At 42.9% G+C, this 115,343-nt stretch carries 94 protein-coding genes and 1 other RNA gene (1 of these 95 running past the window's edge); 26 read left to right on the forward strand and 69 right to left on the reverse strand.

Annotated elements, in window-relative coordinates:
• Window positions 1–196 precede the first annotated feature (196 nt).
• Window positions 197–829 (forward strand): PAQR family membrane homeostasis protein TrhA, encoded by a 633-nt coding sequence (trhA, locus tag PHU20_RS18025; RefSeq protein ID WP_274826807.1) that lies wholly within the window; start codon window positions 197–199, stop codon window positions 827–829.
• A gap of 25 nt (window positions 830–854) precedes the next feature.
• Here the strand turns inward: trhA and PHU20_RS18030 are convergent, their stop codons facing one another.
• Together PHU20_RS18030 and PHU20_RS18035 are read right to left on the reverse strand one after the other, a co-directional pair.
• Window positions 855–1,283, reverse strand: coding sequence for a DUF4268 domain-containing protein (locus tag PHU20_RS18030; RefSeq protein WP_274826808.1), 429 nt, complete (start codon window positions 1,281–1,283; stop codon window positions 855–857).
• On the reverse strand, window positions 1,284–1,955 hold the full coding sequence (locus tag PHU20_RS18035) for a ZIP family metal transporter (protein ID WP_274826809.1): 672 nt from the start codon (window positions 1,953–1,955) through the stop codon (window positions 1,284–1,286).
• A 91-nt stretch (window positions 1,956–2,046) separates the two neighbouring features.
• Here PHU20_RS18035 and PHU20_RS18040 point away from each other — a divergent pair, with 91 nt between their 5' ends.
• Both PHU20_RS18040 and PHU20_RS18045 read left to right on the forward strand, forming a co-directional pair.
• Window positions 2,047–3,216, forward strand: coding sequence for a THUMP domain-containing class I SAM-dependent RNA methyltransferase (locus PHU20_RS18040; RefSeq protein WP_274826810.1), 1,170 nt, complete (start codon window positions 2,047–2,049; stop codon window positions 3,214–3,216).
• Between the two features lie 24 nt (window positions 3,217–3,240).
• Window positions 3,241–3,450: a hypothetical protein gene (locus tag PHU20_RS18045; RefSeq protein ID WP_274826811.1), complete on the forward strand. Its 210-nt coding sequence runs from the start codon at window positions 3,241–3,243 to the stop codon at window positions 3,448–3,450.
• 33 nt (window positions 3,451–3,483) lie between these two features.
• Here PHU20_RS18045 and PHU20_RS18050 read toward each other — a convergent pair whose 3' ends face one another.
• Genes PHU20_RS18050 through rlmD form a run of 3 tightly spaced genes read right to left on the reverse strand, consistent with a single transcriptional unit; the run spans window position 3,484 to window position 6,170 of the window.
• Window positions 3,484–4,281, reverse strand: a complete 798-nt coding sequence (locus tag PHU20_RS18050; RefSeq protein WP_274826812.1) for a DUF6048 family protein — start codon at window positions 4,279–4,281, stop codon at window positions 3,484–3,486.
• Entirely contained in the window at window positions 4,262–4,756 is a 495-nt protein-coding gene (locus PHU20_RS18055) for a DUF6452 family protein (RefSeq protein ID WP_274826813.1), read from the reverse strand. The genes PHU20_RS18050 and PHU20_RS18055 overlap by 20 nt, the downstream gene beginning before the upstream one ends.
• Before the next feature lie 4 nt (window positions 4,757–4,760).
• Window positions 4,761–6,170, reverse strand: coding sequence for a 23S rRNA (uracil(1939)-C(5))-methyltransferase RlmD (rlmD, locus tag PHU20_RS18060; RefSeq protein WP_274826814.1), 1,410 nt, complete (start codon window positions 6,168–6,170; stop codon window positions 4,761–4,763).
• A 317-nt stretch (window positions 6,171–6,487) separates the two neighbouring features.
• On the opposite strand from rlmD, the gene rocD reads away from it, so the two are divergent.
• A complete protein-coding gene (rocD, locus tag PHU20_RS18065) occupies window positions 6,488–7,765 on the forward strand; it encodes an ornithine--oxo-acid transaminase (protein WP_274826815.1) in 1,278 nt (425 codons plus the stop codon).
• Between the two features lie 56 nt (window positions 7,766–7,821).
• On the opposite strand, the gene PHU20_RS18070 is transcribed toward rocD, so the two are convergent.
• The 3 genes from PHU20_RS18070 to PHU20_RS18080 are packed head-to-tail and all read right to left on the reverse strand — an operon-like array spanning window position 7,822 to window position 8,810.
• Window positions 7,822–8,136, reverse strand: coding sequence for a CCC motif membrane protein (locus PHU20_RS18070; protein ID WP_274826816.1), 315 nt, complete (start codon window positions 8,134–8,136; stop codon window positions 7,822–7,824).
• Window positions 8,137–8,164: 28 nt separating this feature from the next.
• Window positions 8,165–8,491: a CCC motif membrane protein gene (locus tag PHU20_RS18075; RefSeq protein WP_274826817.1), complete on the reverse strand. Its 327-nt coding sequence runs from the start codon at window positions 8,489–8,491 to the stop codon at window positions 8,165–8,167.
• Window positions 8,492–8,510: 19 nt separating this feature from the next.
• The gene (locus tag PHU20_RS18080; protein WP_274826818.1) at window positions 8,511–8,810 is read right to left on the reverse strand and encodes a DUF2752 domain-containing protein; all 300 of its coding nucleotides are present in this window, start codon (window positions 8,808–8,810) and stop codon (window positions 8,511–8,513) included.
• Window positions 8,811–8,870: 60 nt separating this feature from the next.
• On the opposite strand from PHU20_RS18080, the gene PHU20_RS18085 reads away from it, so the two are divergent.
• Window positions 8,871–9,419 carry a Smr/MutS family protein gene (locus tag PHU20_RS18085; protein ID WP_274826819.1) on the forward strand — a complete coding sequence of 183 codons (549 nt, stop codon included), beginning with the start codon at window positions 8,871–8,873 and terminating at the stop codon, window positions 9,417–9,419.
• A gap of 2 nt (window positions 9,420–9,421) precedes the next feature.
• Here PHU20_RS18085 and PHU20_RS18090 read toward each other — a convergent pair whose 3' ends face one another.
• Window positions 9,422–9,925, reverse strand: coding sequence for a hypothetical protein (locus tag PHU20_RS18090; protein WP_274826820.1), 504 nt, complete (start codon window positions 9,923–9,925; stop codon window positions 9,422–9,424).
• A 102-nt stretch (window positions 9,926–10,027) separates the two neighbouring features.
• On the opposite strand from PHU20_RS18090, the gene PHU20_RS18095 reads away from it, so the two are divergent.
• The gene (locus PHU20_RS18095) at window positions 10,028–11,176 is read left to right on the forward strand and encodes a cysteine desulfurase family protein (protein WP_274826821.1); all 1,149 of its coding nucleotides are present in this window, start codon (window positions 10,028–10,030) and stop codon (window positions 11,174–11,176) included.
• On the opposite strand, the gene PHU20_RS18100 is transcribed toward PHU20_RS18095, so the two are convergent.
• Window positions 11,173–11,832 (reverse strand): hypothetical protein, encoded by a 660-nt coding sequence (locus PHU20_RS18100; protein ID WP_274826822.1) that lies wholly within the window; start codon window positions 11,830–11,832, stop codon window positions 11,173–11,175. The two genes, PHU20_RS18095 and PHU20_RS18100, sit on opposite strands and share 4 nt — an antisense overlap.
• 683 nt (window positions 11,833–12,515) lie before the next feature.
• Window positions 12,516–14,210: a M23 family metallopeptidase gene (locus PHU20_RS18105; protein WP_274826823.1), complete on the reverse strand. Its 1,695-nt coding sequence runs from the start codon at window positions 14,208–14,210 to the stop codon at window positions 12,516–12,518.
• Window positions 14,211–14,481: 271 nt separating this feature from the next.
• Here PHU20_RS18105 and PHU20_RS18110 point away from each other — a divergent pair, with 271 nt between their 5' ends.
• The 6 genes from PHU20_RS18110 (at window position 14,482) to nadB (ending at window position 19,524) form a co-directional block, all read left to right on the forward strand.
• On the forward strand, window positions 14,482–14,772 hold the full coding sequence (locus PHU20_RS18110) for a hypothetical protein (protein ID WP_274826824.1): 291 nt from the start codon (window positions 14,482–14,484) through the stop codon (window positions 14,770–14,772).
• A gap of 13 nt (window positions 14,773–14,785) precedes the next feature.
• Entirely contained in the window at window positions 14,786–15,082 is a 297-nt protein-coding gene (locus tag PHU20_RS18115; protein WP_274826825.1) for a cell division protein ZapA, read from the forward strand.
• Window positions 15,083–15,140: 58 nt separating this feature from the next.
• Window positions 15,141–15,250: non-coding RNA, 6S RNA (gene ssrS / locus PHU20_RS18120), on the forward strand.
• A gap of 51 nt (window positions 15,251–15,301) precedes the next feature.
• Entirely contained in the window at window positions 15,302–16,870 is a 1,569-nt protein-coding gene (gene rny, locus PHU20_RS18125; protein ID WP_274826826.1) for a ribonuclease Y, read from the forward strand.
• Between the two features lie 148 nt (window positions 16,871–17,018).
• Window positions 17,019–17,942, forward strand: coding sequence for a quinolinate synthase NadA (gene nadA, locus PHU20_RS18130; protein ID WP_274826827.1), 924 nt, complete (start codon window positions 17,019–17,021; stop codon window positions 17,940–17,942).
• A gap of 4 nt (window positions 17,943–17,946) precedes the next feature.
• On the forward strand, window positions 17,947–19,524 hold the full coding sequence (gene nadB / locus PHU20_RS18135) for an L-aspartate oxidase (protein ID WP_274826828.1): 1,578 nt from the start codon (window positions 17,947–17,949) through the stop codon (window positions 19,522–19,524).
• On the opposite strand, the gene PHU20_RS18140 is transcribed toward nadB, so the two are convergent.
• From PHU20_RS18140 to PHU20_RS18205, 14 genes are all read right to left on the reverse strand, one after another.
• Window positions 19,517–20,461 carry a glycosyl hydrolase family 17 protein gene (locus PHU20_RS18140; protein WP_274826829.1) on the reverse strand — a complete coding sequence of 315 codons (945 nt, stop codon included), beginning with the start codon at window positions 20,459–20,461 and terminating at the stop codon, window positions 19,517–19,519. The two genes, nadB and PHU20_RS18140, sit on opposite strands and share 8 nt — an antisense overlap.
• 45 nt (window positions 20,462–20,506) lie before the next feature.
• Window positions 20,507–21,394 carry a glycoside hydrolase family 17 protein gene (locus PHU20_RS18145; RefSeq protein ID WP_274826830.1) on the reverse strand — a complete coding sequence of 296 codons (888 nt, stop codon included), beginning with the start codon at window positions 21,392–21,394 and terminating at the stop codon, window positions 20,507–20,509.
• Between the two features lie 76 nt (window positions 21,395–21,470).
• Window positions 21,471–22,895 carry an MFS transporter gene (locus PHU20_RS18150; protein WP_274826831.1) on the reverse strand — a complete coding sequence of 475 codons (1,425 nt, stop codon included), beginning with the start codon at window positions 22,893–22,895 and terminating at the stop codon, window positions 21,471–21,473.
• Between the two features lie 2 nt (window positions 22,896–22,897).
• Window positions 22,898–24,394, reverse strand: a complete 1,497-nt coding sequence (locus PHU20_RS18155; protein WP_274826832.1) for a glycoside hydrolase family 30 protein — start codon at window positions 24,392–24,394, stop codon at window positions 22,898–22,900.
• Between the two features lie 42 nt (window positions 24,395–24,436).
• Window positions 24,437–25,468 (reverse strand): glycoside hydrolase 5 family protein, encoded by a 1,032-nt coding sequence (locus PHU20_RS18160; protein ID WP_274826833.1) that lies wholly within the window; start codon window positions 25,466–25,468, stop codon window positions 24,437–24,439.
• Window positions 25,469–25,522: 54 nt separating this feature from the next.
• Window positions 25,523–26,821 carry a glycosyl hydrolase family 17 protein gene (locus PHU20_RS18165; RefSeq protein ID WP_274826834.1) on the reverse strand — a complete coding sequence of 433 codons (1,299 nt, stop codon included), beginning with the start codon at window positions 26,819–26,821 and terminating at the stop codon, window positions 25,523–25,525.
• A gap of 10 nt (window positions 26,822–26,831) precedes the next feature.
• Window positions 26,832–30,275, reverse strand: a complete 3,444-nt coding sequence (locus PHU20_RS18170) for a hypothetical protein (protein WP_274826835.1) — start codon at window positions 30,273–30,275, stop codon at window positions 26,832–26,834.
• A 123-nt stretch (window positions 30,276–30,398) separates the two neighbouring features.
• A complete protein-coding gene (locus tag PHU20_RS18175) occupies window positions 30,399–31,940 on the reverse strand; it encodes a sugar porter family MFS transporter (RefSeq protein ID WP_274826836.1) in 1,542 nt (513 codons plus the stop codon).
• Between the two features lie 64 nt (window positions 31,941–32,004).
• Window positions 32,005–33,519 carry a glycoside hydrolase family 30 protein gene (locus PHU20_RS18180; RefSeq protein ID WP_274826837.1) on the reverse strand — a complete coding sequence of 505 codons (1,515 nt, stop codon included), beginning with the start codon at window positions 33,517–33,519 and terminating at the stop codon, window positions 32,005–32,007.
• Window positions 33,520–33,689: 170 nt separating this feature from the next.
• Window positions 33,690–35,315 carry a glycoside hydrolase family 16 protein gene (locus PHU20_RS18185; RefSeq protein ID WP_274826838.1) on the reverse strand — a complete coding sequence of 542 codons (1,626 nt, stop codon included), beginning with the start codon at window positions 35,313–35,315 and terminating at the stop codon, window positions 33,690–33,692.
• 24 nt (window positions 35,316–35,339) lie between these two features.
• Window positions 35,340–37,382: a PKD domain-containing protein gene (locus tag PHU20_RS18190; protein WP_274826839.1), complete on the reverse strand. Its 2,043-nt coding sequence runs from the start codon at window positions 37,380–37,382 to the stop codon at window positions 35,340–35,342.
• Window positions 37,383–37,400: 18 nt separating this feature from the next.
• A complete protein-coding gene (locus PHU20_RS18195; RefSeq protein ID WP_274826840.1) occupies window positions 37,401–38,864 on the reverse strand; it encodes a RagB/SusD family nutrient uptake outer membrane protein in 1,464 nt (487 codons plus the stop codon).
• Between the two features lie 10 nt (window positions 38,865–38,874).
• Complete coding sequence (locus tag PHU20_RS18200; protein WP_274826841.1) at window positions 38,875–41,952, reverse strand: SusC/RagA family TonB-linked outer membrane protein; 3,078 nt, start codon at window positions 41,950–41,952, stop codon at window positions 38,875–38,877.
• Window positions 41,953–42,284: 332 nt separating this feature from the next.
• Window positions 42,285–45,077 carry a helix-turn-helix and ligand-binding sensor domain-containing protein gene (locus tag PHU20_RS18205; RefSeq protein WP_274826842.1) on the reverse strand — a complete coding sequence of 931 codons (2,793 nt, stop codon included), beginning with the start codon at window positions 45,075–45,077 and terminating at the stop codon, window positions 42,285–42,287.
• 294 nt (window positions 45,078–45,371) lie between these two features.
• Between PHU20_RS18205 and PHU20_RS18210 the strand changes: the two genes are divergently transcribed.
• Window positions 45,372–45,797, forward strand: coding sequence for a CBS domain-containing protein (locus PHU20_RS18210; protein ID WP_274826843.1), 426 nt, complete (start codon window positions 45,372–45,374; stop codon window positions 45,795–45,797).
• Window positions 45,798–45,947: 150 nt separating this feature from the next.
• Here the strand turns inward: PHU20_RS18210 and PHU20_RS18215 are convergent, their stop codons facing one another.
• The 16 genes from PHU20_RS18215 to PHU20_RS18290 all read right to left on the reverse strand — a co-directional run bounded on the left by PHU20_RS18215 (window position 45,948) and on the right by PHU20_RS18290 (window position 67,385).
• Window positions 45,948–48,008, reverse strand: a complete 2,061-nt coding sequence (locus tag PHU20_RS18215; protein WP_274826844.1) for a DUF349 domain-containing protein — start codon at window positions 48,006–48,008, stop codon at window positions 45,948–45,950.
• Window positions 48,009–48,101: 93 nt separating this feature from the next.
• Window positions 48,102–48,851, reverse strand: a complete 750-nt coding sequence (locus PHU20_RS18220; RefSeq protein WP_274826845.1) for a shikimate dehydrogenase family protein — start codon at window positions 48,849–48,851, stop codon at window positions 48,102–48,104.
• The gene (locus PHU20_RS18225) at window positions 48,829–49,842 is read right to left on the reverse strand and encodes a DUF368 domain-containing protein (protein WP_274826846.1); all 1,014 of its coding nucleotides are present in this window, start codon (window positions 49,840–49,842) and stop codon (window positions 48,829–48,831) included. The genes PHU20_RS18220 and PHU20_RS18225 overlap by 23 nt, the downstream gene beginning before the upstream one ends.
• 12 nt (window positions 49,843–49,854) lie before the next feature.
• Complete coding sequence (locus PHU20_RS18230) at window positions 49,855–50,772, reverse strand: polyprenyl-phosphate transporter (protein WP_274826847.1); 918 nt, start codon at window positions 50,770–50,772, stop codon at window positions 49,855–49,857.
• Between the two features lie 27 nt (window positions 50,773–50,799).
• Window positions 50,800–52,197 (reverse strand): tetratricopeptide repeat protein, encoded by a 1,398-nt coding sequence (locus PHU20_RS18235; RefSeq protein WP_274826848.1) that lies wholly within the window; start codon window positions 52,195–52,197, stop codon window positions 50,800–50,802.
• A gap of 97 nt (window positions 52,198–52,294) precedes the next feature.
• Entirely contained in the window at window positions 52,295–53,476 is a 1,182-nt protein-coding gene (locus tag PHU20_RS18240; protein WP_274826849.1) for an aspartate aminotransferase family protein, read from the reverse strand.
• Window positions 53,477–53,484: 8 nt separating this feature from the next.
• On the reverse strand, window positions 53,485–55,188 hold the full coding sequence (locus PHU20_RS18245; RefSeq protein WP_420828690.1) for an OstA-like protein: 1,704 nt from the start codon (window positions 55,186–55,188) through the stop codon (window positions 53,485–53,487).
• Window positions 55,189–55,383: 195 nt separating this feature from the next.
• Window positions 55,384–56,832, reverse strand: a complete 1,449-nt coding sequence (locus PHU20_RS18250) for a Gfo/Idh/MocA family protein (RefSeq protein ID WP_274826851.1) — start codon at window positions 56,830–56,832, stop codon at window positions 55,384–55,386.
• Window positions 56,833–56,844: 12 nt separating this feature from the next.
• Window positions 56,845–57,525 carry a 3-keto-disaccharide hydrolase gene (locus PHU20_RS18255; protein ID WP_274826852.1) on the reverse strand — a complete coding sequence of 227 codons (681 nt, stop codon included), beginning with the start codon at window positions 57,523–57,525 and terminating at the stop codon, window positions 56,845–56,847.
• Between the two features lie 20 nt (window positions 57,526–57,545).
• Window positions 57,546–58,943, reverse strand: coding sequence for a Gfo/Idh/MocA family protein (locus PHU20_RS18260; protein WP_274826853.1), 1,398 nt, complete (start codon window positions 58,941–58,943; stop codon window positions 57,546–57,548).
• A 4-nt stretch (window positions 58,944–58,947) separates the two neighbouring features.
• Entirely contained in the window at window positions 58,948–60,978 is a 2,031-nt protein-coding gene (locus tag PHU20_RS18265) for a glycoside hydrolase family 97 protein (RefSeq protein ID WP_274826854.1), read from the reverse strand.
• 281 nt (window positions 60,979–61,259) lie between these two features.
• Window positions 61,260–62,531, reverse strand: coding sequence for an adenylosuccinate synthase (locus PHU20_RS18270; protein WP_274826855.1), 1,272 nt, complete (start codon window positions 62,529–62,531; stop codon window positions 61,260–61,262).
• Between the two features lie 12 nt (window positions 62,532–62,543).
• Window positions 62,544–62,999, reverse strand: coding sequence for a Fur family transcriptional regulator (locus PHU20_RS18275; protein ID WP_274826856.1), 456 nt, complete (start codon window positions 62,997–62,999; stop codon window positions 62,544–62,546).
• A 53-nt stretch (window positions 63,000–63,052) separates the two neighbouring features.
• On the reverse strand, window positions 63,053–65,257 hold the full coding sequence (locus PHU20_RS18280; protein WP_274826857.1) for a RelA/SpoT family protein: 2,205 nt from the start codon (window positions 65,255–65,257) through the stop codon (window positions 63,053–63,055).
• Between the two features lie 44 nt (window positions 65,258–65,301).
• Window positions 65,302–66,534: a M48 family metallopeptidase gene (locus PHU20_RS18285; protein ID WP_274826858.1), complete on the reverse strand. Its 1,233-nt coding sequence runs from the start codon at window positions 66,532–66,534 to the stop codon at window positions 65,302–65,304.
• A gap of 41 nt (window positions 66,535–66,575) precedes the next feature.
• Complete coding sequence (locus PHU20_RS18290) at window positions 66,576–67,385, reverse strand: TrmH family RNA methyltransferase (RefSeq protein WP_274826859.1); 810 nt, start codon at window positions 67,383–67,385, stop codon at window positions 66,576–66,578.
• A 242-nt stretch (window positions 67,386–67,627) separates the two neighbouring features.
• Here PHU20_RS18290 and PHU20_RS18295 point away from each other — a divergent pair, with 242 nt between their 5' ends.
• From PHU20_RS18295 to PHU20_RS18325, 7 genes are read left to right on the forward strand one after another with little or no spacing between them, the layout of a single operon-like run.
• Window positions 67,628–67,870, forward strand: a complete 243-nt coding sequence (locus PHU20_RS18295; RefSeq protein ID WP_274826860.1) for a MoaD/ThiS family protein — start codon at window positions 67,628–67,630, stop codon at window positions 67,868–67,870.
• A complete protein-coding gene (locus PHU20_RS18300; protein ID WP_274826861.1) occupies window positions 67,870–68,289 on the forward strand; it encodes a molybdenum cofactor biosynthesis protein MoaE in 420 nt (139 codons plus the stop codon). The genes PHU20_RS18295 and PHU20_RS18300 overlap by 1 nt, the downstream gene beginning before the upstream one ends.
• Before the next feature lie 3 nt (window positions 68,290–68,292).
• A complete protein-coding gene (gene moaA, locus PHU20_RS18305; protein ID WP_274826862.1) occupies window positions 68,293–69,276 on the forward strand; it encodes a GTP 3',8-cyclase MoaA in 984 nt (327 codons plus the stop codon).
• Window positions 69,277–69,750, forward strand: a complete 474-nt coding sequence (moaC, locus tag PHU20_RS18310; RefSeq protein ID WP_274826863.1) for a cyclic pyranopterin monophosphate synthase MoaC — start codon at window positions 69,277–69,279, stop codon at window positions 69,748–69,750.
• A complete protein-coding gene (mobA, locus tag PHU20_RS18315) occupies window positions 69,734–70,327 on the forward strand; it encodes a molybdenum cofactor guanylyltransferase (RefSeq protein ID WP_274826864.1) in 594 nt (197 codons plus the stop codon). The genes moaC and mobA overlap by 17 nt, the downstream gene beginning before the upstream one ends.
• 2 nt (window positions 70,328–70,329) lie before the next feature.
• Complete coding sequence (locus PHU20_RS18320; protein WP_274826865.1) at window positions 70,330–71,400, forward strand: HesA/MoeB/ThiF family protein; 1,071 nt, start codon at window positions 70,330–70,332, stop codon at window positions 71,398–71,400.
• On the forward strand, window positions 71,384–72,157 hold the full coding sequence (locus tag PHU20_RS18325) for a sulfite exporter TauE/SafE family protein (protein ID WP_274826866.1): 774 nt from the start codon (window positions 71,384–71,386) through the stop codon (window positions 72,155–72,157). The genes PHU20_RS18320 and PHU20_RS18325 overlap by 17 nt, the downstream gene beginning before the upstream one ends.
• Before the next feature lie 12 nt (window positions 72,158–72,169).
• On the opposite strand, the gene trpB is transcribed toward PHU20_RS18325, so the two are convergent.
• Window positions 72,170–73,372, reverse strand: a complete 1,203-nt coding sequence (trpB, locus tag PHU20_RS18330; protein ID WP_274826867.1) for a tryptophan synthase subunit beta — start codon at window positions 73,370–73,372, stop codon at window positions 72,170–72,172.
• A 185-nt stretch (window positions 73,373–73,557) separates the two neighbouring features.
• Here trpB and PHU20_RS18335 point away from each other — a divergent pair, with 185 nt between their 5' ends.
• Window positions 73,558–74,748: a molybdopterin molybdotransferase MoeA gene (locus tag PHU20_RS18335; RefSeq protein ID WP_274826868.1), complete on the forward strand. Its 1,191-nt coding sequence runs from the start codon at window positions 73,558–73,560 to the stop codon at window positions 74,746–74,748.
• A gap of 57 nt (window positions 74,749–74,805) precedes the next feature.
• On the opposite strand, the gene PHU20_RS18340 is transcribed toward PHU20_RS18335, so the two are convergent.
• The 11 genes from PHU20_RS18340 to PHU20_RS18390 all read right to left on the reverse strand — a co-directional run bounded on the left by PHU20_RS18340 (window position 74,806) and on the right by PHU20_RS18390 (window position 88,016).
• Window positions 74,806–75,093: a GNAT family N-acetyltransferase gene (locus tag PHU20_RS18340; protein ID WP_274826869.1), complete on the reverse strand. Its 288-nt coding sequence runs from the start codon at window positions 75,091–75,093 to the stop codon at window positions 74,806–74,808.
• Window positions 75,094–75,316: 223 nt separating this feature from the next.
• A complete protein-coding gene (locus PHU20_RS18345) occupies window positions 75,317–75,823 on the reverse strand; it encodes a hypothetical protein (RefSeq protein WP_274826870.1) in 507 nt (168 codons plus the stop codon).
• Between the two features lie 105 nt (window positions 75,824–75,928).
• Window positions 75,929–76,306 (reverse strand): hypothetical protein, encoded by a 378-nt coding sequence (locus tag PHU20_RS18350; RefSeq protein ID WP_274826871.1) that lies wholly within the window; start codon window positions 76,304–76,306, stop codon window positions 75,929–75,931.
• A gap of 57 nt (window positions 76,307–76,363) precedes the next feature.
• A complete protein-coding gene (locus tag PHU20_RS18355; protein WP_274826872.1) occupies window positions 76,364–77,833 on the reverse strand; it encodes a potassium/proton antiporter in 1,470 nt (489 codons plus the stop codon).
• A 158-nt stretch (window positions 77,834–77,991) separates the two neighbouring features.
• The gene (locus PHU20_RS18360; RefSeq protein WP_274826873.1) at window positions 77,992–79,482 is read right to left on the reverse strand and encodes a mannitol dehydrogenase family protein; all 1,491 of its coding nucleotides are present in this window, start codon (window positions 79,480–79,482) and stop codon (window positions 77,992–77,994) included.
• A 5-nt stretch (window positions 79,483–79,487) separates the two neighbouring features.
• A complete protein-coding gene (locus tag PHU20_RS18365; protein ID WP_274826874.1) occupies window positions 79,488–81,206 on the reverse strand; it encodes a purine-cytosine permease family protein in 1,719 nt (572 codons plus the stop codon).
• Between the two features lie 214 nt (window positions 81,207–81,420).
• Window positions 81,421–82,623 carry an Lcl C-terminal domain-containing protein gene (locus PHU20_RS18370; RefSeq protein ID WP_274826875.1) on the reverse strand — a complete coding sequence of 401 codons (1,203 nt, stop codon included), beginning with the start codon at window positions 82,621–82,623 and terminating at the stop codon, window positions 81,421–81,423.
• 117 nt (window positions 82,624–82,740) lie between these two features.
• Entirely contained in the window at window positions 82,741–83,973 is a 1,233-nt protein-coding gene (locus PHU20_RS18375) for an Lcl C-terminal domain-containing protein (RefSeq protein WP_274826876.1), read from the reverse strand.
• Between the two features lie 138 nt (window positions 83,974–84,111).
• Window positions 84,112–85,239: a helix-turn-helix domain-containing protein gene (locus PHU20_RS18380; RefSeq protein WP_274826877.1), complete on the reverse strand. Its 1,128-nt coding sequence runs from the start codon at window positions 85,237–85,239 to the stop codon at window positions 84,112–84,114.
• Window positions 85,240–85,412: 173 nt separating this feature from the next.
• Window positions 85,413–87,224 (reverse strand): long-chain-acyl-CoA synthetase, encoded by a 1,812-nt coding sequence (locus PHU20_RS18385; RefSeq protein ID WP_274826878.1) that lies wholly within the window; start codon window positions 87,222–87,224, stop codon window positions 85,413–85,415.
• Between the two features lie 279 nt (window positions 87,225–87,503).
• Window positions 87,504–88,016, reverse strand: coding sequence for a lactoylglutathione lyase family protein (locus tag PHU20_RS18390; RefSeq protein WP_274826879.1), 513 nt, complete (start codon window positions 88,014–88,016; stop codon window positions 87,504–87,506).
• A gap of 119 nt (window positions 88,017–88,135) precedes the next feature.
• Between PHU20_RS18390 and PHU20_RS18395 the strand changes: the two genes are divergently transcribed.
• Window positions 88,136–88,444: a winged helix-turn-helix transcriptional regulator gene (locus PHU20_RS18395; protein WP_274826880.1), complete on the forward strand. Its 309-nt coding sequence runs from the start codon at window positions 88,136–88,138 to the stop codon at window positions 88,442–88,444.
• 93 nt (window positions 88,445–88,537) lie between these two features.
• On the opposite strand, the gene PHU20_RS18400 is transcribed toward PHU20_RS18395, so the two are convergent.
• The 4 genes from PHU20_RS18400 to aceB form a co-directional block, all read right to left on the reverse strand.
• Window positions 88,538–89,731: a pyridoxal-phosphate-dependent aminotransferase family protein gene (locus PHU20_RS18400; RefSeq protein ID WP_274826881.1), complete on the reverse strand. Its 1,194-nt coding sequence runs from the start codon at window positions 89,729–89,731 to the stop codon at window positions 88,538–88,540.
• A 5-nt stretch (window positions 89,732–89,736) separates the two neighbouring features.
• Entirely contained in the window at window positions 89,737–90,213 is a 477-nt protein-coding gene (rraA, locus tag PHU20_RS18405; RefSeq protein WP_274826882.1) for a ribonuclease E activity regulator RraA, read from the reverse strand.
• A 93-nt stretch (window positions 90,214–90,306) separates the two neighbouring features.
• Window positions 90,307–91,917, reverse strand: a complete 1,611-nt coding sequence (locus tag PHU20_RS18410) for an isocitrate lyase (protein ID WP_274826883.1) — start codon at window positions 91,915–91,917, stop codon at window positions 90,307–90,309.
• 210 nt (window positions 91,918–92,127) lie between these two features.
• Complete coding sequence (aceB, locus tag PHU20_RS18415) at window positions 92,128–93,726, reverse strand: malate synthase A (RefSeq protein ID WP_274826884.1); 1,599 nt, start codon at window positions 93,724–93,726, stop codon at window positions 92,128–92,130.
• Between the two features lie 120 nt (window positions 93,727–93,846).
• Here aceB and PHU20_RS18420 point away from each other — a divergent pair, with 120 nt between their 5' ends.
• The 4 genes from PHU20_RS18420 (at window position 93,847) to PHU20_RS18435 (ending at window position 102,448) form a co-directional block, all read left to right on the forward strand.
• Entirely contained in the window at window positions 93,847–95,325 is a 1,479-nt protein-coding gene (locus tag PHU20_RS18420) for a helix-turn-helix domain-containing protein (RefSeq protein ID WP_274826926.1), read from the forward strand.
• A 330-nt stretch (window positions 95,326–95,655) separates the two neighbouring features.
• Window positions 95,656–98,982 carry a transglutaminase family protein gene (locus tag PHU20_RS18425; protein ID WP_274826885.1) on the forward strand — a complete coding sequence of 1,109 codons (3,327 nt, stop codon included), beginning with the start codon at window positions 95,656–95,658 and terminating at the stop codon, window positions 98,980–98,982.
• A gap of 12 nt (window positions 98,983–98,994) precedes the next feature.
• Window positions 98,995–101,556 carry a circularly permuted type 2 ATP-grasp protein gene (locus PHU20_RS18430; RefSeq protein ID WP_274826886.1) on the forward strand — a complete coding sequence of 854 codons (2,562 nt, stop codon included), beginning with the start codon at window positions 98,995–98,997 and terminating at the stop codon, window positions 101,554–101,556.
• Between the two features lies 1 nt (window position 101,557).
• Window positions 101,558–102,448, forward strand: coding sequence for a transglutaminase family protein (locus PHU20_RS18435; protein ID WP_274826887.1), 891 nt, complete (start codon window positions 101,558–101,560; stop codon window positions 102,446–102,448).
• Window positions 102,449–102,595: 147 nt separating this feature from the next.
• Here the strand turns inward: PHU20_RS18435 and PHU20_RS18440 are convergent, their stop codons facing one another.
• From PHU20_RS18440 to PHU20_RS18495, 12 genes are all read right to left on the reverse strand, one after another.
• On the reverse strand, window positions 102,596–102,745 hold the full coding sequence (locus tag PHU20_RS18440) for a hypothetical protein (RefSeq protein ID WP_274826888.1): 150 nt from the start codon (window positions 102,743–102,745) through the stop codon (window positions 102,596–102,598).
• Window positions 102,746–102,946: 201 nt separating this feature from the next.
• A complete protein-coding gene (locus PHU20_RS18445; RefSeq protein ID WP_274826889.1) occupies window positions 102,947–103,420 on the reverse strand; it encodes a DUF1572 domain-containing protein in 474 nt (157 codons plus the stop codon).
• Between the two features lie 142 nt (window positions 103,421–103,562).
• Entirely contained in the window at window positions 103,563–104,447 is an 885-nt protein-coding gene (locus tag PHU20_RS18450; protein WP_274826890.1) for a formate/nitrite transporter family protein, read from the reverse strand.
• Between the two features lie 20 nt (window positions 104,448–104,467).
• Entirely contained in the window at window positions 104,468–105,217 is a 750-nt protein-coding gene (gene pflA / locus PHU20_RS18455) for a pyruvate formate-lyase-activating protein (RefSeq protein WP_274826927.1), read from the reverse strand.
• A 599-nt stretch (window positions 105,218–105,816) separates the two neighbouring features.
• Window positions 105,817–107,037, reverse strand: coding sequence for a DUF3089 domain-containing protein (locus tag PHU20_RS18460; RefSeq protein ID WP_274826891.1), 1,221 nt, complete (start codon window positions 107,035–107,037; stop codon window positions 105,817–105,819).
• Between the two features lie 632 nt (window positions 107,038–107,669).
• Window positions 107,670–108,137: a DUF6428 family protein gene (locus tag PHU20_RS18465; protein WP_274826892.1), complete on the reverse strand. Its 468-nt coding sequence runs from the start codon at window positions 108,135–108,137 to the stop codon at window positions 107,670–107,672.
• A gap of 10 nt (window positions 108,138–108,147) precedes the next feature.
• A complete protein-coding gene (locus PHU20_RS18470; protein ID WP_274826893.1) occupies window positions 108,148–108,786 on the reverse strand; it encodes a hypothetical protein in 639 nt (212 codons plus the stop codon).
• A 457-nt stretch (window positions 108,787–109,243) separates the two neighbouring features.
• Window positions 109,244–109,879: a hypothetical protein gene (locus PHU20_RS18475; protein WP_274826894.1), complete on the reverse strand. Its 636-nt coding sequence runs from the start codon at window positions 109,877–109,879 to the stop codon at window positions 109,244–109,246.
• Entirely contained in the window at window positions 109,866–110,993 is a 1,128-nt protein-coding gene (locus PHU20_RS18480; RefSeq protein WP_274826895.1) for a YHYH protein, read from the reverse strand. The genes PHU20_RS18475 and PHU20_RS18480 overlap by 14 nt, the downstream gene beginning before the upstream one ends.
• 325 nt (window positions 110,994–111,318) lie before the next feature.
• Complete coding sequence (locus PHU20_RS18485; RefSeq protein WP_274826896.1) at window positions 111,319–112,383, reverse strand: serine hydrolase domain-containing protein; 1,065 nt, start codon at window positions 112,381–112,383, stop codon at window positions 111,319–111,321.
• 153 nt (window positions 112,384–112,536) lie between these two features.
• Window positions 112,537–114,441, reverse strand: a complete 1,905-nt coding sequence (locus PHU20_RS18490; protein WP_274826897.1) for a S9 family peptidase — start codon at window positions 114,439–114,441, stop codon at window positions 112,537–112,539.
• 197 nt (window positions 114,442–114,638) lie between these two features.
• On the reverse strand, window positions 114,639–115,343 hold the final stretch of the coding sequence (locus tag PHU20_RS18495) for a polysaccharide lyase family 8 super-sandwich domain-containing protein (protein WP_274826898.1). Its footprint extends 1,368 nt past the window's final position; 705 of the gene's 2,073 nt are visible here — the last part of the coding sequence; its start codon lies beyond the right edge, outside the window; it ends in the stop codon at window positions 114,639–114,641.

Consider the following 115,343-nt stretch of genomic DNA (forward strand, 5'->3'; position numbering starts at 1 on the left):
CCAAGTGGGAGAGTAGGCCGCCGCCTTCCTTGAACCCCGACATGCTCCGCATCGTCGGGGTTTTTTTTTGCCCGGATTTTAAGTAGTATGTAAAATAATAAACCATTAATCGACATAAATCCAAGGGACAATCAGGCTTTTCGATGGAATGATTGGCGCTATTTTGTAATTTTGTTTCCTTACTAGGTAATAGGTCATGGTCAAGGAATTGTCATATCATACGGAAGAAAAATGGAATGCAATTTCACATGCCATCGGAGTGGTGTTCGGTATTGTGGCATTGTTTTTCCTACTGCGGCATAATTCCGATAAAACCGAATATGCCCAACTAAGTATCATTATTTACAGTATGTCGTTCATAATACTGTTTTTGGCCTCAACCCTTTACCATTCCGTTTCCAATCCTGGTATAAAACGAAAACTAAGGATATTGGATCATATAAGTATTTACGTATTGATCGCCGGTACCTATACCCCTATGGCCCTCATTACCCTGGTAGATGGCAAAGGGTGGCTTATTTTCTATGTGGTTTGGGGGATAGCAGCTGTGGGGACCCTATTGAAATTGTTCTTTACAGGAAAATTTGAGGCATTCTCCTTGATCTTATATATTGCCATGGGGTGGTTGATTGTTTTGGATTTTCCCAACCTTTTGGAATATTCCTCTAGACTGGGTCTTAAATTACTTTTTTTGGGCGGGGCATTCTATACTGTCGGCACCATCTTTTATGCTTGGAAAAGGATACCTTATAATCATTTTATATGGCATTTGTTTGTGCTTGGAGGGGCACTGAGCCATTGGCTCTTGATATACTGTGATGTCGTGTGAAAGTAGGTACTATTGCCGACAATATTCAGGGTGCGATTATATCACGGTATTCATTGAAGAAAGCTTCAAAAAGTAACATATTATCGTTCAAAAATTCCATCGTTTCCCTCCATGTGTTTTTGTTGTGGATGGAAACATTTTCCAAAAGTACGTACACCCGGGATATTTCTTTCCCATTATCCAATATCAACGAATCATTAAAAACGACTTCTGGGAGATAATCGTTTTTCAGGATCGATTCCAAAGAAGATAATTTATCCCAAAGTGCCATCCGTACGGCCAAATCGGTAGGTTCAATATCCAGCGATACCATGGCTGTTTTCAAACCGAAATGGAACTTTAAGGAAAGGCCTTTGATCTTGGTATTGTACAATATCCATTTACGGGGGAACGATTTTCCGAAAGCAACCCAGAATTCCTGGCGTAATTTCTTTGATTCCTCCTTGCTGAACATTTAAAGGGCATATGCGATTACGATGCCCAATAAAATGACCACCAGTTTTCTCAAATTGAACTTGTGGCCCTCAGAGCTTTCAAAGAGGATAACCGTTGAAATATGTAAAAACACACCTATGACCAATGCGGTGATCGCTACATAGTAGGTAGTGGCAAATTCGAAATGTGCGGCCAGATAATTCCCAATCGGGGTCATCAATGAAAATAGGACCATAAAGAACAGGGCATGGGTAAATTTGATTTTGGAATTCAAAAGAAAAATACTCAATACGATGGCAATCGGTATTTTATGGACAAGAATACCATAAATGAGGTGATCGTGATTTTCAATGGGAAAACCCTCCAATAAAGAATGGATCGATAGACTCACGAACAATAACCATGGGAAATCCGTTTTTTCGGTATCGATATGCATATGGCCATGTTCCGCACCCTTGGAGAAGAATTCAAGGAAAATCTGCAATAAAATACCCAACATGATAAATACGCCTATGGTCTTGGAATCGGATATTTCATAAACCGAAGGGAAAAGTTCGAATATCGTCAATGCCAATAAAAAGGCGCCACTAAAAGCCAAAAGGAGTTTTAAATTTGTATTGTTTGTAGGTTTTACGAAGTATACAAAGGCAAAGCTTAACAACACTCCTAAAATGAGCAGTACATAAGTCATTAATGAAGGTTTAGTGGCAACTACTAATTAAATCCATCTGTCGTGGATGGCGCAAAAATACTGTATTTTTGTGGCAATCTTTATAAAGCATATGAACAATAATTTTAAAATGGTGGCCAAGACCTTATTTGGTTTTGAAGAACTTTTGGCCAAGGAATTACGAAACCTAGGGGCCGGTAATGTCAAAGAGGGCATACGTAACGTTTCGTTTGAAGGGGATACCGGCTTTATGTACAAGGCCAACCTTTGTTTACGTACGGCCATAAAAATAATTAAGCCCATACATTCATTTTCCGTTCGCAACGAAAATGAGCTTTATAAAAAAATCTATCAAATGGATTGGACCGGGATCCTTTCGCCCGATGCGACCTTTGCCATCGATACCACCTTGTTTTCCGATGTATTTACCCATTCGCTTTATGTTTCCCAGAAAATAAAGGATGCCATTGTGGATAAATTTAGGGACACCGACGGAAAACGACCCGATGTTGATGTGAAATTTCCGGATATGCGGATCAATGTCCATATCCATAAGGAACATTGCAACATTTCATTGGATAGTTCCGGAAGGTCTTTGCATCATAGGGGATACAGGACGGCCACCAATATTGCCCCGATCAATGAGGTGTTGGCCTCGGGGTTGCTTTTAATGAGTGGATGGGATGGGCAATCCGACTTTTTGGATCCCATGTGCGGAAGTGGAACCTTTTTGACCGAAGCTGCCATGATCGCATGTAATATACCGGCAAACATCAATAGAAAGGAATTTGCTTTTGAAAAATGGAACGATTTCGATGAGGAACTTTTTGAAAAGATCATTGAAAGTAGTTTAAACAAAACCCGTGAGTTTCATCATAAGATCGTGGGTTATGATAAAGCACCCTCCGCTGTACGTAAAGCCATCGATAATATCGCAAATGCCAATCTCTCGGAATATATTACGGTAGAACGTAAAAGTTTCTTCGACTCGACAAAGTTTACCGAAAACCATTTGCACATGGTTTTTAATCCCCCCTATGGAGAACGTTTGAATCTTGATATGGAGGAATTTTATGCTTCAATTGGCAATACCCTAAAGCAGGAATACCCGGGGACCGATGCATGGTTCATTACCTCCAACCTGGAAGCCTTGAAATTCGTAGGGTTAAGGCCTTCTAGAAAAATCAAGGTATTCAATAGTCATTTAGAATCTCGCTTGGTCAAATATGTGATGTACGAGGGCAGTAAAAAAGCCAAATATCAAAATAAAGACAATGGGTAGCCTATGAAACCGAAAACACGCGCTATGATATTCAATTTTTTGGGTTTTGCCATCTTGTTCCTGCTTATTCGGTTCGCTTTGGGTCAAATTTTTGATATAGGTCGGTTTTACTTGGCCTTGGCCGCAGCTTTTACCGCAAGTATCCTGGCCCCTAAATTTGGGGTGGTTAAAATGAATGAAGATGAAAAAGTCCTAATGAAATGGATTTTCATCAAAGGATTTCGTGAAGTCTGAATGTAAATTGATAGAAGGGATTTTGGGCAAGCTTTAATTTCTAGGGCCTTCACTGTTGTTCATTTCGGGGCGTTCTGGCTGCTGTTCCATTTGTGGTTTTTGCTTTTTGTGCTTGTTCGCCTTTTTGTATAAGGGGATCAAATAGGTGATGGAAAAATTATAACCGACCCCGAATAAACTGCCATCGGTAACTTTATTGAACCCGGGAATGAACAGATTCGAGAAATTATCGGGTTCTTTGTCACTGATTAAAGCGGCAAGCCTTACGCTTCCCCCTAAATAAATATTGGCGAACAATTCGGCTTTTAAGCCCAATACAAATTCGAGCCATGCAGCATTCAACCCGCTAAATTCCTCAGCTTCTTCCGAACCGGTGGCAAAATCATCTTCATACCAATATCTGTCGGAATTGTAATATTGGTAATAATTCAAGGTTTGGCTAAAACTACTGAATGCAAGCCTTCCACCTATATAGATGGAATTATCCATGCCATACCAATTTTCATAAGTGTTGAAATCCACCCCTGCTTTTAGATAACTGCCAGATGTCGTAAAGCTATAAAGGTCTTCCTGTGTGGTCTTCTTTTCATTTCCCAATTCCGCTGCCAGGTAAAACTTATGCGATAGCCTGTAGTCCCCAACGATTTCCAAACCTTGGTAATCGTCATTGGTCTGGTTTAGGATAATACGGCTTAAATCGATTCCTACCCTTAATCCGTACGTCTGTTTGTGTACAACGGTATCTTTGGGCTGCAGGTCAATGGGTTCTTGCTGCGCAAATCCTAAAAAAACGCATAATAAAAGACTACTACTAGTGATAAATCTTAACATGGGCTGAGTCTGAATTTTCTACGGTGGTGTTTACGACTTCAATGCTTTCTATCCAGTTATCCGAATCGGTGGTCAAACTGTCGCTCAGATTTTCGTAATTGGCGACATATCCACAGGCACGGGAAATATAGACCGAGTTCGTCTCGTAGGAGAACGTAAGGACATCAATATTCTCGGTATCTTCATTCGATTCTTGCCGGGATATCAGGAATGAGGTATAGGAGTAGGTAGCCCTTAGGGGAAGCGCGATGGAATCCAAGTCGGCATTGTCGATAACGTCCAAAGTATCGGTTTCCGTTACCCCTTTCACCTCCAGGTTGGTAACATCCTTATATTCGTCGGTGTCCGAAGCATCATAAAATCGGATTACCAATAAAGGTTCATCGCCATCGGTACAAATATCATCTTTCTCACATCCTGAGAAAGACAATATGCCTATGATCAGGATGACAAATGCAGTGCTTATTTTTTTCATGCGGCTATAACTTTTCCAAAAGTACGACATTTTCTACGTGGTGTGTCTGTGGGAACATATCTACGGCCTGTACTTTGGTTAGGGCATAATGATCTTTCATCAAAGCCAGATCCCGGGCCTGGGTAGCACTGTTGCAGCTTACATACACTATTTTTTTAGGGGCGATGTTCAAGAGCTGTTGAACAACATCCTTATGCATACCGTCCCTTGGGGGGTCGGTAATAATAACATCGGGGGTGCCATGTTCCTCGATAAATTCCGTATTGAACACATTTTTCATATCTCCGACGAAGAAGTCGACATTGTCGATTTTGTTGTTGGCAGCGTTTGCTTTGGCATCTTCGATGGCCTCAGGAACAGATTCTATCCCCACAACCTTTTTAGCTTTTTTTGAAACGAATTGGGCAATGGTCCCGGTACCGGTATACAGATCATATACGAGCTCTTCTCCGGTAAGTCCGGCAAAATCCCTGGTTACCTTATACAGTTCATAAGCCTGTTTGGAATTGGTCTGGTAGAACGATTTTGCATTTATTTTGAACTGTAACCCTTCCATTTCCTCTACGATGTAATCCCTGCCCGAAAAGCAGATGATATCCTGGTCATAGATAGTGTCGTTCTGTTTGCTGTTGATCACATATTGCAAGGAAGTTATTTCGGGAAAGGTTTCTTTGAGATGTTGGAGTAAAAGTTCCCTTTTGGCTGTATGGTCCTCAAAACATTGGAGCACGACCATGATCTCTCCGGTAGATGCCGTCCTGATCATCAAGGTGCGTAGCATCCCATGCTGGTTGCGTGGATTGAAAAAAGGGATATTGTTCTTTAGGGCAAAATCTTTCACTTCCAAGCGAATGGCGTTCGAGGGATCTGCCTGTAGGTGACATTTTTTAATATCCAAGATCTTATCCCACATCCCAGGGATGTGGAAACCTAGGGCATTTCGGTCTTTGATTTCAGCTTCCGATTGAATTTCCTCCAAGGATAACCAACGGCTATCCGAAAAAGAGTATTCCATCTTGTTGCGGTAAAAGTACTGCTCTTCAGATCCCAAAATCGCATTAGGTGTCGGAAACTCTAAATGGCCGATGCGTCTTAAGTTGTTTTCAACTTCTTTTTGTTTGTAATACAATTGATGCTCATAGCCCATATGTTGCCATTTACATCCACCACAAATTCCGAAATGTTCGCATTGGGGTGCTGTACGCTTCTCTGAATAAGTATGGAAAGTGGTGGCCACCCCCTCGAAATACGCTTTTCTTTTCTTCGTAGTCCTTACATCCACGACATCACCGGGCACCGTATTGGTCAAAAAAATGACCCTACCGTCCGGGGCTCTACCGACGGTTTTGCCTTTGGCACCTGCATCGATGACTTCAACATTCTCGAAAACTTGATTTCTTCTCTTTTTTCGCATGCAGCAAAAATACTAATAGCAATGCATTTATTACCGAAATCTTTTATGGGATACTGATAAAAATATCCTAAAAGAAGCACCTGTATTGCATTCAACCGTGGTAAATAATCCATTAGAGGTTCCTGCTCCAGGATTCGATTGGATAGTGTGGTGTTTTAAACGGACTGAACCGCGATATATGGGCTCTTGGGCTGAAATCCATATTCGATTATAAAAGACCCTTGAAAGGATAATATTTTCTATTTTTGTTTACCACGATAGGATGATTTCTCTCCCTAAGAAGGAATTGCTGAAATTTTAATGAAAAATCGAATAACATGTCGGTCTTAGAAAATAAAGGTTCCAATGAGGCTATCGCCTTGGAAGAAAAGTACGGAGCACAAAATTACCATCCTTTGCCCGTGGTTTTAAGTAAGGGGGAAGGGGTATATGTATGGGATGTGGAAGGAAAGAAATACTACGATTTCCTGTCGGCCTATTCCGCTGTAAATCAAGGTCATTGTCACCCCAAAATCGTTAACGCCTTAAAATCACAGGCCGAAAGATTAACGTTGACATCCAGGGCATTTTATAATGATATGCTCGGAAAATACGAAAAGTATGTGACGGACTATTTTGGTTTTGATAAGGTATTACCCATGAATACGGGTGCCGAAGCTGTTGAGACGGCAATAAAGTTGGCACGTAAATGGGGTTATGAGAAAAAGGGGATTGAAGCCAATAAGGCAAAGATCATCGTTTGCCAGAATAATTTTCACGGAAGGACGATAACCATTATTTCTGCATCCAACGATCCAGTGGCTACCGAGAATTTCGGGCCGTTTACCCCAGGGATCGTTTCTATCCGCTATAATGATATCCAAGCATTGGAGGAGGCCTTGGAAGATGGGAATGTAGCGGCGTTCTTAGTGGAACCCATACAGGGTGAAGCCGGTGTTTTCGTTCCCGATGGGAATTACTTAAGTGAAGCTTTGCATTTATGTAAATCGAAAAACGTGCTTTTCATTGCGGATGAAGTACAGACAGGAATTGCCAGGACGGGACGTCTTTTGGCCACCTGTGGCAATTGTTCTTGTCCCGATAGATCATGTAGCGGTTCCCCAGAGGTGAAACCCGATATACTTATTTTGGGTAAGGCGATTTCGGGAGGGGTATTCCCGGTTTCCGCCGTATTGGCCAATAATGATATCATGGAGGTGATACGCCCCGGTAACCACGGTTCCACTTTTGGAGGCAATCCTTTGGCCTGTGCCGTGGCCATTGCGGCGCTAGAGGTAGTGAAAGAAGAGAAACTTGCAGAGAATGCCGATCGATTGGGTGAACTTTTCAGAAGTGAAATGGAAAAATTGATCGCGCAGACCGATTTGGTCTTAAAGGTCCGTGGCAAAGGGCTGTTGAATGCCATTTTGATCAATGATACGGAAGACAGTTCCACAGCCTGGGACATATGTATGGCCCTAAAGGAAAACGGACTTTTGGCCAAACCAACCCATGGCAATATCATTAGGTTCGCACCGCCCTTGGTCATGACCAAGGAGCAGTTATTGGATTGTGTGTCGATCATCTCGAAAACCCTGAGAGAATTTAAAAAATAAAAAAATCCCCTGAAGTTTTCCAGGGGATTTTTTTGAATGGATTTGCTATTTGCCGATCATTGAAAAGCACCTTCAGAGGCGGCACCGGCTATTATAGCTGCAATAACCCCAAAATAAATTATGGTGAAAACCAATAATATGGCGGCCAAAGCAATTCCGATATAGGAAAGGATCCTCCCGGTTTTTACATTATCGTACCCCGAATATCTTTCCGGTTCAATATGGTATATACGTTCGGCCTTTTTAGCCTTTGAAAGTCCTATTATGCCGAAAATGCCCCCAAAGGGTCCACAACATAATAAGGTCAATACTATTGACAATATACCAAAAGTCAATACATTCCCGGAATCGGGTAAGGTTTCTCTATGCATGGTTATGATTTACGTTTATGCCAGTGGTTTATTGTAATTGGTCCATCATATCCTGAATCTGCTCCATATAAGCATCCCAACCTCCCATTTGTTGAACGGAGTATATAGTCCAGATCAATGAGCATACGCCTAAAACCAGACCAATGATAGCTACGATCTTAACGGTTTTCAAGGTGCTGTAATTGCTGTAGTTCTCGGGATTCTGTTTGTACAGGTTCTCATCTTTTTTGGTCAATAAAAAAGCGATACCTGAAAGTACGATTCCTCCGATTCCGGCACTAAAACAGCAGCAAATAAACGATAATATCGAAAGTATTAGGGATAGGGTTACATTAGGTAATTTTTGTTGTTCCATAATTTAAAGGGTTAGGTTGTTATATAAATTTCAAGATGTAGTTACCGAGTATCAACACGACACTCGAAACCATTAAGGTAATTATGATTTTGTTGGAAAATTTGATCGTAAAAAAACTATCGGCCAATAAAAAGCCCAATAAGGGGATAATGGTATAAATGGCCGGGTACATGGCAAAGGCCTCGGCAAATTCGCCCTGTAATAAAAAGGAAACCGCACGTTGGGCTCCACAACCAGGACAATCGAAACCAAATAATTTTTTGTTCAGGCACGGGAGCATATAATCATCCAAGGAGATCATGAAATTGGCCAGTTGCATTTTTCCATTTATTATTATTTGGGGAAAATAACCATTATTTTTGGGGTATAAAATAAATTTATGCGGCTTTTTAAAGTAGGGGATAAGGTAGAGGTGCTCGATGGAATGGAACATGGGGTCGTGGTCACGGTAAACGGTACTGAAATCACCATTGAAACCGAAGATGGTTTCGAAATGCAATTTGCCGATAATGAATTGGTTAAAATACCCCATACCGATGCCATACGGGTAACGAACTATGAAGTGGCCCGGGTCAAGTCGGAAAAGGAAGTAACCAAAAAAAAGAAAACGACCGTTTTTAAGGCTAAGGAACGCAATGCCCCCAAAATGGAAGTTGATCTACATATTAACCAATTGGTAAAATCCCCCAAGGGGATGAGCAATTATGAGATGTTGAATTTACAAATGGAAACGGCTAAGCGCCAATTGGAATTTGCCATGCAAAAACGCATACAAAAAGTGGTCTTTATCCATGGGGTCGGTGAAGGGGTCCTTAAGGAAGAACTCCATTTTCTGTTCGGTCGGTACGACAATATAAAATATTATGATGCCGATTACCAAAAATACGGATTGGGGGCTACCGAGATCTATATTTACCAAAATAGCTGAAACTATTCCGTGGAGGTGGTGACGCTACCAAAATTTTCAATACTTAAATCGGTAATTCGGGTGTTTTCGGAAGTAACGAAAGAAATGTCACCTAAGGTAATCTCATGGGTGTAGGTAATGGAATCATCAGTGGTTGTGGTGATATAGACATAACCGCTTTCGGCTTCCATTTCCTCTTCTACGAAAGGTGTGGAATCCGGAATGATATTGCAAAAATAATCGCTGTCCACATCATCGGAAAAAAGGCGATAGGTCAAGGAGGAGTCATCTGGGATTTCACTGGTTATCGTTGATTCTGAAACTTCATTCAGCAATACGTCGTCGGGTAAAACAAGGATCAGGGCCTCATCATCACTGATTTTGAACAGCACGGTCGTTACCCCTACGGTAACATCGTCACAGTACTCGATGTCCTCACTGTCGAAATCAATGGTCTCAATCTGTAAATCACCATCACTACACGAAAGAAGCAAGGCGAATAGGCATAAAATAAATAGGTTTTTCATGCCTCAAATTTAAATCAAATAAACAATAAGTTTATCTACTTTGGGATAGATTTTACATTTTAATCCTTTAATTTTGCCCATCTTTTAGATGTAAGCCTACCCATGAAAAATGTTTATCTAGACAATGCGGCCACCACCCGGGTCAGGGATGAAGTCGTTCTGCGAATGCAAGGCGTATTGACAGATTGTTATGGGAATCCGTCGTCGACGTACGGTCAGGGCCGTAAAGCCAAAACGGCCGTTGAAACCGCGCGTAAAACCATAGCCAAAGAACTAAAGGCCCACCCCTCTGAGGTCATTTTCACTTCCGGTGGGACCGAGGCGGATAATATGGTACTCAGGAGTGCCGTTCGCGATTTGGGGGTCGAAACCATTATAACCTCCAAAATTGAGCATCATGCGGTATTGCATACGGCCCAGGATCTCGTAGCCGATCATGGCATTGCCGTAAAATATGTCGCACTCGATGAAAGCGGCAATCCACAAACCTCCCATTTACAGGAATTGTTGCAAGAAGACGATACCAAAAAAATGGTAAGTCTCATGCAGGTCAATAATGAGATCGGTAACTTATTGGCGATTGACGAAGTGGTTAAAATGTGTAAGGCGAACGGGGCGTTGTTCCATTCCGATACGGTTCAGGCCATTGGGCATTATAAATGGGACGTGAGTAAGACACCTATAGATTTTTTGGTCGCTTCGGCCCATAAGTTCCACGGCCCTAAGGGGGTCGGCTTTTTATTTGTACGCCAACATTCGGGATTGAAACCGATGATTTCCGGGGGAGGTCAGGAAAGGGGACTTCGGGCTGGCACCGAAGCCGTACATAATATAGTAGGTCTTGAAGAGGCGTTTAAAATCGCCTATCGAAATCTTGCGGAAGAACGGACCTATATTGAGGGACTCAAACGCTATTTCATCGATCAGGTAAGGCAACAGATACCCGGGGTGTTTTTTAACGGACTTTCAGGTTCCATGGAAAAGAGTACCTACACGTTGGTAAATATCGGTTTGCCTTTGGATGATGATAAGACAAAAATGCTTTTGTTCAATTTGGACATGAAAGGCATCTCTTGTTCCAAAGGCAGTGCGTGCCAATCAGGTAGTGATGCAGGGTCCCATGTGCTGAATGAATTGCTCAGTGAAGAAGCGCTCAAAAAAACGTCGTTGAGATTTTCATTTTCCAGCTACAATGGTATCGAAGAGTTGGATTATACGATCGGGGTGTTAAAGGAGTTGGTGGAAGGTTAATCTTTGTTCTTGTCCTTGTCTTTTTTCTTTTCCCGGTCATACGGAAATTTTCGTGCGGCAAGTTTCATCATCTTGTCGATTAAATCAAAAGTGTTCTTCCCTGTCTTTTTATCGATTTTTTTCTCGTATTTCCAAAGTAACTTGCCGGATTGCCCATCACTTATCTTAATGCCGATTCGGCCATAATAGGAATCCCCCATGAAATAATCCATAAAATTGAATTCCGTTGGGACACCTTTGGACAATAGGATGTTGAGATCTATGCTGCCGCTGATTATACCATCGACCTGTAAAATTTCACTTAGCTGTTTCGTAGTATAGATGTCAATATTTTCGTAGGTAATATTGTGCTGGGCCAGCATGGCATTGGTGTTCTTGGTATTTTGGAACTCGACGGAAAATTTCTTTTTCGTCTTCCGTTTGGAGAAATAGGTTTCCAGGGCATTTTGAACGGTATAACCTTCTTTCTCCTTCAATCGTTCCAATTCATCTTTTGGGATATCATGTTTTAAATCCAAATTGGTTAGGAATGGTAAAATGGCCAAAACTTTATGATCCTGACTTAACCGATCAAAATTCTTATGTTCATAGATATTTTTTTGGGCACTTACCAAATAACCGCTCATGAGGAGCATCAATACAAATAACTTTTTCATTTCATCAATTGTTGACGGCTGTTTCTTTTTCACATCCGCATTTTAAGTCGTACGTTCCATACCCGACTTGTCCTATAATTGGGAACGGCAAAATTCATTTTTGCCCTTTACATCCTTGATCCATGTATTGGTGATCGAGTTTTGGTTATTGAACAGATTAAAGATTTCGAAACCAACACTCACTTCCTTAAATCCATGAAACCAAGGGTTTTTTCCATAATTGTTTTTCCCGGCTACAAAAATATGTGAAATTCCTAAATCTGCACGTTTATAATCCCTTAATCTATTCTGAAAAATATAAGGATCGGCATAACTGTGCGATCCCCTTGGGAACCCCGGTAGTATAAACGGGATTGAGGTGCATTTTTAAATTCATGATGGCGGGTACATCATCCTGGAAAAGAATCCCCAATTTGGAAGTTGGTCGATTGTTCTCGATAAAATTCCTTGCCATGGCACTTTCATAGGTAACAGGCGGGAATTCAAAAGCAGTTTCGGGTTGGTTGTTGGTATATTCGATAGGCGGGGGCGTACCGAAAAACCTGCTGAATCCATATAAAAGGATTCCCTTAGTCGGTCGCGAATGTCTTCATGGGTGTATTTTACACCCCATTCCAATGTTCTTTTTCCGTTAAAAACGCTTCCCCGTTGTTCCAGATTAACGATCAGGGCATTTCAAGGTGTTAATTTCTATAAAAGGTTACCTCGTAGGTGGTACTGTTCCCTACATTGTCCTTAACGTTGACCTTTAGCAGGCATTGTTTTTTATCCAAAATCCTATCGTCGAAATTATAGGTTAAGGTTTTGGTTTTGGGTTCGTACTCCATAAGGATCCATTCCCCGTTCAAAGTTGCGGAATACGTATCGATACCGCTGAGGTCATCCGAGATCATTAGGCTTAAATAACGGTAGTTGGTAAGCCATTGTTTATTTTTAAAGTTTTTCGTCCTGATCTTAGGGGCAATGGTATCCTTGACCAGGGTGTAGGTGCCCAAGTTTCGGGTTCGTGTGCTGAATGTATTGCCCCTTTTATAGGTAGACGTATAGCTGGGTTTCAAATGTTTGTCCAATCGGGCAATGAAAAGTTGTTTGCGTTCTTCCTCGGTATATTTCGAAACATCGAAGGTCATGGTGAAATTCTTGTGGGCCGGTACGTGATTGTTATGTACCTTGACCGTATCGTTGCCTTTTTCCAGATCTATATAGAAATCTTCGTAGAAGGTATTGGCTGGGAAATATACTTTCGCCAATCCCAAATCGTAATTATTGGGGCGTTTGGCAATCAGGTAGTTATCGGTTTTGGGATTTTCATCCTTGATTTTAAGGTCTTGTTTTTTCCCTTCTACCGGAATGATCAATTTGGTCAAATTACCTTCCCAATCGTAAATCAAAATTTCAACGGTATAGGAAAGTCCTTCATTCACAACGATTTTGCCGTCATTGACCAAAGTGTTGTAGATGCTCAGATGGTTGCCCGGACTTTTAAAGCATTTTTGGATACGTTGTCGGTATTTGCCAAAGTGATCGTAATCTATCAATGTGTTGATATAGCGTGTTTCCGCAAAGGAGAAACTCTCAAAATCATATTCCGTATTTACCTGGCCATTCACTACCTGCCGTACCGAATACACGCCATTTTTGTTTGCGGCCAGATCTTGGCGGTCAAAACCGATAAAACCAAAACCAATCGTTCCGAGGGCAGTAACTTTGTCGGCAAGGAAAGAACCGTCTTTTTGACGCGTAAAGTTGATCTGTGTTTTCGTGGCACTTTGGTTAAGTTGGGCATTTTCGGATAACGGATAACCATAAAGGCCTACCAAAGTCGGGTTGGTGGCATCCCTTACCTCTAGGCCGTACATTAGGGGATTCGTGGGTTTTTCCGAAATGCTGTTCCTTATTTCAAAATGTAAATGGGGACCCGATGAACCACCCGTATTTCCACTATAAGCAATGATTTCACCTTTTTTAAGTTCAATCTCCCCATACTCGGGAAAAGCCTCCACTTCGTACGACTTTTTACTGTATTGTAACTTTTTTATGTACTCCTCGATTTTTGGGGCGAATTTCTGTAAATGGCCATAAACCGAAGTGTACCCGTTGGGGTGGGCTACATATAAGACTTTTCCGTATCCCCATAATGCCACTTTGATCCTTGTTACCGTACCGTTTCCTATGGCGTACACGGGCAGTCCCTGTCTTTGCTGGGTTTTTATGTCGATTCCGGAATGGAAATGATTGCTGCGTAGTTCGCCGAAAGTGCCTGCCAGTACCAAAGGAATGTCCAGGGGAGGACGGAATTCCTCCATCGGATATGCAGCGTCCTGGGCCGAAATACCCAGTGAAAAAAGTAATAGAAAAATAAGAAATCTTTTGCCCATGTTTTTTTTTGATCTTGGAAATCTTGTATTCGAATACGACGTATAAATAGTAAGAATACGGTATTGGAATACGTAAATAAGCGATAAAATTAATCAGATGGAAACAATTAACCGCCATCAAGGGTCAAAAACTGTCCGGAATTCGGAATGTTTCATCTTTTATGGCTCTTAATATCAGTATTTAAAGTAATACTTAAAGATTATTTTGAAAAAGTATTGCCCAGTGTTTATATCTATGTTAACTTTGTGTAATAGGCATTGGGTATTGTATATGAGCGAATTGGTCAAAATTGTTGATTCCTTGGAAAACAAAGTCAGTAAGTTGTTACATCAATTACAGATGTTGCAACATGCTAATGAGAAGTTGAAAGAGGAACTGGTTTCTACTAGAAACCAAATGCATTTGACCGAGAAAGTTGTTTTCGAATGGGAACAAAAGTATAATTCACTCAAACTTGCAAATTCGATGCTTGGCAGTAATACAAATAAAACAGAAGCTAAGCTTAAGATAAATACATTAATCAGGGAGTTGGATCATTGTATTTCCCAACTTGCTGAATAAGGTTAAAATTAAAATGTCAGAAAGGCTCAAAATCAAACTTTCGATTGCTGATAGGGTGTATCCCTTGACAATCGATCCCAGCCAAGAGGAGGGATTGCGTAAAGCCGCGAAGAATATTGAGCAATTGGCAAAAAAATTTGAACAGAGTTATGCCGTAAGGGACAAACAGGATGTACTTGCAATGTGTGCATTGCAGTTTGCATCCAAAATTGAACAGCGTGGTATAGATCAATCTGAAGGCAATCAAGAGGCCACTGCTCGATTAAGGGCATTGGACGAATTGTTGGATTCAAAGCTAGGTATTAAATAAAATAAGTTCTTTTAAATAACAATAAGTTACTGCCCACATTGGTATTATCTTTTGACAAACTCAACATTAATTAGTTTAAAAAGGGTGAGTTTAGATTGTAAAAGCAGGCCTTACTCGTATAAGGATCCTTGATCAGTCTGTTAGCCCTAAACCTGTTTACAGGAGTTTGTACAAAACTTCCCCAATGTGGGTTTTTTTTATATTATAAATATTCAAATTATGGACATTACCACACTTATATTAGTCGCAATCGGAGGCCTGGTCATAGGGTTCATTATTGCGAAGTTTTTGGAGAAAGGAAAGGCTTCAAAGACCATCAGCAATGCGAAAAAAGAAGCCAGTTCAATCCTGAAAGAGGCTAAACTCGAAGGGGAGAACGTTAAGAAAGACAAGATTCTGCAGGCTAAGGAGAAGTTCTTGGAATTAAAGGCCGAGCATGAGAAAGTCATCATCAACAAGGATAAGAAGATCGCTGAGGCGGAAAAGCGGACAAGGGACAAGGAATCCCAAGTCAGCAACGAGCTGGCGAAGAACAGGAAACTCAACGAGCAGTTAGAGCGAAAAATAAAGGATATTGCCCATCGGGAAGAATTCTTCGAGAAAAAGCAAGAAGAGTTGGAAAAACTGCATAACAATCAGGTACAGCAGTTGGAGGTGATTTCTGGATTGTCTGCCGACGAAGCAAAAAGCCAGTTGATGGAATCGTTGAAAGAGAATGCAAAGACCGATGCCATGGCGTATTTGCAAACCACCATGGAGGAAGCGAAATTAACAGCCCAGCAAGAAGCACGAAAAATCGTTATCAATACCATTCAGCGAATCGGTACGGAGGAAGCTGTGGAGAATTGTGTATCGGTGTTTAATTTGGAATCGGACGATGTAAAAGGACGTATCATTGGTCGTGAGGGTCGTAATATACGGGCCATTGAGGCCGCTACGGGGGTAGAGATCATCGTTGACGATACCCCGGAGGCCATTATTCTTTCTTGTTTTGATTCCGTCCGAAGGGAAATAGCAAGATTGTCGTTGCATAAATTGGTGACCGATGGTAGAATCCATCCAGCACGTATCGAGGAAATCGTGCGTAAGACCGAAAAACAAATAGAACAAGAGATCGTGGAGATAGGGAAACGTACGGTTATCGATTTAGGTATCCACGGACTGCATCCCGAACTGATCAAAGCGGTCGGTAGGATGAAATACCGTTCTTCTTATGGCCAAAACCTACTGCAACACTCCAGGGAGGTTGCCAAACTATGTGGTGTGATGGCAGCGGAATTAGGATTGAACCCCAAATTGGCCAAAAGGGCCGGACTTTTACATGATATCGGAAAGGTGCCGAATACAGAGGCCGAGGTAGAAACCCCACATGCCATTCTAGGGATGCAATGGGCCGAGAAATACGGTGAAAAACCAGACGTGTGCAACGCAATAGGTGCCCACCACGATGAAATTGAAATGAAGACCTTGATATCCCCGATCATCCAGGTTTGCGATGCGATCAGCGGAGCAAGACCAGGAGCGCGTAGACAGGTATTGGATTCCTATATCCAACGTCTTAAGGATTTGGAGGAAATCGCTTTTGCCTTCAATGGGGTACAAAAGGCGTATGCGATCCAAGCAGGAAGGGAACTTCGTGTAATTGTGGAAAGTGAAAAGGTGAGCGATGATAAGGCCGCCCAATTATCATTTGAGATATCCCAAAAAATACAGACCGATATGACCTATCCAGGTCAGGTTAAGGTGACCGTAATCAGGGAAACCCGATCGGTAAATGTCGCGAAATAACAATTTCGTGTCATAGGAAGATAAAAAGGGGCTTAAGGCCCCTTTTTCAGCTTGTTATGGGGAAATACATTTTGGATAAAGTATGACCGATGTCATTTTTTATCAAAATCGTTTAAGGTAAAATTGCAGTTAATTTTAAAGCCTGGTGATGAACATTACGGAAGCGATAAAAAAGTTGAAAAAGGAAAAGAATGCGGTTATTTTGGCGCATTATTACCAATATCCCGAAATTCAGGATATCGCTGATTATGTTGGTGATAGTCTCGGTTTGTCCCAAATGGCGGCCGAAACCGACGCGGATATCATCGTATTCGCCGGTGTTCATTTTATGGCCGAAACGGCAAAGATCCTGAACCCCGAGAAAAAGGTGCTATTGCCGGATCTTACGGCTGGGTGTTCTTTGGCCGACTCTTGTCCACCTGAAAAGTTCAAGGAATTCATCGATGCCTATCCGGACCATACGGTGATTACCTATGTGAATTGCTCTGCGGAGGTAAAAGCAATGACCGATATCGTCTGTACATCTGGCAATGCCTTGAAAATCGTGGAATCCTTGCCCAAGGATGAACCCATTATTTTTGCGCCGGATAAGAATCTCGGCCAGTACGTAAATAAAGAGACAGGAAGGAACATGTTGCTTTGGGACGGTAGTTGTGTGGTACATGAAGCTTTTAGCTTGGAAAAATTGTTGGACTTGTTCAAACAACATCCAGATGCCTTGATCATTGCACATCCTGAATCTGAAGAACATATTTTGAAAACAGCCAATTATATCGGTTCTACGGCCGGAATGATCAATTTCGTCAAGAAGTATCCGAATAAGAAATTCATTGTCGCCACAGAAGTAGGATTATTGCACAAAATGCAGCAGGCGGTTCCCAAAGCTGAATTGATTCCGGCCCCAACAAAGGAGGACAATACATGCGCTTGCAGTGAATGTGCCTACATGAAAGTAAACACCTTGCAAAAACTTCACGATTGTTTGTTGAATGAATCCCCGGAGGTAAATGTGTTGAAAGAAACCAGGGAAAAAGCCTTGGTACCCATTCAGCGCATGTTGGATCTTTCCTAAACGTATGGTTGAAACCAATTATTTGGTAATAGGCTCTGGGGTGGCGGGCCTCACCTTTGCAGTTAAAATGGCCGAAAAACATGCGGCAAGAAAAGTCGTTATCGTTACCAAAGCCGATGCCGATGAATCGAATACCAAGTATGCCCAAGGGGGGATTGCCGTGGTAATGGACATGAAAGGGGACTCCTTTCAAAAACACATACAGGATACCCTAATAGCGGGAGACGGAATCTGCGATAGGGAAGTTGTTGAAATGGTCGTAAAAGAAGGGCCACAACGGCTTAAAGAACTGATTGCTTGGGAAGCCAACTTTGACCTGACCGCTGATGGTGGATTTGATTTAGGAAAAGAAGGGGGACATTCCGAATACCGTGTGGTACACCATAAGGATGTCACGGGTTATGAAGTCGAAAGGGCCCTTCTGGAACGGGTACATCAGTTGCCGAATATTGAACTGTTAGCGCATCATTTTGCCATCGATCTGATCACCGATCACCATTTGGGTCCAAAAAAAGGAGATCTGCTTTCCTGTTATGGAGCGTATGTATTGAACCAAAGAAATGGGGAAATACGGACCATAAAAGCAATAAATACGGTATTGGCCTCTGGAGGTATCGGTAGGGTGTACGGCCATACCACCAACCCGATTATCGCGACCGGGGACGGTATTGCCATGGCCTATAGGGCAAAAGCGATGGTGCGTGATATGGAGTTTGTTCAATTTCATCCTACGGCATTGTACAATCCTGAAGGAGGATCCTACTTTTTGATTTCTGAGGCTGTACGTGGTTTTGGGGCTTATCTGCGCAATAAGGCAGGATACCGATTTATGCCCGATTATGACGCAAGGGCAGAGTTGGCTTCAAGGGATATCGTCTCCCAAAGTATTGATAACGAGTTGAAGAAAACGGGGGATTCACATGTTTTCTTGGATTGCACCCACTTGGATATGGCTGCATTCAAAAAGCATTTTCCCAATATCTACGACAAATGTTTGGAATACCATATTGACGTTGAAAAAGATTGGATTCCGGTCGTTCCTGCCTCACACTACCTATGTGGGGGCATCGTAGTCGATAAGCAAGGAAAGACTTCCATACGTAATTTATATGCTTGTGGTGAATGTTCGGGAACGGGGTTGCATGGGGCGAATCGATTGGCTTCGAATTCCCTTTTGGAAGCCTTGGTATATGCCCATAATATTTTTGAGGATTTAAGCAATGATACGGGGGATTCAATACCATTGGACATCCCGGATTGGAACGATGAGGGTACCCGAATCCCCAAAGAACATATATTGATCCAGCATAACCTAAAAGAACTTCAGGCCTTGATGCGGGATTATGTGGGTATCGTTCGAAGTGACAAAAGATTGCAAAAGGCGGTGGCCCGATTGGATGTGATCTATAACGATATCGAGGAATTATATCGGGAATCGAAGGTCACAACTTCGCTTTGTGAGCTTCGGAACATGATCAATGTGGCGCATTTGATTATCAGTCAATCCCTAGAGCAAAAAGAGAATAGGGGAGGGTATTTTAATTTGGACCGCCTGGATCAGGTCGAAAACCAACTTAGTTAGTCCCTTCTTTAGCCAAAAGTTTTGCCATGACCAATTTGGGGGTTCGATCTACTTTGAACAATCCCCAGTGTTTTTCAGGTTCATGGGCTTCGGGAGATCCTTTCCACGGTTCATCAAAAGCCTCAAAAACAAAGGTAAGGATACTCGCTTCCGCAGACCAAGTCACCAAATCGTTATAATAAATATTCTGATGTTCCTCACTGACATTACTTGGGCAAATACCTTTTCCATTGGAAAAAGTTGTCCAACCCGCTTCGGTGATGACTACAGGTTTATGGGGATAGGTATCCGCTACGGCATAATAGTTTTGTTTGGTATATTCCAATGCCTCATGAATGTTCTTATACTCCCACACCGGGTAGGTATGTATCGAAATAAAATCGACGGCTTCAACCAAATCCTTTAGTTTGTCGAGCCAAGGAAGGTAGTTTTCGCAAAAGGTCACCGGCTGTTTTGCCCCTTTTTTGATCATTTTGACGTACTTGATGACGCTGTCAACAGGGACATAATGGTCTGTCCAATCAACACAAGCTTCATTTCCTGCGGATAACGCGAAAATGATATCGGGAAATTGGTTGGCCAAATGGATCAATTTTTCGATTTGGGTGCCATTGGTTCTTTTGTTTTTCTCCAGCTGCTCTTCGGAGTATGACCCACCGCCCCATGGGCATCCGTAATTGTTCGCCTCTGCTACGATATAGGCCCCAAGCATTACTTTGAAATCAAGTTTTTCTTTTCGGATGACATCCAGGACAATATCGGTATGTTCATCGCAATCATACAAACGAAGATATTTCCAATGGTTTTCAAGGATTAAAAGGTCTTCCTTTACCTCTTCATAACTCGGGTAAACACCTCCGGGATTTTGTCCTTCCCGAAAACCGGAATAGCAAATGGCATTTCCAGGTTCAATATGTAGTGCTTTCGTGTATTCCATGCGACAAGGTGCTGACAAGTGCTTTGATTTAGGGTTATCGTACTTTTAGAATTTAAGCTTTTCATCTTTGTCCCAAAGGCCCCAAAATGCCCCGACATCCCCTTCGGAACCTATTTTCCATGATTCATCAAAAGAAGAGAAATAGAACATGTCGATACTTTCTTCCTTGGACCACTTTTGTGAATTGAGAAAATATTTTAAAAAGTTTTCGTAAGATGGATGTGCCCCTTCAAGTCCGGTTCCTTGGCTGGGCCAACCGGTTTCGGTAACAATGACCTTTTTCCCATTGGCGGCTTGAAGTGCTCTTTGGTACATGTCTTTCATGTACAGTAGGGAATAGTCTAGGTCACAGCCTTCCCAAAAGGGGTAACAGTTGGCTAAAATGACATCACAGGCCTCTGCGATACCCGGGCGATCAACAAACTCATAATAGGCATCGACATACCCGACCTGTATATTGGGCAAAGCCTCTTTAACCTGATAGATATAGTCTAGCAATTCTTCCTCGGTCAAATCTCCCCTATACATCACCTCATTACCCACTGCAGCGATATCAACATAACCTTCATGGGCCAATTCAATGAGGTTGGCGATTTCTTTTTCATTGGTAATGGGGTCATCTCCCAACCACGCCCCGACCAGGGTCTTGAGGCCGTATTCATGGGCGATTCTGGGAATCGCCTCATTGCCTTCGGTACAGGAAAATGAGCGTATCCATTTGGTATAGGGCTTTATGAGCTGCATGCGCCGTCGTATCTGTGCTTCCGTAATGATATCACAAGGTTTTTGCCCCTCTTCATAAGGACTGAAACAAATGCCGTGCATGCCGCTTTTCAAGACCTTATGGCACTCATTTTTTAAATCTTCTGTAGTTTTGCCGGCATAGTCCAAGGTGGCCAATGCCAATTTCTTTTCTTTTCTTACGGATGACATAATCTACGAATTATATTGTTTTAGCCTGTATTTAACGATCCAAGTCAATGGGTTAGGGGGTTGGTTCATTTTTATTTTATTTTGAATCTGCAATGCGCTTTCGTTCATCGAGCAGGGTACGTACTTCATTGGCACGTTCTTCGCTTATATCGTAATTACGCATTACGTACATCGCGATAAGTGTTCCTGCCATAGGGAAAAAGCAAAAGAAGGCATGGAGTCCGTTTACCGCAGATTGTTGGTCAATAGTAGCGAGGTCGGGGTTAAAGCCGACTATCGCAATGATAAGCCCACTGAGTGCTCCTGCGATAGCAAATCCAACTTTGACCATCCACCAATAAATTGCGCCAAAAATACCTTCTCTACGTTTGCCGGAATTGAGTTCGTCAATATCTATTACATCCGCTGTCATGGACATCATAATCGTAAATAAGCTCCCTATTCCAAAAGAAAAGAATGGTAGGCCAATAATATACATCCAAGGTTTACCCGGTACAAAGAGAAAGTACAACATAATATAACCCAATACCGAAATGGCCTGTGACACCATGAACGCTTTTTTCTTGCCCATTACCGTAGCCATTTTGGCAACAACCGGAATAACGATAAAGGTGGTGACCAGAGCCCCTAAACAGCCGAATAATGCGACCCAAATACCGGAGGCGTCGGCATCTCCATTGAATAGTTTATATACAATGACAAAAAAGGTCAGTGATGCTACGGTATTGAATGCATTGAAAATCAAGAACGTGGCGATACAGATTTCCCTGAATTGTTTTATTTTGAAAGCCGCCTTAAAGCTGTCGATGATCTTAATTAAACTACTGCCGATAGTAGATACATTCAAGGGTTCATAATTTTCATTGAGGGTAGATCTACTTTTTATGAATATCGCAGGTACCATGGCGGAAATCGCGCAAGGTATTGCAACCCATATGGCAAGTTCCCGAACGGCTACATCGGCAGAAGGAAACCATTCAGGGTCGTACATGATAATCCAAAATAATGGGGCGATGACCCAAGCCCATTGTCCGATCCATTGTGCTATGGCCATGATATTGGTGCGCTCATGGAAATCATTGCTCATTTCATATCCCATGGCCACATAAGGCACACTGAAAAATGTAAGTCCCAAATAAAAAACGATAGACCAGATAAAGAAATACCAAAAATTGTATTGCAGGGAATCTTCGGCATAGAGCTGCCACATAAAAATAAAGGCTACGCCCATTAGAAGTCCACCAATGAGAATATACTGTTTTCGTCTTCCCCATTTCGATTTGGTATTATCCGAAATAAAACCCATGATCGGGTCTGTGATCGAGTCGAAAATCCTAGGAAAGAAATAGATCAGCGACCACATCCAACCTGGAAATCCTAAATCTTCTACCAAGACAACCATGAAAATCCCAAGAATCGCAGGAAACATTTGGTTGGCGAACATACCAATTCCGAAGGCTACTTTTTGCCCGAAGGGGACTTTATTGATCGTTGTTGACATGTTTATTGGTTTTTAGGTATGACTACCGTTTGTAGGGCTTTTGGCGCTATTATGAATTCAACCGATTTCCCGTTTAATAGTAAACCGATACTTTTTTCTTTTTCGGTTTCATTAAAAATAACAACCGATATATTCCCATTGGGATTTTCCGCAGCAGTAACCATTAGGTCTTTATCCGAAGTGTCGACTCCTATTACCTTGGCGTTTGGCCTAATGAATTTACTAAAGTGCGACATCGTAAAAAAGAGCGGGGTAAAATAAACTTCATCGGCCTCAGGGTCTACGATTACAGGTGCAATGCACCAGTTTTCAAACCAATTGGGTCCCCCTTGCCTATCAAGTACCATATTCCAGTCTACCCAGCCATCGACCCTATTGTTGAGGCAACCGATTATATCCCTTGCATAGCGGTTAACTGGGGAATATTTAGGGTGCAGGTGCTTATCTTTTTCCGGAGCCCAGTCCCAACCCCAATCGGTAGCTTCTTTGGACCAGTACCATTTATCGTCTTGCCATACGGGGATTTCAGAATCCACGCAAGCTTCTGCTTGTATTAAATATTTGTCGGGCGCTTTGTGATGTGCATACTGCAATTCTTCCGGAAAAACTTCAAAGGTGCTGGCATACCAATGTATGGCCGTACCTGCGAAATATTTTGAACTGGCCTCATTTCGAAACATTTCATCTACCCATTCCTTTAGGTGTTCACGATTTTGGTCGTATCCTAAAATTTTTAGATCCCCTTTTCCATCGGCTTCCAATTTAGGTCCTAAATGGTACTCGACGAAGTCGGTCATTTCTTTTGGGCTAAAATGCATGCTTTCCCAGTTGTTGCCATTGCCAAGAGGTTCATTTTCTACCGTGAAACCCCAAATATCGATTCCTTCATTTTTATAGGCGTCAACGTATTTTGAAAAAAACAATGCCCAGGTATCATAGTATTCGGGAAGCAATTTACCCCCAACCCAATTGTTGTTGTCTTTCATCCAAGGTGCTGCCGTCCATGGCGAGGCAAAAATCTTAAATCCATCTTCAGAGGCGGCCATTGCATCCTTGATCATAGGGATCAGGTCATCTTTATCTTCTTCGACAGAAAAGTGTTCCAATTCTTTATCCCCTTCAATAGGGCTGTAAGAGTAATTGTCCAGTGAAAAATCGCAAGAATTCATATGGGTTCTTGTGAGGGAATAATTGGCCCCTTCTTTACTGAAATAAGCATCGATGATTTTTTTGCGATTCTCTTTTCCCATTTGGTTCAGTAGGTAGGCCGAAGATTCGGTAAAGGCCCCCCCAAACCCTGTTATGGTCTGAAATTGCTCATCGGGATTCAATTTTATCTGTATGGGGTTCCGTACTTCCGGGAATTCCGTAATACGCTTCAATTGGTTGCCCGAAGCGGAGGTTTCATATACCTCTACCGTTAATTGTTCTTCTTTTTCGTTACAACTTACCATTAGTAGGATAAGTAGGGTTAGTAGGTAGAAACTGTTTTTTATCATCGTGAAGCACTTTTAATTTATCAATGAAAATTGTTGTTATGGTTAAGGGTGGGTTAGGCCCGTATAGATTTTCTTTATTTCGTAAAAGGTTTCTTTCTTCTTCCTTTCAATGTCGACAATACCCCAGAACTCCTCATTGGGCGTACCGTCATACGGAACGCCGGTACTATTCGGAGCCCAGCCACCTGGATCTTGGGTTTCCGGATTTCCTGCTTTCCACCATCCATCGGTAAAGGAGAACAGGGTTACACCTGAGCAAATATCGGTGTTGTTAAAGACCGCGTTTAAAATGCTTGTATTGGCATCGGCCTGTGCTTTTTGGTTGTTACCTGCTTCATAACCATCTTTTGTGATGGTCATATAGCTGTCTCCTCCAGCTTCGGACAAATACATGGGTTTAGGGCTAATTGCATTCCATTCGGTAAAAATGGAGGAGGGGTCATCAAAACGATAGACGTTCATTCCCCAAACATCGATGTTTTTGGATAAGGACAATGCCAAGGAATCGGGTAATTCGCCATGGGCCGTGGCAACCGGATGAGAAAGGTCGTTTTTATGGATAAGATCGGCAGCATTGTCCATGGCCCTATACCAGTTCTTTATATCGCCTTCAAACCATTCGGGGTGGTAGTTGTACTCATTTCCCAACTCCCAGAATAAAATGGCATCGTGATCTTTATATTTATTTACATAATCGATGAAAGACCCGGAGCGTATATCATAAAAACCCCCTTGGTTATACCCGAAACCAATGATCACTTTGATACCCGCAGCCTTAAATCGGTCAAGGACAACTTTATCATCTATGGGTTCATAAACCCTTATTGTATTTATACCGGCTTCTGCCATTAAGGCAATATCCTGGGTTAAATTACCAAAGTCCCTTTTTTCACTTCCTTTAGGAACGGGATGATAACAGATGCCTTTGATTAGATAAGGGGTTTTGTTGACCAATATTTGACGTCCTGAAACCGAGACCAAATCGCTTTTGGCATTACCGGAACAGGAAATAAGAATGCCTGTCAAGAGTAATACGATCCCATATTGGAATCCTAATGTGATTTTTTTAATCATATCGATTATACTTAATGATCACCGGGTATCGTGAATCAGGGTTCAATGCTGTGTTCATTGTTCGGGTTTTTTAATATTACGGGCCATTGGGGGTACCCTAACCGCTTTCATAAGGGCATCCATATCTCCGTTGTACGTTTTGGTAATCGCTTTTCCGTCTCGGGTCAATCCGTCAAAAGTACCTTCATCCACCAAGTTCCATAGGGGATACTTAGCCTCACTCTTCAAATTGATCAATCCGAAATGGTTTTCGGATCCCATAGGATTTTCGGCATCTTTCCATTGTTCATCAAAAGCTTCAAAATAAAAGCAGGAAATACCTTTGGCATTGGTCCATTCCCGCATATGTTTATAATATAAGCCTTGCTTGTATTCATCGGTAGCCCTGGAGCCGGTAGGGCCATAGAATCCGTCGGACTTCGTAGCCCATCCGGTTTCGCCGATATGAATGGGTTTGTGCACGCCCAAACTTTTCATATATCCCGAAACACTATCGTATTGTGATTTTGCGAACTGTAGGGCACGTAGCATGGCCGCATCTATTTTTTCAATATCCGATAGGCCTTCTTCATTTTCCGGTACGCCCCAAAAAGCTGGATTATAATGGGTATTGTGATAGGGGTAGGTATGCATGGATATGTAGTCAACCGCATCGATCAATTTTTCAAGATCTTCGGTGTGGTATTCTGCACTGCCGCCACCCCAGGAGGAAAAATCGTCCGAACTGGTTATCCATAGCTCTTTGGGTAGCTTGCCTTCTTTTTTTAAATTTTGAAGGTGGGTAACCCATTTCAAGATCACGGCAGGTTGCACATAATAACTGGCGGCCCATTTGACCATGGCTTCGTTCCCTACCGCGATTATCTTAACGATATCGGGATATTCGTTCGCCAACCTAACGGCTTCTTCAATTTGCCAAGTATTGGCTTCACTTTCCACATTGTGGTCAGGGTCCTTATCTGTCCATGCATTTTTACAATCGATCCAGGCGCCTAGCATGACATACATTTCAAAACCAGGGTCTTTTTGTTTCAATTCACTAATGGCCTTCAATAAATTGGCTGCCTGTGGTAGGTGCACTTTGTAGGTGCGCACGATTTTTATGCCCATGGCAGACAAAAGCTTCATGTCTTCTTTGAGTTCATCCAAAGTGGGTTCGATATCGTGGTCTACATGCCTATATCCACCATAGGATATGGCCAGATATTCCGGATTGCCGAGAATATCCTTCGCACTTTTATTTGCGGTCTCTTTCACAGTTTCGATATTAACTTCTTTCTTCGCATTCTCTTTACATGAAAAAGCCAAAAGCATACATAGCACCAAAAAGCTGAATTTAACGTGTTCTTTCATTGCTTTGGTTTTATTTTTTCAGGGATACGACAATTTGCTTTATTTCACCGGTGCGTTCAAAAACCATGTTACTTGTCGATGAATCAAGATTTTGTCCGTCCAATTCAAGAACGGAACCTTCTGTGAAATGAACGTTCAACCCTTCTTTTTCGGACAATTTGTAAATTATCGGGATTTGACAATAGGTAAAGGCCAGCGACCCTTCTTCAAGTTGTATTTCCTTTACTTCATTATTTTTATTGAAATAGGTAAAGACCTTAGGGGTCTTTAAGAACTCCTCAACCCGTAGTAAACGAGGATCGAAGAAGATTTTTCCGTCGGTTACGTAGACACCCAATTCCCCAAATCGGCTTAATATATCCTCTTTCACCTGTCCCGTCATTCCTGGCTGCTGTGCGCCTTTACCTGCCGGTGTATGTGAATAGGGATCTGTAGGGAAGGCCCCGTAGAGTTCCGGGGACTTATGAACGCCGATTCCCGCTTCAATTTCATAATAATGGTCCAGTAAACGACCAATAATCGTTTCATCTTCCTGATCGGCAACGGCTCCTAAACAGATTTCCTGTACCGCCAACAACAATTTTGAGACCATATGCCAGTATATGGAACCCAAACCCTCATACCCGAAGAAGGTCCCGGATCGACCGGTAAAGGCCTTATGGTTGAATATTTCTTCAAAAGTTGCCAATAACAAGGATTCGTCTTTTTCGACAAGGGCCCCATATTGTTTTTTGGGCAAGTTTGCCAATGCCGATTTTAAGCTACCGGCATTGTTGAAATTTCCATTGAAATGGTAGTTTCCTAAACCATCCTTTTCGACGATTTGGGTATTTCCATCCTTTACCAATCGCGCTACTAAACTTGAATCCGCAATGCGCTCCGAGGGAATGTTGTTTTTATCATAAAAACGTGGGAGCTCCTTGTTCGGATACAGGATATAACTGTATTGGTCGGGCCTGAACAGGGCACTGTTTTTCAAGGCGTCCAAAAGTTCCAGGGCATCTTTACCGACAATATAACCCGAACTTAGAACGGCGACTTGCCCTTCCAACATTTCCGGTAGGTAGGAGATGGAAACTTCCGAATCATTTTCGACGGTCATTAAATTGTAGGCATGATACAATTTGTCGTCCCTTTTGTTGGCCCTGATACTATGGTCCAAGTACTTTTTGGAAACTTGCAGGAAGTGCAACAGTTCATTTTTTGTAATGCGCTCTTTGCTGCCCTCAAAACCATTTTCATAAATGGTAGTCCTATAGTCGCTACCTGCATTTCCCAGTCCGTCTAACACCGTTTTACGGTCTTTATCGGAAACTTTCCCGGAAAGTATGGCGATATTGCTATCGAAAGTGTTGACCACCTTATTGAAAAATTGGGATAATTCTTTGGATATCTCACTTTCGCCATGGGGCATACGCGCTACCACCCCTTCGAAGAAATGCAGGAACCTTCTTAGGTAATACAGGGTTACCATTGACACCCCGTTGCCCACCAACGCATTGTTCGCATCGTTCCATTCGGGTCTCTGGGTATTCATCCAGATACCCCCTTCAGGAATGAAATTCGAAATCTTGGCCAATAAGGTTGCCAAAAGCTTTTCAATAAGGTTCGCTTTGCAGATCACGGCGTTTTTATCACTTAGTAATGCGCCATCCGCACCCATAACTTCCCTCTTTTTGTTTATTTCGGAATCAAGGCCATCGTCGAATACGATGGTGTCCTTGGGGTTGGCCAGGATATCGGCATAACCCTTTATTTTGTAGGGAACGTTCGCATAAACGAAAACATTTTGGTTAAAATAGGAAGCTAATTTATCGGGGTAATGGTGTTCGATGAACTCCAGGAATTTTAGGAGATAAATGATCTGATGATCTCCCCAATACCCAATGTAGGACCATGGATCGTCGGGTTCTATGGTTTCCCAATCAAAGCCGTCTTTGGTGACCCGGTAAGGATTGTAGCCATCGAAGGTAGTTGCATTCAGGAATTTATGGATCATATTTTCGATAAATCCGGGGTACGAATGCGCCAAAGCTTCCCAATTCTGGAAAATATCGCGCCAGTTTCCTTCATAGTCCAATATTTTGGACCCATCTTCATTTCTCGTGTTTATCGAAAATTTGTTCCAAGGTCTACTTGGGTCCCCATGTCTTCTACTGAATTTCAGGGGCATGTATTCAAAGGCCAATCGCATGAAATCACTGTCATGGTCTTTTATGGCCAATTGCTTGAGGTCCTGGAATGCGAATTTTTCCGATAGGGGGGCAATGAGCTTTTCTTTATTCGCGAATACTTCTTTATTGGCTTTTTGGAGGTATTTGAGAAAATCGTTTTTTTCGATTTGATAATTATCATCAAAGATACCACCTCGCATAATGTTGAAGAGGGTATTGGAAAAGTGTCTGGTGTTTCTCAAATTGTCCGCCGACATCTGCAAACCATCAGAAGCTCCGTTCAACTCCAATAAATGGGTCGACCCCAATTCAATATCCGCTTCGATCAAGGAGGTCAGGGCTTTTTCCTTTTTTAATTTTTCTGAAATCTTACGAATACCGACCATCGTTTGGTTGACATCGGCAACGATCAACCACTTTTTTGATTCCTTTGGTTGTAAAGTAACATCGGTACAAATAAAGTAGGCCCCTTTTTCGGCTTTAATATCTTCTTCCTGTTCTATGGCATTTCCCTTTCGGAAGGCATCCAGTTGTTTGGATGAAACCAAATATTTTACATTTTCCAGGCCAATGGACCAAGCTATTGAAGCTTTTAAGGCTTCACTGGGTTCGGCTTTATCCACGATTATGGCACTTAAGGCATAAATGCCGATACCCACCTCGGGATCAAGCTCATTTCTTTTGTACGCATCGACCAAATTACTTTGTCTATTCTGTAATTCGGATGACACCCCATATGGAAGAATATTTTGGATACCGTCCAATACGGTTACTTTTTTAGCAGAATCCGTAGTGTTGATCAAAGTTGATTTTCTTACAAAGCCATAGGTGTCGCTTGAACTCCATTGGTACCTGAAGGTGATTCCCAGGTCGATATTGGTTTCTTCAAAAACAACCTTGTTTCCTAACGAATTTTTATACAGATTTCTTTGGGTATTGTAAATTCCGTTGAATCTCTCGGAAAAAGGCTCCCATAAATAGGTTTTGCCTTCGGCATGGATATGAAGGATGGTCTTGCTTCCGGTAATATCGGCCGACTCTGTAATTTTATCATCGGTATAATAGGGAAAAAGTGATGATTCGCTGTTTTTTCTTCCGGCAGTCAATCCTCCATTACTTGAAATGAACATCCAATGGTTGGAATCACTTACAATGCTCATGAAGAAAGGTCTCATGCCGTCGCAATTGGAAATTTTATAATAACTTTCGTTATCAAGATTCACAAGTTCCCCTTTTATTTTACCGGCTTCAAAGGAAGCTACATTTTTTCCTAAATACATGTGGTCTACTTTTATTTTATCGTCGATGTTTTTTTTGAAAACCCCTTCCGTAATAATTATAGGAAAAGGATTTTTTGTTGTCGTTCAATGTTAGGGCACATCATTAAAAATGCACCGTTTGTTCTATTTTCTTATTAATAATTCCTCTACTTCCTCCAATGTCCTGCCCTTGGTTTCCACCACAAATTTGTAAACAAAGAAAATGGCGCAGAACGAGAGTAGGGCATATAGGCCGAAAGTCATCGTTGGTCCAAGATTTGACAGTTCCCAAGGAAAAACCTGTGTTACCGAAAAACTGACCAATGAATTGAAAAAACCTACCACCGAAATGGCTATTCCCTTGATTTTACTAGGGAATATTTCAGAGATCAAGGCCCACATCACGGGTCCTAGCGAAATGGCAAAAGATGCCACGTAAAGTAGGATCGCGATTAAGACCAAGGAGGCATTGATATTTATGGTATTGGTGATTTCGTTTCTTTTGAATTCCAAAAACCGATCGGCATCCAATAAGGATTCCACCTCGTTGAACAAGGCGGCCTGACTATCAAAAGAACTACCTTTCAACTCGGCCAATGCCATTTTGATTTCGGTATTGCCGATTTGGTCTAGGGTCGTGTCGTTAAAGTCATAAGTGGCATTGTTGAATGCAAAAGCAGCCAACAAAAGTGCAATGGTCATACATGTTGTGCCAATGAGTAATAAAGGTTTTCTTCCCAACCTGTCGATCAACCATATGGCTACCAAGGTAAAGACTAAATTGGTCAACCCTACGACTATGGCCTGAAGAAAGGACGAATCGGTACTTCCTCCGGCTTGTTCAAATATTGTGGGGGCATAATAAAAAATGGCATTGATACCGGTAATTTGTTGAAAGAACGCTATGCCCAAGGCGATGATCATGATGGTCATATACTTGGGGTTCACCAAATCGGAGAGTTTGCCTTTTTCTTCTTTTTTTGCCAATCCTCTCTGGATTTCCGCGATGGTCACTTCGGCATAGGCTTCCCCGCCGATTTTGGACAGTGTCTTTTGGGCCAAATTTACCTTATCCGATTTTTGGATCAACCACCTTGGGCTTTTGGGCACCGTCCAAAGCGACAGAAAGTAGATGGCTGCAGGTATGGCTTCCACCCCGAGCATCCACCTCCAACTTTCGCCTTCCAGATTTACCAGGAAATAATTTGAAAAATAGGCCACTGAAATCCCGATTACAATATTCAGTTGGTTAAAAGAAACCAAACTTCCCCTTAATTTGGGCGGTGCGATTTCGGCAATGTAAATAGGGGCGATCAGAATGGCTCCCCCGATACCGATGCCCCCGATGATCCTGGCAATGATAAACTCGGTATACTCGGTTGCCAGTGCCGACCAAGTAGCGGATATCGTAAAAAGTGCGGCAACGATGATCAGGACTTTTTTTCTTCCAAAGCGGTCGGCCATGGGGCCTGCCAATAAATTACCCGCCATGGCCCCGAAAATGACACATCCTACAGCAAATCCGAGCATCGAATCGGTCATTTCAAAATAAACGGTTATGCCTTTAACGGCTCCTGAGATTACCGCACTGTCGAATCCCAATAAAAAACCACCCAAGGCCACTATCAAACTAATTAGAACAGTATAGGGTTTATTCGTTTTTAGTACAGCATCGTTTTTTTGCATGGTTTTAATACTTAATGGTTGCTTTCCTTTTTTATTGGCTTTTGGCTTCTATAATTTATGACTTTTATTCGGATAATAATATGGTTTGAATGGCGTGTGCGGGAATGGATACACTTGCCGTATTCCCGGCAATGGTAATAGTGTAATCCAGTTCTTTGTCACTCTGGTTCATGGCGATAATGGCCATGCTTCCATCTTCGTTCAAAAAGCCCGTTGACAATAGGCTATTGGCCGTCGAAACACTACTGATCCTTTTGGCTCCCGGGCGAATGAATTTTGAAAAATGACCTATATAGTAGTAGGAGTTGGTGAACATAAGCTCACCGGTTTTCGTGTTCCCGTGGACAGGGGCAAAACATAAATTGCCTACATGGTTGGGGCCTCCGGTCTCATCCAAAAGTATATTCCAATCGGTCCAAGCTACGGTGCCATTGTTGAAGTCGTTAACCATTGACCTTCCATAACGTTCGGCAAGTCTTGGTTCTTCTATTTTAGCCATATCAAAGGCTTCATTACAGCCTTCGGTAAAAATCAGGTTTTTATCGGGATAGGCTTCCTTTACCCTTAGTACATGATCGAACATGGGTATGCCGTCTTTCCAGTCCTCATACCAATGGAAACCGGTGCCCCAAACATATTTGGCGGCATCGGGGTCGTCCAAGATGGTACTTGCCCGTTGAAAAAGAAGATCCCTGTTATGGTCCCAGACAATAATATTCTTATCACCCATATTCGCTTTTTCCAAGGTGGGGCCCAGATAATTTTTTAGGAAATCGCGTTCTTCTTCCGCGGTGTAGATACAGGATTCCCATCGTTGTACGGCCATGGGCTCGTTTTGAATGGTCAATCCCCAGATCGGTATGCCTTCGGCTTCGTAAGCTTCTATGAATTTTACATAGTAATTGGCCCAAGGTTGAAAGAACTCCGGTTTTAGTTTTCCGCCTTGCAGCATATTGTTGTTCGTCTTCATAAATGCAGGTGGACTCCAAGGGCTGGCGTACATCGTCAAATCACCCCCTGCTGCTGCTATGGCTTTTTTTGTAAATGGTAATCGGTATTGGCGGTCATGGTCAATATTGAAGGTTTTTAGTTCGGCGTCCCCTTCTTCAACATAGGTATAACTGCCCGATGAAAAATCGCAACTATGTATAATGGTTCGGCCCAAGGAATATCCGATTCCTTTGTCTTTGTCATAATAGGCTTCCAAGAATCTTTCCTGGTTCTCTTCCGATAATCGGTAAAAGGTCTCCGCTGCGGCATCGGTCAAGGCAGCACCAATGCCTACCAATGATTGGAATTGTTTGTTCGGATTTACATAAATATCAATATCCATTTCCAAGGGTTGTTTATTGGGACCAAAGTTCAGGGTTCCGGTCTTTGCCAATTTAAGATCGGATTTGTGGGCCGTGGTGTAAATATCCGCTTTCATTCCTTCTATTGATAATATTACGGGCTTGGGTTCGGCTGTTACGGTTTCTTTATTTTCCTTCTTCGTACCCGTACAATTAGCCATGAGCAATGGTAAAAGTAGCACCCCTATGGCACTGTGGAACAAACGACCTTTTTTTAAGTTTTTCATTGTTTTGATATTCGGGTTTAATTTCCGTAAAACCAAATTAATTAATGTAAAGAGCAGAAATACAGTGCATTATACTGAATTTTTGTCTTCTGTTCCCAAAATAGGGAAGAAAAAGGTTAGTTGGGAAACTAACCTTTTTCTTTACTCGAACCGTGATTGGGGTTCGATCTTTATTGATATACCCTAACGTAATCAACTTCCATCGATGCTTCGGTGAAAGCATCATCTATATCACCACCGAAAGATCCTCCCATGGCAACGTTCAAGATCAGGAATTGATCGGAATCGAATGGCCAGGTGTCCCCATCTTTGGTATCCGGGTTGTACGTATAGAAAATTTCATCATCCACTAAGAAAGAGATTTCATCCTCGGACCAGTTGACCGAATACACATGAAATTCAGAAGTAGCATCGCTAACCGTAACTTCCCCGGTATTAACGGTGGCACCGGAACTAGAGGTGTTGTGGATCGATCCATGAACGGTACCTTCGTCGTTACCAACATGTTCCATAATATCGATTTCCCCACAAGCAGGCCATCCGGTGGTATCAAAATTGGCTCCCAACATCCAAAGTGCGGGCCAAGTTCCCCCGCCTGAAGGCAATTTTGCACGGATATCGACCCTGCCATAGGTGAATTCAAATAGATCTTGTGTCAAAATCCGGGCGGAAGTATATTCCGATCCCTCGTAACTTTCCTTTTTGGCGGTAATCTTCAAAGTACCATCCGAAATCGATACGTTATCGGTCCTATCGGTGTAATATTGGGATTCATTATTTCCCCATCCGTCGGTACCGGTTCCTAAATCATAGGTCCAATTGGCTGAATCAGGACTTCCATCAGTATCGAATTCATCGTACCAAACCAAGGTGGAATACGTGACATCAACGGTAGCTTCTTCATCCGTAGGTTCATCTTCGGAAGTCAATATGCCAAACCAACCCAGGCCATCATCACCAATGGTTTTGACGAACATTTCGGTATCCGTTCTGGAGATTATTTGATAACTGTGGTCACCGCCCACATAAAATCCATGGAATCCATAACCATTGAAAGTTAAGGTCTCTTGGTCATCCGGAGCCGTTAACTCCCAAGTATCGGTAAAATCCGAAACCGGATAGTTTTCATATTCCCCGTTGGAATTTTCATCCCAAGAAGTTCCGAAATCGGCAAATAATGGACCAGACTGACCATAAATCGTTTCGTTGGTCACATAGGTTACCGTACCATCGGACTTGAATGTTATTCTGTCGTCATAAGCACCTAAATCGGCTTTGTCATAAGCATTGGCAGACCACCAATCGGCAGAAGTACCGTCGGCCGGACCAACCCCGAAATGACCACCGGATTCCGCTTTGACCCTCCAGGTTTTTTCACCATCTCCGTACAACATCTCCAATAAATCCTCTGGGGGCTCATAGGTTGCCAATACTTCGATCTGGACGGTTTCGGTTGAACTCGTTCCTGCCGTTCCATAGGCCTGTACGGTAATATCGTAGGTGTTGATCCCTACGGTGGAAAAACTTACTTCCAATTCCCCTGAAGGAGCCATTTCTTCCTTACCACTATAGATGAACTTATAGGTAATGGCGTTGGAAGCGGATGCGGTTAAACTAACCTTACCTGTCCCGTCACCATAGGGGTTATCTGTATCCAATCCTTGGATATCCGCAGTTACCTGCAGGTCTGACGGTGCAACTATGTCACCGAATTCGTAATTATTTTCTTCGCACGACATCAATAGAATCGCGAAAACGAGGAAAATGGTTTTATAAAATGTGCTACTATTTTTCATAAGTACCTTTATTATTTAGACTTATTAGTTTTGTGAAATATCATCAACATAAATGGTATAATTACTGGTGCCATCTCCCATGGTTCCATTATCCATGATCAATACCAAATTGTAATAGTCGATGCTCGAATCAACACCGGTAAGGGTATAGGTTAATTCCTCCCAAGTATTGGCAACGGTAGTGGCTACCGTAATTTCATCGGTTGCAGCGGTATCTGGCCAAGCAACGTCATCTTCGAATTTCACCAATAAATTCAAACCGGCCCGTGGCGACCAAACTTTGATCTTGATCGTGCTGCCTTCCTCAATGTCGAAAGGTTCTTCCACGGTTATTTTGGATCCAGCCCAGGTTTGACCGTCACCTTTGATCAATTCGGCGACCGTAGCCGATGTATTTCCGGAAGTATCCGGATTTTCAACGGTAGCGATCGATCCGCCATCAAAGGAACTCATGGCATAATCCGCTTCAAAATCCAAGAATGAGGCTACCGAAATATCATCGATATAGAGGGTATAATCACTACTGCCATCACCTACGGTACCATTATCCATAATCAACACCAAATTGTAATAAGATAGGCTGGAATCAACACCTGTAATGGTAAATGATAGTTCTTCCCAAGCATTGGCCACTGTAGTGGCTACCGTAATTTCATCGGTAGCAGAGGTGTCGGGCCATACAACGTCGTCCTCGAATTTCATCAATACATCCAATCCGACCCTAGGGGACCAGACCTTCATGGTCACGACGGTATTTTCGGAAACATCAAAGGGCTCTTCAACGGTTATTTTGGATCCAGCCCAAGTTTGACCGGCACCTTTGATCAGTTCGGCAACCGTAGCTGAGGTATTGCCTGAAGTATCCGGATTTTCGACGGTGGCAATCGACCCACCATCAAAGGAGCTAAATGCATAGTCCGATTCAAAATCTATGGGAAGCGATCCACTTACCGCAGCGGTAGATGCCCTGTAGAAATAAATGTTATCGATGAATACGGTACCTGCGGCCCATGGCGCACCGACAAATTTAAGTTGATGGATATCGGCTACGGTCAATCCCTGATCCGTAAAGTCTGAAATTGGAATATCGATACTTGTCCATTGATCGGCCGTTAAGGTCGATGTTACCGGTTTTTCCCCATTCGTTGCACTGATCAACGAGGTTTCGATGGTGGTTACATCTGCCGTCCAAATATCCATATGTAAGTACTCCATTTCCGTTAAGTCCTCAGCTGCGGCAAATTGGACCCCTTGGTAACTAAGGTTAATGTATTGTAACATGGTATCCCCATTCAAATCGAATTCCGCATAGCTACTTCCCTGTCCTGATTGTCCCCAATCCGGGTTAAAATCGACCCCGGAAATATCGGTATACTTAGCACTGTAGACAGAAATTACATCGTCGGCATTTCTGGTTGGTGGCGTAGCAGCCGAGGATATCGGCTGTAAAATGGCAACCGCATCGAAAGTAGTGGTGTACTCCGTTGTCTCAATGGCGGCACCTTTTGCCACTACCGTAATGGTATAGGTTCCTGCCTCATCGTATATATAGGATACGGTATCCCCGATATTGGCCGAAACGGGATCATCATTGCCTTCTTCACCAAAGTAAACATCGTAAGTAATGGCGTAATCAGCAGTTGCGGTTACATTGACCTGTTTGGATACCGCTTCATCGTTTGAAATGGAAACCTCCAAATTTTCAGGGGCATTGAAGGAAACCTCCAAAGGTAAGGTGGTATCCGAGCTTAAACCGGTAATACCGTAAGCGGTGATTACCACGCTATAGGAACCTTCTGCATAGGTATGTGATGTATTTTCCCCTTGCTCCAGGGTCGCAACCTCTGAAGCATCGCCATAATCGATCCCATAACTAACCGCGCCCTCACTATTTGGCGTAATCGTTACATCACCCGTATTATCCTGCGTTACACTAAATAACGCCGATACATTTGTGGGTGCTACCGCTGAGTCAATAAAATCAACGTTGTCAAAGTTGTCGTCCTCACAGCCCCAAAGAGCGGAAAAAACAACAATAGCACTTAGAATATATTTCAATGTTTTCATAATTAAGTCTTTTTGTTATTAATAGCCGTCGTTTTGGGTTAAATTCGAAATATCGATTTCCTGTTGGGGAATGGGGAACACTTCGTGTTTTCCTTCCACAAAACCATCGATAACGTCTGCGGCTTCACCTGTCCGTACCAAATCGAAGAATCGGTGCCCTTCCATGGCAAGTTCAAAATTCCGCTCGGCCCAAATGGCATCGGTCAAGGTAGAACCTGTGGCCGTAATATCATGGTCCGTGTCCCCAAAGGCCCTACGTCTGACTTCATTCAAGTATTCCTGGGCCTTAGTATCACTTACGCCCCCTCTATTGTTGGCTTCGGCAGCCATCAACAATACATCGGCATAGCGGATAGATCTATAGTTGGTGCCATAGTTCAGTTCTGTTTGCGCATCACTTTCCCCGGCTCTAGGAATATATTTATGGTTATAGTACCCTGTATGCTCATACCCTTCGGTATAGGAAGCGTCGTTGGCTTCTGCAAAGGCTTCCATATCCAAGATGGAAGCGTCCCTTCTTGTATCGTTTTCATCATAGGAGTTGTACAGATCTTCGGTAGGTACGTTAAAACTCCATCCGGAAGCATATGTAGGTCCACTGAAACCCCTTGGTCCGTTATGTATTATACCATAGTTACCTTCGGTACCTTGAGGGGTGTAACCCCAATCCCACCATTCGGATGCACTTGAATGTTGCACCTCAAAAACGGATTCGGTACCATTTTCCCCAGAGGAAAGGAATTGACTGGCGTAATCCGATACCAAAGTATACTTGCCGATTACGTTTTCCAAAACCTCAGCGGATTCGGTAAATTTATCTTGGTACAAATACACTTTACCCAGTAAGGCCTGAGCGGCATATTTGGTAACCCTGCCCGATTGACTGACTGTTGTAGGCAATGCATCTATGGCATTCAATAGGTCGGTTTCTATTTGCGCATAGACAACCGATGCCTCGGAACGCTCTAAAGTTCCGGAGTCCGATGCTGTCAACCTATATTCGGTAAACAAAGGCACATCCCCAAAGAATTTCACCAATTCAAAATAATAGTAGGCCCTAAGGAAGTAAACTTCGCCATAAAGGGCGGCCTTACCGTCAAATTCGAGTTTTTCCTTGTTTTCCTCTAAGTAATTTGCCCGGTTGATCCCTTCATAACACCACGTCCAAATGGAGGTTAGGTTGTCATTACTGGCATAATGGGTCATATCATCGATTTCCTGTAAACCGACAACATCCGTGGCACTCTCACCACCACATAATGAATTATCCGATGCAATATCACCGATCAATATATTTAGGTACATCCATTGCAATGGGTCATAAGTACCCACTACGGCAGATTCATAATCGTCTGAAGACTCAAAATAGATGTCAGCAACGATCTCATAATTTTCTGCAGGGTCATAATCCACATATTCCGTACAGGAATATGCCGTTACCATCAATAACCCGATTAGCGCTATATTTTTAAATATTTTCATGTCTTTTTTATTAGAATTTAACATTTATACCAAGTGTCCAAACTCTAGGTTGTGGGTAAGTACCCCTATCAACACCGGTATCCAGTACTGAATCGTCCCCATTGGAAATTTCCGGGTCATATCCCGAATAATCGGTGAAAACAAAGGCGTTTTTCACTTGACCATAAATCCGTATCTGATCCAAACCATTTTTCTTTACGACATCATCGGGTATTTTATACCCTAATTGGATGTTCTTGATCTTGATGAAACTGCCGTCTTCTATGTATCTGTCTGAAGCCCTAGTGTTGTTATTGTCATCTACGAAGGTTACCCTTGGTTCGGAATAACTCGTACCTTCACCGGTCCATCGGTCCAAAACGGATGCAAAACGGTTCGTATAGTTCAGGTTTCTTTCATAAGCCCTGTAGATATCATTTCCTACAGAGGCGTAGGTAAATACGTTGAAGTCGAAATTCTTATAATCCAAAGCCAAGTTCCATCCTACCGTAAAGTCGGGGAAAGGATCTCCGATTTCCGTTCTGTCGTCATCATCGATTTCCCCATCTCCATTGACATCCACGAAACGGATATCGCCGGGAACAGCGCCATCTTGTGTAGCATGGGCATCGATTTCACTTTGGTTTTGGAAAATACCATCGGTTTTGTAACCGTAGAAATATCCTGGGGAATAGCCTTCCTCAAAACGGGTTATATAGGTATAGGGGATACCATAACCTGAACCGTCTATGTATTTGTTACCGTTGTTGATTTCCTTAACTTCATTGACCGAGGTGGTAAAACTAACATTGGTGCTCAGTTTAAAATTGTCCCCGAACTCGCTATTATAGCCGATACTGGCATCAATACCATAACTACTGGTTTTACCGATATTGGTGGTTGGATATTCAGGAGATCCGAGGTATAAAGACAAGGTGGGGTCGAACAATAAATCGTCTACCGTTTTATTGAAGTAGTCAGCCGATATGCTCAATTTATTATCGAACAATCTGGTGTCAAAACCTATATTGTATTGAATTTGATTTTCCCATGAAACATCTTCATTTGGAATCGTTTCCAAAGTGGATCCACTAGCTATTTCATTACCAAAAGTGTAGGAAGGGAAGGTTGAGATGGTCGAATACTGTGCCTCGATGTTGTCATTACCGACCGTACCATAACTACCCCTAAGTTTAAAATAGGTCATCACTCCCGGATTGAAGAATTCTTCTTCGGAAACCAACCATCCTAGGGATGCGGATGGGAAGAACCCGAATTTGTTGTTTTCACCAAAGTTTGTTGAACCATCTATACGACCTGTGAACGACAGTAAATACCTATTCATAAAGTCATAGTTGATCCTAGTGAAATAGGATATGTTCCTTGTCTCATATTGCCATGAGCTAGAGGTGTCCGATTCTGAATCGGTAGAAGCGGAAACATCTGCGTACTTCCAAGAGTTAAAAGGAATATCCTCAGCACTTGCGGTGATATTATCCCCGGTATTCTTGCCTATTGCCATACCCAATACCGTTTCAAAAGCATGGTCATCACCGATGTTGAAGTTGTAATTGGCGAACATTTCGTAGGTGAAGTTGAAGTAATTCGTTCTGGATTCGGAAACCCTGTTACTATAGAGGTCGGTTTCATTGCCATCATCATCCGTGGTGGTTATCGCAGATAGATCTGCATTCGCCGTCGTTGAATTATGGCCTGTTCCATAGTATACCAAGGGGTAAAAATTCTTTGAATATACGTCTACATAGGTATACCCGAACCTGGAAGTGAACTTCAGGTTGTCCAATACGTCATATTGCAATTCCAATTTCCCGGTGAGCTTGTTGGTGTTGGACTTGTTATAGGTGTTGGCTATAAGTGCAACCGGGTTTACAATCTCTTGGGTTATCGTTTCACTTACCCCGTAATTACCATCCTCATCATATACGGGAACGGTAGGATCCATGTTCAATGCATTTGAAAGAACCCCTGTGATACTGTTTTCAGCGATACTGCTGCCCTTGATGTTGGCATAACTTGTATTGGAGATCAACTTTAATTTATCGGTCATATCCGTATCAAAGTTGGCGGTAAAGTTAACCCTGTCGAAGTAGGATTTGTCCCCACCTCCAACAATACCTTCTTGGCTCATATACCCCGCGGAAACGAAATAAGAGGTAAGTTCACTACCCCCTTGGGCAGATAAATTATGAGTGGTGATCGGTGCCGTTTTAAAGACTTCTTCCTGCCAATCGGTTCCTTTGCCATAGCCGGATATATCACTGAAAATGATTCCTTCACCGGCATTGGCACTGGCTTCATTTAAAATGGCAACATATTGACTGGCATTCAATACATCGATTTTGTTGATTACTTGCTGTAGTCCGTAGGAAGAATTAAGGGAAAATGTCGTCTTGGTGTTCCGTTTACCTGATTTTGTCTTTACAACAATTACACCATTACCACCTTTTACCCCGTATATAGCCGATAAAGCGGCATCTTTCAATACGTTGATGGATTCAATATCAGAAGTGTTCAATGAATTCAGGTCATCCAAGGTTTGCGTAACACCATCGATAACGACAAGTGGATCGGTACCTGTATACGAAGGGATACCCCGTATCAAGACCGTAGGTTTTGAACCGGGAGAACCGGCTCCGATAACGTTTACACCGGAAGCTTGCCCTTGTAAGGCGTCATCTGCCCTGACTGCATTGAGTTTTTCGAGATTTTCCCTTTTTACGGTAGAGACCGCACCGGAAATCTTACTTACTTTTTGCGTACCATAACCAATAACCACCACTTCTTCCAATGCTTCCGCATCTTCGGTCAGTGTCACGTTAATGGTTTGGTTACCACGGGTCACTACAACCTCTTGGGTTTGGAACCCCAGATAGGAAAAAACCAAGGTTGAGTTAATGGGAACATCATCTAAGGCAAACATACCATCAAAATCTGTTGCGGTTCCCTTTGTCGTGTTTTTCACGATAACATTTACACCTGGAATAGGCATGTTACCCGAATCCGATACCGTACCGGAAACATTGGTCGTTTGACCAAATGTAAACGATGCGACCAAGAATAATGAGAGAAATAAAATTTTTGACTTCATCTGTTAATTTTTGTTAGTTTTTAATTCTTCAGATGGAATTCGCATAAACAAGGTTTCCTTTTGCGTTGAGAAAGTCGTTATGCGCATTTCATTTATGATTACTTTTTATTAAGGTAAATTTAACGCCAAGAGTTAAGGATTCCTTAAAAATGACCACAACAAAAAACATACATCTCAAAAAAAAGAGCTTAAAATGCGTTATTCGCACTTGTTTTCCTTGTAACTTATATAGGTACGCAAGGAATTTGAAGTTGTTGGAATGCAGCTGATTGGCCTACGAAATCGTTTTTGTATAGGTAATGTTGAGGTGGTGTTGTAGGGGGGTGTATGGCCTATAGGTTCAAAATGTAGTCCGTTAGACCCGATTCGTGTTGAAGCTGCATCTTTTTACGGAGCCTATAGCGCTTTACTTCCACGCTTCGTACCGAAATATTCAGTAAAGGTGCGATTTCCTTCGAAGACAGGTTCAATCGCAAATACGCACAAAGCTTTAAATCGTTCGGGGTTAATTCCGGATGTATTTTTTTTATCTTTTTCAGGAAATCTTTATCGGCATTTTTGAAGGCCTCTTCGAAAAATGACCAGTCATCTTTGTTGTTGATATTTTGATTGATGGTCCTAATAACCGATTTGATCTTTGGATGGTCGCCATTTTCTTTTAGCTGGTCCCGGATCATACTTAAAAACTCGTTCTTTTTTATGATGCTCATGGTGGATATGGCCAATTCCCGGTTTTTATTCGCTATATCCTGACGCAATTGTTCATTCTTGATTTCTATGATCTTACTTTGTGCCTTTAGCTTTTTTCGCTTTAGCTTTTTGGTGTTTTCCTTAAGAATTTTGGCATTTTGCCTTTTATAGTACGATTTGTATAATTTATGGATCAGGAAGGAAATTAAAATAAAAGCGAGGATATAACAGGTGATGGCAATATTGGAATAATACCAAGGTCTTTGGATAACGAAAGGGAAACTCGCTATGTTCTCGGACATACGGTCGCCTATTTTTGATCTTACTTTAAAGGTATAATCCCCAAAACTCAAATTTTCAAAAGAGATGTCCGGATGCGTGATCCAACTGCTCCATTGGTCGTTAAGTCCCTCAAGTTTGTATTGATAGGTAACTTCCGCGTATTTATCATAGTTGGGGGAACTGAATGAGAATTCCAGATCGTTCTCCGTATATGCCAATTCTTGTCCAGGGTTCAATGCAATCTCTTCTTGGGGCGCATTTAGGAATTCTTTCTGTACCGAGGAAATCCTGATGGTATGTTTTTTGGTTTTGACCTTGTTCAGGTCTAGGAGGGTATAGCCATTAGATCCACCGATCAAATAGGTGTTGTCCTTTAAATGGGCAATATGCTCAAATCCCGAAATACCGATACTTCGTCTGAATTTCGTGGAAATGGGAACCTTTACCACTTCGGGTGAATTACTGAATTTACCCGGGGTGGTATATACGATGTTTTTTTCACTGAAACCCCAGAGCCTTTTGTTTTCGGGATCTGGGATTAAAATACCGTTTAAATTGTCATTTGGGATATAGAACATTTTTGAGAGGACGGTATCGGTCTCGAAACCATCTTGTTCGTAATTGTATCTCAGGATCTTTTGATTCGAGTTTTCTGTGTAGTATAAACTGTTATCATGAAGGACCAAGCTTGATCCAAACCCATCGGCAGGATCATTTTGCACTTTGAGTATGGTCTTGAAATCGGGATCGACGGTTAATTTATAGATTCCTTTATATTCATTGTTAACGATTATCTCATAGGTGTCGATGAATTCGAAAAATCTGCTTGAATAATTGAAACCCTCCAATTTGTTCCTTGGGCGCCATTTCCCGTTTACCTTTTCAAGAATATTCAAACCATCATAGTTGCCTTGTAACAATAGGTTGTCATGCCCCTCGATTTTCTTTATATTCCATGTTCCTGTCGATTCGCATATGAGTTCCGCAGTTGTATTTTTCACCATATAGGTGCCATTATTATGGCCGCAAAACAAGCTGCCGTCCTGTTCAACCAAACCCCATACTTGCCCTTGGGTACCGGCGATCAATCGAAAAGGGTGCTGCGTATTCGCCTCTTTGTAAAAAAGACCTTGGTTGGTGCCTATATATAATAGACCATTAAAAATTTTAGCGGCATAAACATTTCCGATCTTTCCCTTAAGATCGTTGTATTCCTTAAATGGGGAGTTGTAGTTGATCACACTTAGACCATTATCCAAACCAAGCCATAGGTTTTGGTCCAGATCTTCGAACATAGACAGTACAGTGTTGTTGTAAAGTCCTTTTTCTTTATTGATCGCGTTTATGATCTTGCCGGTCTTATCTAGATGGTAAACGCCATTGGTTATGCTGCCTAGGGCAAAACTACCGTCACTCAATTGGATACTGCTGAATAATTTTATCGAGGCCAATTCCTGGTCTGCTTCGATATTCCATTTTCTTAATCCCTTTTCTTCCAAAAAGTAAAACCCACCTTTCTCCAATAGAAAAAGGAGTTTTTGGTCTTTTTTATAAATCGCGATGACGAGATTTTCGGCAAGGATCGGGTCATTGGTGAGCGATATCGGATTCCCATTTTTTATTTCAAAAATACCTTCATTGGTTTTTTGGAAAAATACGCTGTTGTCCACATTGAAAATCTGTGCCCTTGGGGTTTCCGAATCAATGATCGTAAACGATCCATCAAGGGTGTTGTAGCTATAGATACGGTCCAAGGATTGGAATAAAACCCAATCCCCGACTTTAAGTATATTCCAGAATTGCTCATCATCGATCAGTGGCGTTTCAAGCTTGGGTATCAAAGAATGATAAACAAGTTGGCCGAATTCATTTTTTTTCCAGTAACCGAATTCCATAAAACATCCGGTATAGACCAAATCATTGATAACCTTTACAGAACGTATAACGGAGCGATTGGGGGAATCATAGAGTTTAAAACGCGCGCCATCAAACGTTAACAAACCCGAATTATTGGCGATAAAGATGGTTTTATCCGTGCTCTGGGAAAGCATCCAATTCTGATTGTCGGCCTGGTAGGTCTCTGGGGGATAGGTAATGATCGGAGGCAGTTCCTGTCCGATAAGATGAATGCTGTTAAAAAGTAAAATTATCAAAAGGGCCTTCAAGTGCATATCGTAAAGCGTGTCTTCCCAAATCGGAATTTATTGAGGTTGTAAAGATACCGAAATGTGACCTATACTCCTTAAAACACCTGCTAATTGATGTTAAAACGGATGATCTGTTATGTGTCCTAAAATTGGAAAGGGGTAAAAAAGAGCTGTTCAAAGCAATGGTGCATTGCGGAATAGTCGCCATTTGAATGTGGTTTAAAGCCTTGTACATGATTTTTATCATTCTTTTCCGGAGTAAATCTGAGTATTTTTAAAAAGGAACTTAAATCCTCGATTATGAAAAAAGGAACTCCCATATCAGAAATAATGACCAAAAAAGTCATTACGTTGAATACGTCGGATAATCTTGAGAAAGCCGAGCATTTATTCAGAAAACATCATATCAGGCACATACCTGTAGTTTCCGGTTCTAAGATCATAGGTATGCTGAGTTATACCGATTTATTGCGTATAAGTTTTGCCGATGCGGTTTATGACGATGAGGATACCGTGGATTCCATGGTGTACAATATGTTCAGTATTGAACAGGTAATGGCAAAAAGTTTGATCAGTGTATCTTCGGATACCCATGTAAAGGATGTTGCCGAAATACTATCCAAAAAAGAGTTTCATGCCATTCCGGTGGTGGATGATGGGGAACTTAAAGGTATTGTGACCACAACTGACTTGATCAATTTTTTACTACGGCAGTACGAAGATTAAAGCCGGGACAACCTGTTTGGGATTCTTGGTGGCATAGTGCGGTAAAAAAAAGACGAAACGGAATTCCGTTTCGTCTTTTTTTTATTAGGTTTTAGTATGGATTAACCGTTTTTTAAACGGAATGTACCTCGGAGTAAAGGCCAAATATTTTTATTCGTCCGCTTCAGAGGGATCCATTTCGTCCTCATCGGTATCTTCTTTTTCCAGATTACGCTGCATTATGGTCAATTTTTTCAACTTGGCCTTCCAGGTATCCAACGATTCCCTGTGTTTTTCAACTTTTTTGATCACATCCTGAACCAAGGGATTGTCCTCGGAGGCATTGGAGAAAAATTGAAGATTGTTCTCCAGTTGGCGAATTTCATTTTTGCTTTCCTCTATTTTTTTACGGATGAAAGAACGTTCATTGGCAAAGGCCCTATCATTGTCCGCATTGGCCAATTGCTGTATTTTGTTGCCATATCTCAGAAGTTCCGATTCTTGTCGGTCAACATCCAATTTCTTGAAGATGGCATCCAATATCTTATTGAACTTTTGATTGATGTTCTTTTTATTAAAAGGCACCCGGCCATAGGTTTTCCACTCTTCGATAAATGATTTTATGGTTGCCAGATCGGCCTCCCTTTTCCCAGTTAGTTCAAAGGCTTTTAGACGGTCAAGACAATCGCTCTTTTTTTCGAAGTTTTCCATTTCTTCCTTGTAGGCCTCGTTTTTCGAAGCGTGCAAACGATCGAAATAATGGTTACAGGCGTCTTTGAACTCTTTCCATATTTTGTCGGAATACTTACGGGGAACGTGGCCTATCTTTTTCCAGTCACTTTGAATCCGCTTCATCTCGGAAGTGGTTTTCTCCGTACGCTCACTATCTTTCAATGAAATGGCAAGTTTCAGCAATTCCCGTTTTTTATCAAGATTCTCCTGTTGTTCCTTTTTTAGGTTTTTGTAATAGGCATTTTTATTCCTGTTGAAACTTCGTACCGCCTCTTTAAATTCCGCCCAAGTTTGTTCATTTACTTTTTGGGGAACTTTACCCGCTTTGAAGAAGGCGTCCCGCAATTCTTCGATTTGTTTTATTTGCTGTTGAATTGCCCTGTGGTTGGTGGCGATATTATCGGCAATACCTTGGATGGCATTGATAATCTCTTTCTTTTTTTCAAGGTTTTGTTCGTGGATCTTTTCAAGGTCCTTGTAATAATCCTGTCTTCTTTGGTGCAGTACCTTCGTAGCATTGCTAAAGCGTTCCCATATTTCTTCACGGTGTTCTTTATCAACCGGTCCAACATCCTCTTTCCATATTTTATGCAGGGTCTGCAATTCGCGGAATGCCTTGTTTAGATCTCCTTCTTTTTCCAATGCTTCCGCCCGATCGATCAATTTCAGCTTTTCTTCCAGGTTATGCTTAAAATCAAGGTCTCGCAATTCCCTGTTTATATGTAGAAAATCATAGAAAATTTCGATATGGTGTTGGTAGGTACGCCAAACATCATTGTAATTATTACGGGGAACAGGGCCTGCATTTCGCCATTTTTCCTGAACTTCCTTAAAGTGTTTGTATGTGGTGTTGATATCTTCCTCAACATTCACCAAACTTTTTAGTTCTTCGATGAGGGCCAATCTGTTCGCTAAATTTTCCTTTAAACTATTTTCGAGCGATTTGTAATATTGGTTTCGTTTTTCACGATACTCGGAATAGACCTCGTTATATTGCCTTTTTGTAACCGAGTTATACTTAAAATCTATCTCATTGCCGCCATTGCTGATAAAGTCCTCTTTTTTCCCTTCAATGAATTCCTGGAATTTCAGGTCAAATTCATATTTGATTCCTTCTACATGCTTTTTAATGGCTTGTACTTTTTCATTTTTGACCAATCGCTGCAATTCCCCTACCAGATTTTCCATAGACATGGCATGGTAATCCAATATGGGGATATCATGTCTGTGTTGGTTGTCCTGGTCCTCGGCATCTTCTGCGTTCGATTCGTCGATTTCATTCATGACCTCTTCTTCCCCATGGTCGGATCCCCCGTCCGGAGCAGTTTCCGGCAAAGCATTTTCGGTGCTTTCGGGTGTTTCCGTAGGGGTAATCGAATGGTTGTTCTCTACTGTATTTTCAGGGCTTTTCTCCGAAGTCTCTTTTATGGGTTCGGTAGTTTCTGAAACTTTCTCTCCATCTACAGTTTCTTGTAGTTCTCGGTCTTTATCTTCTTGCATTGTAATTCGTGTTAGATCTGCTTAAGAATGCTATTGTAATATACTAACAACGGAAGGAAATCCAAAGTTAATACCATTTCTTTTTTGGTAAAGTTACTTCGAATTCCAGATTTTCCAGGATTTTTCCGCTTGTAATTCAAGCATTCTTAATCCGTTGCGGATCATTGCCCCTTGTTTTTCCCCTTCTTGGAGAAAGGCCGTTTTTTCGGGGTTGTAGATCAAATCGAAAAGCAAGTGCCTGTCCGAGATAAAAGCATACGGAATCGTTGGTTTTTCCTTAATATCGGGGAAGGTGCCCAAAGGGGTACAGTTGACCAAGACCGTATATTTTTCCATCAATTTTTCATTCAAATCGGTATACTGCAACTGATTTTTTTTAGGGCTCCTTGAAACGAATTTGAATTTGATTCCCAATTCCTTGAATACGAATGCAACGGCTTTCGAGGCACCTCCCGTACCTAGGATCAAGGCTCGTTTATGGTGTTTTTTTAAAAAAGGTTTTATCGATTTTTTGAATCCGTAAATATCGGTATTGTACCCTTTTAATCCCTTTTTAGTGAATTTTATGGTGTTTACGGCCCCTATTTTTTTTGCTTTTTTATCGAGTTTATCCAAATAGGGCATTACGGCCTCTTTATAAGGAATGGTAACATTGAGGCCTTTAAGGCCCTTGTTTTCCAAGATCAGTTTTTCAAATTCATCGATTTGGGAAAGATCGAAATTGCGGTAAGAATACCCGGTTAACCCTAAATCCTTGAATTTTTGCGCAAAGTACCCTTCCGAAAATGAGTAGGATATATTCTTTCCTACCAGTCCGTATTTATTTTTTTCTATTGTTTCCATACCATTCCAAACCTAATAATATCAAAATACCGACAATGACGAAGAAAACAGCCCACCAAGTTTCGCTGCTCGAGAAATCGGGCAGGTACCTTTCGTAATTCAGGATAATCTCTTTGCCATTGGAATCAAAAATCACCTGTCCGGCCTCATTGGTTTTAAAGATGGTACGTTTCCAGGGCCAAACGACCCCTAAAGAACCTGTTATGAATCCGATGATTACCGCCGTGGTGATATGTTTATAGTGTTTTAGTACATAGGTTAGAATGTGCGATAGGGTAACCAGACCCGTAGCCGAACCGGTAGTGAATACGGCCAGGATTTTCAAGGTCTCGAGCCTTTCGTCGTTTTTAACGAAACTAAAATCGCCCCGTAGGATTTCTGCCATGGAGTCGTAAAGGGCATTCACCGAATCGACAAGGAGCAGCACATAATTACCGAGAAGTATAAGGATGAAAGAACCTGAAAGCCCGGGAAGGGTCATGCCCGAAACACTGATCATTCCACATAAAAAAATGAACCAGAGATTGTCGTTTTCCTTGGCCGGACTCAAAAAACTGATAGATACACCAACGATGAGGCCTAAAATGCCCGCGGGGAGCGTTTTTTTGTTCCAGTGTTCGAAATCTTTTGAAATAAAGTAGATAGAACCCAAGATCATGCCGAAAAAAGAGGCCCAAACAAATAGTTCGTTGCGTTCCAAGAAATAATCAAGTATTTTGGAAACACTGAAATAACTTACGAGCATTCCAAAAACAAGGAGTCCCAAAAATTGACCATTTACATAACGATAAAAGCTTCTGAACCTACCGTTGAACAGTAGTTTAAAGGCTTTTAGGTTTATTTTCTGAAGGGAATAGATGAATTCTTCATAGAATCCGCCTACGAAAGCCACAATACCCCCGGAAACGCCAGGTACTTTGTTGGCGGCGCCCATGGCAAGGCCCTTGATGACCAAAAACAATTTATCCAAAAATGTTCTAGGCTCGTACATAGGGTTAAATGATTATTTTTTTGAGGCGAGTTTTTCCAGTATAAAAATAAGGGAAAAACCGATGATCGCGGCAATAATGGCAAACATTAACTGTGGATCGCCTTCGTAGCCGAACGGGGATACATTCTGTTCTTTGAGGGTAATGACCTTATCACCGATGGTCTTGGATTCCAGAATGAATTTCCAAGGCCATATTTTGTTCAGTGAACCTAGTATGAAGCCGGTCAGTAAAGCCAAGGTCAGGTTTTTGTAGTTGCTGAACATCCATTTAAGGAGCTTTGCAAAGCTCAAAAGCCCGAATATGGCCCCAAGCGCAACCGTGATGACAATTTTAAGATCCCTTTCATGGACGGCATCGAGAATGGTCTTGTAGGATCCCAATAACACTAGGATGAATGCACCCGAAATTCCGGGAAGGATCATGGCACATACTGCCAAAGCCCCGGATAGAAATAGGTAGGGGAGGCTAGTGGAATTCTCGGAAGCCGGTAAAGTGGTTATAAAATAAGCCAACGCCGCACCGAATAGCAATGTCAAGGCTGTGGATAAATTCCATTTGGTAATTTCCTTGCCAACGAAAAAAATACTGGCCGCAACCAGCCCAAAAAAGAACGACCAAAGCAAAATGGGCTCGTTTTCCAACAGCCAACTTACTAAAGTGGCCAACGAAAATAGACTTATGAAAATGCCTAAAAACAAGGCCAAAAGGAAATTGCCATTGATTTTTTGCCAAAAAACCTTGAAACCTTCCGCTTTCCAAACCTTGATCAGGGAAGGGTTCAGGTTGTTGATCGAGGTGATCAATTCTTCATAAATTCCGGATATAAAAGCGATGGTGCCCCCTGAAACCCCGGGAACCACATCTGCGGCGCCCATAGCGATTCCTTTTAGGGTGACGAATATATACTGGAGTAAGTTTCGATTTTCCATAGATAAAAAAAAACAAAAATAGTTTATTTATCTAGAAGCTCTTTTGTTATTCGCTATTATGTTCTGGGCCCATTCGGTTTTGTAGAAATCGGGAAACTCTTCTTGAAAGATATTTATTTTTTCGAAGTTCTTATGTAAGGCGTCGAGCAAACGAATACGGGCATTGATTTTGTCATGGGCCAAGAGATAGAGCCCTACGGTTTTGTACTGGATCTCTGCGCTTTCGGGGTAAAATTCCAATCCTTGGGCCAATATTTGGATACCCGCTTCATAATCCTTGTTCGCCTTAGTGACGTTTGCCCATCTCAACCAGGTGTCCAACTCGTAATTTCCCAGTTCAACGGCTTGTTTGAATGAAAAATCGGCTTGGTCATAATTTCCCAACGCAGCGTTGATATTCGCGTTTTTTTTCCAATAGGACGGATTTTCCCCATCAATGTTCAAGGCCTTGTTGATGTAGTGAAGGGCTTTTTCGAAATCCTCTTTGCCGAAATAGAAATCCGTTATGGCCAACCAACCTTTATCCAATAAGGGGTCTTCATGCACGGTTTGGTAGTAATAATATTTGGCCATTTCATCATTGCCCAAATGTTCATAACATTTGCCGATGCGCAAATAGGCATGTGAAGTGGGATCTTCGATTTGAATGGTGGTCTCGTAGTTTTCTATGGCCTCATGGTATTTGCCCAGTTTTTCCAACACCTTGCCCTTTTCAAAATAGGCCCCGATAAAGGAGTCGTCCGAAATAATGGCAAAATCGAAAGCAGTCAAGGCCTCTTTGAACATGCGTTTGGAGTAATACTGTTTCCCCAGTTGATGCCAGGCCACTTCACAATAAGGGTTCCTGTCCAAGTATTCGTTCAGGTAGACAATGGCCCCCTCAAAATCCTCAAGGAAATCAAAGCAATAGATCACATTGTATAGGGAGGAATAATCCTGGTCGTCATAATTAACGCATTGCATGAAGCTTTCTTTGGCCAGTTTGAATTCGTCCATGAAAAGATATTCCATTCCCAATAGAGAATGGATGTCATAACTGTCGTCCGCGAGCTCCAATGCCTTTTTCAATAGCTTGACGGCAGCTTCGTGGTTGTCTTTTTTTGAATATATGTTGGCTCTTTGGATAAAGATCTCCTCGTTGGAACTATCCAACATTTGGAGTTTATCCAATAACTCCTCGGCCTTATCAAGGTTGTTTTCGAAAACAAGAACCTCAATATCCAAAAGTTTCAACGCAATGGAGTCGGGGTGTTGTCGTAAACTGATCTTAATGGCCTTCTTTGCCAAAGCTATTTTACCATGGTTGAGGTAATGGTGGATAATGTCTTCAAAGTCTTCAGCGTCAAAAAAATAGACATCATCGGTCTTCAGCATGGATTCAAACTTGGCAATGGGCTTATTGGGCCTTTCATTGGCTTCTGCCATAGGTACTATTTAGTTAGACTATGGATTTAAAAGTAGTCTTTTGAGACTAAGTTTTCATCCCGGATTGGTCTATATTATTAACAAATTAGTTAACAACTTATTGTTTGTATTCGTTTAAGATCGTAAGTATGGTCTGGCATCCTTCCTCAATTTCCTTTATTGAAATGGTAAGGGGAGGGGTTATCCTGACCGCACTTTTTTCGAACAAAAGCCAAAAAAGTATAAGGTGTTCCTTAGCTGCTTTTAAGATAAGATAGTCGGCTATTTCAGGGTTTTCAAGGATCAATGCAAGCATGAGTCCTTTGCCTCGTATTTCTTTAATGTACTTGTGTTTGAGTAAGCTACGGATGTGTTTTTCCTTGGTCAAAGCCTCGGCCATTAGATTACTTTCGACAATATGCGACAAGGTTGCCAAGGAGGCCGCAGCAATAACGGGGTTACCTCCAAAAGTGGTGATATGCCCCATTTTAGGGTCATCTTGTAAGGTCGACATCATCTCGTTCGAAGCAACGAATGCCCCTACCGGAAGTCCTGAGGCCATACCTTTGCCTATGACCAGGATATCGGGTACACAATTGTAATTTTCGAAGGCGAACAACTTTCCAGTGCGCCCAAAACCCGGCTGGATTTCATCCAATATCAACAGGGCACCTACCTCGGTACAGCGTTCCCTGACTTTGGCCAGATAATCATTTTGGGGTTCGATAAAACCGGCACCTCCCTGGATGGTCTCTAAAATAACGGCTGCCGTTTTTTTCGTGATAGCTTCAAGATCGGAAGGTTCGTTAAACCCGATATAGGAAATATCCGGTATCAAGGGCCTGAATACACCTTTTCGTTCTTCCAGTCCCATAAGGCTCAAACTTCCCATGGTGTTGCCGTGATAGGCTTTTTTTGCGGCAATGATCTGGCTTCTTCCCGTAAATCTGCGGGCCAATTTCAAAGCCCCTTCAATGGCCTCGGTTCCCGAATTGACCAAATAGGTCGTTTCCAATGGCGAAGGGAGTTGGGAGGCCAGGAGTTTCGTATAGGCCACCGCAGGTTCTTGTATATATTCCCCGTATACCATAACATGCATATACTTGTCCACTTGTTCTTTTATCGCATTGACCACCTTCGGATGGCAATGGCCCAAACTACAAGCGGAAACGCCTGCAACAAAATCCAAATGGGCATTCCCTTCATTGTCATGGATAAAAGACCCCTGGGCATGTGATACGTGCAACGCTAAAGGGTGGGGAGACGTCTGGGCTTGGAATTTTAGAAAATCATCTTTCATGGCGCCTGTTATTTGACTTTCTGCAGCTTCAAATCCTTTTTGGGATCAGTGGCTTTGTCATTTTTCGGTGGAATATTGTTTACCGGATCTCCTTCATTTTTGCTCCGTTCCTCTTCTTCGGCATCGATATCGATGGGGTTCGATATTCCCCGAAAGACCGGAAGTACCAAATTGTTGTCGTCATCATCGAAAATGTCATCCTTGGTAATGATACGTTCATCACCACGCCAGAGGAACCCCTTTAACTTCCTGCTGTTTTCGGGAAGATCTTTTTCCGGGAAAATGTCCCCGTCGGGATTCGTGAAAAAGGTGAGCTCATCGATGTCATTGTTCGCCAAGCTCATACGAATGGCACTGCATATGGTCTTGTTTATCCCGATAAGCTCGTTATCATCGTTGTACATGTAATAAATGAGCTCCGTATTTTTTATTAGATCGATGAGTTTAAGCTGGTTGTCTTCGAATTTTCCGAAAAGGTCCTTGCCTTTTGCCTGGTTGTACCCTTTCATACTGATGCTGTCCAACGAAATTATAAAGGCATTGTTCATTACCTTGAGCGAATCCATTTTTTCAGTCTTTAGGTCCGACTTTAAATGAATGCTGTCTCCGGTCATTTGATTTGGGCCGTTCCATATGATGGGATTGGTGATCAGTTGGGTTATGCCTGTTTTTTGATCGGCATGGATCGAGTCGCATTTACCACTTAAATCGGTCTTATAGAACTTGGCATTCCTGAATGCCCGAAGGATCCTGTGCTCCGGTTTCCCGGTCAGCATGAGTGTATCCCCGTGCATATAGAGCGAATCTTGTTCCATTAATGAAATGGATACGGCCCGTTTTGTGGCAAAAACGGAATCCTTGGCCTTGAAAACCTCCGCATAATGGGCTTTTATCATTCCATTGTTTACCGTGTCGATGACCCGAATGTTGTTGGTGGCCGACGCAAACTCCCTAGCTTTGTTAAAATAGACGCTATCGCCCTTAATGATACGGTTGTTGTAATCGATTCTCGTATTTTTTATAAAGTAACCGCTCTCTACCTTGGTGTCATAAAAACCACGCTCACAATATATTTTATAGGCTTTGCCCGTTATGGTCGAAGGTCCGTAGAGATAGGCGTTTTTCGATGTTTCGTAATAATCCAATTGTTCGGAATCCAGGATGTAATCGGGATTTACGATATGCACGCTGTCCAGGAACTGTAATTTTTTGTTTTCCAGAAAATAGCGTCCTACTTCACTGGTCAAGGTATTCACGGAATCGATTACCGTACCAAAATCCTGATAATATGCCTGTTGTTCCAAGCGATTGAATCGCAGGGTGTCTGTCTTTAGCGTCATATTGGAACTACTGGTCAAAACAACATTTTCCCAAGCTTTGGCCATGTTCTCATTACCGTCATAATTGATCTTGCCACTGGTCATGTTGATGGAATCTCCCTGCTGTAAGCGAATGTTGCCAATGGCTTTTAGCTTGTTTTCCTTTTGATAATAAATGGCAATATCACAGAATAGATCGGCCCCTTCATGTTCAAATTGGATCTGCCGATTATCCTTGCTAAAAATCGAAGCTCCGGGATAGCGGGCTTCATCCTTAGTGAAGTTGGCCCCATAAACAATATTGATTTGTTTTGCCTCTTTTCTGGGGGGATCTTGTGCAAATAGGGGGAAAGAAACCAATAGAAGCAGTAAGTATTTTATTTTACCCAACAACGTACATAATTTTGCCCAAAAATATGATTTTTTAAGGGAGTGATATCAATGATTAGGATAGAATTAGCAAACAGCATGTTTTTGGGAACAATGTAGGAAAACCATCCAGATGTAAATGGCATGGTCTAAACCAAACGGAATGCAACCGATTCTGCCATAGCGATGTGGACCGTTTTTCCATACCGTCCTTATAATTTAGAATACCCTGTAGGGGGATTCCAAATATTGATTAGCCTCCGTTTCCTTGAATTGTGCCGTTTTGGTGTCCCAATGTAACGTCTTGTTCGGAAAGCGACCGGCAATTACCCCTAAAAGGATCGTTTCCGTCAGCCTTGAGGCATAGGAAAATGGGGCACTGCAAGTAGCTTTCCCCAAACAGGCATCTACAAATTGATGGTAGTGTTTTGGTCCTTCCGAACCGTAGTTTCTAATGGGCTTGCCCATATTATGGATCTTTTCCAATTCAGCGATTTCCGCGGAAATATCCACATACTTGCCATCGACGATTTTCCTTGGCAATTCCATGAAGTGCGGCAATAACAGGCGACCTTTCTCACCAATGAACATGGCGCCCTGTTCGGGTAATTTACCTTCTTTTGTCGCTTTGGTTTCCAACGACATTTTCTCTTTGACCGACTTCCCCTTTGCCGCTTTGTCATCATCCGGAATGGTTTCGATGGCCCCAGGCAATAGGAGGTCTTCGTGCATTTTGGGCGCACCTGGTCCGTCATACCAAACCCATGTCAAGGTTTCCGCGGTATAGTTGGTGCCCGGAAACTCATAGGTGACTTTATTGTTTTCCGGGAAGCCGAATCGGTTGGGTTCCCGACACTCATTGCGTATTGTCCTGGGGACGTCCAATCCAAGGGCGTTGTATGGGGTGTCAAAAATATGTACCCCCATATCCCCGAGGGTGCCACAGCCAAAATCCATTAATTTTCGCCAATTTCCCGGATGATAGATGTCTTTTTTATAAGGTCTTTTTTTTGCGGTGCCCAACCATAGGTTCCAGTCCAATGAATCGGGGATCGGGTCGCTACCTTGGGGTTCGGGACCGTCATACCCCCAATTTTTTGGAGACCATGCACGTACCGTATGCACTTTACCGATGATTCCCGACTGTATCAATAGGGTCGCCAATTTGTAATCATAGAACGAATGCACTTGTATGCCCATTTGCGTGACAAGGCCTTTATCGGTTGCCATTTTTTCCATAGCCCTAGCTTCGGAAACATGATGGGTAAGGGGCTTTTGACAATAGACCGGTTTGCCCGATTCCATGGCCAATAGGGAAGCAGGGGCATGGGAGTGATCCGGGGTGGATACAATGACCGCATCAATTTCATTTTCCATTTCCTTTAACATGACCCGGTAATCGGCAAAAACTTTTGCAGTGGGATGCATTTTCTTGGCTGCGGCTAAATTTGTACTGTCCACATCACAAAGGGCGACAACATCAACTGATTTGTGGGAGGCGATGGCCTTTAAGTCCTCATTGCCCATTCCGCCAACCCCGATATGTGCGGTCCTTAAACGGTTCTTAGGTCCCATTTGACCGATTAGGCTAGGGGCCATGGCCATTCCCAAGATCCCTAAACTGCTTTTCTTGACAAAATCCCGACGTTCTTTATGGTGTGCGCACATAAAATATTCAATTTATTTATTGGTTGTTAGCTCCTTGATCCTGATGTTTTTAAAACGGACAATATCCCCGTGGCCCAGAAAACCGATATGGCCTTGGGTCCTGTGTAATCCCGGATGGTCTTTTTTATCCATGGTACCATTTTTACTCGCTTCGATAAAATCACCATCCAAAATGGTCGTTCCGTTTAAGGTGACTTTTATGGTCGATCCCTTTACGAAAACTTCTTGAAGGTTCCATTCCCCAACGGGTTTTCCATAACCGCGTTGGGCAGGAATAATCCCATAGACCGAACCATGGTATTGATAGGGTTGTAGGTCTTTATACTTGTCTGCGGTATTATCCAATATCTGTAATTCTTTCCCTACGTATGCGGCATCTCCTTCCAAAGGGGCGTGTATGCCAAGACCATTGTTCGCCCCTGGGGTCAATTGAAATTCAAAGCGTAGTATAAAATCGCCGTATTCCTTTTCGGTAAAAAGATTGCCCCCACTTCCACCCCCATTGGGGTCAACGACGATCATACCATCTTCGGCCCGATACGATGAGGTATTGCCTACCCAACCAGTTAGATCTTTTCCGTTGAAAAGGGCATAAAACCCCGATTCATTTGCATTTTTTTGGGAGGCACATGAACTAAGGACAAGAAATGCGACCATAACGAATAGGTGCTGTATGTCAATTATTTTAACCATCGGTCGGAGATGAAGGTGGATCATAAAATTATATCCAAAGGATTCGTGTCTTTCCATTTACCTCGGGTAAAATCGGGAAATTGTTGTGGTGCTCCCCCATGGGCCACGGAGCGCTCACTCAGTGGGGAAACCGCACTCCAAAAACAACCCTCATAGACATTTTGATCTAAAGGTAATCCCTGCTGTAGACATTCCACGATACGGTACATCATCATTCCATCCATTCCCCCGTGTCCGGTATTTTTGGTGGCTTGGTTCAATCTTTTATATAGTGGGTGGTCATATTTTTCATAGATAGCGGCCAATTGTTCCCCTTGGGCCCATGAGTGGTGGTTTTCAGTTGCCCCAGAAACACCGCCTTCCAAGGCGATTCTTGTTGGAAAACCGGCTAAAATGCCTTTGGTTCCTTGAATAAGGTTCAATCTGGAATAGGGGCGGGGACTTGTTTCGTCCCATTGGACCATTATCGTGCGGCCCACGGAGGTTTTGATTATAGACGTATTCAGGTCCCCTCCCTGGTAATCCAACTTGTTCCATTTATGGTCGGTCGGATAGTTCTTTTCGGCATACAATTTCCTTCCCAAGGCTTGGGTCGAATAGGAAACAAGGCTCTCAAAGGTATCTTCCTTCCTTGCTAAATTCATGTATTGGGCCACAGGTCCGAGACCATGGGTGGGGTATAGATTCCCATTTCGCTTGGCATAATGATGCGTTCTCCAAGAACCGGTACCACGTTCTTGTTCTTCCATTTGGAACCGAAGCTCATGGATATAGGAAGCTTCGCCATGCAATAAATCCCCGATAACGCCTTGCCTACACATATTCAGGAACATCAACTCATCCCGACTATAGTTGACGTTTTCCATCATCATGCAGTGCCTTTGGGTCTGCTCCGATGTATTTACGATTTCCCACATTTCATCCAATGTTACCGCAATCGGCACTTCCACGAATACATGTGCACCTTGTTTCATGGCCTCGATGGCCATTGGGGCATGGTTGTGCCAATTGGTGGCTATGAAGACGACATCGGGTTTTACCTCGGCCAGCATGGTCTTCCATTGGTTTTCATTCCCATAATATTGGGCTATGTTTTTATGTCTTTTTCCATTTCCCATTTCTTGGGCTTCGTTACTCCATTTTTCCGTCAGATCCCGATATAGATCCGATACCGCTACCACCTCGGTGCCCGGTAATGAAGCAAAGAATTTAAGATGTTCCGGACCTCGTGCTCCCACTCCGATGAAGGCTGCACGAACGGTCTCTAATTTGGGTGCGGCGAAATCGCCCATATACTTTGCTCCATAGGGGCGTCCGGAAAAAGCGTAGGCTCCATGGGCTATTGTCGGGGATACCGCCAGCGCGCTGCCGGCCAACGACGTTTTCTTAATGAAGTTTCTTCTGTTGATGTTCTTCATGGTCCTACTTTTTGGTAATTATAGCGGAGTATCCTCCACCACTTGATAATTCTAGATTCAGCTTTGAGGTAGGGTACACTTCTTGGGTGGTTGTTTTGTAATCCTGGGCATTTCTTGAAGCGTTTATTCCGTCTTCAAACGTTTTTAGGGTATAGGTACCTTCTCCCAAAAAAGAAAGTTCTATTTCAAAATCCCTTGGCGTCCAATCGGTCATAGCCCCAATATACCAGGTATCCCCATTCCTACGGGCAATAACGATATAATCGGCAACAGCGCCTTCCAAGACAATGGTTTCATCCCACACCGTTGGTATTGAGGTGATAAAATCAACGGTTTCCTGTTCCTTGTAATAAATGGTGGGCGATTCGCATAGCATTTGAAGGGGTGCTTCATAAACTATATACATGGCAACCTGGTGAGCCCTTGTCCCAAAGCTCATGGGTCTGGTGAATAAAGGTGCAAAATTGGCCGCGCCCGTTTCATAATTCACTTGGTTCATGTTGATCATTGCTCCGGGTGTATAATCCATTGGTCCGGCCGCCATACGGATAAAGGGTATGGTCACATTGTGTTCAGGGGTAATCTCGTCGGTCCATTTATTGTTCTCATTGCCCCTGACAGCTTCATAATTAACGATATTGGGCCATAGTCGTTCCACACCTGCAGGTTTGAATGCACCATGATAGTCGACCATCAATTTGTACTTGGCGGCAATTTCGGCAATTTTACCATAAGAGTCCACCACATATTGGTCGCTGCGTTGCATAAAATCCACTTTAATACCGACAGCCCCCCAACTACTGTATAATTTTAGGATTTCATCGGGATTTTCATAAAGGGGTTTCCATAAAACCCATAAGATGATATCGACATTTTTGGATTTGGCGTATTTTATGAGATCGGGGACATCAAGAAATTCGTTGTCTTCCAAGATTTCAGTGGTCGATTTCGTCCATCCTTCATCGAGAATGACATATTCGATTCCGTTCTTAGAGGCAAAATCGATATAATATTTATAGGTTTCCATATTGAGTCCGGCCTTAAAATCGACCCCATAAATATTGTTCGCATTGTACCAATCCCAAGCCACCTGTCCTGGTTTTATCCAATCGGTATCGGTAATCTTCGAGGTGTCGGCCAAAATGGTGACCAGGTTACTTTCTACGAATGTCCTATCGTCATCACTGATGATGAATACCCTCCAAGGATATGAACGTTTGCCATCGACTCTTGCAATAAAATCGGCTTCCTGTTCGATTATTTGGTTGCGATCGGGAGAAGATCCTTCATTAGGTACGGCTTTGAGAACGTATTTCGGAAAAGTCGAAGCCATGGTGTTTTCAGTCGTTTTGGCCAAGAACATACCGGGATAATCGATCAAAGCCGATTCGGTAAACAATACTTTTGCGCTTTGGGTGTCGAAGAGTACGGGGAGACTGCAAAAAGCACCGTTCTCTATTTCATCCAATGATTTTGTTTGGTAATTGCGTTCATTGTGGGAATAAAATGATTCTTCTTCCGGGAAATAACTCGAAGTCGCTTGGGGAAAGGTCAAGGCCATTTCTTCGTGATAAACGTGCGTCGACTTTTGGTTTCCATCAATGAATCGATAGGCCATGCCATCGTTATAGGCGCGGAAAACCAATTGATAATTATCCTTGAAGTTTAAAGTCAATTCATTGAAAATGCTACGGATTTCGGAATCTTTATTGGGGACTACCGGGATATGGTTTTCCGTTTTTTGTTCAAGTCCTTTTTTACGTAAAACCGGGTTTTTGCCCAAAACCCTGCCGTTGCCCATATCCATGGCCATCATGGCATGGCTAATGACCACGGATCCGTTGAAATCACCCTTCCAAGTGATGTCATCGGATAGGCTTATGCTTATTTTCAGTTTTTCATTCGGGGAGCTTAATTCAATTTCTTGTTGACCAAGTGCCCGATAAACGGTAAGCAGTTGAAATAAAATCAGGAGGTAGGCCTTGATAGCCCCTACGTTGGTCAGGATAAAGTAGTTGGTTGTTTTCATTTTCATTTAAAAATAACATCTTGAGGAAAAACCGAAAGGACGGATTGGATGGGGGTAAATGAACTCAATTGTAGTGGTTGGGCAATTCATTTCTTAACTCGGATGGATGGTGATTCAATTTACAATAAAACACCCAATTAAAAAATTGAAATCCATCGTTTTTTAGCAGTCTATAGGAAGATTGTTGTAGTGTAAATGTGGGGCATAAAAAAAAAGTGCCCTGCAAGATTTTATCTTACAAGGCACTTAAGTCGTATGAATTACGTTAAAAAAAGAAGTTGCCCGAACTACCTGTGAATCGTTTGGGTCCTATCCGGACCAACGGAAACTATTTTAATGGGCACTTCCAATTCTTTCTCTAAAAAGTTGATATAATCATTCAAGGATTCAGGAAATTCTTCTTCCTTGCTCATTTTGGTCAAGTCTTGGGACCAACCCTTCATCTCGGTATATATGGGGGTTACATTTTCGGCCTCAATATTATACGGTAGGTGCTTGATCACGTCCCCCTTATAATTGTAGGCCGTACATACCTTAAGTTTTTCGAATCCACTGAGTACATCACCTTTCATCATCATAAGTTCGGTGACCCCGTTTACCTGAACGGCATATTTCAATGCAACAAGATCAAGCCAACCACATCTCCTCGGCCTACCCGTGGTGGCGCCAAATTCATTGCCCACACTCGCCATGGTCTTCCCATCCTCGTCGAAGAGTTCGGTGGGGAAAGGTCCACTTCCTACACGGGTGGTATAGGCTTTGAAAATACCTTTTACATCGCCAATTTGGTTAGGGGCGACCCCTAAGCCGGTACAGGCACCTGCCGCTGTGGTATTGCTCGACGTAACAAAGGGATATGTCCCGAAATCAATGTCCAATAATGATCCTTGGGCACCTTCTGCCAATATTTTTTTGCCGGCCTTTTGGGCTTGGTACAAATATTCCTCGCTATCGATAAAGGTCAGTTCTTTAAGCTTTTCTATAGCCTTGAAGAATTCAGATTCGAGTTCTTCGAGATTATATTGGATATCCACATTGTAAAAACCGATCATAGCTTCGTGTTTATCGGCTAAGGCCCGGTATTTATCTTTCCAGTCGGATAACTCCAAATCACCGATACGCATTCCGTTTCTACCGGTTTTGTCCATATAGGTTGGACCGATACCTTTCAAGGTAGAGCCGATTTTGGCTTTTCCTTTGGAAGTTTCCGAGGCGGCATCCAATAAACGATGGGTCGGTAAAATCAAATGGGCTTTTCTACTTATGAACAACTTTGATTTTACATCAATATCAAAGACGTCCAAAGCCTCAAGTTCTTTCTTAAAGATAACGGGGTCGATGACCACGCCGTTACCGACGACATTTATGGCTTTCTTATGGAAAATGCCTGAGGGGATGGTATGTAAAACGTGTTTGATCCCATCAAATTCCAAGGTGTGCCCGGCATTTGGCCCTCCTTGAAAACGTGCTATTATATCATAGTTTTTGGTGAGTACATCGACAATTTTACCTTTTCCTTCGTCTCCCCACTGTAATCCCAACAATAAATCTACTGCCATTGTTTAGTTTGGTTATTTGTTTGTTTTACCTTCTTTGTTTTTGGTTCCGTAAAAGTATAATGAGTGATTGGTGATTTTTATGTCAAAAACCTCTTCGATGGTCTTTTTGATGGATTGGATCCGAGGGTCGCAGAATTCCATCACTTCCCCGGTATCGGTTAAGATCACATGATCGTGTTGACGATCAAAATAAGATTTCTCGTACTGTGCCTGATTTTTTCCAAACTGATGCTTACGCACCAATTTACACTCCAACAGAAGTTCTATGGTATTGTATAAGGTGGCCCGACTTACCCGATAATTCTTGTTTTTCATGTTGATATAGAGCGATTCTATATCAAAGTGTTCATCACTTTCGTAGATTTCTTGGAGAATGGCGTAGCGTTCGGGTGTTTTCCTATGCCCTTTTTCTTCTAAAAAGGTGGTGAATACGTTTTTGACAATTTCCTGGTTTTTGTTAGGAGGCATAACAATAATCACTGCATTAATGTACAAAGGTACGCTTAAATTTTAATTAAGTTCTATACTCGGCTTACTTTATCGATCCCACTGATAAGCATTAGGTTGTTTATCAGTTTTTGAAGAATATTATTGTTCTTTACCACCACAGTGATCCTTCCGGTGAAAGTACCGCCTTCCGTACTGAAATTAAGGTTTTGCATGTTTACGTTCATGTGCGTGGATATGATCTCGGTGATTTCACTGATCAGACCCACAGTATCGATGCCCGTTAATTTTATTTCAGCTCGGAACTCTTCCTGTGATGAATCGATCCATTTTGCGCTAATGATGCGATAAGCATAGTTGGATTGTAATGAGATGGCGTTGGGACAATTTTTTTTATGCACTTTGATGCCTTCACTAACACTGATGAATCCGAATACCGGATCCCCCGGGATCGGATTGCAGCACTGGGAAAGCGTATAGTCCAGTTTTTCCTCTTCCTTGCCAAAGACGAGCATATCATATTTTGCGGTTATCTCATCCTTATCGATATTCTCGAGGACGGGGCTTCTCCTGATCTTGCTCTTAAAGAAACTTATGAATGCATTGTTATAAGAGGCGGTAAAGTCCTTGATTTTTTGATTGTCTATGGCACCCACCCCAACACGATAGAACAAATCAAGGCTGGTCTTTAATTTGAAGTACATGACCATCTTGTTGATGGTATCTTCGTTAAGGGTTATTTTTTGCGATTTGAGTTTTCTTCGCAAAATTTCCTTGCCCTCATTGGCGATGACTTTCTTCTCTTCCCTTAGGGATGATTTTATTTTGGCCCGTGCCCTAGCGGTCGTGGCATAGTCGAGCCAGTTTTGGTTTGGCTTGGCTTGGTCGGAAGTGATTATTTCTACCTGGTCACCACTTTTCAGGGTGGTGTTCAGGGGGACCAGTTTTCCGTTCACTTTGGCCCCACGGGTATGCATGCCCACCTCTGTATGGATGTTAAAAGCAAAATCAAGGGGTGTGGCACCTTTGGGCATCGATTTCAATTCCCCCAAAGGGGTGAAAACAAAAATTTCCTTGGAATAAAGATTGAGTTTGAATTCCTCGACAAAATCAACGGCATTGGTATTCGAATTTTCCAATGCTTCCTGTAATTTGTTCAACCACTCCTCTATGCCCTGTTCTTTTTGTTCGCCATGCTTGTATTTAAAATGGGCAGCATATCCTTTTTCCGCAATCTCATGCATGCGTTCACTTCGGATCTGTACTTCTACCCATTTGCCCATGGGCCCCATTACCGTAATGTGCAAGGCTTCGTATCCTGTTGATTTCGGGGAGGAAATCCAATCCCTTAACCGAACGGGATTAGGTGTGAAGTGATCCGTGACAATGGAATAGATCTTCCAAGCCAGGAACTTTTCATTGGCGCGGTCGGATCGGTAAATGATACGAATAGCGAATTTATCGTAAATCTGGTCAAAGGAAACATTCTGTACCTTCATCTTCTTTCGTATGGAGAAGATCGATTTCATTCGGCCTTTTATATGGTAATTAAGTCCTTCCTTATCCAGCGAATCCTGGATAATGCCGGTAAAATCATCGATATAGGCCTGTTGTTCCTCGGTAGATTCTTCGATCTTGTCCAAGATATCATTATACACTTCGGGTTCGGTATATTTTAAACTGAGGTCCTCGAGTTGTGTCTTTATATTATATAGGCCTATTCGGTGTGCCAAAGGGGCATATATATATAAGGTCTCCGATGCCATTTTTACCTGCTTATGCTCGGGCATGGACTCCAAGGTGAGCATATTGTGGTACCTGTCTGCGATTTTTATGATGATGACGCGTACATCGTCATGAAGGGTCAACAACATCTTACGGAAATTTTCCGCTTGTTGTGAAATGTTCATGTCCTTTTTAAGGTGGGCGATCTTTGTTAGACCGTCTACGATACGGGCAACCGTTTCCCCGAACATGCGTTCTATATCATCGAGCGTGTAATCGGTGTCCTCCACGACATCATGCAATAAGGCCGATGCTATGGATACGGCATCTAGGCCTATTTCCGAAGCGACTATCTTCGCAACCGCTATGGGATGGAAAATATAGGCTTCCCCCGATTTTCTTCGCTGATCCTTATGGGCATCAACGGCAATCTCAAAGGCATGCCGAATCAGCGCTTTATCATCATCCGTAAGCGTCTGATAGCTTATTTTAAGGAGTTCCTTGTATTGCTTCGCAATTTCCTTATTCTCTTTTTCGATAGCAGTTGGTGTCATACTCTAATAAATTTACGCAATCCCATTTACATCCACAACAATAATTATGCCTTTAAATTTCTGACACGTGCGATCAAAGGCGGGTGTGAATAATGCATGAAAACATAAGCAGGGTGGGGGGTTAGGTTGCTTAAGCTGTTCTTTGACAGCTTTTTAAGAGAGGTTATCAGCGGTTTGGCCGCAAAAGTATGTTTTGCGAAATCATCGGCCTGGTATTCAAATTTACGCGATAGATAATTCATGATCAGCCCGGTAATTTCGGAAATCGGACTATAAAGAATGCCAAAACCGATAAGTGCCGCATGAAAACTGGGTCTTGAAACCCCGATGGCTTTCGAAATTTCGGGGTTGTTTATGAACAGGGATAAAAGGAAAAGCGTAAACCCTGTCAACAGTATGGAGATGATAAGGTTGAATATGATATGATGGCGTTTGTAATGGCCCACTTCATGGGCCAAAACGGCCACGATTTCGTCTTCATCAAGATCGTTGATCAAGGTGTCGTATAATGTCACCCTTTTTTCTTTGCCGAAACCGGAGAAATAGGCATTGGCCTTGGTAGACCGTTTTGATCCGTCAATGACGAAAATATTCTTGATCTCAAAGCCTACCTTGTGGGCATAGGCCTCGATCTTGCTTTTAAGACTGCCTTGTTCCAAAGGTTTCTGTTTGTTGAAAAGGGGTACGATCAATCTGCTGTAAAACAAATTCATGAATAGGGTAAATACCGCCACCACGGCCCAAGCATACACCCAAAAGTAGGTGCCTGCCCACCCAAAAAACCAGATGATCAGTGCGGTAAGGCCACCTCCGATTAGGGCCATCATCAAATACCCCTTCAATTTATCCATAATGAATGTAGTCTTGGTGGTCTTGTTAAAACCGAATTTCTCCTCTATCACAAAGGTTTTATAGTAGCCAAAAGGCGTAGTGATCAAATCACTGCCGATCATGATGATCGCAAAGAATACCAAAGCGACCAGTATAGGGTTGTCCGAGACACTTCGTGCAATCGTATCCAACCATTCAAAACCACCAAAAAAGAGGAATCCCAAGGTGAGCGCCAAAGAGAAAGTCGAGGTTAAAAGTCCGAATTTATAATTCGTCATTTTGTAATCCTGGGACTTCAGGTACTCCTCAATTTCATAAACGTCCTGCAATTCATCCGGTATGGGGTCATTGTAACGTTTTGAATTCAGATAGTCCAAAATGGTTTCGATAATGAATTGGACCGTCAATATGGCGATGATACTGTAAAATAATAGGGTATGGGTCATTTTATGATTTTGATATAACTGAAATGGCAATGGGGCTGTACCTATATAGCGCGTTGTCGTTTGGCCTCAAATATAAGTATTGCCGCCGATACGGAAACGTTCATGGAATCTATTTCACCTTCCATGGGGATAATGATGTTCTGCGTGGAGGCCTCCAACCACTCTTCAGAGAGGCCGGTGGCTTCAGTGCCTACGACAATGGCGCAGGCCTCGGTAAAATCGGTTTTGATATAGCTCTCCGAAGCGGACAAGGCCGCACAGAGGATACGTATGTTCCTTTCCTTTAGGAAAGCCAAAATTTCCGACGTACTCCCAGTGCCGATATTATTGGTGAATATACACCCCACACTCGAACGTATGATATTGGGATTGTATAAATCCCCTTTCGGATTGGCAATAAGTACGGCATCTAAATCGGCGGCATCCGCAGTACGTAAAAGAGCGCCGATGTTTCCCGGTTTTTCTGGGGCTTCCGCAACTAAGATCAACGCTTTTTGGTTGGGTAAAACAAGATTTTCCAAAGCATGGTCCTTAACCTTTACAACGGCAATGACCCCTTCGGTGGAATCGCGGTAGGCCAATTTTTGATATACGGCCTCGGAAACCTCGATCAATTCAGGTTTGATTTTGGAATTGGCAATAGATCCCAAGGCTTCCTTATTCGATAGGATGCCGGGGTAATAAAGTAAGGATTTGATCTCATATCCGGCCTTAATGGCCAAGGTCAATTCCCTTTTGCCTTCCATAATGAACAATCCTTGTTTGCGCCTTTCCCGTGATTTTTCCCGAAGAAGAACGATTTGCTTGATCAGCGTATTTTGAAGACTGCTAATTTGTTTTGGTGTATCCATTGGTACAAAAATACGGCAAAGCCATAAATACAGGTCTTTATTTTGGGACGAAGTGATGCATATAATGAATGGTCAAATGATCGTTGTGGAAAAGTTTTCAGTATTATTTTGATTGATTTGGTTCTTTTTGACGACTAAAATGTTGGATGAATATAAAATTTACCATTTTGTATAGAGGGGATTGATCTTGAAAGTGTTATTTTTCGGTCACTTATCATGAAAAGGATTCAGGAACTTGGGATATGGAAATATTTTTATTTGGGATAGCTAGGGACATCGTAGGGAGTTCTTCGTTGGATTTGTCCACATCAGGGGAACAACCGGAATCGGTAGGGGAATTACTCGATGTGTTGAAAGATACGTATCCGAAATTCAATACCTTGTCCTCCTTGGCGGTTGCTGTCAATGGGGAATATGCGGCCTTGGATGAACATTTGGGGCAGGAAGACGAGATTGCAATAATTCCACCAGTAAGCGGAGGGTAATGGAGAAACCGATAATAGAAATCGTAGAAGCCATAGATACGGCCAAGGTGTATGATGAACTGTCAGATGCCAAAAGTGGGGGTATTTGCGTGTTTGTGGGAACCGTCAGGGATTTTACCCATACCGAAACCGTTATCTCGCTGGAGTTTGAGGCGTATGAGTCGATGGCTTTAAAGGAAATGGCCAAAATCGTTGAACAAGCGGCTGCGAAATGGCCATTGAACAAAGTGGTCATTCGCCATGCGGTAGGTCTTAAGAAAGTACAGGAACCCGTAGTGGTCATCGGGGTTTCAACCGCGCATAGGGATGCTTGTTTTGCAGCATGTAGGTATATGATCGATACCCTAAAGGAAACCGTACCGATATGGAAAAAGGAAATGTTCAAGGATAAATCAGTTTGGGTTTCGGCCCACCCCTAATATATGTTGGTAGACAATCACAATAGAAAAATCAATTATCTGCGTTTGGCCGTTACCGATCGCTGCAATCTCCGCTGTAATTATTGCATGCCGGAAAACGGGATAGACTTTTCCAAGAAAAACGCACTTTTCACCATTGAGGAACTCTCTCGATTGAGCGGTATTTTGGTGTCTCAGGGAATCGATAAAATACGGATAACCGGAGGGGAGCCCTTTGTGCGAAAAGATCTTATCGTATTGTTGCGCGATTTGACCAAGATGATAGGTTTAAAGGATATATCCATAACCACGAACGCTACTTTAATAGGGCCCTATTTAAAGGAACTCAATGCGTTGGGCATCAAGAACATCAATGTCAGTTTGGATGCCATCACCCGGGAAACCTTTGAGAAGATCACTAGGAGGGATGCCTACGATACGGTGTACGACAATATCTTGCGAATGATTGCCGAAGGCTTCAATGTGCGCATCAACTACATTGTATTGAAGGGACAGAACACAGGGGATATCCTGCCCATGTTGGCATTGGCCAAAAATTATAACGTTAGTGTCCGTTATTTGGAAGAAATGCCATTTAATGGGGGGTCACGGCATTTTGAAGCCAATGCGTGGGACTACAAACGTATTTTATCGCATATCAAGGAGGCCTATCCTGATTTTGAAGAAATTCCCTCGGAAGCAACATCGACCTCAATGAATTATAAAATTCCGGGCTTTAAGGGTACATTCGGGGTCATACCATCTTTTAGCAGAACATTTTGCGGAAGTTGTAATCGATTGCGAATTACGGCCACCGGGGACGTGATCACATGCCTTTATGCACAACCTTGTACCAATATCCGGGATATCTTGAGAGGGGAGTCGTCCGGGGAGAAGGTAAAGGAGCAAATATTGAAGGCCATAGGAAGTAGGGCCAAAACAGGCTTTGAGGCACAACAGCAACACCAAGGGACGTATACCAATTCAATGACCACAATCGGAGGATAAATGGATAAAAAACTTTCACATATAGATGAAGCGGGGAATGCTTCCATGGTAGATGTTTCAGGGAAAAAGGTTACCGCCCGTATGGCTGTGGCATCGGGGATGGTACGTTTTCCTAAAGAAATATATGATACCTTGAAAGCCCAAGAGTTCCTGGGCAAAAAAGGCAGCATTATCCAAACGGCCATAATCGCCGGGATACAGGGCGTAAAAAGAACCTCGGATTTGATTCCCTTATGCCATCAACTAAAGCTTTCCAAAGTAGATGTCGCCATTAAACCGGGGAAGAATGCCTTGAACATTACCTGTATGGTGAAGTGCACGGAGCGAACGGGCGTGGAAATGGAGGCTTTGACCGGGGTTTCCATAGCCGCCCTGACCATTTATGATATGTGTAAGGCCTTATCTCAGGATATCACCATTTCAAATATTCAATTATTACAAAAAACAGGAGGGAAGCATGACTTCAGTCGCTAAAATATATGGGTTGGTACTTGCTGGGGGTAAAAGCACGCGAATGGGCAAGGATAAAGGCCTTATTGCCTACCATGGAATGCCCCAACGGGAATATTTGTATCGCTTGTTGGGAAAAGTCTGTGATACTGTATTCATGAGTGTACGCAAAGATCAGGTCGGGGCAATGGATCCCAAGTTCAAGACCGTTGTCGATGAGGACATTTTCAAAGGCCCTTTTAACGGTATCTTATCCGCACACAAAGCATATCCTGAGGTAGCTTGGTTGGTCTTGGCATGCGACTTGCCCTTATTTGATGAAAAGGCGTTGCGGGATCTTATCGGGCAGCGTAAACCCACTTCCATAGCCACCTCCTACGCCTTAAGGGAAAATCCACTTCCAGAACCGTTGTGTGCCATTTGGGAGCCGAACGGACTCAGTGCGGCTGTCTCCTATATGTCGGAAGGTCTAAATGGATCTTGTCCGCGTAAGTTCCTGATCAATAACGATACCCATTTGGTATATCCGGAAAACGAAAACGTATTGATGAATGCCAATTCGGAATCGGAATATGAAGAGGCATTGGCAAAATTAACTTAGACATGCAAGGGGAACGCTATTCCAGACAATTACAGCTTAAGGATTTTGGCCCAGAGGCCCAAGCGAAATTAACAAAAGCCAAGGTATTGGTCGTTGGTGCCGGAGGATTGGGTGTTCCCGTACTTACCTATTTGAATGCCATGGGTGTCGGTACTTTAGGTATTGTCGAGGAAGATATTGTTTCCATAACCAATTTACATCGGCAGGTATTGTATGATCGGGATGAGGTAGGGCATGCCAAATTGGATATAGCCATCGGGAAATTAAAAAAACAAAATCCGGATACGGAATTGATCCCCTATTACGATTTTTTGACTTTGGACAATGCCTTGACCATTATCAAGGGGTATGACCTGGTTATCGATGCCACCGATAATTTTCCGACGCGCTATCTGATCAATGACGCCTGTGTCCTATTGAAAAAGCCTTTTGTTTATGGGGCCCTACACGGTTTTGAGGGCCAGGTAAGCGTATTCAATCACAATAACGGGCCTACCTATCGCTGCCTTTTTCCAAATATGCCCTCAGCCACTGAAGTGCCCAATTGTAATGAACATGGGGTGCTCGGCGTAATTCCGGCAATAGTCGGAAACCTTCAGGCGCTTGAGGCCGTTAAAGTAGTAACGGGGGTGGGGGAAGTATTGTCCGGAAAATTATTGTTGTTCAATGGCCTTGATCAAACGTTCCGAAAAATAAAATTCAAAGCAATTCCTGCGAATTTGAGGATAACGGCGCTGCAAGAAGCCTACGGATTCGCATGTGGTTTTGATGAAGACAGCATTGAAACGGCTGATTTTGAGAAATTGTTGGACGATGATATACAGATCATTGATGTGCGTACGGTCGAAGAGTATGGGGAATTCCATTTGGCGAATTCCATCAATCTTCCTTTGGAACGTATTGAGGATTGGAAAAACACCATTGATTATGATCGGCCGGTGTATGTTCTGTGCCATAGTGGATCCCGAAGTCTTGAGGCCCAATCAATACTTAAAGCGTATAGGAATGGATCGAACATCATTAATATAAACGGAGGGATCGAGCAATTGAAAAGGTATGCAATTAAGTATTGAGGGATTGATTCTCTTATGTTTGGGTTTTTTCGTGGTATCTACCTTATATTCCTCTGTAGGTTTCGGGGGCGGTTCCAGTTATTTGGCTTTGTTGACCCTTGTGTTCGTCAATTTTTTTGCCATTCGGTCTATTGCATTGGTCTGCAATTTGGTCGTGGTTTCTGGAAGTACGTTCCTTTACTTGAAACACGGACATACCCGGTTAAAGGACTTTTTGCCTTTCGTGATCACCAGTATTCCCATGGCATTCATAGGGGCTTCTTTCCGATTGAAGGAAGAGGTGTTTTTTATCATTCTCGGAGTGGCTTTGGTCATCTCATCCGTTTCATTGCTCTGGCAGACTTCAGGGTTTCGATGGAATGAACCCACGAAAGTTTATCCGAAATATTTCAGCTATTTGATCGGGGGAGCCATTGGAATGTTGTCAGGATTGGTGGGCATTGGTGGAGGTATTTTTTTGGCCCCGATCCTGAATCACATCAATTGGGACAAATCCGTCAAAATTGCCGCCTTGGCAAGCTTTTTTATCTTGGTGAATTCCATTTCGGGATTAATAGGGTTGATGGTGTCAGGGACCATTGAACTTCCATGGATGGAAACCTTGGCATTGGGGGCCACGGTATTGATTGGCGGACAATTGGGTGTAAGGCTAAGCCTTAGCAGATTGTCCGCCAATGGTATTAAAAGAATAACCGCAATATTGGTGTTGATCGTTGGCTTGCGGGTATTTTTGGTCAATGGCCTGGGGTGGTTTTAAATGGGTAGCCCGTTATTCGGGCATTTCATAATTGTCAACCACGAAATCAATATCCTTATCGCCTCTACCGCTTAAATTCACCAAAATGGATTCCCTTGGTTTTTCCTGTGCCAGTTTAAAGGCATAGGCAACGGCATGGGCACTTTCCAGTGCGGGTATAATGCCTTCCATTCGACTCAATTCAAAAAAGGCATCGATGGTTTCCTTGTCGGAAACGACATCGTAACTTACTTTCTTTAGGTCTTTGAGCATACTGTGTTCAGGACCTACCCCTGGATAATCCAAACCACTGGCTACGGAATAAACGGGACTGGGTTCCCCATCTTCATCCTGTAGGGTGTAGCATTTGAAACCGTGGATAATTCCTGGTTTCCCCAAAGTCATTGTTGCGGCGTGTTCCCCGTGTTCCAAGGAACGACCTCCTGGTTCTATCCCATAAAGACTACATTCGCTATCCTCTAAAAAGGCGGAAAAAATACCCATGGCATTACTACCGCCCCCAACGCAAGCCACGATGTTATCCGGTAATTCCCCGGTCATATCAAAAAACTGTTCTTTGGCCTCAATACCGACGACACGCTGAAAATCGCGCACCATCATGGGAAAAGGATGTGGTCCTACCACAGATCCAATACAATAGATGGTATTGATAGGGTCTTTCATATAGGCTTCAAAAGCGGAGTCAACGGCCTCTTTTAAAGTTTTCAATCCGTGGGAGACCGGTACGACCTTCGCACCAAGGATTCGCATTCGTACTACATTGGGATGTTCCTTTGCCATGTCTACTTCCCCCATATGGATTTCACATTCCAGCCCAAAGTAAGCTGCGGCCGTTGCCAAGGCGACCCCATGTTGCCCGGCGCCCGTTTCGGCGATCAATTTCTTTTTGCCTAAATGCTTGGCCAAAAGGGCCTCTCCCATGCAATGGTTCAATTTATGGGCTCCCGTATGGTTTAGATCTTCCCTTTTGAGGTAAATCCTTCCCCCATATTTTTCCGAAAGCCGGTTACAGTAATATACAGGGGTAGGACGTCCCTGATAGTGTTTGCGAATACTTCGGAGTTCCGAGATAAAACTGTGGGATTTACTGATGGCGTAATAGGCATCGGTTATCTTTTTCATTTCTTCTTCTAACATAGGGGGAATGAAAGCCCCGCCATACTCCTTGAAAAATCCTTCGTTATTCGGATACGTCTTAAAATAATTCTCGGTCATAATCTGATTTATTATATCAATTTAATTGGGTTAAAATGGTTTCATAAAATTACGGAATTTGATGTTGATGAACCCCGTTCATGGACAGCCTTTTTTTATTGGGCCTAAATTGTGAATGGCGTTTTTGGTACGGATGCATTTCTTATTTCTATCTTTGGGTATAAGTGCTTAAAACAGTAATTGGGATGATTGAATTTAATGAGGCTTATGCCAAAGTGTTGGAACATTCTTTGGAATTGGGGTCCGAGGTCGTTGCGTTGAGGGAAAGCGTTGGAAGGATCTTATCCGAGGATATCCTGGCGGATCGCGATTTCCCTCCTTTCGATCGGGTTACCAAGGACGGGATCGCCATAAATTCACAGGCGCTTGAAGCGGGTATCGGTACTTTTGGAATAGAAGCCCTTGCCAGTGCGGGAATGCCCCAACAAAAATTAAAGAACACCCATAATTGTATTGAGGTTATGACTGGTGCCGTGGTGCCCCAAAATACCGATACCGTGGTCATGTACGAACATATAAAAATCAAGGATGGCCATGCGACTTTAACGAAAGAGGTAAAAAAGGGACAAGAGATACATTATAAAGGGAGTGATGTGGTCTCAGGTACGGTACTCTTGCATGAAAATTCACGTATAGGTCCTGCTGAAATCGGGGTTTTGGCCACTGTTGGTAAATCGGAGCTTAAGGTGAAAAGACTTCCGAAGGTGATGATGCTCTCCACTGGGAATGAACTGGTAGAGGTTTCGGAGAAGCCTAAGCCCCATCAAATTCGAAAGTCGAATGTACTTTCCCTATATGCGGCCTTACGGCAAGAAGGAATACCTACGGCATCGATGCATCTTAAGGACGATAGGTCGCTTATTAAAGAAGAACTTACCCGTATTTTGGAAATGTATGATGTGTTATTGTTGAGTGGGGGAGTGTCTATGGGAAAGTTCGATTTTATTCCCGGGGTACTTGAAGATCTTCAGGTTGAAAAGGTGTTTCATAGGGTCGCCCAAAAACCGGGGAAGCCTTTTTGGTTTGGGAAACAAACGGCCCTGAATACCGTTGTCTTTTCATTTCCAGGTAATCCGGTTTCCACTTTCGCCAATTATCATCTGTACTTTTTACCTTGGTTATACCGCAGTTTGGGTATCGAAATCAAAAAAGGGGAAGTAGTTTTGGGCGCCTCCATTACGGTAAAACCTCCGTTGACCCGTTTTATGCAGGTGAAAATCGAAAACAGGAAAGGGTGTCTTTGGGCATTCCCCGTTCGTGAGAACGGATCGGGCGATTTGACCAGTTTGGTCCATTCTGACGGATTCGTTTGTTTGCCTCCAAGGGAAGAGCCCTATGGGAAAGGGGAGGTGGTGACTTTTGTCGGTACCCGATAGTACCCGGTCGATTCGGAGGTAAAAAACACATCCTATAAAATCGGATGGTCAAAAAAGTCAATGGGACAGTACCTGTTGTAGATCCACATTCCTATCAAAGACTTTTTTTGCATATGGGCAGCGAGGTACGACCTTTAAATTGTTGTTCTTGGCAAATTCCACGGCTTTAATCACCAGTTGTTTCCCAAAACCTTTACCGCTGAATTCAGGGTCTACACTCGTATGGTCTATGATGAATTTTGTTTCTCCTGACCAAGTATAGGTGATTTCCCCGGCCAATACCTCATTTTCATACATGATAAAACGTCCTTTTTCCTTATTGTCTTCCTGTTCGAATCGTACCATCGGTTTATGTGGTCATTAGGGTTTGTATGTATGGGTTTCCTGATTTTCAGTGCCTTTATATGGAATAAAAGTGGAAAAAACCAGTAGTGCTGCTATAAGGCAGCTCCCTTTTAATTGCGTCTTAAAGTTAAGAATGTTCTTGGATATTAAAGACCGATTTCCTTTATGGTGAATGGTTGGGATAAAAAAAGCCTGATGTAAGGAACATCAGGCTTTTGCTGTTTTACGAATGCATCAATTGTTCATTGATGTTTTTCGACCATTGACGCATCGCGATAAGTTCACCATTGGGCTGATAGTTAATATCCGCGTTAAAAAATTCCCATTTGATTTCGGGTTCGTTTTTTACAATTGGGGTAAAACCTAATTCAAGTCTATCGATTATGGTATGGGTTCCGTTTTTATTCCCATTTTTAGTGCGGATCGTCCGCCCAGAATTGATGATCTCACAGTTTTTGATTTTAGAGAGGTCAACGAATTGTTTTTCTTCCGAATCTTTTAAACGTCTAGCGAAGAATAGGGCATTATGTTCCTTATCCATCCCTATGGCGAAATCGCCAAAAACCTCATGTTGGGTTATCTGGCAATTATGCTGGGAAGCATTGTTATGAAGGGAGTTTAATAATTGTTTAGCTTTTTTATTTCTGCTTTTCCCCATGATTATAAAGGGGATGGTGCATATCACTATTATTAAAGCACCAATGAGGGTGCTTCCTAAATCCATGTTCATTTTTAAGTATTTAAATTTAATAAAAGGGTAATTGGGCCTATGGTATAGCAAGGCCTAACGATTTAATATCCGTCATTAAGAATTATTTGACAGCTTAAAAATGAATCACCAAAAATAATGGAAGGGAAAGATAATATCCGTTGTCCGCAGTTGAATCGGCGCGTTTCCAAAAAAGAAGGTATACTGCTTGAATACCGCTCTTAAAAGGTGCTCGGTCCCTTGGGCGGATGCCCATAGTTTAACCAAGGGATTTTCAAAATTCCGGGACGGGGAGTTATTTTGGCTATCGAACGTACTTTCATAAAATGAAAAGTGGTTGTACAGGTTGTTCAGAACAACAGGACGGTTTTGGTCGACGTTCGTAGCGTGGTCAACAAGGGGGGCATGATCTGTATGAACAGGGTAATCCGTAATGGCACCTACTGCCAAGCAGTAAATGGCCATTAATAGGGTTGCGCCAAAAATACGGACCTGATGTATCATAGGGTCAAAGGTAAAGCAATTACAATTTTAAAATAAAAAGAATAACAAAACTTTATTTTATGTCAATTCGATGTGTAAGGTGTTGTAGACCTCTTTGATGATTTCGGGCCGTTCTGCCAAAACGATCAAATAGTCTTGGGGTTCTATGGTCGTTGAACCGTTAGGGGTTATGTAACTTTCATCCCTTTTTATCATTGCGATGATGGCATTTTTGGGAAATCCAAGCTCTACGATCTTTTTGCTTACCGCAAAGCTATTGGGAGGGATGAATATTTCCTTCATTTCGGTTTTCGGATTTTCCGCAAGTAATAAATCGGTAGGGGAGGGTTTCTTGGTTTCTCCAGGCATGGCTACTTTTAACCATTTCGCCACTACCGAAAGTGATGTGCCTTGGATCAAAATGGAAGTCACGGAAATGAAAAATACGATATTGAAAATCATATTGGCCTTATCGATACCCGCCAAAAGGGGATAGGTGGCAAATACGATCGGTGCGGCGCCCCTTAAGCCTACCCAAGAAATATAGAACCGTCTTTTAAGTTTCATCCTAAAAGGTAGGAGACTGATGAACACCCCTATCGGGCGCGCTATGACAATGAGGAACACCGAGATAAGCAAGCCTATGCCCATAATGGGAAGAATACGCGATGGGAATACGAGTAAGCCCAAAGTAAGGAACAAAACGATCTGCATCAACCAGGCCAAACCATCGTACATTTTTAGAATGGTTTTTTTATGGATCAATTCTTGATTGCCCAAGTAAACGGCGCAAATATATATGGCCAGGAATCCATTGCCACCTATAAAGTCGGTAGCCGAAAAGGTAATGAACATCAATGCAATGACGAGGACAGGGTACAATCCTTCAAAATCGAGTTTTATTTTATTGATGATATATTTACTGAGTCGGCCAAAAGCCAAACCGGCAATTCCACCAATAACCATTTGTTGTACAAATAAAGGGATGATCGAGGTTACGCCTTGATCTTGGTTGATGACCAAAGACAAGAAAGCAAGGGTCAATACATAGGCCATGGGGTCGTTACTACCGCTTTCCAATTCCAATGTGGGCCTAAGGTTCGTCCGTAGGGCAAGGTTTTTCGATCGCAGTATGGAAAATACAGCGGCCGCATCCGTTGAAGAAACAATAGATCCCAATAGCATACTCTCATAAATGGTCAACTCCGTAAAGGACCACACAAAAACCCCCAGGGTAACGGCGGTCAATAATACCCCTAAGGTCGATAAGGCAATCCCCTCCCATAAAATAGGTTTTATGGCTGGCCAGCTGGTATCGAGCCCCCCCGAGAACAATATAAAATTCAAGGATACGATACCGATGAATTGGGCGATTTTGGGGTTGTCGAATTGAATGCCACCTATGCCATCCGATCCGGCCAACATACCTATGGCCAAGAAGAGCAGTAAGGTCGGCACACCGAATTTATAGGTGGTCTTACCGGCTATGATACTGATGAGCAGTAATATCGAACCGACCAATAAGATGTTTTCAATGGTTATATTCATCCTTTTTACTTCAATTTTCGTGAATTTATAAAGGTACGGTTTTGTTTGATTTTTGAAAGGCGTTAATTCACACGTAAGCCTTAAAAAAAACATACCGATATAACGTTATCGAATAGGGCCGATAATCACGAATTTTTAGATTTGGCTTGGAATGAAGTTCAAAGCATGGCCTGCATTATTTTTTTAACATCCGGATTTTTATAGATTTCCTGCACCATTTCGGCATATAAAGAGGCAAACTGCCCGTTTTCGGAAAGATGCCCAAAAAGGGATTCCTGCTTAATGAAAGCCAAGGGGTCGGTCTGGGTCTTCTTGGCGGATTCATGGAGCTCGTCGGCCATGGCATCGATGATTTCCAACGGTTGTCCGTTTTTGTCGATTCCTTTATCGCTATAATAACACCAAGCGGCAATGACCAAGGTGGCAAATTGTATGCTACCCTTTTTGGTCAAGTTTTCTGCCAAGGTCGCAATCAAGAATTTCGGCAGTTTGGCAGAGGTTTCGGAACAAATACGACTAACGCTATCTTTGATATTGGGATTGGCGAAACGCTCTTGAAGGCTGTCTTTGTAGTTATCGAGGTCAATGCCTTTCACTTCATCCAATGTCGGGGTGGCTTCTACGTCCATAAACCTTCTTAAATACCTGGCGAATGTCTTGTCTTCTATACAGGCATTGATGGTTTTGTATCCATGGATGGCACCCAATAATCCCAATACGGAATGACCGGCATTGAGTAAACGGAGTTTCATTTTTTCATAGGGTTTTACATCGGGTACGAATTGTGCCCCTACCTTTTCATATTCCGGTCTCCCATTGGAAAAATTATCTTCAACCACCCATTGTAAAAAGGGTTCACAGGTAACGGGCCATTCATCTTTTATACCATGGTTGGTGCCCAAATAATCCATATCGGATTGGGAGGTCACGGGGGTTATACGGTCTACCATGCTATTTGGAAAACAAACTTCTTTTTCAATCCACGCTGCCAATCCAGGGTCCTGTTTCTTCGCGAACGTAAGCAGCATATTCCGGGCAACATCCCCATTGTGTTCGATGTTGTCACAAGACATAACGGTGAATGCGGGCAAGCCTTCATCCCGACGTTTTTTAAGTGCAGCCGTTAGATAACCGTAAACCGTTTTCGGGCGGTCTGGATGGGATAATTCATGCTGTATATCCGGATTTTCGAAATTGAACTCACCTGTGGCGGGATTAAAATTATATCCACCTTCGGTAATGGTGAGCGAGACGATTTTAGTATCGGGATGTGCCATACGTCCAATTATCGGGTTTGGGTCGTCTACCCCTAGCAAGAAGTCGACCAAAGACCCTATGATCTGTGGTTTTACCGTGCCATCCGGGTATTTCACCATTAGTGTATAGAGTCCATCCTGCTTTTTTAGTACATCATGTATTTTTCGGTCTGCTTCCCGAATACCGATGCCACAGATTCCCCAATTTCGTGCGGTATCATTGTATTTTTCCAGGAGTTTATGGGTGTAGAGTGCTTGGTGGGCCCTATGGAACCCACCGACCCCGATATGTACTATTCCTATCTTTAGTCCATCCCTTTTATAGGTGGGGCAGGGAATGCGTTCAGCGATCTTTGTTAAATTCCCCTGCTTGAGTTGAAGGTTGTTTTCCATAATGATTAATTGATGTTTTTTTGTTTCTTGCGTAATAGTGCCCCATATGCGGTGATAAAATAGAGTAGCGTACAGATGAATCCATAGGTGTAAAAAATTTCCCGGTTTTCTATGTATGCTTTTTCATCGGAACTGCCGAACATGGTAATACCGGCCAAAACCAAGGTGATGACCAAAGCTAGGATAGCCACGTTTTTCAAAACCTTTGATACTACCGATCCGTCCTTTATGGTCTCGGGTTCCCGGGCCGCTTGGTGCTCTTGGAACCTTGCTATTTTTTCATTGCGCAATTTTTCCTTTTCTTCAGCTTCGGGGTATTTGTTCTTGGCGCCATAGCGGGAGGCCAAAAAGGTATAGACCATAATCGTAAAAATCCAAGTAGGGATAAAGAGGTAAAAGAACGACATGACATTCAGGGCGTTAAGTCCAAACCCGAACAGCAAGCCAAGACCCCAAGAGGCTATGGCGGGCGTACTGAATTTAAGGTCACGGTAAGACGACCAATAACGGGTGAATCCTATTTTCGGAAAAATCTGATGCTCGGCGAATACAATGCCCCCTACGGGAACGACCAGGAGTCCGGCATAGGTGAGCAGGGGAAGTATTTGTGAAAATACAAAAGGGAAACAGGCCACACCTACCGTGACCATTCCTACCGTAAGGGTGGTTTTTTTGCGGGAATGTCTATGGAATATGGCTTGTGCCGCCAATCCTGCCCTATAGAGATTGGTAATGGCAGTGGTCCATCCGGCCACGATAACGATAACGAAACCTGACCATCCCAGGGCATAATAAGCCACATCCCCCGGGTCGAGTTCCACAATGGTCTTTCCTAAAATAACCGCAGCCCCCGCACCCATGATACCTGCCGCGATCCAGGCTACATAATGACCGAACATCATGCCCGTACTTGTAGCTAGTCCATAGATTTTCTTTTTGGCGAATCGTAATAGTGCCATATCGATCAAACCAAAATGCGTAATCGTATTTGCGGCCCAAGCGAAACCGATGACCTCGACCAGACCAATGCCAGGTTGACCGTTACTGTTAATCCCGGTCCATATGGATTGATTCCCGATGGCTATAAAATCATTCCAGTCAGAAGGTAGGGTCTTACCCAGAACATCCAATGATAATGCGGGTAAAAGCACCAATGCCCCACTGGTAAACATAACAAACAGCCAAGGAGCGCAGATGCCCGAAAATTCGGAAACCGCATTAAAACCATATATGGCTATTGATACCACCACGATCCCCACACCAAAAACAATCAGGATAAACCATAAATTGGTCGGGTACCAATTGAGTTGGGCCGGAATGTCAAAGGCAAAACGCACAGCCGTCGCCGACACGGTGACCATTGCAGCGGATATGACCGTAAAAATGATGACATTGGCCCAATTGTACAGTTTTGTCATCGAATCCCCGGCCACCTTATTAAGGTAGGTGTATAAACTTAACCGGGTGTCGACTGCAATCGGAGAGGTAATGAGCGTCCAACTGAGTACGGCGAGGATATTCCCTATCAATAACCCCAAAAGGATGTCATTTGTCTTTGCTCCCAGGGCCACAAAGGTCGCCCCTATGACAAACTCCGTTGCCGCAACATGCTCTGCGGCATAGAGGCCTGCAAAATGGGTCCAATCATGCAATTTATTCTTAGGAACCGGCAGTTGTTCCGTGGCTAGGTTCTCCAACTGTTGAAAATCTTCGGTTTTATCCATAAGTGTTGTCTTGCTTAGGGATTCCTGTTCCCTAAAAATTCATTGAACGGAGTTTATATCTTAAAAAATGGGTTTACCCTATTGATTGGAACAATACCTAATCAATAGGGTAGACACCGTACTTAAGTCAAGTAAGTGGTATATTCTTATAAATTTAATATTTTCATTTCGTTTTCCCCATAAAATCAATGGATTTTAGGACCGGGTATTGAATCTAATCAATATTCCGTACCAACCTCACGTAATTGCGAATTCGAACGGAATCCGCGGCATTGATCGATTCCATGAGATAATCTTCCACATTGCCCGATTTAGGGTCTGATCGTTGGGCGCCCGCCCCATGCCAATCATAATATTCCTTTGCCTTGCTGTTGTCTTTACTGTAAGCTTTTCCAAAGGCGATATAGCAGGCCGTATATTTAAAATCACCTTGTGTCGTACTGGTCCAGAACCAACTGTCTTTCTCGGTGCAGTTGAAAAAGTTTTCATCTATGGCAGGAATCGTTTTCTTTTCGTAATCCACAATACTCTGTAATTCTTTGGTATTGGGTAGCCGCCAATCGGAATAGGAAGCCAGATGGCTGTTTTTGGCATATTCGAGGGCCCCTTTCCAATCGTATGTCTTTCCGTCATCCACTTTTTGCCACATCAATCCCGTAGCCTTGTCGGAAATGGTACCGTCATTGTTGTCCACAAAGTCATTTACCCCATATACATTTTCGGTACCCCGTACGGCCCTGACCAAACAACCCGGGTTTCTAACGCCCTCTGTACCGTTAAAATATAAGCCGGTTTCATAGGCTTTTATATGGCCGTCGGCAAAATTGAAACCAAAGGCACCTTCAATGTTCTTGTCTTGGATGCCGCCTTTTACGTATTTGGTACTCGACCAATATTGACCGGCAAAGGGCATTCTGCGGTCGTATTCAAAATCGAAATACGCCGTATCGAGGTAAGGTTGTGAGCCGGATAGGTTTCTTGGATGCAATTCTCCATTGAAATTGCTGATGGAATACAATTCTTTTATCGTGGGCATTCTCCAATCGGTGTATCCTCCGGTTTCCAGTTCTTCGACATACGTGAAGGCATCATAAAAATTATACCGCTCATTGTCCGAGGTCTTTTGCCACATGAGACCGGTATTTAAATCGGTAACGGTTCCATCGCCATTATCTCGATAGGAGGAAGGGGTACCGCTATATTGGGCATCCTGTCCATAATATTCCCCATCCTCGGTAGGTTGGGAAATGGAATTCCCTTGGTCATCATAGAACCTATCTTGGCCTGTATCCGTTAAAACGAAACGGATATCGTTATTGGGTTGGGATTCCTTCTTTTTTTTGGTGCTTATACAGCCCATAAAAAATAAAGCAATGCCGAAAGTTGCCAAGCGTAGGAGGTATTTTATAGGGTACATATTTATTGTTTTTACGGTGAATATTCAATAGTAAAAGTGTACGTAGTTTTCAACAGGAAGCTAAGTTGGGGAAAGGTATCCCCAACCTAGCTGTTTTCAATAACCTATTTGGGGAGTTCAATCTCTGACCAATCGGACATAGTTTCTGATTCTGAGGGAGTCGGAAGCATTGACCGATTCCAAGATGTAATCATCGATATCCCCGGTTTTGGGATCTGACCGTTGTGCGCCGGCCCCATGCCAATCGTAATATTCCGTGGCATCACTATTATCCTTACTATAGGCCTTTCCAAAAGCAAGGTAACAGGCCGTATATTTATAATCGCCTTGTGTCGTACTGGTCCAGAACCAGCTGTCGCTATCGGTACAGGTAAAATAGTCCTCATCAATGGCGGGGAAGGTCGTCTTGTCATAGTCAACAATGCTTTGTAGCTCTTTGGTGTTTGGCAGACGCCAGTCGGTATACCCGGCCAACTCACTTTCAGAAGCATAGGCAAGCGCATCGATCCAATCGTAGGAGTTTCCATCATCCACCTGTTGCCACATAAGTCCGGTAGCATTATCGGTCACCGTACCGTCGCCATTATCTTCAAAATCATTTACCCCATAAACATTTTCGGTTCCCCTTACGGCCCTGACAAAGCATCCTGGATCCTCTACCCCGGAGGTCCCGTCATAATATAAGCCGGTCTCATAGGCTTTTATATGTCCGTCGGCAAAATTGAACCCAAATGCCCCTTCGATGTTCGTTGATTGTAAACCGCCTTTGACGTATTTGGTACTCGACCAGTATTGGCCGGCGTACAGCATATTCTCTTCATATTCAAAGTCAAAATATTCGTCGTACAGGTAAGGTTGTGAACCCGCGGATCCCGAAGCGTCCAAAGATCCATTGGAATAAAGCAATGAATAGAGTTCTTTGATCGTGGGGAGTCTCCAATCGGTATATCCCCCTATTTCAAGTTCGTCAACATAATCGAAGGCATCGTAATAATTATGGCGTTCAAAATCGGGGGTTTGTTGCCACATTAATCCAGTGTTGAGGTCGGTAACCGTACCATCCCCATTATCCTGGAAGGAAGAGGCGATACCGGTATATTGTGCATCCTGCCCATAATATTCATCACCCTCGCTTGGTTCGGATATTTCATTTCCGTCAGCGTCATAAAATACATCCTGACCCGTATCGGATAGGGTAAAGCTAATGGATAAGGTGTCCGAATCCTCCTCAGTGGTGTCGGTCGATTCATCGGTAATCTCCTCATCGTCGCTACACGAATAAGTAAGTAATAAAAAACTACATAAAGCAGTGCATACCGTTCTTGTGATATTGGTTTTTCTTTTAGTCATTATTTAAGGATTTATAAATTAATGATCCAAAAGTAAGATAGGGTACCATGGGATGCGCTTATGCTTATAAGGTGCTACTTGTTTTTCGGGGTGTACAGGTGTCTACTTGCAAGATGACACTTTGTAATGTGTTATAAGTTAGGTTTTTAGGCTGTTTTTGAATTCCAAAGGGGTCATTCCGGTTTCAAGCTTGAAATTTTTGTTGAAACCCGATTTTGAGTTGAAACCGGAGTCCATCGCAATGGCCAACAAGGTAAATCGATCATGTTGGTCTTCCATGATCCTTTCCTTGACTTCCTTCACGCGATACGAATTGATCAAGGAATAAAAGGTATGGTTCAAGGAATCGTTGATGATCTGCGAGAGAAAATGTTTGGGGATGTCCAATGTAGTGGATAGGTCATCAATACACAATTTGGGCTGTAAATAGGGCTTTTCATTCGCTAAATGCTCCAACAATCGGGATTGGTACTCATCCTTTAAGGTATCGTTTAGTTTGTTTTTGGAATATTTCCCTTTACTGCTTTCGTCCGAACCTTCGTTCATTGCGGCATCGGTATCGTTTTCCATACTCAGGTATACGGGGTTTTGTTTAAGGCCCAGATAACCCAGGACATAGATAAAAGTACTTATAAGGATAATGTGCAGATCAAAAGGGATGTTATCGGCGATTTTGGTTTTAAAAAGGGTTGAAATTACTACCAAAAGGTAAGCCGAGACAAAAAACAGTATTATGATATAAGACCAACGTATGGTCAAGTAGACATCCTTATACGAATAATGATCTTGAATTTGCTTATTGTGTTTATTCAGGATATACAAGGTGACAATCGAATACCCCAAAAGGGATAGGCTTTGGAGTAATGTATAAATCAATTCGGTATTGGAATTCCTGTCCATAGGGCCTTGTAAGTCCACATTTGGAGGCTTTGGTAGAATATCATAATCGAAGAACGCCGTTAGCATAAAGTAGACGGCAAAAGGTAAAAAGTGTAAAGGGAGAAATTTAAAATTGATTTTTGCCTTTAACAGGGATATGATATAGAAATACAATAATGGTCCCCATAATAAACCAAAACTGGCATTCATCCAAAAGGGCGGAAAAATATCAAAATCATTCAAGATTACGGGTAGGAGCGATGTGCTAAGCAGTATGATAAACGATAATAGTAGGTATTTGTTTATAGGTCTTGTACCCGAAAAAAGGACAACAATGACATAAAAAAGGCACGTAACGCAACCTGCACTGGCAAATACTAGATCCACTTATCCAAATTTATTTTCAACTAAAGTAGTTTTTGATCGCTTTGACGGGTGAAATACCACAGCTTCCCGTCTTTGTCAAAGATATAACAAATGTAGGGTAATTCGCGGGAAGTCCTATGGGGGTAAAGGGTTGGCACCCTTGATTGAATGATACAAATCCTTTACCGTTGCTACTAAAAAATATACTTGCCGTCCATGATCCCATGTAAAAGGCTTTCATCCATCTGTACGTATTCGTGGCTTTTAGGGTGTCTTACGAATACGGTGTCCGAACAATTAAAGCCTTCTTTCTTCAAATCGAATTTCTTGATCTTATGGGTATGCGTAACCTCCATTTCATTTTTTATTCGAATGAATATGGGGACGGCATATTTGGGGAGTTCTTTTTGTAGGTATTCCGTAAGGGTACCGATATCGAAATGATGGCCTTGATGCCTTACGATAGTGACCATCCCGGCCCTACCGTCATTATTGGGGATTTGCACCCCGTAGACCGCACACATGGCAACCCCTTTGATTTGCCCTATGATCCCTTCAACTTCTGCCGTTGCCACGTTTTCCCCTTTCCAACGAAAGGTATCCCCGATCCTATCTACAAAACGGGCATGCTTATAACCGATATTTTGGAGAAGGTCACCACTGTTGAACCAAAGATCTCCCGGTTTAAAGACATTGCGAAGGATCTTATCCTCATTACGGTCGGTATTCACATAACCGTCAAAGGCTGATTTTTTACTTATTTCCGAAATCAACAATCCGGTTTCCCCTTTACGGACGGGAATGCCATGGCCATTGCTGTTTTTTATATAGGTGTCATTCCCAATATCGTATTTAATGATCTTGAATTTTTGAGGGCACCAACCGATAGTGCAATCATAATTCAGGGTGTTGGTAAAGCTGGTATTCCCATCGGCAGCCCCATAGAATTCAAAAATGTTCTTGATTTTAAAGCGTTCTTTGAAAGGGTGCCAAATATCTGGCCGTAGTCCATTGCCCATTATTTTTTTTATCCTGTGTTCCGTCTCTAGATCTGAAGGAGGGGCATTCAAGAGGTACCGGCACAATTCCCCGATGTATATAAAAGCGGAGACATTGTATTTAGCCACATCTTCCCAGAAATGGGAGACCGAGAATTTTCTTCTCATCACCATGGTACAAGGCGCTGCAAGTGCGGTAGGCCAACCGACAATGAGTGAATTGGTGTGGTAAAAGGGCAAGGGCACGTACATGACATCCCTTGGATTGAGGTTCATGTTGACCTTTCCGAACCAATAGTAAGTTGCCATCCATTTCCTGTTCGTTTGTCGCGATGCTTTTGGCAGCCCCGTTGTACCCGATGTAAAAACATTCGCATAGACTTGACCGGCTTTTATCTTGGCCGTCGTATCCGGGTTGGAGGTGTCCATCCCCAATACTTCCTTTTTAAGGTCGATATGGTCATGGGGGCAATCGGTTATGCCTTGGTCGGTTATCCAATAAAAGGTAGGGTGGGACAGGGTGGCAATTGAATTTTTAACGTCATCGAAATAAGGAACCAACTCTTCCCCGATAAAGTAGTAGTTGGACTTTGTCAGTTCCATGGCGTGTATCAAGGTCTGTTCCCTTTGATTGGGGTTGATCAATGATGCAATTGCCCCGATTTTCGCACAGGCGGCTATTACAAATAAGAGTTCGGGCCTATTTTCAATAAAAACGTTGATGGTATCCCCATTTTCAACCCCTATCTTAAGAAGGTAGTGGGCATAGCGGTTTATGGTCTTGTTGAATTCGACATACGTATAACTTTGTTCTTCAAATCTCAAAGCAACTACGTTCCCATGTGTACGGGCATTGGATGCTATGATCTTCCCAATGGATACATGGCTATCGGGGTTGATGGCCTTCGCTTTTCTAACGTTTTTTAGGATTCTTGGAAACTGGGGGATACGTTTCAATATTTTTCCGATCAGGTTGACCGGATTGGGATGCTGCAAGGTTTTAGCCATTGATCAATATCTTCGAAAGTGTTTTAATCATCCCGTATAAAGGGTATGGGATGGTGCTTTATTTTAGGAGGGAAAAGATAGTGATTTCGGTTAAAAATATAGGGGAATCCAGGTATAATAATTTGAAGGGCTGTAGGCTAAGCACGAGGCTTTCAAAACCATTACCGGGGTTCGGGAAAAAAAGCGGGACCCCATGAGGGATCCCGTTTTTTAAGTGCTTATGATCGTGTCATTACCCATACCGAGTTACCGGAGTATGCACAAGGGGGTATAACTTTTTTAAGACGTGTAGGCGCCTGAAGAATACGTTAGTTCATAGCTATGGGTATAGATTTCGAAAACGATCCCGAAGGGGTCTTCCACATAACACATTCTGTAGGGTTTGTCTCCGGGATAATAGGCCCTAATGGGCATACGTTGTTTACCGCCATGGGCTACGATTTTATCTATTAACCCTTCGATATCCGGGTCTTGTACAGAAAAATGGAAAAGTCCCGTGTTGAAAGGGTTGAATTCAGGAGCTTCTTTTATGCCGTGGGGAAATGAAAACAGCTCGATCCCAATACCATCCGATGTGGCTAAATGGGCGATTTCGAATGTTTCCCAATCCTCACCGAATACGTCGATACACATTTGTCCTATAGCCGTTTCGCTTTCTTTTTTCACCTTTGAGGGCTCCATGATCACATACCATCCCATTACTTCCGAATAGAATTTTGCGGCCTTTTCAATATCAGGGACCGTAATCCCAATATGTGAGAATGATTTCGGATAATTTTTATTTGATGTCATAACTTATAATTTAAGTTGCAAAATTAGACTATATTTGCCTATTAGGCAATAACTTACTAAAAAGTAGTATAGTTACCTAAAAGAGTAAATTGCTGATAATAAGATAATTGAAAATTTATATGGATAAAAATAATTACTGTCCACTTAACTATACCATAGGATTGATCGGTACCAAATGGAAACCTTTGGTATTGTTCCATTTGTTGGAAGGCCCGCTGCGTTCGGGAATGCTTCAGAAGCAAGTACCGGGTATTTCCAACAAAATGTTTACCCAAACCTTGAGGGAATTGGAAAAGGACGGACTTATTTTCCGTAAGGTGTATCCTGTGGTTCCTCCTAAGGTGGAATACGGATTGAGTAAGCGGGGAAAAACACTCGAACCCATTCTGAAAAGTTTGGATCAATGGGGTGTCGAAAACCACGAATAAGGAATAGGTCCTAATTGTCGGGGAAATCGGATACCCTGTAAATAGGGGAATTCAGGGTCGGGGTCAACTGTCTTTGTTCCTAGGGTTTCCCATTCAATTTGTCACTGGGTTTAGGGGAACGGTATTTAAGAGCTCATTTTGGAACGCCTGTAAGCTTTTTCCCGAAGCTATAGGATGCCCCAATGCGAGCAACGCACATTCCAAAGCATGTAATACGGCCATTAGGTCATTGGATGAGACCGACCCCATATGGCCTATCCTGAAATAGGAGGATTTGATCCCAGCGAGCAATCCTCCTGCCAGGATTACGTTTTTCTCGGTTATTTTAGCCCGCAATGCTGCACCATCGATGCCTTTTGGATAGTAAACCGCTGATAGGGTATGGGCTGCCAAATGGGTTGTTTTTGGCAATATCCTTAACTTCAATGCCGCAATTCCCGCTCTAAAGGCCTTGGCCAAATTTTGATGTCTTTGGATCCTTTTATCCATGCCTTCGGTACAGATGATCTTTAAACTGGTTTCAAGGGCCACGATCAAATTAACGGCAGGGGTCCCGAAATAAGAAGGTCTTCTTTCTTCGTACGCTTGCATTATGGGTAGCCAATTGTTCCAATCCGCATAATAATTGCCAACGGGCGTTTTTCTGTTTTTGAACACTCCCATGGCTTTTTGGGAGGCCATTAAAAGGGCGAGACCGGGAGGTACCCCGATGGCTTTTTGCGAAGCGGTCAAAACAACATCGATACCCCATTCGTCTTGCTTCAGTTCTTCCCCGGCAACGGAACATACGCCATCCAAAATGGAGAGTACATGGTATTTTTTGGCCAAATCCGCAATGGGTTTCGGGTCTATCAATATTCCTGTGGAAGTGTCGACATGGGTAAGGGTAAGTACTTTATAGGGTTTTGATCGGAGTTCGTTTTCAATGGCGTCAAGGCTTACCACTTCCCCTATCGGGGCTTCTAAAATGGTGGTGTTCGCACCATACCGATCCAAAATGTCCTTAAACCGATGGCCAAAGTAACCGGAGGAAATAACGAGGGCGTTATCGCCATGTTCAATAAGGTTGGCCGCGGCCATATCCATGGCCAAGGTGCCCGTACCCGCAACGATAAAAGGTTGGCCCGAGGGCGATTGCCATACCTCCCTCATGAGTTCAAGGCTATTTCCAAAAACTTCGATAAATTTAGGGGCAATATGACTTGTTGTCGCCTGGCCCATGGCTTGTAAGACTTCCGGTTCAAATTCGATAGGACCGGGAATCATGAGTAGTTTTCTTCCTTTCATGGCTATTACACTAAATTTTGTTTGCTGATCAATATGCCGTCATGATCCACATAAATATATTCATCCTGTATAAAAGTAACACCTCCAAATTCAACAGCGACCCCGATTTCCCCATTATTTCGTTTTATACTCTTAACGGGGGAAGTGTTTAGCGCCCTGATACCGATGTTCATGGTATTGATGGGCTGACTATCGCGAAGGCACCCATTGATGATGATCCCGTTCCAGTTATTTTGAATCGCCAACGTGGCCAATCGATCTCCGACCAAGGCACAACGTAGGGAGCCACCCCCGTCCACGACGAGTACTTTTCCCTTTCCGTCGGATTCGAGTTGTTTCCGTACCAATGAATTGTCTTCAAAGAGCTTTAAGGTCGATATTTTTCCCGTAAATGCCTTTTTGTTCCCGAAAGGCCGAAAAATGGGATCGACACAAGTGAGTTGTAAATGGTATTCATCCCAAAGGTCTGCAGTGGTGAACATGTTTATTGGTTTTGGTAAAAGGGTTCTTTTGGGTAACTGAAATTGGTAAAGGCGACATCCAAATGTCGCCTTTACCATAGAACTGGATCGGATTTATTTGGTTAGGACAAGTTCTATCGTTTCTTCCTTTTCATTCAGTTCAAACTGATTGCTGGTGTTTTTCGCTCCACCCGCTTTTAAGGCCTTATCCCCGGCAAAGAACGTTTTATGATCGTCACCCAGGTCAGAACCGGCCATACGTTGGTGTTTCACACAGGAAACCCCTTTTCGTATTTCCTGTCGCTGCACCCCTTTAACGTATGCCAACATCCCTTCTTCCCCAAAATACCCTGCTGTAAGGTCGTTCATTTGAAGGGCTGCCGTATGATAGGTGGGCAATGTGATCAAATGGTGGAATACCCCGGCATTTTTGGCGGCATCCATTTGAAAGGTGCGGATCATTTCATCGGCCCGGTCCGATAGTGGCGTACCATCGTATTTGGCATCCATTAAATTCTCGCGAGAATAGAAAGATACATCCTTACCCGATTTTTTCATGGCATCATATGCCTGCTGGCGAAAATTGAGCGTCCAGTTGAAAGAAGGGGAATTGTTATATACCAATTTTGCATTGGGTACCTCCTTTTTGACCCTGTTCACCATATGGGCAATCTGTTCCACATTTGGGGTTGGGGTCTCTATCCAAAGTAAGTCCGCCCCGTTGTTAAGGCTTGTAATACAATCAAGTACCACCCGATCGATATTGGAGTTTTCCTTGAACTTGTAAAGTCCATTGGGCATACGTAAAGGACGCACTAATTTGCCATTGCGTTTGAACAAAACATCATTCTCATTGACATCGTCCATGGTCACCTCCTCGGCCTCCACAAAATCCATATATTGGGATGCCAAATCACCTTCTTCTTGGGATACCGGAAGTTTTTGGGTAAGTCCGGCCCCTTCGGAATCCGTTCGTGCCACAATGATACCTTCTTCAACCCCCAATTCCAAAAAGGCATACCGCAAGGCGTTTAATTTTGCGATGAAATCCTCATGGGGTACCGTAACCTTTCCATCTTGGTGACCACATTGTTTGGCATCGGATACTTGATTTTCGATTTGAAGGGCACAGGCCCCTGCTTCTATCATCTTTTTTCCTAAAAGGTAGGTGGCCTCTTCGTTACCGAAACCGGCATCGATATCGGCGATGATGGGGACCACATGGGTTTCAAAATTGTCGATCTCCGATTGTACATCCTCTCCCGCATCCAAACGACGGAAAAGGTCGTTCAGTTCCACGGCATCGGCCTGTTTCAAGAAAGTGTATATTTCTTCGATCAGTTTTGGTACGGCCGTTTTCTCATGCATGGATTGGTCGGGCAAAGGTCCCAATTCGGAACGTAACGCCGCAACCATCCAACCCGAAAGATAAAGGTACTTTTTGTTCGTACTGCCATGATGCTTTTTAACGGCGATCATTTTTTGTTGGGCAATAAAACCATGCCAGCATCCTAGGGATTGGGTGTATTGGGTAGGGTCCGCATCATATTCGGCCATATCCTTTCTCATAATACCAGCGGTATATTTGGCAATGTCCAACCCTGTTTTAAACCTGTTTTGCAAGGCAATGCGCGCTGCGTTTTCCGGACTTATACTAGCCCAGGTATTTCCGTGTTTCGCTTTTAAGTTTCGTACTACTTCCAAGGCGTTGTTATACTGTGTCATAATTCTAGGCTTTAAAGTTTAATGAAATTGGGAGGGGTTGAACTCAATGTTGTGGGTGTTCGATGGGCATTGTAGTCAACCTTGTTGCTGATTGCCCAATTTGTGACCAGGGTTCGTGTTTTCTCTAGATTTTCCATAGTTTTGTAATATGTTATTATTAGTAATAATTAAATCCTGTTGATTGTTACCGCAATCGCAGGATTGCTTTTTTTAAATGTATTGATAGGCCGGAATCGTAAGGAACTCCTCGAAATTTTCCGAGAGTACCAATTGATCAAAAAGGCTGAAAGCCAATTGAAACTTGGTGTTTTTTATATGGTCCTCGCCATATTCCGTTATGATTTTTTCTATTTCATGGTCAAAAAGTTTCGCATACAATTCAATGTTGAATGTTCTGCCATCCTCCAACTGTACCCCGTTCTTTAACCATTGCCACACCTGTGTCCGGGATATTTCGGCGGTCGCGGCGTCTTCCATTAGATTATAGAGGGCAACTGCTCCGTAACCACGTAACCAGGATTCAAGATAAAGGATACCGACATTGATGTTTTTTCTGATTCCCGCTTCGGTAATGGTCCCTTTTGGGATTTCCACAAGATCCGCTTCGGTAATTCGTACATCGTCACGGGTAACATGTAATTGGTTCGGCGTAGGCATATGTTGATCGAATTCGGATAGGGCCACGGCAACTAGGGCAGGATGGGCCACCCAAGTACCATCATGTCCGTTTTTGACTTCCCGTTCTTTGTCTTTCCTTACCTTTTCCAAAGCCTCGGCATTGGCGGATTCATTGTTCTTGATCGGAATTTGCGCAGCCATTCCACCAATCGCAAGTATGCCCCGTTTGTGGCAACGTTGGATGACCAATTTTGAATACGCCTCCATAAAAGGGGTCGTCATGGTTACTTGATCGCGGTTGGGAACGACAAACTCGGGTCGATTCCTGAATTTTTTGATGTACGAAAAGATATAATCCCAACGCCCACAGTTCAATCCTACAATATGGTCTTTAAGTTCGTATATTATTTCATCCAACTGAAAGCTGGCCGTTATCGTTTCTATCAATACCGTAGCCTTGAAGGTACCTTTGGGCACACCAAGGTATTCCTGGGCGAAGGTGAATACCGCATTCCACCAACGGGCTTCGGTATAGTGTTCCAATTTAGGAAGATAGAAGTAAGGGGCCGTATGCTGTTTTAACAGTGTTTCCGTATTGTGGAACACGTATAGGCCGAAATCCAATAAGCTTCCGGACAGTTCCTCACCATTGATGAAGATATGCCTTTCGTTTAAATGCAAGCCCCTTGGTCTAACCAGCAATACGGCGGTTTCCGGGTTTAGGGTGTACGATTTGCCCGTATCGGGATTAACGAACGAGATGTCGTTTTTGTTCGCATCGATGAGGTTTTGTTGGCCTTCCATGACATTTTTCCAAGAAGGGGCCGTACTGTCCTCTAAATCCGCCATAAACGTTTTCGCTCCCGAGTTCAGGGCGTTGATGATCATTTTTCGGTCTACGGGACCGGTGATTTCCACCCGTCGGTCCTGTAGGTCCTGTGGAATGGCACCGGCTTTCCATTCCCCGTTACGGATAGTGGTGGTTTCATCGGGGAAGGTGGGAAGCATTCCACTATCGAATAGCTTTTGTTGTTCGTTGCGTTTTTCCAATAGTGAAAGTCGTTGCGCATTGAATTTTTCATGCAGTGCGGTGATGAAACCAAGGGCCTCCTCGGTCAAAATTTCCGGATAGGTGTTTCTTACCTCATTAGAGAAAGTGATTTTGGATTGTTTTAAAAGTGTGTGTTCCATGGTGTTATAGAATTTATTCGACAATAATAAAACAAAGTTTTTGAAAAAACAAGCGAACGTTCGCTAAAAATAAAAATTCGCAAAATATCAATGTTCGCAAAAATGGGTATATTTGTGTTTATGCAGGAAGATTACATTAAATTGATTTTTGGGTTAAAGCTAAAGCAGATAAGGACTGACAAGAATTTGTCCTTGTTTGGGCTGTCCAAACTTTCCGGGCTTTCAAAGTCGTATTTAAACGAAATCGAAAACGGAAAAAAATATCCGAAACCGGATAAAATCGCCATCCTTTCAGAGAAATTGGACGTGCCTTATGATCAAATGGTGTCTTTGAAGTTGGATAAAAACCTGGCGCCGATCGGAAATCTGTTAAAGTCCAAGATCTTGAAAGAGATTCCGTTAGAGCTTTTTGGGATCAAAGAAAGTACCTTGATCGATATTGTGGCCAATGCCCCCGTAAAAGTGAATGCTTTTATCAATACCATCATTGAGATAGCCCAAAATTATAATTTTAGCAGGGAAAGTTTTTTCCTGGCATCGGTTCGTTCTTTTCAACAATCGAACAACAATTATTTTGACGATCTGGAACAAAGTGTGCTGCGGTTCGCCAAAGCCTACCAAATTAATCTGGAAAAGATTCTGTCCTCCAAGGAACTCGAGGAAATATTGATCGAAGAGTATGGTTATAAGATCAATGGGGACGAGTTGTCCAAGTTTGAGGCATTGGGCAGTTTGCGCTCGGTTTTTATCCCAAAGTCCAAAACGCTTTTGCTTACCGATGGAATCGATGAGGCACAGCGCACCTTCATTTATGCCAAGGAAATCGCCTATAATTATTTAGAGACCAAAGAGCGTCTGTTCACCTTCCCGTGGATCAAGTTCGATACCTTCGATCAGGTCCTCAATAATTTATATGCTTCTTATTTTGCCGGAGCCTTGGTCATTCCCAAAGACCGGCTTACCAAACAATTGATCGGTATTTTCGAAAAGGAAACCTTTGATGCGGATTTGTTCCTTGAGGCCATCAACGCCTTCAATGCTTCGCCGGAATCCTTTTACCAACGATTGACCAATATTTTGCCTAAGGAATTCAATATCCAGAATTTGTTTTTTTTACGGTTTTCGCATAAAGCCAACAGCGATAGGTACTATTTGAAAAAAGAATTGCATTTGTCGCACCAACATTCACCCCACGCGAACGAAACCGATGAACATTACTGTAGGCGGTGGGTCTCCATAAAAATGTTGAAGGATATTCGTAAAGGTAGGAAGGAACATGAATTTGACATGCAGATTTCCAATTATGTAAGCGATGGAATGAAATATCTGGTGTTTGCCTCGGCAACGAAAGATCCCTTTAAAGAAGATTACTATCGAAGTATCAGTATTGGTCTACTGATAAACAAACAGTTGGAGCGAAAGGTGAAATTTTTGGAGGATCCCAAGATCGTTACCCGCAATGTAGGGGTCACCTGCGAACGTTGTGCCATTACCGATTGTAAGGATAGGAAAGTACCGCCAATCGCATTGGAGAAAAGTGCTAAAAACCAAAAGATAGAGAAAATCGTTGAAGAATTGAACCAAAGGTTCGGTTCCTGAAAAACACTTGCCGGCCCTATAAGCGAATTTCACCCATATAGGACGCTTGGCCCCCTAAAGGCCTTGAAGATATAGGCGATGTGCGATTTTTAAAAAGCATCGCATCCGGTTTATGGCAAGTGCCGTGCCATAAGGTCCAAAATAAGTGGACCCATAAATGAAGATCAATGGTTTTTCCATACGGTGGAAATACCCTTTAAGATCATCAATCTGACAAAAAGTAACTGCTGTTAGTTTTTTATCTATAAAAGTTAGGGTTAAAATATGCCTCCTTGAAAAGGTTGCTTATTTTAGGCTTATCTTAGGCAACACTGAAAATCCAACTTCCAAATGGCATTAAAAGTAGTAATCGCACATAAAACCCGTTATAAATATGACCGAAGGGTCAATCTTTCTCCCCATATTTTTAGGTTGAGGCCAGCCCCTCATTGTAGGACGCCCATAGCGGCATATTCCATAAAGATAAAGCCGGAAACCCATTTTTTCAATTGGCAACAAGACCCTTTCGGAAATTATTTGGCACGTATAGTTTTTCCTGAAAAAACGGAAGAACTATCGGTAGAGGTAGAGATCATAGCGGATTTAAAGACCATAAATCCTTTCGATTTTTTTGTGGAGGAAGCTGTTGAGGAATTTCCCTTCGCTTATTCCAACGATCTGAAAAAAGAACTTATGCCTTATCTGGAAGTCACCGAAGACGGTCCTTTGTTAAAGGAATGGATAAGCAAGCTAGATCTGACCCCCATACGCACCATCGATTTTCTTACCGGTCTGAACCAGAAAATATACGAGTATCTGGATTATACCATACGCATGGAACCTGGGGTGCAGAGTTCGGAGGAGACCTTGGAACGTCGGTTGGGATCGTGTAGGGATTTTGCCTGGTTGTTGGTACAGACCCTAAGACATTTGGGATTGGCAGCGCGTTTTGTTTCGGGATACCTGGTCCAATTGAAGTCGGACGAAAAATCATTGGACGGACCATCGGGTCCGGAAGAGGATTTTACCGATCTGCATGCATGGGCCGAGGTCTATATACCAGGGGCCGGATGGATCGGTTTGGATGCCACTTCCGGACTTTTGGCAGGGGAGGGGCATATTCCCTTGGCATGTACCCCTTCGTTTGAAAGTGCCGCTCCGGTTTACGGATTGACCGATCCGTGTGAAACCGAATTTGAGTTCGATAATTCGGTAACCCGGATATTTGAATCCCCTCGGGTGACCAAACCGTATACCGACGACCAATGGAACGCCATTTATAATTTAGGCTTTGCAGTGGAAGAGGAACTACAGGCCAATGATGTGCGGCTTACCATGGGTGGCGAACCGACCTTCGTTTCGATCGATGATATGGAAGGGGAAGAATGGAATACCGCCGCGGATGGGGAAAACAAGAGGGAATTGGCAAGTTCCCTTTCCTTGCGACTGTTGGATGCTTTTGGGAAGGGTGGAATGCTGCATCATGCGCAGGGCAAATGGTACCCCGGGGAACCTTTACCCCGTTGGCTTATTGGGATCCATTGGCGTAAGGATGGTAAAACGATTTGGAAAGACCCCAAATGGTTGGCTTCTTTTACGGAAACCTATACGTTGCCCGAAGGTATTACAAGTACCTTCCTGCATACCTTATCGAAGAAATTGGCTTGTCCGGACAAATCCATTATACCCGCCTATGAAGATGCGTTTTATTTCTTATGGGAAGAAGGTAAACTTCCTGTGGATGTTGACCCAACCGAATATGACAAAAAAGATACGGCCTTAAGGCGAAAGCTGGGGGAAGTAATGGAACAAGGCTTGGGCAAAACCGTAGGGCACGTTTTACCGCTGGCAAAAAGCAATGGGCTTTGGATCACCAATACCTGGGAGTTCAGGGGGGGACATCTTTATTTAACGCCCGGAAACTCACCGGTAGGATTGCGCTTACCTTTGGAATCCTTACCCAAAGACCCCGAAGTGCCCTCAACACCAACGGCGGAACCCGAGTTGTTCGAACCAAAACCGGACCTAAAGGCCTATGGGGAAGAACTGCAAAAAAGATTGGAGGCGAAAGCGCCCATAACCACTTTGGAAAAACAGCCTTATGTACGAACCGCTTTATGTGCTGAGGTAAGGGACGATAAGTTGTTCCTTTTCTTACCGCCTTTGGACAGTGCAGAGGACTTTCTCGATTTGGTGGCAAGTATTGAAGCAACGGCAAAGGAATTGGAAGTGCCCGTAATTATCGAAGGGTACGAACCACCAAGGGACAACCGATTGGAAGTGCTTAAGATCACTCCGGATCCCGGGGTCATCGAGGTGAATGTTCACCCGGCAAAGAATTGGCAAGAACTTACCGCCAATACCTTTACTTTGTATGAGGAAGCGAAAAAATCGCGTTTGGGTACCGAGAAATTCATGTTGGATGGCAAACATACGGGTACAGGAGGGGGCAACCACGTTACCTTGGGCGGTACTACCCCAGCGGATAGTCCGTTACTCCGAAATCCCCAACTTCTTCGTAGTTTACTCACATTTTGGCAGCATCACCCTGGGCTTTCGTATTTGTTTTCAGGGGCCTTTATCGGCCCGACGAGTCAGGCTCCCCGTGTCGATGAAGCGCGACTTGAGAATCTTTACGAGCTTGAAATCGCATTTTCACAGATTCCCGATGATGAAGAAGTACCGTTTTGGTTGACCGACCGTTTATTCCGTCATTTACTGACCGATATTACCGGGAATACCCATAGGGCGGAATTTTGTATCGATAAATTATATTCCCCGGATTCTTCCTCTGGGCGGCTCGGTATTTTGGAGTTGCGTGCTTTTGATATGCCGCCACATGCCCAGATGGGACTTATGCAGATGCTTTTGGTGCGAACCTTGGTATCCTGGTTTTGGAAAAAGCCTTATAAGCATAATTTGGTGCGATGGGGTACCGAACTGCACGATAAATTTTTATTGGAACATTACGTCAAGGAAGATATCAAGGATATTGTTGGCCAGTTGAACGAGGCCGGATATCCCTTTAAATTGGATTGGTTCGATCCGTTTTTCGAATTTCGGTTCCCGTTATACGGTATGGTAGAGATCAACTCCATGCATATCGAACTGCGTATGGCCATAGAACCATGGAATGTTTTGGGGGAAGAAATGTCAGGTCGTGGAACGGCACGTTATGTCGATTCCTCCTTGGAAAGGGTGCAGATAAAAATAACCAACTTTATCAAAGAGCGGTATATTCTGACCTGTAACGGGGTGAAAATAGAACTGAGCCCGACCGGAGTCAAGGGGGAATATGTTGCCGGGGTACGTTATAAGGCTTGGGAACCATGGTCCGCATTACACCCAACAATCGGGGTAGATGTACCTTTGGTCTTTGATGTGGTGGATCAGTGGAATAAGAAATCCATTGGCGGATGTACCTATTTTGTAGCCCATCCAGGAGGGCGCTCTTATGACACCTATCCCGTGAACAGTTATGAGGCGGAATCGAGGAGGATCAACCGTTTTTGGGATTTTGGGCACTCCCAAGGAGAAGTGACACCGACGGAAACGGGCCCTATGACCATTTTTACGGGTAGGATGGTTGAACCTAAGGAAGCTTCCGGTATTTTTGAGTACAAAGAAGTTCCCGTTAATCATGAATACCCACATGTGTTGGATTTGCGAAAGAAATAATTCAATTATTATATGCCGATAACAAGTACCAACTGGTTAAGTAATTATATCACTGAATATAAGAATGACGAAATGTTCACCCCAAATAACGGGGTGAAACCGTATTGGAATAAGTTACTCACGGAATTTGATAAGTTGGGTGTCAACGGTTTGATGGCGCGCCAAAAAGATATCGATTGGCTGTTATCCGAAAATGGGGTCACCTACAATGTGTATAACGATCCCAATGGGATGCATCGCCCGTGGAACCTTAACGTAGTTCCATTTTTATTGCATCAGCGCGAATGGCAGACCATCGAGGTCGGTTTAAAACAACGGGCCGAATTGTTGAATTTGGTCCTAAAGGATATCTATGGGGAGGGTAACCTCATCAAAAACGGTATTGTTCCCTACGAAGTGATTTATGGTCACCGTGGATTTTTGAGGCAATGTGCGGGGATCGAATATCCGACCGATAAATTCCTTTCGATGTATGCCGCCGAATTGGCACGGGGTACAGACGGACGGTTATGGATAGTGAATGATAGGGCGGAGGCCCCTTCAGGAATGGGTTATGCCCTCGAAAACAGGTCAACGACCAGTAGGATCTTACCGGAGATGTATGCTAAAATGAACGTGAAGCGCATATCGGGGTTCTTTAGGGAATTGAACCAAATGCTGGTCGATGCTTCCCCAGTGAAAAAGGAGAACCCGAATATCGTTATTTTAACCCCAGGTTCCCGCAATGAGACCTATTTTGAGCATGCTTACCTCTCTTCCTTTTTAGGGTATCCTTTAGTGCAGGGCAATGATCTTGTGGTTAGGGATGGTTTCCTTTGGATGAAATCCTTGCAAGGACTCAAACGTATTGATGTCGTCCTCAGAAGGGTCGATGATGCGTATACGGATCCCTTGGAACTTCGTGAAGATTCCCACTTGGGGGTGGCCGGCCTGTTGGATGTGGTACGAAGAAAGAATGTTTCGATAATCAATCCCGTGGGGAGTGGGGTTATCGAAAACCCGGGGTTGATCCCTTTTATGCCTGCCATAGCCCGATATTTTTTCAATGAGGAGTTGATCTTGCCACAAATAGCCTCTTGGTGGTGTGGGCAAGAACAGGAAAAAAAATATGTATTGGACAATTTACCACAATTGGTAATCAAGAAAATAGACCGTACCAATAGGGAAAGTATACGCTTCGGGGAATTTTTGACCCAGCGGGAATTGAACGACCTTAAAAATGACATAGAACAAAGTCCGTATAGTTATGTCGCACAGGAAAAAATAAGCTTTTCCACCGCTCCGAATTTGGTCCAAGGGACTATTGAGTCCAGGAACTTGGTAACCCGAGCCTTCTGTATTGCCTCCGCTGGGGGGTATAGTGTAATGCCCGGCGGATTGGTCCGGGTAGCACCAGATCGGAAAACCGTAAGGGTCTCCAATCAAAGGGGGGGCACGAGTAAGGATTTTTGGGTTTTGGAAGATCGTCCCATCAAGGCAGATCAGCTTAGACATTGGCAAAAAAGGAGTCCGGTTGCCATATCGGGTTTAAAGGATTTACCTAGTCTTACCGCTGAAAACCTGTATTGGGCAGGTCGGTATGTAGGGCGTACCTTGGTCAACGCGCGATTTTTACGGATGGTAATGCGGCAAATAGCTTTGGTACAGAATAGGAACGAGACTCCCGATTCGGTGAAGCTCGAGGTCCTGTTCAAGGCAGTGACCCATTTAACGGGTACATACCCGGGTTTTGCTGAGAAAACCAAAGAAGGCAAATTGGCCATGGAAAATCCCATGGAAGAATTACTTTCGGTAATATTGGACAAGGATCGGCCCGGAAGTTTGGCGCATACCATAGCCATGTTCAGTAATTCCTATTATGCCATAAGAAACCTTTGGTCATCGGATATGTGGCGGGTTTTCGATAATATTCAAAAAACATGGCAAAGTTTCGAAGATAGTAACGATCGTTCGGTAAATAAGATTTTAAAAGTCCTCAACCAACTCATTACCCGTTTAATCGCCTTTATGGGATTGATAGAGGAAAGTATCTTGGTACAGCAGGGACTGCTGCTCTATTTTATAGGGTTGCAATTGGAACAAAGTATGCTCACCATCTCCAAATGTCGCTCCCTACTTACCATAGAATATGAGGAACAGGTAGAATATGACCTTTTGGAGTACCTTTTGACCAGTCACGAAAGTCTTAATATTTATAGGTACAGCTATCGGTCCTATATACAATTGGAGAATGTTTTGGATCTTGTGGTGTTAGACCTGGAATATCCCCGATCTTTGACCTTTATGTTGAACAGGATCCAGAAGGATATAGCCCGTTTACCCCATTCCCAGGAAGATCATTCATTGTGCAACTATCAAAAATATATTTTTGAGGCCTTCTCGAAATTACGATTGGCAGAATCCTCCCAATTGATCAAAACAAAATCGGGGTCCGATTTCTTTCGGGCCGATCTCGATCGCTTGTTGAAGGAACTCTCGGGGCTTTTGTACGAAACCTCAAAATCGATTACCAGCACCTATTTTAACCATACCGATAACCAAAATCAATTGGTTATGCAATCATTTCCTATTTAATATGGTTTTCAACGTTACGCATATTACGAAATATGAATATAATGCCCCTGTAAATTATTGCCATAATATGGCCACTTTAAGGCCAAGGGAATCTGAGGGGCAATCGCTGTTGGATTATAAAATCTTGATTTCGCCCGATCCTGCGGAAATTTCGGAGCGGATTGATTTTTTCGGGAATTATATTACCCGGTTTTCCATACAGACCGAGCATAAGATCTTGGAAGTGACCACCCAGAGTAAAATAGTGCGCGATTATATGCCGTATCGGGAATCTTTTTCCTCACAAGCTTGCAGGGGAGTTACCATGGAGGGGGCACTTATGGCCTTACAAAGTGCCGATGCCTCGGTGTTGGATGCCAAACAATACATTTTGGAATCGATTTTTATCAGACGTTCCGATGCGGGTATACGTGAATATGCCGAGGTTTCCTTCAAAAGGAACCGTTCGGTTTTCGATGCCGCTTTTGAGCTGATGCAACGTATTTATACCGATTTTAAATTTGTGCCTGGTTTTACCAGTATAGCTACCCCTGTTGCCGAGGTCATGAAAGAGAGGAAAGGGGTTTGCCAGGATTTTGCACAAATAGCCATTGCCTGCATCCGTTCGGTGGGGTTGCCTGCACGGTATATCAGCGGTTATATTGAAACCGTGCCTCCCGAAGGCAAGGAAAAATTGGTCGGGGCAGATGCCTCCCATGCTTGGTTTGCCATTTTCATTCCAGGGTTCGGGTGGGTCGATTTTGACCCTACCAACAATCTTATCCCCGCCGATCAGCATATAGTGGTAGGTTGGGGAAGGGACTATTATGACGTACCTCCTTTAAAAGGGGTGGTCTATGGTAGTGGCAAAAGTAAGCTTAAGGTGGCCGTTGATATTTCGGCAGTGGGGTAATCGTTGGGGCGGATTCAAGGTTTGTCCAAGGGCCATACCTTTCATGGCGTAAAAGGGTTGTCTGGCACTAAGATCCCATAAACAACGTGCCATTACTAAAGTAGGGTATTTTTGTGACCACGAAGAGGTGCCATATGGTACTCTAATTCATTCGTCCTTTGTTTCCGTCTTTGTCGTAAGATTGCTTATGGCGACCACTGCCCCAACAACAGCACCTGAAATTCCCATAATGAATTGCCCCATAAACATCAGCACAATTCCCCCTAATACCGCTATAATACCGAAAGCTGTGTTCACTTTCCCATAATTTATCTTATTCTTTACCATAATCCTGTTCTCAAAAGAGGTAATTGATTTCTTGTAATTGATGTTTTTGGTATCGGGTTATACACCCTTCTTATTGCTATTCCCATCCTCAAGTTAACGCATAGGCGGGTAATGGGGAATAGGTGTTTGCAAAGGTACGTAATTCGGATTTTCTTAGGGCAGTGGTACAATTCACATCCCTTGGGATATCAGTTTTTTGATCAGTACGATCTGTCCAAGATGATAATAACCGTGTTCTATCATCCCATTGATGTTTCTTTCGTACGTGCCGTATTTATGATCCACAAAGACATCCGACAACTTTTCTTCGGGCAGTTGGCCTATCGAGGTAACGAGTTGTTCCGTTTGCTGCCAAAAATCGGAGAGGAAACTTTCCCATTCATCCTGTGAACCCATAGGGGGGAAGTCAAAACTGAACTTGTCCCTTATTTCAAGTGGTCCACCTTGGAATACCTTTAAGACCCCTTTTAGGTAATAGTGGATGTGTTGGGCCAAATCAGCGATGGTATGCAAAGACCCTATTTGGGTGGTAGCTGTTTTCAAGTCCAAATTTTCCAACTGGTCTTTATAATTGGTATTCGCGACCCAAGTGCCGTTCAGGATGATTTCTTCAAGGCGAAGGGCGAGTTGGTTTGTGGTTTCCATAGGCTTTCGGTATTGATCATCATGCCTAAAGTTAAGGATTTTCATTGACCGTTCATTGGCCTTGACCGAGTAGAAGTACGCTCCAAGGGTGTGCCAAGGCGTATTTCACGATGCCCAAATGGGGAGCCTACTGCCGATAGGTTTAGAGATTGGTTGGTTCCGATTCGACTTCCACTTTATGTTTTTTGGAAAAGGAGTTCCGATTGTTTCCGTTGTAATAGCGGAGTTGGTCCTCTTTTTTATCTTTCCCACTTTTTAAAGGAAACACATAGCCATAAAGTATTCCGACAAAGATGCCGCCCCCGACAATGTTGCCAAGTGTTGCTGGGATGAGGTTGTTGATGATAAAAGTAGCCCAGGTAATGTCGGCCCCTTCAAAGATGGCCAAAGGAATAAAATACATATTGGCAATACTGTGCTCAAAACCCATGGTGACAAATGCCATTACAGGGAACCAAACCCCAAGGACCTTGCCTGTAGTGCTTTTGGCTGCCATACCTTGCCATACGGCTAAACAAACCAACCAGTTGGCTCCGATTCCTTTTAAAAAGGTCGTCAAAAAGGTATGACTTGTTTTACCTAAAGCCACATTATGGACCGTATTGATAAAAGGGGCTTCACTTACGATATGGGTCAAATGGGTTATGGCATAAGCCACAAAAATGGAACCGACAAAATTACCGACATATACCAATCCCCAATTTTTGAGCATATCGCTTACCGGTTGTTTTTTCGCAAGGATATTTGGAAAGAAATAAGCATTGTTCCCCGTAAAAAGCTCTGCCCCTGCGATGACCACGAGAATAAGGCCCAAGGGGAAAGTCGCCCCGAAAAGGAACTTTGCCATACCAGGGTTTTCCGCTGCTATACCCGGTGATCCACCTCCTACGATAATGGCCAACAAGCCGCCAAAAGCAACATATGCGCCGGCCAAAAAGGCTAATATCAACGTTTTTCTTTTAGGATATTTACTTTTGTTGATCGCTAGATTACTTACGATGTCTATTACCTCTTTTGGAGTGTTCATGGCTGTTGTTCAAAAAAATTCTAATTGATTTTTACTTCTTTAAAATAGTTGGCTAGGATTTTTGTGGCTTCTTCTATCTCTTCGGGGGTATTTTCCCTAGCATCTTTTAACTGATACTCCCAGCCCAAAGATTCCCATTTGTGTATTCCCAACTTGTGATAGGGTTGGATCTCGATTTTTTCAATGGTGCGGTAATCCTTGAAATGTTCCCCTAAGGCATGCAATAATTCCGGTTTGTTGGTTATGCCCGGTATCAAAACATAACGCAGCCACATAGGTTTGCCTGATTCCTCACGGTATTTGGCAAAGGTGAAGGTGGTTTCCTTGTTCCGCATTCCCGTTAGATATTCATAACCTTCTTCGGTCATATGCTTAATATCGAGCATTACCAAGTCGGCATGGTCGTCCAATAATTCCTTGGTAAAATGATTAAGGATACGGCCGTTGGTATCTATATTGGTATGGATCCCTTCTTCCTTTAATCTTTTGAATAATGGGATCAGCTGTTTGGATTGCAATAGGGGTTCCCCACCCGATACGGTTACACCACCTTTTTTACCAAAATAAGACCTCATATCCAAAGCCCGCGCTACCAGTTCCTCTACATCATATTCCGTGCCACCGGTCATTTGAATGGTATCCGGATTATGGCAATACAAACACTTTAGCTTGCAGCCTTGCAAGAATATGACCATGCGGATTCCCGGTCCATCATGGGTCCCAAAAGATTCAATGGAGTGAACGCTTAATTTGTTATCTGGTGTTTTGATATTTAGCTTTTTTTAGATCAAGCTTCCAAAAATTGCCTTCAAACAATTTGTGGAGCTTTCATTACTATTCAATTACATATGGTCTTACATCGATTCGTGGAACTCACTTATAATTACCCCCGATTGTCGTTCTTTTACCAATCGCACAGGGCTTTCGGTTTATAAGAATCCATATGTAAAAAAATAAAGCTGCAAATATAGTCAATTATCGCGTTAGTTGTTGGTGGAGTGTGCTGAATATAAAGGGTTAAGGATGTTGCCCTAGGGTATGGCCCTATGTGAAATGCATGTATTTTTTTGATTTTCTGAAAAGGCTATGGCTTTAAGCGCTTCTTTTGTTAAAGAAATCCAAATATTCTACGATTTTATTGCCTAAATGATAAATCGTAGGTGAAAATCATACCGAAGTTGGTTTTATAACCAACGACTTTGTTTTTGTTGTAGAACATCAAAGAAATGCACTGATAGCCGGTTTTGACTTGCATCGTATAAGCATCATAAAGGATGAGGCGACACATAATGCCCTATTTCAACACATAGGTATAGCGTGAAGATAAATAATTGGTTATCAGCGTTGCGCAGTTAAAAATGATCTAGGATTATGGACAGTTGTCGATTTTGGCATCGATCTGTTGCATTAAAGCCCAAAGGTAAATATGGTAATCTTTGGTATGATACCCCCAAAAGGGATAGTTGATATGGTCTGCCGCTTCTTCCAGATCATTGGGTCTTTGGTCATTGGGCAGGGGGTCATATTGAACCGTTAAGGCAACCTGGTGTACATCGTCCCTGCGTTGCCTAATCTTATAAAGGTCATTAAAGGCGATGAAGTTATTGCCGTTCCCTAAATTATAGCCCGCATTGGGCGTTATGTAATTTTGTAAAGGCTGTGATTGTTCATTGTAATAGGCATCGTCCTGTACAAACCAATCTTGATCGGCATCGAATTCCCTATAAACGAAGGCTTGGGCAATCAGATACGGATTGAATTCCGGTAAACCGTAGTTAATTTCGGGTATGGATTGTGTTTCGTCAAAGCTTCTCCAATTTTGAATGCAGCCGCACTCATCGGCAGTGGTACATAAGGGTATATTTTGCCACCAGCCTCCTTCATATTGTCCTTCTTCGGCATAAACATAGCCTATTCCCCCTAAAGCGGCCGTTACCAATTTATTCCGTAATACTTCGTCATTGTCAAAAACATCCCTTAACAATAGGGCGAGTAGGAACGATCCTTGGGAATGCCCTGCCAACAGTATTTTATTCCCGTTGTTGTAGTTTTCAAGGTAGTGTAAAAAAGCGGCTTTGATATCGCTGTATGATTCTGCGATCACCTCGGCCTGTATTTTCTTTTCTGTACTGTTGCCATACGTAATCCCTGTAGACTGCCTATAACGGGGTGCGAACATCCTACCATATTTAGCCAATAATCCGCCTTGCGCCAAAATCGTTAGCGATACTTGTACGGCATCCTGTTCCTCAATGGGAATCGTTCCGATACTACTGCTATTCTGTGTGGTAGTGAGAAGGGTTGGGTGTACAAAAAATACATCGGTACCCGTATCCGTTCCCGAGTTGTTGGTTATGGGAACCACATGGTCTACCTCGAGGTTTTCATCGATAACGGCAATGTCCAAGGCATAATTGGATAGTAGGGTCGTTTTTTGGGGATGAAAAGCCCAATTACCCAACGCGCTGTAATCTACCGTAGAAGTAGGGACTTCCATGGTTTCCTCCGGGGCACCCTGATAATCCTTGTCTTTTGAACAGCTAATGAAGGTAAAGAGAATAAAAGGCAATAGGATATTTTTAGCTTTCATGTTTATCTTGGTTAAAGCATCCCTCTTGATGTATTTTTAAAAGAGATCTATAAACAATGCATTGCATAAGTTGATATAATTGATGTACCTATAACGGTTTGATAGTTAATTTGTTGTAAAAAAACCAATGGACGTTCCCTTAGTGTAATCGGTGTATTTGTGTTTAGGTACAAAATGACAGTGCTCCTACAGCTGCCTATTGTCCTTGGGTTGGCATATCGGCCCTAAATTAATGGTAGCTCAAAATTAAGGGGTAAGACCCTGATTGGAAAAGGAAGTACGATGGTTCGGTAGGAAGGCTCCTTTACAAGGCGGTGTTTTTATCAATGATCGATCCATTCACCAAGAAAATGGGGACTGTACCCTTGACTTTTTCACTATTGGTTTTGTGCGCAGAACCTTGGGCACCACTTTTACAGCCGTAATCAAAATCAAGATCGCTGGGAAAAGAGGGGGTTTTGCGTTTTTCCAATTCCCTCTATCCCCCAGATTGGAACATGGGTTATCCTGGTTGAATGGCCCACGCCATCAATCGCCCCATCGTCTACATGGGCAATCTCCTAAATGGATTTCCAATACATAGAGTTGGTGTAAATATCATGGAAAAATAGGAAATTACCCCTTTGGTGGCATCAACAACAACCGCTACCGGGCGCACAGGAATTCGTCGCCTGTAATTCGGATAGTTTCCGTTTTGGTTTTTCGGCAGGAATGCCACATTGGTCTTTGGCCAAACAATCGGTCTGTTTGGTGGTCAATAGAAAGTGGGTGCCATCAAAATCCAAACCGAATTTCCCAATAGTATCCCCTTGATACTCCACTTCGATTTCAAGATCTTCGATACCTAAAACTTTTTCTGAAAGGTCTATGATATGCACCAGTTTTTCGGGATGCAATCTATGGTCGTAGTCATCGGCCTGCCAAAGTTGAAAATTCACCACTTCTTCCTTACGTACCGTACCACCGCAATCGATAAAGTTTTTGGTGACTTTTCCCACTTCGGTAACGTGAAAATGTCTTGGAACCAATGTTCCGTTCGGTAATTGAAAGGCAAGGGTATCCAAAGTTCCCAGGAGTGTTTTTATTTCTGAAAGTCTCATAGTTATGTATTTATAGTTCTTTTTTTAATAAGTTATCCATTCGTGTGGCCATATATAGCATTTCTTTTGCAATAGCGGTGGGATCTGAATAGGGTAAAGCTATCTTATTTTTTGATGCTTTGTCGTCATTTGCCCGCTCCAAATAGATCTTAAGGGTATTGTTTCCGTTGTTTTTTAATTGATTCACCGATTTCGGGGTAACCGTCCAACTGCCCGAACCATATTTTATTCGATACGATACCTGATTGTTTTTTGACACGTCTTTCACATTAAAGCCATATTCATTCAGTGCTTGCAAGCTGGGTATTGTTTTATTTTCCGGTGTTAGCCCTGCCGATTGTATATCGAACAAATCCCCATGCCCATAGTAAAATAAGCCGGTCTGTAGCCAAATCATGGCTAATTGACTGATTTCCCTGTTTTTGTTATCAATAAAGATTACCTGTCCGGTATTTTGCCCATGGAGTTTTTTGATCATTGTAAATGCGATTTGATCAAGGGCCTTTAGTCGTTCAACGGGAATCTCGGTAAATGTATTTCCGATAGCGACTACCGAATTTTGAATTTTATCCTTTAATTTTTGCGCATTGACCGTCTGAAGAAGACAAAGCAAGATGATTAGGGTAGGAATGGACATTTTTGTTTTCATGACTGTTGATTTTGATTGGCTATTATATTTAGATATTGCAATAAAACGATTAATTGTTCAAATTTTTTTAGCTATAACCGTATGACTGTAAATGTATGGTCTACAGGTACGGGAAGCTTAACTATCAGGGACTTGAAACCCATTTTTAAGGGATGTATTTCCTTAAAATCCAATCCCCATTCAACTACATTGTATCATTGCAATATTACGATTAAATATGGAGCATGCAAAAATATTTGAACATTTTTGAAGGAATTATGGATCGATGCCCTAGGTATGGCGTACCGAATGCAAACCGTCTATGGAATTCTTTTGTCTTGTGTACCGTTCTTTTTGGCATCACCTAGTAAGAACCAGAAATCGCCGGTTTATTTTTCTTTTCTTGAAACCCATGGTATGGGTAAGGGGGTCGAAGGTCACTCGGAAAGCAGTACATCATGGATAAGGAAATCGGGTTTTAACGGACTTGTCGTTTTTTTACCCAGACCACGGCCAAAACGAGCATTAAGAGAACGGCAACCGATGGGAGCAACCATACCGAATTGTCTTTAAGTCCATCTGCCTGGGTTATGGGTATTAATTCGCTCCCCGTAACCTTTAGGTTAAGCATGAAATCAGTGTCCTTAGTAAGGGAAAATCGATTTTTATCGAGTCCGTTTTTTAGGACGAACAGGATATTTTTACTGCGGTAAATACTCTTGAACACCGCATTTTTGAAGGTAACCGCATCTAGCTTGTCGGGACCTTTAAACTGATAGACCACTAAGGTTTCATGTCTGAGTTTTATTTGCGGATCTTTTAAGGTAATAGGGGGTAAGCCGTCAAAGGACAAGACCACATCCGATGCCAGAATACGCCCCATCAGTTCTTTGAAACCTTCCGGGGTGGAATAGCTATCTTGGGAATATCGGGCGTGTACTTCCTCTTCAAAGGCAGATAGGGCTGCCCGTATCTGTAGCATCCACATCCCGTTTTGTCCCTCTACCAAAAGCGAACTTGAATTTGTGGGGGAATGTGCAAAAACAATCGCATGGGATGCGATAAGGAAAAGACATGGGATCAGCCATTTTTTTAATGTATTAATCCACTGCATAAGCCCCTTTTAACCCGTTGATAAAATTATTGTTTCCAGCCGCATCCACATGATAATGGTAACCCCTTATGGCATCATAATGCCCTCTGGCTTCATCAAGATCGGTGGGTGCATTGCCATTTTTGTCCAATTGTCCGTAGATACCGATGCCATCCAAAGCGTATCCGATCAAGGCACTATGATCGTCATTTTGGTCAATGGAATGACTTACTCCCGTTGCGGTATGGTAATGGTATCCTTGGTGTACATTAATATGTCCTCCGGCGTCATCAAAAGGGGCGATGGTATACGCACTTAAAATATTGTTGACCGGTGCAGGAGCGGAAAATTCCACTCCGTTCAATGCGATACCCCTTGTGGATGGAGCTGTATTTTGGTCGTTTCCAGGTCCTCCCGGACCTCCAGGACCCCTTTCCCCATCAGGTCGGGGACCTCTTTCCCCATCGGGACGCTCAGGACGGTCACCGTTGTCGGGACGCTCAGGGCGATCGGGACGATCCGCTCCACCGGGACCTCCAGGACCACCGCCCCCATGGCCTCTTGAAAATAGGGTAAGTTCATCTTGCAACACCGGGGTTATGGGTATTAAATAGCTTTGGGTAACTTCGGTAATATAGGACGGTATACATTCTACACAAAAGTTTTGGTATTCCTCCCCGACATTCGGATTGGCGGCATTATTACAATCTTCCTCAGTTTTGGTAATGAATATATTTCCTTCGTCATCATACATTTGCCAAGTACTGTCCCCATAGAATTCGGACAGGTTTTCAATAAAAGCACCATCCACATCATAAACTTCCCCATTTTTTAGCCAAATACCCCCGGCTTCAGCATCGTCGGTAATATGCTCTGGGCACCATGGTCCCATTTGATGGTCGGATGGGGTGCTATTGGTAACGATTTTATAACACTCCGTTTCGGTACCATCCGAAAGGGTACATGGGACTTTGGTAAGGGTAACGCCATCGGTAAAGTTCGCTGCGGAGACATCCAGCGTCGCCATATCGGTATTATTATGGGTTGCTTTTTTACCGTTTTTACAGGAAGCTATTACGGTTGCTGCCGTAATGATCACTAATGATAATTTTCTAAACTCCATGTTCCATTCCATTTGCTGTTATTGATTTTACGAAAAATAAAAGGTGCGGCATTTACTATTTTGTATTGGGATTGGACGGCAAACTAAATCTTATGTGCCAATATTTAAACAAACATAGACCATCAAAGGTATAATGTCAACGAATCGATGGTTTTTATCCTTTTTAGCAATGTTTATATCCTACGGATTTGAATAAATGGCAATGCTTCTTATCATGATAGTCCCGTCACGGTTTTTTGGGAAGTGTACCCCTTGGGTTTCCCTATGGGGCGGATACCTTACAGTGAACATAATGAAGTTGTGAATATCACCTGTGGTAGTGCACAAAAAGGATTTCTTAATTAGTGGTCAATAGAAAGTCCAAGAATTCACTGTCCTCAAAGGTGTCTTCCTCAAGCAGGGTCTGTCTGATAATAACGGCATTCAGTGACGGAATCAAATACATCCTATTTTTGCCCGCACCTAAGCCTCCGATAATGTCGGTATATCCATTATAATAAATAAAACCGCCCAATTCACCTTCTGGGGCAGTGTCATGGGTGTTGAAGCCATACCCCTCCACGTTGTTCAACCAGCAAAACTTACCATGTCCGGGGTTTGGTCCGGTAGGGATCGACATTTCTTCCACTAGGGCCGATTCAATGATTTGATCCCCGTTCCAGTTTCCTTTATCGAGCATGAATTGTCCGAACTTCACCCAGTTCCTAGGTGTTATATAGCAACCATTCGGTAAATTGGGGTTACCCGATGCGTCATGGCTCCAACCTTCATAGTCCAACCCTATTTTATCGAAAATTTCCGTTTCGAGGTATTCCAATGGATTTTTTGAGATACCCTTTTGGTTCAATTTTCTTTCCAATAGGACACCGAATACATAATAATTGCTGGGACCATAAGAAAACTGTTCGTTTGGGGTGCTTACCATGTCCAATTCATCCACAACATATTGATAGGTGTTTTCTTCTTCGGACAAGGTTAAAAAATCCTGCGAAAGTCCGGATGAAAGCGTTAACAGATGTTTTATCCTGATTTGGTTTTTACCGGGATGTAGGGCTGTGTCCTGCCATTCGGTCAGGGTATTCGAAACATATTCCCCGTAGTCCGCAATAAGGCCCTGTTGTTTTGCCAAAGCAGCAACCGATGACCAGAAAAGTTTGGTCGCACTATAAATATGGGGTGCCGTATGTTGGTCAGCGCCATTGTGGTAATCTTCGAAAATTATATTGCCGTTTTCCATGATCAATACCGCACTTCCGCCTTTTTCTTTGGAGTAATTGGCGGCATCGGCAAGTTGATCGGTATGGAAGGTACTTTCAGGAACCGCAATGGTTTTTCCATCATCCCCGGAACATCCGAGTAGTAATGACGATACGATCACCGATACGAAAAAACAGTTTTTCATAGTATACCTTTTTATGGTTAGACCCGAAAAAAGTATTAACGTTTAATTGCATACGGTATTGTAATAGCCTCATATACACGTACGATCAGCTATGGAAACGGTGTGGTTTTTTCTTTGTGTTTAACCAAATTCCTTTGATATCGGTTTTCGGGATCAGGGTACGCTATTGGCGTTCGGAGCTTTAAGGTGGGTATCCAAAAATTTCAATATCCTACTATAGGCTTCTATCTGATTTTCCTTTTTGACAAATCCATGTCCTTCATCCTCGAACAGCACATATTCTACCGGAACATTGTTTTTTTTGACCCCTGCTACGATTTCATCGGATTCTACCTGTAAAACCCTTGGGTCTTCGGAACCTTGTAAAACGATCAAGGGTTTGGTTACCTTGTCGGTATGGAATAGAGGGGAAATTCGTTTTAGACGGACGGAATCTGCGGAATATGGGTCACCCAATTCCAAATACAACGCCTCCCGGAACGATTCCCAATACGGTGGAATACTCTTTAGGGTACGCAACCAATTGGTGACCCCGAAGAGGTTTACACCCACATCAAACTCTTCCGGGGTATAGGTCAATGCGGCCATGGTCATATAACCGCCATACGATCCCCCGAGGATGCCTATATTACCACCATCGATTTCAGGCTGTTGTGCCAGCCAGTTTTTTCCTTCCACGCAGTCCTGCAAATCCTTTTCGCCATGGTTTTTATCATCCATTTTAAAAAAGGTCTTGCCATAACCACTACTGCCCCGGTTATTAACGGCAAGTACGGCGTAACCATGATTGACCAAATACTGTATCAACGGATTGAAGTTTTGACGTGATTGACCGCCTGGGCCACCATGCACCCATACCATCGCAGGTACTTTATTTTCTGTGGTCGCTTGGTGGGGCAAATAGTAAATAGCGGGAATTTCTGTACCGTCAAACGATTTGAATCGAATGACTTCGGCGGTAACCAGATCTTCTACGTCAATGGCTTCGTTCAATACATCGGTCAACTTGTGCTGTTCCTGGGTCTCTAGATTATAGGTGTATAGGTCCGAGGGTACATTGGAACCGCCCACATACATTCTCATCCAAGTTTCATCATCACTGAATCCGACACTGGTAATGCTTTTGCCACCAAAATCGGGTAGGGGTATAGGTTGCATGGTTTTTGCATCCAGGATGTCTATTGCATTTTTTCCGTCTTCATTCACATAGATATACATGTATTTTCCTTCGGAAGTGAATCCACAGCCCATAATATCCCATGGTTTTTCAAGGACTGTTTTCTTTTCTTTGGACGCTAGGTCGTAGGCCATTAAATAGGAGAATTCGGCCCCGTCATCGGTCGTATAGTAAAACGTGGTATTGTCCACTGAAAAATCCTGGGCAGCATTGGCACTTTGGTTTTCATTGATTTTGGTCATTTCCTTCGTTTTTACATTGTAAAGGAACAAGTCGGTATCATTGGTGTTTATGGTTTTGGATAAAGCGAAATGGTTCTCGTCATCAGACATGCCACTAAAATCAAGGCCATCATTGTTCTGGTAGATCATTTGGGTGGTATACTCATCGACGGACAGTTTATAAACATCGAAAAAACGGGGGTCCCTTTTGTTCGAACCATAATACAGATGTTTATCATCTTTTGACCATCCGTAAAAATCGGATTTAGCCCCTTCTTCCGGGGTAATATCCGTTATGGTCCCATCCAATTCCCGTACATATAAATGGTCGATTTCATCCCCGTTCCCATCCGCACGCAATACCATTCTGTCGTCTTTTGGAAAGTATGACTCCGCGAAAAAAGAGGTGCTGTCGGATTGTGTGATCGGCATCATATCCCCTCCTTGGGCAGGAATGGTATAGGCATTGTAAATTCCGGAACGATTGCTTGAAACCAATAGGTTGCCATTGTCCGGAGAAAAACTCCCACCTCCAATGGCTTCATTGTCCATAAATTGTTCTATGGTATAGGATTTTATTTCCCTTTGGGCCGTTTCGGGTTTTTCCTTGCAGGAAAATAGAAGCGCTACCATGATGAGTGCTGAAATTCCGGTTTTCATGAGTATAAGTGTTTTAGGTTATGTTTCATTTAAAAGTTTCCCAAATGGCCGAATGCCAGATTTCCCGGGACATTTATCATGATCACGAACTGAATTAAAAGTACTTACATACCGGGGTTTTTTAATTTGTGTGTCCTAAGTTACTAATAACCAATGGTAACGCCAACAACAATACTGAAGGGTTTTGGGAAAAAGGATCAGTCGGCAATCAATACCGTGGTCTGTTTCTTTCCTTTGTCCTCGATGTTTGTTGGCAGTGGGATGTCAAAAAATGTGACCTCCCCTTTAATTTTGGCATCGGATCCGCCTTGTGACCGGTACTTGCCGGTTATTTCAAAGGAAAGCTTTTCAAGTTGTTGGGTGGGGTCAACGGCTTCTATCTGCCATCCATTGTCAAGCTTTTCCAAATGCAATAAACAAGGGAATTTTATGACCAATTTCTGCTTTTTGCCAATCGTGATCTCACTGGGGCCAAAAGCAGTGATGGCGATTATTCTACCTTGGTCGAAGCTTAGGGCGTGGATCTCTTTTCGAAGGGTCATAAGCTTACCCAGTTGTTTTTTCGTGGCTTTTCCCACTTCCTTTTTTGGGACACCGATGATACTTACATAGGCATAGGTTCCATTATTGGGCTGTATGCCATGATCCACTTCCAAATCGAATACGGCTTTGGTGATCAGGCTATCGGTATGCCAAGTCAGCACCCTTTGCCAATTGCCGCTTTGCATGCCTTGTTTAACGTTCAAGCGTTGTTTGCCCAGACTCACGTACGCAATACTATCGTGCCATACCGAAGTGATATTGCCTTTGTTCTTCGCAATAAGTACATCACCCTGCTTATAGCACTGATTGATCGTCGTTACGACATTGAATTTCCGATCGGTTTGTATGGCAGACCCTAA

The sequence above is a fragment of the Maribacter polysaccharolyticus genome, from assembly GCF_028882255.1.
Lineage (GTDB): Bacteria > Bacteroidota > Bacteroidia > Flavobacteriales > Flavobacteriaceae > Maribacter_A > Maribacter_A polysaccharolyticus.

What these genes read in the sequence shown, in the direction of transcription:
- trhA (WP_274826807.1), top strand. Translation starts at nt 197, where the DNA reads ATGGTCAAGGAATTGTCATATCATACGGAAGAAAAATGGAATGCAATT.
- PHU20_RS18030 (WP_274826808.1), bottom strand. Translation starts at nt 1,283, where the DNA reads ATGTTCAGCAAGGAGGAATCAAAGAAATTACGCCAGGAATTCTGGGTT.
- PHU20_RS18035 (WP_274826809.1), bottom strand. Translation starts at nt 1,955, where the DNA reads ATGACTTATGTACTGCTCATTTTAGGAGTGTTGTTAAGCTTTGCCTTT.
- PHU20_RS18040 (WP_274826810.1), top strand. Translation starts at nt 2,047, where the DNA reads ATGAACAATAATTTTAAAATGGTGGCCAAGACCTTATTTGGTTTTGAA.
- PHU20_RS18045 (WP_274826811.1), top strand. Translation starts at nt 3,241, where the DNA reads ATGATATTCAATTTTTTGGGTTTTGCCATCTTGTTCCTGCTTATTCGG.
- PHU20_RS18050 (WP_274826812.1), bottom strand. Translation starts at nt 4,281, where the DNA reads ATGTTAAGATTTATCACTAGTAGTAGTCTTTTATTATGCGTTTTTTTA.
- PHU20_RS18055 (WP_274826813.1), bottom strand. Translation starts at nt 4,756, where the DNA reads ATGAAAAAAATAAGCACTGCATTTGTCATCCTGATCATAGGCATATTG.
- rlmD (WP_274826814.1), bottom strand. Translation starts at nt 6,170, where the DNA reads ATGCGAAAAAAGAGAAGAAATCAAGTTTTCGAGAATGTTGAAGTCATC.
- rocD (WP_274826815.1), top strand. Translation starts at nt 6,488, where the DNA reads ATGTCGGTCTTAGAAAATAAAGGTTCCAATGAGGCTATCGCCTTGGAA.
- PHU20_RS18070 (WP_274826816.1), bottom strand. Translation starts at nt 8,136, where the DNA reads ATGCATAGAGAAACCTTACCCGATTCCGGGAATGTATTGACTTTTGGT.
- PHU20_RS18075 (WP_274826817.1), bottom strand. Translation starts at nt 8,491, where the DNA reads ATGGAACAACAAAAATTACCTAATGTAACCCTATCCCTAATACTTTCG.
- PHU20_RS18080 (WP_274826818.1), bottom strand. Translation starts at nt 8,810, where the DNA reads ATGCAACTGGCCAATTTCATGATCTCCTTGGATGATTATATGCTCCCG.
- PHU20_RS18085 (WP_274826819.1), top strand. Translation starts at nt 8,871, where the DNA reads ATGCGGCTTTTTAAAGTAGGGGATAAGGTAGAGGTGCTCGATGGAATG.
- PHU20_RS18090 (WP_274826820.1), bottom strand. Translation starts at nt 9,925, where the DNA reads ATGAAAAACCTATTTATTTTATGCCTATTCGCCTTGCTTCTTTCGTGT.
- PHU20_RS18095 (WP_274826821.1), top strand. Translation starts at nt 10,028, where the DNA reads ATGAAAAATGTTTATCTAGACAATGCGGCCACCACCCGGGTCAGGGAT.
- PHU20_RS18100 (WP_274826822.1), bottom strand. Translation starts at nt 11,832, where the DNA reads ATGAAAAAGTTATTTGTATTGATGCTCCTCATGAGCGGTTATTTGGTA.
- PHU20_RS18105 (WP_274826823.1), bottom strand. Translation starts at nt 14,210, where the DNA reads ATGGGCAAAAGATTTCTTATTTTTCTATTACTTTTTTCACTGGGTATT.
- PHU20_RS18110 (WP_274826824.1), top strand. Translation starts at nt 14,482, where the DNA reads ATGAGCGAATTGGTCAAAATTGTTGATTCCTTGGAAAACAAAGTCAGT.
- PHU20_RS18115 (WP_274826825.1), top strand. Translation starts at nt 14,786, where the DNA reads ATGTCAGAAAGGCTCAAAATCAAACTTTCGATTGCTGATAGGGTGTAT.
- rny (WP_274826826.1), top strand. Translation starts at nt 15,302, where the DNA reads ATGGACATTACCACACTTATATTAGTCGCAATCGGAGGCCTGGTCATA.
- nadA (WP_274826827.1), top strand. Translation starts at nt 17,019, where the DNA reads ATGAACATTACGGAAGCGATAAAAAAGTTGAAAAAGGAAAAGAATGCG.
- nadB (WP_274826828.1), top strand. Translation starts at nt 17,947, where the DNA reads ATGGTTGAAACCAATTATTTGGTAATAGGCTCTGGGGTGGCGGGCCTC.
- PHU20_RS18140 (WP_274826829.1), bottom strand. Translation starts at nt 20,461, where the DNA reads ATGGAATACACGAAAGCACTACATATTGAACCTGGAAATGCCATTTGC.
- PHU20_RS18145 (WP_274826830.1), bottom strand. Translation starts at nt 21,394, where the DNA reads ATGTCATCCGTAAGAAAAGAAAAGAAATTGGCATTGGCCACCTTGGAC.
- PHU20_RS18150 (WP_274826831.1), bottom strand. Translation starts at nt 22,895, where the DNA reads ATGTCAACAACGATCAATAAAGTCCCCTTCGGGCAAAAAGTAGCCTTC.
- PHU20_RS18155 (WP_274826832.1), bottom strand. Translation starts at nt 24,394, where the DNA reads ATGATAAAAAACAGTTTCTACCTACTAACCCTACTTATCCTACTAATG.
- PHU20_RS18160 (WP_274826833.1), bottom strand. Translation starts at nt 25,468, where the DNA reads ATGATTAAAAAAATCACATTAGGATTCCAATATGGGATCGTATTACTC.
- PHU20_RS18165 (WP_274826834.1), bottom strand. Translation starts at nt 26,821, where the DNA reads ATGAAAGAACACGTTAAATTCAGCTTTTTGGTGCTATGTATGCTTTTG.
- PHU20_RS18170 (WP_274826835.1), bottom strand. Translation starts at nt 30,275, where the DNA reads ATGTATTTAGGAAAAAATGTAGCTTCCTTTGAAGCCGGTAAAATAAAA.
- PHU20_RS18175 (WP_274826836.1), bottom strand. Translation starts at nt 31,940, where the DNA reads ATGCAAAAAAACGATGCTGTACTAAAAACGAATAAACCCTATACTGTT.
- PHU20_RS18180 (WP_274826837.1), bottom strand. Translation starts at nt 33,519, where the DNA reads ATGAAAAACTTAAAAAAAGGTCGTTTGTTCCACAGTGCCATAGGGGTG.
- PHU20_RS18185 (WP_274826838.1), bottom strand. Translation starts at nt 35,315, where the DNA reads ATGAAAAATAGTAGCACATTTTATAAAACCATTTTCCTCGTTTTCGCG.
- PHU20_RS18190 (WP_274826839.1), bottom strand. Translation starts at nt 37,382, where the DNA reads ATGAAAACATTGAAATATATTCTAAGTGCTATTGTTGTTTTTTCCGCT.
- PHU20_RS18195 (WP_274826840.1), bottom strand. Translation starts at nt 38,864, where the DNA reads ATGAAAATATTTAAAAATATAGCGCTAATCGGGTTATTGATGGTAACG.
- PHU20_RS18200 (WP_274826841.1), bottom strand. Translation starts at nt 41,952, where the DNA reads ATGAAGTCAAAAATTTTATTTCTCTCATTATTCTTGGTCGCATCGTTT.
- PHU20_RS18210 (WP_274826843.1), top strand. Translation starts at nt 45,372, where the DNA reads ATGAAAAAAGGAACTCCCATATCAGAAATAATGACCAAAAAAGTCATT.
- PHU20_RS18215 (WP_274826844.1), bottom strand. Translation starts at nt 48,008, where the DNA reads ATGCAAGAAGATAAAGACCGAGAACTACAAGAAACTGTAGATGGAGAG.
- PHU20_RS18220 (WP_274826845.1), bottom strand. Translation starts at nt 48,851, where the DNA reads ATGGAAACAATAGAAAAAAATAAATACGGACTGGTAGGAAAGAATATA.
- PHU20_RS18225 (WP_274826846.1), bottom strand. Translation starts at nt 49,842, where the DNA reads ATGTACGAGCCTAGAACATTTTTGGATAAATTGTTTTTGGTCATCAAG.
- PHU20_RS18230 (WP_274826847.1), bottom strand. Translation starts at nt 50,772, where the DNA reads ATGGAAAATCGAAACTTACTCCAGTATATATTCGTCACCCTAAAAGGA.
- PHU20_RS18235 (WP_274826848.1), bottom strand. Translation starts at nt 52,197, where the DNA reads ATGGCAGAAGCCAATGAAAGGCCCAATAAGCCCATTGCCAAGTTTGAA.
- PHU20_RS18240 (WP_274826849.1), bottom strand. Translation starts at nt 53,476, where the DNA reads ATGAAAGATGATTTTCTAAAATTCCAAGCCCAGACGTCTCCCCACCCT.
- PHU20_RS18250 (WP_274826851.1), bottom strand. Translation starts at nt 56,832, where the DNA reads ATGTGCGCACACCATAAAGAACGTCGGGATTTTGTCAAGAAAAGCAGT.
- PHU20_RS18255 (WP_274826852.1), bottom strand. Translation starts at nt 57,525, where the DNA reads ATGGTTAAAATAATTGACATACAGCACCTATTCGTTATGGTCGCATTT.
- PHU20_RS18260 (WP_274826853.1), bottom strand. Translation starts at nt 58,943, where the DNA reads ATGAAGAACATCAACAGAAGAAACTTCATTAAGAAAACGTCGTTGGCC.
- PHU20_RS18265 (WP_274826854.1), bottom strand. Translation starts at nt 60,978, where the DNA reads ATGAAAATGAAAACAACCAACTACTTTATCCTGACCAACGTAGGGGCT.
- PHU20_RS18270 (WP_274826855.1), bottom strand. Translation starts at nt 62,531, where the DNA reads ATGGCAGTAGATTTATTGTTGGGATTACAGTGGGGAGACGAAGGAAAA.
- PHU20_RS18275 (WP_274826856.1), bottom strand. Translation starts at nt 62,999, where the DNA reads ATGCCTCCTAACAAAAACCAGGAAATTGTCAAAAACGTATTCACCACC.
- PHU20_RS18280 (WP_274826857.1), bottom strand. Translation starts at nt 65,257, where the DNA reads ATGACACCAACTGCTATCGAAAAAGAGAATAAGGAAATTGCGAAGCAA.
- PHU20_RS18285 (WP_274826858.1), bottom strand. Translation starts at nt 66,534, where the DNA reads ATGACCCATACCCTATTATTTTACAGTATCATCGCCATATTGACGGTC.
- PHU20_RS18290 (WP_274826859.1), bottom strand. Translation starts at nt 67,385, where the DNA reads ATGGATACACCAAAACAAATTAGCAGTCTTCAAAATACGCTGATCAAG.
- PHU20_RS18295 (WP_274826860.1), top strand. Translation starts at nt 67,628, where the DNA reads ATGGAAATATTTTTATTTGGGATAGCTAGGGACATCGTAGGGAGTTCT.
- PHU20_RS18300 (WP_274826861.1), top strand. Translation starts at nt 67,870, where the DNA reads ATGGAGAAACCGATAATAGAAATCGTAGAAGCCATAGATACGGCCAAG.
- moaA (WP_274826862.1), top strand. Translation starts at nt 68,293, where the DNA reads ATGTTGGTAGACAATCACAATAGAAAAATCAATTATCTGCGTTTGGCC.
- moaC (WP_274826863.1), top strand. Translation starts at nt 69,277, where the DNA reads ATGGATAAAAAACTTTCACATATAGATGAAGCGGGGAATGCTTCCATG.
- mobA (WP_274826864.1), top strand. Translation starts at nt 69,734, where the DNA reads ATGACTTCAGTCGCTAAAATATATGGGTTGGTACTTGCTGGGGGTAAA.
- PHU20_RS18320 (WP_274826865.1), top strand. Translation starts at nt 70,330, where the DNA reads ATGCAAGGGGAACGCTATTCCAGACAATTACAGCTTAAGGATTTTGGC.
- PHU20_RS18325 (WP_274826866.1), top strand. Translation starts at nt 71,384, where the DNA reads ATGCAATTAAGTATTGAGGGATTGATTCTCTTATGTTTGGGTTTTTTC.
- trpB (WP_274826867.1), bottom strand. Translation starts at nt 73,372, where the DNA reads ATGACCGAGAATTATTTTAAGACGTATCCGAATAACGAAGGATTTTTC.
- PHU20_RS18335 (WP_274826868.1), top strand. Translation starts at nt 73,558, where the DNA reads ATGATTGAATTTAATGAGGCTTATGCCAAAGTGTTGGAACATTCTTTG.
- PHU20_RS18340 (WP_274826869.1), bottom strand. Translation starts at nt 75,093, where the DNA reads ATGGTACGATTCGAACAGGAAGACAATAAGGAAAAAGGACGTTTTATC.
- PHU20_RS18345 (WP_274826870.1), bottom strand. Translation starts at nt 75,823, where the DNA reads ATGAACATGGATTTAGGAAGCACCCTCATTGGTGCTTTAATAATAGTG.
- PHU20_RS18350 (WP_274826871.1), bottom strand. Translation starts at nt 76,306, where the DNA reads ATGATACATCAGGTCCGTATTTTTGGCGCAACCCTATTAATGGCCATT.
- PHU20_RS18355 (WP_274826872.1), bottom strand. Translation starts at nt 77,833, where the DNA reads ATGAATATAACCATTGAAAACATCTTATTGGTCGGTTCGATATTACTG.
- PHU20_RS18360 (WP_274826873.1), bottom strand. Translation starts at nt 79,482, where the DNA reads ATGGAAAACAACCTTCAACTCAAGCAGGGGAATTTAACAAAGATCGCT.
- PHU20_RS18365 (WP_274826874.1), bottom strand. Translation starts at nt 81,206, where the DNA reads ATGGATAAAACCGAAGATTTTCAACAGTTGGAGAACCTAGCCACGGAA.
- PHU20_RS18370 (WP_274826875.1), bottom strand. Translation starts at nt 82,623, where the DNA reads ATGTACCCTATAAAATACCTCCTACGCTTGGCAACTTTCGGCATTGCT.
- PHU20_RS18375 (WP_274826876.1), bottom strand. Translation starts at nt 83,973, where the DNA reads ATGACTAAAAGAAAAACCAATATCACAAGAACGGTATGCACTGCTTTA.
- PHU20_RS18385 (WP_274826878.1), bottom strand. Translation starts at nt 87,224, where the DNA reads ATGGCTAAAACCTTGCAGCATCCCAATCCGGTCAACCTGATCGGAAAA.
- PHU20_RS18390 (WP_274826879.1), bottom strand. Translation starts at nt 88,016, where the DNA reads ATGACATCAAATAAAAATTATCCGAAATCATTCTCACATATTGGGATT.
- PHU20_RS18395 (WP_274826880.1), top strand. Translation starts at nt 88,136, where the DNA reads ATGGATAAAAATAATTACTGTCCACTTAACTATACCATAGGATTGATC.
- PHU20_RS18400 (WP_274826881.1), bottom strand. Translation starts at nt 89,731, where the DNA reads ATGAAAGGAAGAAAACTACTCATGATTCCCGGTCCTATCGAATTTGAA.
- rraA (WP_274826882.1), bottom strand. Translation starts at nt 90,213, where the DNA reads ATGTTCACCACTGCAGACCTTTGGGATGAATACCATTTACAACTCACT.
- PHU20_RS18410 (WP_274826883.1), bottom strand. Translation starts at nt 91,917, where the DNA reads ATGACACAGTATAACAACGCCTTGGAAGTAGTACGAAACTTAAAAGCG.
- aceB (WP_274826884.1), bottom strand. Translation starts at nt 93,726, where the DNA reads ATGGAACACACACTTTTAAAACAATCCAAAATCACTTTCTCTAATGAG.
- PHU20_RS18420 (WP_274826926.1), top strand. Translation starts at nt 93,847, where the DNA reads ATGCAGGAAGATTACATTAAATTGATTTTTGGGTTAAAGCTAAAGCAG.
- PHU20_RS18425 (WP_274826885.1), top strand. Translation starts at nt 95,656, where the DNA reads ATGGCATTAAAAGTAGTAATCGCACATAAAACCCGTTATAAATATGAC.
- PHU20_RS18430 (WP_274826886.1), top strand. Translation starts at nt 98,995, where the DNA reads ATGCCGATAACAAGTACCAACTGGTTAAGTAATTATATCACTGAATAT.
- PHU20_RS18435 (WP_274826887.1), top strand. Translation starts at nt 101,558, where the DNA reads ATGGTTTTCAACGTTACGCATATTACGAAATATGAATATAATGCCCCT.
- PHU20_RS18445 (WP_274826889.1), bottom strand. Translation starts at nt 103,420, where the DNA reads ATGGAAACCACAAACCAACTCGCCCTTCGCCTTGAAGAAATCATCCTG.
- PHU20_RS18450 (WP_274826890.1), bottom strand. Translation starts at nt 104,447, where the DNA reads ATGAACACTCCAAAAGAGGTAATAGACATCGTAAGTAATCTAGCGATC.
- PHU20_RS18460 (WP_274826891.1), bottom strand. Translation starts at nt 107,037, where the DNA reads ATGAAAGCTAAAAATATCCTATTGCCTTTTATTCTCTTTACCTTCATT.
- PHU20_RS18465 (WP_274826892.1), bottom strand. Translation starts at nt 108,137, where the DNA reads ATGAGACTTTCAGAAATAAAAACACTCCTGGGAACTTTGGATACCCTT.
- PHU20_RS18470 (WP_274826893.1), bottom strand. Translation starts at nt 108,786, where the DNA reads ATGAAAACAAAAATGTCCATTCCTACCCTAATCATCTTGCTTTGTCTT.
- PHU20_RS18475 (WP_274826894.1), bottom strand. Translation starts at nt 109,879, where the DNA reads ATGCAGTGGATTAATACATTAAAAAAATGGCTGATCCCATGTCTTTTC.
- PHU20_RS18480 (WP_274826895.1), bottom strand. Translation starts at nt 110,993, where the DNA reads ATGGAATGGAACATGGAGTTTAGAAAATTATCATTAGTGATCATTACG.
- PHU20_RS18485 (WP_274826896.1), bottom strand. Translation starts at nt 112,383, where the DNA reads ATGAAAAACTGTTTTTTCGTATCGGTGATCGTATCGTCATTACTACTC.
- PHU20_RS18490 (WP_274826897.1), bottom strand. Translation starts at nt 114,441, where the DNA reads ATGAAAACCGGAATTTCAGCACTCATCATGGTAGCGCTTCTATTTTCC.